Consider the following 108,825-nt stretch of genomic DNA (forward strand, 5'->3'; position numbering starts at 1 on the left):
AGTTCGCGCTCGTCGCGCTGGCGGAGCGTCTCGCGGGCGTTGTTGTCGCGGCCCCGGGCGTCGATACGCTGTGCGCGGTCCGCGAAGGGGGCCTCGATGGCGACGAGTTCGAACTCGTCGCCGAAGGCCGACCGGAAATGCTGGAGTTCGGCGGCCGACCGGAGTCCATCGACCACGACGGTGTCGCTGTGTTCTAAGGCGTCACGGATGATGGGGATGGAGCGTTCGGCGATGGCGAGGGGACCGTCCTCCTCGCGGAGCGTCTGTGCCACCTCGCCGTGGTGGTCTGCGGGGTCGAGACCGCGCCGGCGACACTCCGTCCGAATCACGTCACCCATCGTGACTACCGGGATGTCGAGGTCGTTCGCGACGCTTGCGAACTCACCCTTTCCGCTCCCCGGTAGCCCGACGGTTCCGATGACGGCCATTACCCGTCTTTTTACGGAGCGGCCGATAAGCGCTGTGCTTGGACACGGGGTGAAAGCTGTCGAGGAGCAAAGCGTTAACCACGCGCCGCTCTCCGCTCTCGGTATGAAGGTACTCGTCACGGACCCCATCGCAGACGCCGGTCTCGACCGGCTCCGCGAGGCCGGCCACGAGGTCGAAACGGGCTATGAACTGGAGGGGGAGACGCTCCACGAGGCAGTCGCCGACGCACACGCGCTCGTCGTCCGCTCCGGCACCGAGGTGACCCGCGAACTGCTCGAATCGGCCCCCGACCTGCGTATCGTCGGCCGCGCCGGCATCGGCGTCGACAACATCGACATCGACGCCGCCACCGACCACGGCGTCATCGTGGCGAACGCACCCGAAGGGAACGTCCGCGCCGCCGCAGAACACACCGTCGCGATGGCGTTTGCCAGCGCGCGCTCGATTCCACAGGCACACAGCCGACTCAAGAACGGCGAGTGGGCGAAAAGCGACTACCTCGGCACGGAGGTCAACGCCAAGACGCTCGGCGTCGTCGGGCTGGGCCGTGTCGGCCAGGAGGTCGCCAAGCGACTCGCCGCGCTCGGGATGGACCTCGTCGCGTACGACCCCTACATCTCCGAGGAGCGGGCCGAACAGCTCGGTGCCGAACTCGCGGAGCTCGATACCGTCCTCGACCGCGCCGACTTCCTCACCATCCACACCCCGCTCACGCCGGAGACGGAGAATCTCATCGGCGAGGACGAACTCGCGAAGCTGGAGGGCGGCTACGTCGTCAACTGCGCGCGCGGCGGCATCATCGACGAGCCGGCGCTCGCGGCCGCCGTCGAGGACGGCACGCTCGCGGGCGCGGCACTCGACGTGTTCGGCGAGGAACCGCTCCCGGAGGAGTCGCCGCTGCTCGACGTGGACGACATCATCGTGACGCCGCATCTCGGTGCCTCCACGAGCGCCGCACAGGAGCACGTCGCCACCTCCATCGCCGACCAGGTGCTCGCGGCCTTCGCCGACGAGCCGGTCGTGAACGCCCTGAACGCGCCGTCGATGGACGCCGCCGCCTTCCCGCGCGTCGAGCCGTACATCGGCATCGCGGAGACCGCCGGCGAAATCGCCGTCCAGCTGCTCGACGACCGCATCGAGCGCGTCGAAATCGCCTACGAGGGCGACATCGCGGACGAGGAAATCGACCTCGTCACCGCGAGCGCGCTGAAGGGCGTGTTCAAGCCGTCACAGATGCACGTCAACAGCGTCAACGCGCAGGGCGTCGCCGAGGAGCGCGGCATCGAGGTGACCGAGAGCAAGCGCCGCCAGTCCGACGACTTCCAGAGTCTCGTCACCGTCACCGTCGAGGGTGAGACGGATTCGGTCGCCGTCGAGGGGACGCTGTTCAACGGCGAGGACCCGCGTATCGTCCGCATCGACGGCTACCGCGTCGACGCGATTCCGGGCGGCCAGATGGTCATCGCGCGCAACACCGACGAGCCGGGCGTCATCGGCCTCATCGGCTCGGTGATGGGCGAGTACGACATCAACATCGCCGGCATGTACAACGCCCGCGAGACCATCGGCGGGGAAGCGCTCACCGTCTACAACGTCGACCACGAGATTCCCGAGGGCGCACGCGAGAAGCTGCTCGACGACGACCGCATCATCGACATCACCTACATCGCGCTCGACGGCGTCGAAATCGACCGGTAAGGTAGTTTCTTCACACTCGGCTGTCACGAGTGGCGTATGCGACGGTCCACGCTTGCCCTCCTTGCACTCCTGTTCGGTATCGTACTCGCCGCGAGCGCCGCCAGCGGCGCACCGCCACCCGTCGACGTGTGTGGGGTCTGCGGACTGGCCGACGATGAGGGGTATCCGCCCGACCAGCCCGACGCGACGATAGTGGAGAGTTCACTTACGATTACCATCGCCGAGGACGGCACGACCCGGTGGGTGGAGACGGCGACCGTCGGCGAGGAGACGGCGCGACGACTCCGGACGGACGAGTCGTACCGCGAGCGCGTCGCCGAAAGCGAGCGCATCGTCACGCGGCCACGGAACCTGACGGCGACGCTCGACGGACAGCAGTTCACCGTGCGCTACGGCGGCCAACGGCCGGCAACGCAGCGAGTCGGCGGCGTCGTGGTGTTCGACTTCGACCAGTCGAGCTACCGCCCCTCGATCGGGGAGTACGCGGTGACGGTTCGAGGGCCGGGCGAGACGGTACCGCGGCGCGTTCCGGGCAACGGCGAGCGCGCGAACGGGACCGCACGCTGGCCGGCGGCGGCGACCGACGGCTTCGGACGAACGCGGGTCGTCTTCGGTCCGTCGGGGCCGGTCGGGGCGGTGCTCGGCTACGTCGTCGGGCGACCGCTGCGCGTGGTCGCCGGCGGACTCCTCGTCGCCGCGATACTCGCCGGTGGGCGGCGAGTCAGCAGGTGAAGAGAGAAACAGCCTACAGCAGACGACGGAGCAGGCCGAGCAGGCCGCTCCCGCCGATGGATTTGCCGGCGAGGTGTCGGAGGATGTCGTCGGTGTCGTTCGGGACGCCCTCGGGCGCGTTGCCGGCAGCGGCGGCGGCGTCGGGGTCCTTCAGCAGGTGGCCGGTCGTGAGACAGACCACGTCCTCGCCGGTAGAGACCTCGCCGCTGGCGACGAGTTTGCGGAGCCCGGCGACGCTTGCCGCGCTCGCCGGTTCGACGCCGATACCCTCGCCGGCGAGGTCGCGCTGTGCCTCGGTGATCTCCTCGTCGGAGACGGCGACGGCCGTGCCGCCCGTCTCGCGGATGCCGGGGAGCGCCTTCGGCGCGTTGACGGGGTTGCCGATGCGGATGGCCGTCGCGATGGTCTCGACCTCCTCCCAGCGGCGGGTCTCGTCGTTCCCCTCGCGAATCGCCTCCACCATCGGCGCGGCACCCTCGGCCTGCACGCCCGTCAGCTTCGGCACGTCGCCGGGAGCGAGCGCCCCCGACTGGACGAGTTCGCGGAAACACTTGTACAGCGCAGCGGTGTTGCCCGCGTTGCCGACGGGGAGGACGATGCGGTCCGGAAACCGACCCTCCTCGTTGCGGAACCGTTCGAGGATTTCGAGCCCGATGGTCTTCTGCCCCTCCAGTCGGTACGGGTTCAGGGAGTTCAGGAGATACGCCTCGCCGCGGTTGGCGAGGTCCTGCACGCGGTCGAGACAGTCGTCGAAGTTCCCCTCGACCTCGAGGATGCGCGCGCCGTGGAGACTCGCCTGTGCAATCTTCCCGGCGGCGACCTTCCCCTCGGGGAGGAGGACGAGCGTTTCGAGTCCGGCGCGGGCACCGTAGGCCGCGAGCGCGGCCGAGGTGTTGCCGGTCGAGGCGCAGGCGAGTCGGTCCACGTCGAGTTCCTGTGCGACCCGGACGCCGACGGTCATTCCTCTGTCCTTGAACGAGCCGGTCGGGTTCATCCCCTCGTGTTTGACCCGAAGATTCCGGACGCCGAGGTCCGCTTCCAGTCGCGGCACCTCGTGGAGCTGGGTGCCGCCCTCGGGGAGCGAGACCCCAGCCTCGAACGGGAGCGCGGCGCTGTAGCGCCAAACGCGCTCGTCGCCGGCGAAGTCGTCGAAGGTCGGATACTCGGCGTAGCGAACCTCAAGCAGGCCGTCACACTCCGGACAGGTGAAGACCACATCGTCGAACGGCGGCAGGGTGTGCGAACACTCGATGCAGTGGAGCCACACGTCGTCGGCTCCTTCGGGCGGCGTAGGGTGGTCGGGCAGCGTCAGGTCGGCCATGCTCCATGTGTGCGGTCACGGCACAAATAGCGGGCGGTCGCGACAGTTACTCCTCGGCGGCCAGATGCGTCTCGCCCCACTCGCGCATCGACTCGATGACGGGTTCGAGCGAGGCTCCCCGCTCGGTGACGGAGTACTCGACGCGGAACGGCTTCTCGCTGACGACCTCGCGAGCCACGAGCCCGTGGTCTTCGAGCTGTTCGAGCGAGTCCGACAACACCTTCGAGGAGATGCCGTCGACGGCCCGCTGGAGGTCGTTGAAGCCCCGCTCCTCGGCGATGAGCCGGTGGATGATGACTGGGTGCCACTTCTTGCCGAGGATGGTCGCGGTCGCGGTGATGGGACACCACTCCTCGCCGGCACACCACACTTCGAGTCGGTCGTCGGTGTCGTCGGCAGACATACGTCACCATTCGACCGACCGCAGAAAGGGTTACCGTTAGAAAGTACTCAGCGGCCGAACTCGTCGATGCGGTCGTGGACGTACGCGGTCCACTCGTCGAGCGTCTCGTGCATCAGTTCACGCGCCTCGGAGACGGGGGTTGCGGTGTACTGGTAGACGTGTCCGCCGGAGTCGAGCAGTTCGCGCCGGCGCGTCGCGAGTCCCTTCTCGCGGAGCGTGGACAGCGACCGGTTCACGTTCGAGCGGTCGCGGTTGAGCCGCTCGGCGAGCCCGGCCACGGTGGTGTTCGGCTCGTCTAACAGCGTCAGATACGTTCGTACCTCGATATCTTGCATCCCGAAGACGCACGCGAGGACGTCCTCGAACCCCGGCTCTGAATCGAGCATCAGTTCGCGGAACCGACTCGGGTCCGGATCACTCTGCATGGCGCTGTGTTCGACGGCAATACACATCAAACCCCGACACAGGCGCGCGTGCGGCCGTGTGACCCGGACACACAACCACGCACACGCGCCGGCTCTTTTATGTAACACTCGCAGGTGTCGGTATGGCAACACAGACAGAGTCGACCGGTGTATCGACGGACCACTCGTGGAAAGGCGGTGTCCTCGCGGGCATCGCGGGCGGGGCAGTGATGGCCGTCGTGATGCTCGCGATGGGGGCAAACGGCGTGTTGGGCGGTGCGATTCCGGCGCTGTACGGGCTTGCGCCCCCGCTGAATCCTGCCGCTGGACTCGTCGTACACATCTCTCACGGGGCGGTGTTGGGTGTCGTCTTCGCCGGCATCGTCGGCGCGGCGGGACTCGACGAATCGGCAAAGGTAGTCGGTGCGGGTGTCGTGTACGGCATCGCGACGTGGGTCGTGCTCGCCGCCCTCGTGATGCCGGTGTGGCTCCAGACGGTCGGCTTTCCGAACGCGCCGCCGCTGCCGAACTTCGCGCCCCCGAGTCTGCTGTGGCACGTCGTCTACGGCGTCGTCGCCGCGGGCGTGTTCACGCAGACGCGCGACCTGTAGGCCGGCTCAGACGAGCCCGGCGAGCAGCCCCTTCTGTGCGTGGAGGCGATTTTCGGCCTGCTGCCAGACGACGGCGTTGTCGCTTTCGAGCGCGGCATCGGTCACTTCCTCCCCGCGGTGGGCGGGCAGACAGTGCATCAGCGGCCGGTCGCCCAGTCGCTCGGGCGTGATCTGGAAGCCGTCGAACGCCGCGAGCTTCTGCTCGCGCTCGTCCTCCTGGCCCATCGACACCCACACGTCGGTGTAGACGATGTCGGCGTCGGCGATGGCGGCGTCGGGGTCGTCGGTGAGCGTCGGCGACCCGCCGAGGTCGCCCGCCCGGTCGAGCACGTCGCTCCCGGGACCGTAGCCGTCCGGCGTCGCCACAGTCAGGTCGAGGTCGGTCATCGCGGCCCCCTTGATGAGCGAGCGACAGACGTTGTTGCCGTCGCCGACCCACGCGACGGAGGCGTCGAAGCCGCCGGTTAGCTCACGGATCGTGAGCAGGTCGGCGAGCGTCTGACACGGGTGGGCGTCGTCGGTCAGCCCGTTGACGACCGGAATCGAGGCGTACTCGGCGAGTTCGGTCACGTCCGAGTGGTCGAACATCCGGGCCATCACCACGTCGACGTACCGCGAGAGGACGCGCGCGGTGTCTTTGATGGGTTCGCCGTGGCCCAGTTGGATGTCGTTCGGGCCGAGGAAGAGGGCGTGTCCGCCCAGTTGGGTCATTCCGGTCTCGAAGGAGATGCGGGTACGCGTCGACGGCTTCTCGAAAATCATCGCCATCGAGTCGCCTGCGAGTTCGGGGTGGGCCTTGCCGCGCCGGAGCCGCTCTTTCAGGTCCTCGGCGCGGGTGAGTACGTCGGCCAGTTCATCGCGGGTCAGGTCGTCGATGTCGGTGAAGTGTGTCATAGGCGTGTCGCCACCTCTTCGAGAATCGCGGTCGCGCGGTCGAGTTCCGCAAGCGGGAGCCGTTCGTCGGGTGCGTGGTCGCGGTCGGAGTCGCCGGGACCGTACGTCGCCATCGGCACGTCCCACGGCGCGAACAGATTCATGTCGCTGGTGCCGGTCTTCCGGAGGAGCCGCGGGTCGCCGCCGGCGTTGCGGATGGCCACCCGAAACGCGCGGGCCGCCTCGCTGCGCGGTGAGACCATCACCGGCGGGACGGAGTCGTGCCAGTTCACGTGGCCGGCGTCGAGTTCGGCGTCGGCGCGCTCGCGCACGTCAGCGACCGACAGTCGGGGCGGGACGCGAAGCTGTACGTCGAGGGTCGCCTCGACGCTGAGTCCGTCCTCGCTCGTCCCGCCGTCGACGGCAATCGGCTTGGCCGTCACCTGCTCGAACGTCGGCTCGTAGGGGTCGTGTTCGAACCTGTCCTCGACGCGGTTCCACCATCCCAGCCCGTGCTGGATGGCGTTCGGTTCGGGTCGGGAGGTGTGGCCGGACTCGCTTGTTGCGACGTACGTTCCCGAGAGGATACCGCGGTAGCCGAGGGTGACGCCGTCCCAGCCGGATGGTTCACCGTTGATGACGGCGTCGGGAGCGTCGCGGGTCTCCACGAGGTGGTGGGCACCGCGGGAGTCGACCTCCTCGCCGACGACGCCGGCGAAGGAGACGCCCGTGCGGACGGCGGCGACGGCCATCGCGGCCAGCGGGCCGGTCGCGTCGACGCTGCCGCGGCCCCACAGGACGGGGCCGTCCGCCTCGTACTCTGATACGTCGTCGGTGTCCTCGACGCGCACCGGAATCTCGCCGGGGACGGTGTCGATGTGTGAGGTGAGGAGCAGCGAGTCGTCGGCCGGCGCGCGCACGTTGCCCACGTCGTCAATCCACACCTCGCGGTCGTTGGCCTCGAAGAACGCCGCAAGTCGTTCTGCGGCCTCGCGCTCCTCGCCGGTCGGCGAGGGAATCGACACGAGGTCATACAGCAGTCCACGCGCCTCGGTGTCCGCGCTGTCGTCGGAAGCGAGCGCGGCCCGGGTCACGACACGACCGCCTCGATTGCATCGACGACCGCATCACACTCCTGTTCGTCGACGACGAGCGGGGGGAGCAGTCGGAGCACGGTCCGGCCGGCCGGGAGCGCGAGCACCTGATGGTTGAGCGCTAGCTCGCGCAGCAGGCGGTTCGCCCCGCGTTTCACCTCGATGCCGACCATCAGCCCCTCGCCGCGCACCTCGCGCACGTCGTCGCCGACGCGCTCTGTGAGCTGGTCGCGGAGGTACTGGCCCATCACGGCCGCGTGGTGGGGGAGATTCTCCCGTTCGAGCACGTCGAGCGTCGCGCCGGCGGCCGCACAGACGACCGGCGTCCCGGAGAAGGTGGAGCCGTGGCTGGCTGCGCCGTCGGCGACCCAGTCGCGAACGAGCGTCGCCCCGAGCGGAAGTCCCGAGGCGAGTCCCTTTGCCGAGGTGAGGACATCCGGCACCACGTCGTGCTGTTCACAGGCCCACATCGTCCCCGTGCGCCCGAGCCCGGTCTGAATCTCGTCCATGACGAGCGCAGCGCCGTGTTGTGCGGTGTGGACGCGCACCGCCTGCAGATACTCCGTCGGGACGGGGTTGATACCGCCCTCGCCCTGCAGCGGTTCGAGGATGACGGCCGCGGTCTCGTCGTCGACGGCCTCGGCCATCGCCCCGGCGTCGCCGTAGGGGACGAACTCCACGTCGCCGATGAGCGGCTCGTAGGGTTCCTTGTACTCGTCTTTCCACGTCGTGGCGAGGGCGCCCATCGTGCGCCCGTGGAAGCCGCGGGTCGTCGCGATAATCTTGGTGCGGTCGGTGGCGGAGCGGGCGAACTTCAGCGCCGCCTCGTTCGCCTCCGTGCCGGAGTTACAGAGCCAGACGTTGTCGATGTCGCTCGGCGCAACGTCGGCGAGTTGGTCGTACAACGCGGTGCGGGCCGCCTGCGGGTAGGAAGCCTGCACGTACAGCAGGTCCTTCGCCTGCTCCGTGATGGCGTCGACCACGTCCGGATGGCAGTGGCCGACGGGCGTACAGGCGTAGGAGGCCCCGAAGTCGAGATACTCGGTGCCGTCACGCGCGGTCAGTATCGCGCCCTCGCCCGACTCCATCGGGATGGGCTTCTCGGCGAAGACGAAGGAGCTCATTCGAGCGCCTCCGGGTGAATGTGGGTCCCACCCGCATCGAGCGCGGTCACAATCGGTCGTTCGGCGTTGGCCGACGCGACGACGACCTCGCGGGCACCGGATTCGAGCGCCTCGGTGGCGGCCATCACCTTCCGGGTCATGAACCCTTCTGCGGCGTCGGTGAGCGCGTCGTACTCGTCTGGGGTCGCGACGGATTCGATGCGCGTGCTCGGGTCGTCGGGGTCGGTGTAAACGCCCTCCACATCCGTGAGGACGACGAGGGTCGCGCCGAGTGCACCCGCCACGGCGGCGGCCGCGCGGTCGGCGTCGGTGTTGACGGCAGTTCCCTCGGCGAGCATCGGCGGCGACGCGACGGGCGTGTAGCCGCTCGCGAGCAGGGTGTCGAGCAGGTCGGCGTTCACGTCCTGAATCGTCCCGGAGTGGTCGCCGCGGCGAATTTTCTTCTTGCCGTCCTCGACGACACGGACGGCCGACTTACGTTTCCCCGTGAGCAGGCCGCCGTCAACGCCGGAGAGCCCGACGGCGTCCACGCCGGCGTTCTGGAGGCCGGTGACGAGGTCGGTGTTCACGAGCCCGGGCAGCGCCATCTTGAACACGTCCATCGTCTCCTCGTCGGTGAAGCGGCCGACGACGCCCGACGGCGTCTCGACGTACTCCGGTTCCGTCCCCATCGCGTCGAGGGTGTCGTCGACGGCGGTGGAGCCACCGTGGACGACGACGCAGTCCTCGTCCAACTCGGCGATGTCGGCGAGCGCGCCCTCGGGGTTGACGGCGCGTGCGCCGCCGATTTTGACGACGACGGTCACGCTGTCCACCTCGTGGATACGCCGGCCGAGCTACCGGTCGGGGGCTTCCGAGGAGCTGTGCTCGTACTCGTCTGAAAATCGTCGTTCCTCATGGTACTGAAATCCGACTGCACTGCTGTCTGAAAAATCGCGGCGGCGGACATCACGGCGCTCCCACCGGGTGGAGGCCGGTGTGTTCGAGACCGGCGGTCTCGTCCAAGCCGTAGGCGATGTTGGCGGCGTGGACGGCCTGGCCGGCGGAGCCTTTCATCATGTTGTCGATGGCGGAAAAGACGACGAGCCGCTTGTTCGCGGCGTCGAGTTCGAAGCCGACCTCCGCGAAGTTGGAGCCGGCGACGGCCTTCGGCTCGGGGTAGCGATAGACGCCACCGCCGCCCGAGGCGAGCCGGACGAACGGCTCGTCCTCGTAGCTGCCGCGGTAGGCTCCCCAGAGGTCACCCTTGGAGACGGGCGAGTCGGGAAAGACGTGGCAGGTCGCGCTCGCGCCGCGAATCATGTCGACCGCGTGGACGGTAAACGACACGTCGATGCCGAGATACTCGCTGATTTCGGCCTCGTGGCGGTGGCCCGTCGGCGCGTACGGCCGGACGACGCCCGACCGCTCGGCGTGTGAGGCGGCCTTTCCGCCGCTCGCGCCACCCTCCGAGGAGCCGACCTTCACGTCGATGACGACCCGTTCGTCACCCGAGAGGATGTCGGCCTCGAAGAGCGGGAGCAGCCCGAGGATGGAGGCGGTCGCGTTACAGCCGCCGGCGGCGATGAGAGTCGCGCCGGGGAGGTTGTCGCGGTTCAGCTCCGGGAGCGCGTATTCGGCGTCGGCGAGCAGTTCCGGGCGGTCGTGACCGTCGTAGTACTCGTCGTACGCCGACGCCTCGGGCAGCCGGAAGTCGGCAGAGAGGTCGACGACGGTGTCGGCCGCGTCCTGGAACGCGTCGATGTGTTGCATCGAGACGCCGTGTGGCGTCGCGGCAAACAGCACGTCCACCGATTCGAGGTCCGCGGGGTCCGAAAACCGGAGGTCGAGATGGCGGAGATTCGGGTGGGCGTGGCCGACGGTCTTGTTCTCGTACTCGCGGGAGGTGGCCTGCACCAGCTCGAAGTCGGGGTGGCCGTCGACGAGCCGACACAGCTCGCCGCCGGTGAAGCCGGAGCCGCCGACGACGGCGGCCCTCATACGGTGGCCTCCATCCCGGCCTCGGCGCGGGCTTCGAGCCAGTCCACGACGGTGCCGGGCACGTCGGTCTCGGCGACCTCGTTGAGCGCCTTGAACTCGACCGTGTGGTTCACCTCGTGGACCGTGTAGGAGTCGCCCGTCTCCATCAGGTCGACGCCGAGGAGTCCGCCCCCGACCGACTCGCTGGCGCGGGCGACGAGGTCGCGCATCTCGTCGTCCACCTCGATGTGTTCGGTCTCCGCGCCCTTCGCGGCGTTGGTGAGCCAGTGGTCCGACGAGCGGGCCATCGCGGCGACCGGCTCGCCGTCGGTGGCGAGCACGCGGATGTCGCGGCCCGGCTTCTCGACGAACTCCTGGATGTAGAACACCTTGTGCTCGTAGTGGCCGAGCGTCTCCTTGTGTTCGAGGATGGCCTCGGCCGCCGAGCGGGTGTCGATTTTCGCCATCAGGCGACCCCACGAGCCGACGACCGGCTTGATGACGCAGGGGTAGCCGAACGACTCGATGATCTCCATGGCCGCCTCCTTGGTGAAGGCGACCTCGGTGTTCGGGGTCGGAATTCCGGCGTCCGCGAGGACGAGGCTGTTGCGCGCCTTGTCCGCACAGACGGCAGCGGTCTCTGGGTCGTTGACGACCGGCACGTCGTACTGCTCGACGAAGCGGGTGACGTATCGCGAACGCGAGGTCGCGAGACAGCGGTCGACGACGAGGTCACAGTCCTCGATGTCGGCCGGTGGCTCCGTCAGCCCGAACCGCTGTTTGCGCACGTCAATCTTTACAACGTCGTGGCCGCGATCGCGCAGCTCCGAGAGGAGGAGCTTCTCGTCCCGGCGAATCCGCGAGTACAACATGCCGATTCGCATCGCTTACTCGCCCCAGTCTTCCTCCAGTTCGGGCGCGGTGTCGAGCTCGACGGGGTCGGTCCCCAGCACCTCGAGTTCCGCGCCACACGTCGCACAGTCAACAATCTCGCCGACTTCCAAATCGTCGTGGAGGGTCACGTCCGCTCCACATTCAATGCACTCTGTCATCAGTCACCTATCGACACCACACCCCCTTAAGCCCGTCGAACGTGTCAACGAAAAATAACTGCGTAGTGCCGTTGCTATCGAGGTAGAGCGCGTCGAGAGCCGGTTTCTGATTCGAGTACCAGAATGTTGTTATGTGTCCCCGGAGGGGGACGGCGGCAGTGGCCGCCGCCGCGGGAGCGGCTCACACATAGGAATCGACCTCCGTCTCAAGGAGAGTCGCCCCGTCGGCGAGCGTCTCGCGGCGCGCAGCGAGGGCGGCCTCGGCGTCGGCGATATCGCCCGCGACACGGTCGAGCGCGCCGGCAACGGCCTCCGGTGCCGGTCCACCGTGGGAGTCGCGCGAGGCGACGCTCTCGGTCGGGTCGAGCGCGGCATCGAGTGCGGCGGGCTCGACGTACGCGTCGAGGTCGACGCCCGCCTCGCTCGCGGCCGACTCGACGGCCGCGCGGTCGGCTCCCCGTTCTGCGGCCTCCGCCACGATTTCGTGGGCGGTACGGAACGGGAGTCCACCGGCGGCAAGCAGGTCGGCCACGCCGGTCGCCGTCGAGAAGCCCGCACCCGCCTCCGCGGCGAGCATCTCGTCGTTCCAGTCGGCGGTGGCGACTGCGCCCGCTGCCACCTCCGTCGCCTCGGTCACGGCGTCGATAGCCTCGAACGCGTGGCCGTGAGCGCGCTGGAGGTCGCGGTTGTACGCGCGCGGTAGCCCCTTCAGCGTCGTGAGCAGGCCGGTGAGACCGGCGCTCGCGTCGCCAGCGGCAGCGCGCACCAGCTCCAGCGAGTCGGGGTTCTTCTTCTGTGGCATGATGGAGGAGGTCGACGCGTAGTCGTCGTGGAGGTCGACGTACCCCTTGTTCGCGAAGACGATGATGTCCTCCGCGACCCCCGAGAGCGTCGTCGCGAGCGTCGCGAGCGCCGCGGTGGTCTCGGTGAGGAAGTCGCGCGCCGAGACGGCGTCCGTGCTGTTTTCGACGACTGCATCGAAGCCGAGCAGGTCGGCAGTGCGCTCGCGGTCGATGTCGAACGTCGTGCCGGCGAAGGCCGCCGCGCCGAGCGGCGAGCGGTTGGTCCGGTCGAAGGCCGCGAGCAGGCGCTCGGTGTCGCGGGCGAGCGCCGACTCGTACGACAGCAGGTAGTGGCCGACGGTCGTCGGCTGGGCGAACTGGAGGTGGGTGAAGCCGGGCATCGTCGTCTCGGCCTCCTGTTCGGCCAGCTCACACAGCGACTCGCGGAAGGCGAGCACCGTCTCGACGGTGTCGAGGAGGTCCCCGCGGAGGCGGTAGCGCAGACACGTCGCCACCTCGTCGTTGCGCGAGCGCCCGGTGTGCATCTTCCCGCCGACGGGACCGATACGGTCGATGACGGCCGTCTCGATGGCCGAGTGCACGTCCTCGCCGTCGGGGAGGTCGCCGTGGCCGCTCGCCGCGACGGCGTCGAGCGCAGCGAGAATCTCGCTCGCCTCGTCGCCGGTGATGATGCCCTGTTCGGCGAGCATGACGACGTGGGCGCGGTCCACCTGCAGGTCGGCCTGGAAGATGCGCTCGTCGGCCGCGAGCGACGAGAGGAATCCGCGGGCCGGGCCGCCGCTGAACCGCTCGCGTCGCACCACGTCGCCCGCAGACTCCTCGCTCATCTACTCGTCCTCCTCCTGTTTCTTCGCCGTCTCGTCGATGTCCGTCCCGGAGAGAGGGGACTCCTCGCCGAGCCCGCCGTCGGTGGCGGTGACGCCCTGCTCCTTGTTGGCGGCCGCGATGCGGCGGTTCGCGAGTCGCTCCTGGAAGCCGTGGTACTTCGCGACGCCCGTCGCGTCGGCCTGTTCGATGCTGCCGGTGACGGCCTCCGTGTTGAACGAGGCAGCCTCGGCGGAGTAGACGGCATAGGGAGACTCGCGCCCGACGACGCGCGCCTGTCCACCTTCGAACCGGATGGTGACGGTGCCCGTCACGCGCTCGTTCGTCGTCGCGATGAACGCATCGAGCGCCTTCATCAGCGGGCCGTCGATGAGTCCCTGATACCCCTTCTCCGCCCACTGATTGTCGACCTGCGTTTTGAAAGAGCGTTCCTCCTTCGTTAACACGAGGTCTTCGAGTCCTTGGTGGGCGTTGAGCAGCGTCGTCGCGGCCGGATGCTCGTAGTTCTCGCGCACCTTCAGCCCGAGCATGCGGTCTTCCATCACGTCGGTGCGGCCGACGCCGTAGGAGCCGGCGAGTTCGTTCAGCGTCTCGATGAGTTCCACGTCGTCGTACGCCTCGCCGTTGAGCGCGACCGGATACCCCTTCTGGAAGGTGAGTTCGATTTCCTCGGTCGCGGCAGACGGCGGCTCCGTCCACTCGTAGATGTCCTCGCCGGGGACGAAGCTCGGCTCTTCGAGCTCCTTGCCTTCGACGGAGCGGGACCAGAGGTTCGTGTCGATGGAGTAGTCACCGCCCTTGCCGGCCTCGACCGGAAGGTTGCGTTCTGCGGCGTACTCCTGTTCCCACTCGCGGGTGAGACCGAGTTCGCGCACCGGGGCGATGACCTCGAGGTCGGAGTCGCGCCACACCGCCTCGAAGCGGAGCTGGTCGTTTCCTTTGCCGGTGCAGCCGTGGGCGATACCGGTACAGCCCTCCTCCTCGGCGACGCTGAGGATGGCCTTCGCGATGACCGGGCGGGCGAGGGCGGTGCCGAGCGGGTACCCCTGGTAGGTGGCGTTGGCGCGCACGGCATCGAGCGCGAGCGCGGCGAACTCGTCTTTCGCGTCGATGACGTGGATGTCGAGACCGAGCGCCTCGGCCGTCTCTTCTGCCTCGGCGAACTCGGCGTCGGGCTGGCCGACGTCGACCGTGACCGCGATGACCTCGTCGTAGCCGTACTCTTCTTTCAGTAGCGGGACGCAGACCGTCGTGTCGAGCCCGCCGGAGAAGGCGAGCGCAACTGTATCCGTCATATGTGTGTTGTGTGGTGTGTGGCTACCGCCGACCGGGCGGTAAATCGTTGAGAGCGGGCGGCCGTCGTGGAAAATAGGTATTGTGCGGGCTCAAAGGCCCGGCCGCGGTCGCCGCGAGAGAACGAGCACACCGCTCGCCGTGGAAGCCGCGCCGCCACGAGTGAGGGTGTGGTGCATCGTACCTCTCCGTACCTACCACTCGATATTAAACACTTGTGCAAGCGCAACGTTGTCCGACCGTGGTAACACCCCACGCACCCGACGACTTATCAGGCCGACCGCCGAACGCGGGATTATGGACGAAGATGGCGTGTTGAAACTCGTGCTCGTGCTCGTCGCCCTCTGGGTCGGGTTGGAGATACTGGGCGCGATTCTCGACCTGACGTTCACGCTGTTGGGGGCACTCGACTCCATCATCGGGCTCGTCATCATCGCGCTCATCGTCGCGTTCCTCCTCGATAGGATTTAACGACCGGCGCGCGACCACAGAGCGTGCACAGCGTCAACGTCCCCGTCCCGGGCGACATCGTCCGGCTCGCGCGGGGGCTCGCAAGCGAGTGTCTGACCGCGAGTCCCCGTCGCGGTCACAGTCTCGTCGTGAAACGACTCCCCGACGAGCGACTGCAAGGGATGATACGGGAGGTCCGGTCGGCGCTCGACGGGGTCGACCCCTTCGCGATTCGCATCGAGGAGATCGACCTGTTCCGCCAGCCGCCGACCGGAACGGCCCCGGTCGCGTATCTGGCCGTCGAGTCTGCGGGTCTCGAATCACTCCACCGCGACCTCTGTGAGGTGTTCGACCCCGTGGCGGGGTTCGAGGGCGAGGAGTACGACCCCCACGTCACGATTGCGCGGGGCGGTGACGCCGCAACCCTACTGGGCCGCGACATCGAGCCGCGAGAGTGGACGGTCGACCGGCTGGCGGTGTGGCATCCGGGCCGGGAGATGGAAGTCGAGTCGATTGCGCTCTGATTACGGTTGGGGTGGCGGGCCGTCCCACGCGTCCATGTCGGCGTAGAAGTTCAACATCGCGTACTTCAGCTTCTGAGACGCGATGTCGATGTGTTCGGTTCGCTCCTCCTTGGGGAACGAACCGAACACCGAGTACTGGCCCAACTCGCGCGTCTTCGACTGGGTGTACCGTTCGTCCAGGAGGACGCGGACGCCGAAGTCGTCGGGCGAGCGCACGACGCGGCCGAGCGCCTGTCGCGTCTTCCGAATCGTCGGCACCTCGACGGCGTACTCCCAGCCGGCGTCATCGTCGTCGAAGGCCGTCGCGTACGCCCGTTCGACCGCCGCCATCCGGTCGTCGAGGTGCGGGTACGGAACGCCGACGACGACGACCGACCGGGCCTGGTCGTCGTCGTAGCTCACCCCCTCGGCGAGCGTCCCCCACAGCGACGTAAAGAGGACGCCGTCGTCGTCGCTCGTGAACTCCTGTTTTAGCTCCTGTGCCGAGACGCCCGCGCGGTCGAGATACGGCCGGCCGTCGGTCGCTACCCGGTCGTAGTAGCGCTCGGCCTCGCCGTAGGAGGGGAAGAAGACGAGCGTGTTGCCGGGCGTGAACTGAATCACGTCTTCCAGCGTCTCGGTGATGGTCTCCTGCACCTCGGGGTCGTCGCGCGCGCTGGCGAACAGCGCCGGCGTGTCGACGGCGTAGGTGCGCCGGCGCGACTCCGGAAACTGCTCGCCGTACGCCATCGTCACCGGGCCGTCCTCGTCATCGCTGCTATCTCGCGGGCTTCGCCCGCTCGAACTATCCGTGGCGCGTTGCGCCACTCCGCCGACCCCGAGCACGTCGCCGAGCACGTCGAACGGACGCAAGGTCGCGGACATCAGGACGGCGGCGTGGACGCTCTCGAACAGCGGCTCCGTCACCGACCGGGGGAGACAGGCGAACAGCTCCGCGCGGCCGTAGAGTCCGGCGTCGTCCCGGCGAACCGAGACGACCGGATACGTGGTCTCGTCGGTGCTGTCGACCCACTCGTCGATGAAGCCGGCCGCCTGCAGGACGCGACACTCCTTGCGGGTCGTCGTCTCGCCGTCCTTGTACTGCTCCTGATACCGACGGTCGAGCGTGGAGCCGAGGTTCAACGCGGCTTCGAGGTCCTGCCGGAACCCCGGCCCTTCGTACGCCTCCAGGAATCCGAGCGTCACGTCGTCGCGGCCCGCCTCGTTGTCGATTTCGAGGTCGTGCCACTCGTCGCCGACGGACTGCTTTTCACCGAGCGAGAGGGCGGCGTCGTAGCTCTCGGTCAGTCCGGTCAGGTACGCCGAGATGACGCGTTCGGCGGCGTCGACGCGGTAGTCGTCCACGTCTTCGAGTTCGGTGAGCGCCGAATCGAGCGTCGGCTCCGCGAGCTGGCGGGTGGCGTGGTCGCGGGCCGCCTCCTCGATGTTGTGCGCCTCGTCGAACACCGTGATCACGTCCTCGGGGTCGCGACCGAGCCACCGGAAGAACTGCTCGCGAATCATCGGGTCGAGCAGATGGTGGTAGTTGCAGATGACCAAATCGACCCCTTCCATCCCCTTCTTCAGGAGTTCATAGCCGCAGAAGCCGGCGCGCTCGGCGTAGTCGTACACCTCCTCGGGCGTGCGCACGTCGCCGGTGAGCCACGCGTAGAACTCGTCCGTGTCTTCGGTGAGGTTCGCGTGGTAGCGTTCACAGATGTTCCCTTCGTCGCGGAGGGTTTCGACGCTCTCCTCGACGGTTTCGAGTTCGTCCATCACGGCCGAGCGGGCCTCGCTGGCTTGGTCGTTGCCATCGCGTGCGGCATCGAGGAGCTCCTCTTGGCGAGCCTCCAGTTCCGCGAGGTCCTCCTCCTTGTCGGCGAGCTCGCGGGTCGTGTCGCGGAGCGCCTGACACTCCTCGTACCCCACGTCGATGTGACACATCGACCCCTTCCCCTTGAACACGACCGTGCGAATCTGCTCGTTGCGCGTGATTGCGCGAGCTTCCTCGATGAACTGGCGGGTCTGTTGGTGGACGTTCGTGGAGATGACGACCGTCTTGTTCTCCGTTTCGGCGTACTCCAGTGCGGGAACGAGCGAGGCGAGCGTCTTCCCCGTCCCGCAGGCTCCCTCGAACAGCACGTCGCGTTCGTCGGCGAGCGCGTCGTGAATCCGGCCCATCGCGTCCCGCTGGTGGTCGTACGGCTCCTCGTACGGGAAGTAGCGGAGATACGACGCGGTCTCGCTCACACGAGGCCTCGGTCGTTCTCGGATAAAAAGGGTCGCCCGGCGGGGTGGAAGTGGAGCGAGTCCTTATACCAGAAGCCGGACCCACCGGCCGTGTGCGCTGAGAGTCACCCGGGCCGGCACAGGGGAATGCGTGGACGACCGGTCCGGGGCCGTGTCCACCTGTTCGCTACCGCTCCGGCTCGATGTACACCTTCTTGATGTCGGGGTTGGCGTCGATGAGCGACTGCTCGATGGCGGTGATGCGCTCGTCCATCTCCCCGGTCGGAATCCGCGCCTCGAAGCTGATGTCGGCGGTGACGAGGACGTTCTCCGGTCCGAAGTAGACGGTTCGGAAGTCGACGATGTCGGCGACGCCGTCGGCGTCGAGGACGATGTCGCGGAGCTGCTGTTCTGCGTCTGCCGGAACCGACTCACCGAGCAGGAGTCGCTTGTTCTCCCACGCGAGCGCGACGGCAAAGCCCATCAGCATGACCCCGATGATGGCCGCCGACGTGGCGTCGTAGATCGGATTTCCGGTGGTGCGCGTCAGGAAGACGCCGAGGAGGGCGATGCCCGCCCCACCGAGTGCGATTGCGTCCTCGGTGAGCGCCGTCAACACGGTCACGTCTGCGGTCTTCGTGAACGCCTCGCGGAAGCCGGACCAGCCGTGTTCGTCAATCTGGCTCGACATCGAGGCGTACGCCTCTTTGAACGCGTACGACTCGAAGACGATTGCGCCGATGAGGACGGCGTAGTTCACCCAGACGCTCGGAATCTCTGCGCCGACGAGCGGGATGGCCACCTCCGTCACTTCGACGGGCGTGGGGTGAAACAGCGCCTCGCGCATGGCGTGATAGCCGTGCTTGAGCGACTCCCAGCCGGCGATGCCGAAGAGGAGCACGCTGACGAGAAACGAGTAGAAGAACTGCGCTTTCCCGTAGCCGAACGGGTGGTCGCGGGTGGCCGACTTCCCGCCGTAGCGGATGCCGATGAGCAGGAAGACCTGATTGCCGGTGTCGGAGACCGAGTGGTACGTCTCCGAGAGCATCGCCGGGGACCCGGTGAGGAGATAGCCGACGAACTTCAGAACGGCAATCGCGCCGTTCGCGACGAGCGCCGCGAGAACGACTGATTTGCTACTCGCCATTATCCCGGGGACACGCGGGGACGGCAAAGTCCTTGCCGTCGGGGAACCGAACTCGGATATGATCGTCGTGCTCTCCGACACCCACGGAACCGACGGCCCGCGGCTCGACGGCCGGACCGCGACGGCCGTTCGCGAGGCCGACCTCGTCTGTCACTGTGGCGACTTTATGACGGAGCCGGTGCTCGACAAGTTCGAGTCCGTCGTGGCGTCGGCCGGCGGAGAGTTCGCCGCCGTGGCCGGCAACAACGACCCGCCGTCGGTTCGCGAGCGCGTCGGCGACGAAACCGTCGTCGAACACGAGGGGGTTCGGCTGGCGCTCGTCCACGGCCACCGCCACCACGACACCGCGCTCGCGATGTTCGGCCGGCAGTCGAACGCCGACCTCGTCTGTGTCGGCCACAGCCACAAGCCGGGGGTTCGACGGCTCGGCGAGGTGCCGGTCGTGAACCCGGGGAGCCACGCCGACCCGCGCCGCTACCGCCCGGCACACGCGGAGCTATCGGTCGGTGCGAAGGTCATCGGCGGCTCGCTCGTCTCGCCCGACGGCGAGCGATTCGAGCGGTTCGAGCTGCCGAGATAGGAGAGGGCCGAAGTCAGCACCTGTCGCTACGCGAGGGGTACAAAAAGCCGTGTCCTAAGCTCAAACAGCTCTTTGAGTGTACGACAGGAGGACGACGGTACACAACACGAGCAGGCCACCGAGGAAGAAGACCAGCCCCGGCGGGAGCGAGCCGAACAGCGCGTCGCCGCCGCTCGCGGTCGTCTCCGTCGCCTGCCGGACCGTCTCGGTGGCGGTCTCCTGTGGCGTCTGTGTCGCCTCGGCGATGCTGAAGCCGCCCCCCTCGTCCGTGGGCGTGGCGGTGGGTGCCGTGTCGCCGGCCGCGCCGCCACCGCCATCTGCGCCGCCGCTTGCCGATTCGCGGCCGGGAAACAGTCCGCCGCCGAAGTACTGCTGGACGGCCAGGCTTCCGACGAGCAGGACGCCGACGCTGCCGAGCAGTCGCGACAGCGCGGCCCGCACCCCGGAGGTGCGTTCCTCCTCGGCGGCGACGATGACGAGCGGGCTGTCGGCGGGCGCGTACACGTCCATCTCGCGGCCCTTCTCGGAGTAGGCGGTGCCGGCGACGGTGACGACGCCGGCGTCCTCCAGTCTGCCGAGGTGGTACTGGACGTTCTGGACGGAGGTGTCGACGCGGTCGGCGAGCTTGGCGGGGGAAGCCGGCTCCTCGTGGAGCGTGGCGACGATGTCCCGGGCGGTCTCGGAGCCGAGCGCGGCGAGCAACTCGTCGGCGTCCTCGCTGTCGACGCCGACCACTCTGGGGTCGCCGTCTCGCGAGATATCGGGGGAGGAGGGCAGCAGGCTCACAGGTTTCCGTAGCCTGCCACCAGTATGAGTTTTGTGAGGGGAAACGCCTATTCGCGTGAGCCAAGAGTCACGCGTATGGTCAACGTGGACCCCGTACTCGTGGTCATCATCGCGCTGCTGTTGGGCGTGGTCCTCTTCGTGTATCTGTTCATCCGACGGACGCTGCTGGCCTTCTCGGAAGGAATACGCGACTCCCGACGCGACTAGATGGACTGAGCGGCCGCAACCGCTCGCTCCACGTCCGACTCGTCTACGTCCCAGTGGGTACAGAACCTGACCTGCTCTGGACCGAACCGCGAGGCCTGTACCCCCTCGGCTTCGAGTGCATCGATGAACTGCTCGGCGGGGCCGTCCGTATCGACGAGGACGATATTCGTGTCCGGCTCCGAGACGCCGAGCCCGTCGATATCGCGCAGGCCGTCCGCGAGCAGTCGGGCGTTCGCGTGGTCCTCGTGGAGTCGCGTCCGATTGTCGAGCGCGAGCAGCCCGGGCGCGGCAATCATCCCGGCCTGTCGCATCCCGCCGCCGAACAGTTTGCGCACGCGGTGGGCCTCCTCGATGAACGACTCGGGACCGGCGAGAATCGAGCCGACCGGCGCGCCGAGCCCCTTCGAGAGACAGAACATCACCGTGTCGACGGGCGCGACGATCTCGCTCGCCGGCACGTCGAGGGCGGCCGCGGCGTTGAACAGCCGCGCGCCGTCGAGGTGGACCGAGACGTCGTGGTCGCGGGCGGCCTCGGCGGCAGCGGCGATGTCGTCGACGGGAATCGCGGTCCCGCCCTTGCTGTTGTGGGTGTTCTCCAAGCAGAGCAGACTCGTCCCCGGGCGGTGGCCGTCGCGGGCGACGTAGCCGTCGTGGACCTGCTCTGGCGAGAGCGCGCCGCGGTCGTCACCGTCGATAGTGCGAGCCTGCACGCCCGAGTGTTGGGCGATGCCGCCGAGTTCCCACTTGTAGATGTGGCTGTCCGTCTCACACAGCAGTTCGTCGCCGCGCGCCGTGTGGGTGCGGATGGCGACTTGGTTGCCCATCGTGCCGGAGGGGACGTAGAGTGCGGCCTCGGTGCCGACGACCTCGGCAGCGCGGGCTTCGAGTTCGTTCACCGTCGGGTCACCGCGGTACACGTCGTCGCCAACGTCGGCGTCGCGGGCGGCCTCCCGCATCGCCTCCGAGGGCTTCGTCACGGTGTCGGAGCGGAAATCGGGCATACAGAGGGTTCACGCGGGGAGACAAATACGCGGCGGTCGGGCATCGAAATCCGTTAGACGCGTCCGGCACAACACGGCTGCATGGACCCACGGATTCGCGAACACGCGGACGTCATCGTCGACCACTCCATCGAGGCCGAGGCCGGCGACGATATCGTCATCGACGCCCACCCCGTCGCTGAGGACCTCGTAACTGCGCTCCACGAACGACTCGCCGACGTCGGCGCGAATCCGCTGGCGATTCAGGGGCGTGCCGGCAAGCGGTTCCGCCGCGCGTATCTCCGCAACCACGACGGTGAGTTCGAACTCCCCGACCACGAGATGGCGCTGTTCGAAGCCATGGACGCCTACATCGCCGTCCGCGGGGACGCGAACGTCACCGAGGAGGCCGACATCGACGGCGACGTACAGACCGCCTACGACCAAGCCCGTCAACCCCTGTTAGAGGAGCGACTCGGCAAGACCTGGTGTCTCACGCAGTACCCCGCCCCCGCAAACGCCCAGCTCGCGGAGATGAGCACCGAAGCCTACGAGAACTTCGTCTACGACGCCGTGCTGAAGGACTGGAACGAGGTGCGTGAACACCAGGCGCAGATGACCGATATCATGGACGGTGCGGAGTCGGTGCGTATCGTCTCGGGCGAGACGACGGACCTCACGATGCGCGTCGCCGGCAACGAGACGCTCAACGACGACGGCCACGCGAATCTGCCGGGCGGCGAGGTGTTCACCGCACCCGTGCGCGACAGCGTCGACGGCGAGGTGTACTTCGACAAGCCGGTGTACCAGCGCGGGAAGGAGATCACCGGCGCGCGACTCCGCTTCGAGGACGGAGAGGCCGTCGAGTGGGACGCCGAGAAGAACGCCGACGTGCTGGACGACATCCTCACGACCGATGAGGGGGCGAAGTACATCGGCGAACTCGGTATCGGGATGAACCGCGACATCGACCGGTTCACGTACAATATGCTGTTCGACGAGAAGATGGGGGATACGATTCACCTCGCGGTTGGGCGCGCGTACGACGCCTGCGTCGGCGAGGCGAACGAGCAGAACGATTCCGCCGTCCACGTCGACATGATTGTCGACATGAGCGAAGATTCGTACATCGAGGTGGACGGCGAGCGCGTCCAGGAGGACGGGACGTTCGTGTTTGAGGAGTAGTTCAGCCGAACGAAGTGAGGCTGAATAGCCTCCGAACGGCGAGGTACGAGCCGTGAGGAGAGCGACACCGAGTAACACGAGGCGTCGAAACGGAGCGGGAGGAGTGAACGGAGTGAGCGACGACACCCGTCGCTGTTCGAGCGGTGGTCCAGAAGAACGGCGCAGTCGCTTGCGGTCGTTGAAAAACACCCAGCGAGTGAGCCCTCGCTGGGTCCCAGGCAGATAACCACCGTCACGGGATGGGGACGGTGGACGCGAAGTGACAACGCGTAAGATGGTACGGTGTTGAGCGCACTCGTACCGGATTGCGGCTCTCGCCGCGGTAGCCCATCTGGTCGGTTGCCAGTCCCGATTCTATCTGAACACCTCAGCCGAGTTTTTCTGTCCAAATGTTGTGGTCTCGGCCGACCACTGTATGGTCCAACGCACTCGTTCGCACATTACACTCCATTCGTCCACCTGGGCGTGTATAAGCGTTGTGCTGTATGCAGTTTTGAGTCTAATTACTGTTCATACGACCTTATATACCGCGGAGGAACGACTTGTTCGTAGTATTCTATCTCGAAAGAGGGCAGATTTGCTATATTCTATGCGCGAGAGTGCGGTAGGAGTGAGCAAACGTGAAGCGTTTGCGAGCTACGCAGTGGGAGGAGCGAACCCAGCGACGAGCACGGTGGGATTCGAACCCACGATATTCGGATTAGAAGTCCGACGCTTTGGTCCGAGCTAAGCTACGTGCCCTCACCGCTCGTATCCCCGGCGCGAGCAAAAGGACAACGGCTGGGGACTGCGGGAACCGATGGGTTTGGATACGATGGCGGAGAAGACGGCGTATGCTCATCGCGTTCGACTTCGACGGCACGCTCTCTGACTCCGAGATGACGGTCCTACTTGGCGAGCAGTGTGGCGTCGCCGACGAGATGGAAGCCATCACTGAACGGGCGATGAACGACGAAATCGACTACGCCACCTCGCTGCGCGAGCGGGCCGCACTCTTGGACGGGCTCTCGGAGGATGCAGCCGCTGAGGCGTGGGACCAGGTCGTCTTGCGCGACGGCGCGGCGGCGGTCATCGACGCGCTCCGTGAGGGTGGCCACACGGTCGCCATCCTGACGGGGGGGTTCGAGACGGGCGTCGAGACAGCACTCGACGCAGCAGGGACGAGCGTCGACACCATCGTCGCGAACCGACTCCCCGTAGCGGCGGGTGCACTCACCGGCGAGGTTGAAGGCCCGCTCATCGAGGGGACGAAGGACGACGCGCTCGAATCGCTGGCCGCGGAGTACGGCGTCGAGATGGCGGAGACGGTCGCGGTCGGCGACGGAGCAAACGACCTGCCGATGTTGGAGGTCGCGGGACTGGCAATCGGGTTCGAGCCGAAGCCGGCGGTCGAGCCGTCGTGTGACACGGTCGTCGCGTCGATGCAGGAGCTGTTGGCGACGCTCGAATCGCGAAACGTCGTCTGAAACGGCAGGAGGCTCTCGGGGGAGAAACGGCGCGGCAGTAGTTTCTCGCGGACGGCGTCAGACGCACGTCAGCCGTTGCGTACTGCGGTTTTTTGCTGTGAGCCGGCGTAGCCGAGGTCAATGGTTCGGCTGAATCCGCTGTCGTGGCTCGGGGAACAGATAGGGAACTATCCGCTGCGGCTCTCGGGCGGGTTTGCCGTGCTTGGCGGTGCGGTCGCGACGGCGCTGTCAGTCGGGCCGAACGCCGGCGTGAACGAGCTCGTCTCCTTCGCGAGCACGCAGCCGGCGTACGCCGCCGCCGTCGTCTGTGGGCTCGCCGTCATGCTGTTCGTCGACGGCTGACCGTCGGGCTTCTTGTGTTCGCCGGTCGTCGGTTCTCGTATGGCTTCGCCACGCGCCGTCAGCGAACTGCTGAGCAGCGACGTGGAGACGGTCGGGCCGGCGGCGTTTCTGCGCGCCGTCACCGAGTATCTCTACGGAACCGGCGTCGGCTCCGTCGTCGTCACCGACGAGCACGACGTGCCCGTCGGTATCATCACGGGCAGGGACATCGGCCGCGCCGCCGCCGAGGGACTCGGCTTCGACACCACGCGCGTCCGTGAGGTGATGACCGATTCGCCGGTCACCGTCGCTCCGGAGACGACCGGCCAGCAGGCCGCCGAGACGATGCGCGAACACGGGATTCGCCATCTGCTCGTCGTCGACGACGACGGACTCGTCGGCGTGGTCACGGCCACGGACCTCGCGTACGCGACTCCGGACGCGCCCGCGGCGGAGAGCGTCGAGGTCGACGTGGACGCCCGCGACCGCTACGACGAGCGCGACTGGGCCTTCGACGGGCCGGCGGGGTCGGCGCTGTCGGTCGGCGACGAGTTCACGTTCGCGAAGACGCTCACCGAGACGGATATCGAGCAGTTCGCCGAGGCGACCGGCGACACGAACCCGCTCCATCTCGACGCCGAGTACGCCGGCGCGACCAGATTCGGCGGACGCATCGCACACGGCGTGCTCACGACGGGCGTCGTCTCGGCCGCGGTCGCACGGCTCCCGGGGATGCCGATTTATCTCGAACAGAACGCCCGCTTCACCGCCCCGGTCCACGGCGGCGAGCGCGTCACGGCGACCATCGAGGTCATCGAGGAGGAGACGACAGACCAGTTCCGGCTCTCGACGGTCGTGACGGACGAGGACGGAGAAATCGTGTTGGACGGCGACGCGCTCGTGTTGGTCGAAGCGGAGCCCTAACGCGGGACGGATTCGTTCGTCTCGTCGGTTCGGTTCGGGAGTCGGTTCTGGTTCCGGTAACCGAAGGTCCGGGGTGCGGCCGCCGTCGTGACACGGCGCTCGTCGGTCCAGCGGTCGCGTGTGGTGGTGGTCGTCGGCTGTCCGGGTCGGGTCGTGGATTCTGTGGTGCTCATTTGGGTCGGGGAAGGATGGTCGGCGTGCTGTACGCGCAGTATGGGAGAGTTATCGGTGGCGTACAGCGAGCATATCAACTGCGAGGAGCCAGACTATAATGAATGTTTGTGTTCGTGCACGATTGTACACGAACGATACCCGGATTCGGGGACAGCTCAGTCGTCTTCGGTCGTGATGTCCGCCGAGAGTCCCTGTGCCATCTCGATATCCTTCGAGTTGTTGAGCGTCCACGCGGTGCGTTCGGTGACGGCCTCGATGACCTCACGCGCCGACGGGTAGCCGTTGCCGGACTTCTTCACGCCGCCGAAGGGGAGCTGGACCTCCGCGCCGATACACGGGAGATTACCGTAGGCGAGTCCGACCTCGGCGTGGTCGCGGTAGTAGTTTATCTGCCGGTAATCCTCGGAGATGACCGCGCCGGCGAGTCCGTACTCGGTGTCGTTGTGGACCTCGACGGCACGCTCGATGTCGCCGTCGTACTCCAGCAGGGCGACGTGGGGGCCGAAGACCTCCTCGTGGGTACACCGGAGGTCGGCGTCGGGGTCGGCCTCGTAGACGAACGGCCCGATCCAGTTGCCCGCCTCGTGGCCGTCGGGAATCTCCTCGGCGTCGAGTTCCTCGCGGTCGACGAGCACGTTCACGCCCTCGTCGCGGGCGAGTTGGTTGTACTCGCGCACCTTCTCGCGGTGTTCCGGCTCGATGAGCGGGCCCATGAACGTCGACTCGTCGAGCGGGTCGCCGACGGCGACCTTCTGTGCGAGCTCGACGAACCGCTCTTTGAACTCGTCGTACACGTCGGTGTGGACGACGAGCCGCTCGCTCGACACGCAGCGCTGGCCCGTCGTCTTGAAGCTCGACATGACCGCCGAGTGGACGGCGGTGTCGAGGTCCGCCTTCTCCGTGATGACGATGTTGTTCTTGCCGCCCATCTCGCAGGCGGCGAGCTTGCCGGGCTGTTGGGCGACCTTCGATGCGACCTCGTGGCCGACCTCCGCGCTGCCGGTGAAGAGCACGGTGTCGACGCGCTCGTCGTCGACGATAGCCTCGCCGGCGTCACCGAAGCCCTGCACCATGTTGAACACGCCGTCCGGGATGCCCGCGTCGATGAACATCTCGGCGAGAATCTGCCCACACCACGGCGTCTGCTCGGCGGGCTTGAACACGACGGTGTTCCCCTCGACCAGCGCGACGGCCATGTGCCAGAACGGGATGGCGACCGGGAAGTTCCACGGCGTGATGCAGCCGACGACGCCGCGCGGCTTCCGGCGCATGTAGGCGTCCTTCGACGGAATCTCGGAGGGCACCACGTCCCCCTTCGGGTGGCGGGCGTCGCCGGCGGCCCACTCCACCATGTGCCACGCCTCGGTCACGTCCGCCTTTCCTTCGGAGATTTCCTTGCCACACTCCTTGGTGACGATTTCGCCGAGTTCCTCGTGGCGGTCTTTCAGCTCCTGGTAGATGTCCCAGAGATACTCCGCGCGCTGCGGGTGGCTGAGCGCCTGCCACTCCTCCTCTGCGGCGTCGGCGGCCGCGACCGCGCGGTCGATATCGCTCTGCGTGCCCCGCTCGAAGCTGGCGAGCGTCTCGCCCGTCGCCGGGTTCCGCGACTCGAACGTCTCCGTTCCGTCGCCGTCGTCCCACTCGCCGCCGATGTAGTGTCGATAGGTGTCCGACATACCCGGGCTTCGGTACCCCGACACGAAACCGTACACCCGACCATGGGCGGAAGCTACAAGCCGGTGTGTGCAAACGAGGGGGTATGAGCCAGACGAAACCGACCGGGACGCGGCTAACCTTGGACCTGTGGCACCCCGACTGCTGGGCTATCGAGGCGACGAGCAAGACGGCGGGGGGTGTACTCGCGCACGCCGTCTACAGCTCCCCGGAGGCCGACAGCCCGGAGTCGGTCAACGGGCTGTTCACGGCGTTCGGCGAGAGCGAATCCGAGGTCGACGCGCTGCTCGACGAGATACGCGACGTGCCCCACGGGGGGAACGTCCACGAGCTACAGGAGCGATTCGGGCGCGAGCGCGACGCCCCCGGGCGCGTCGTCACGGAGTTCTTCCTCGAGTACGACCCCGACGACATGGTGTGTCCGACCCTGCTCGAACACGGCTTCGTCCACAGCGCGCCCGTCCGCATTGAGGACGGACGCGAGGAGTGGCAGGTGGTGTTCGCGGGCGACCGCAGCGGCATCGAGCCGGCGCTCGACGGCGTGCGCGAGCAGGCCGACGCCACCGTCGAGGTGGAGTCTATCACCAGCGGTGACCCCCGGAAGTCACCCCGCGAGCAGCGGCTCGACTCGCTGACGCCGACCCAGCGGGAGGCGTTCGAGACCGCGCGCGCGGAGGGGTACTACGAGTGGCCCCGCGAGGCGACGACCCGCGAACTCGCCGCCGAACTCGACGTGTCGAAGACGACGTATCTGGAACACCTCCGGAAGGCCGAGGCGAAGCTGCTGAATCCGTCGTCGTAGCCGGACGCGAGCGCGGCAATAATTGCCGTTCACGGCCGAATCGACCATGGTCGGGAACAGCTATACCCTTGTAGTTCTTCAAACAACGGTGTATGACAGAGAGACCCATTGACAGACGGACAGTACTCGGCATCACGGGCGCGGGAGCGATTACCCTCGCCGCCGGCTGTGTGAGCACGACCGACGACGACGAGGAGACGGCGACCGACTCGGGGGGCGACGGCGGTGACGGCGGAGCTACCGCCACGGACACCGACACCGGCGGGTCGGGGGACCCGTACACCATCGGCGTGGTGAACTCACAGACCGGCTCGCTGTCGGCGTTCGGCGAGCGCAACGCCCGCGGGCTGGAACTCGCGTTGCGTGACGTGAACGAGACGACCATCGGCGGCCGCGAGCTCGACGTCATCGTCGAGGACTCCGAGAGCACGTCGAGTTCGGGCGTCTCCGCGGCACAGAAGCTCGTGAACCAGGACGGCGTCCCGTTCCTCATCGGCGCGGTCGGGTCGGGGGTTTCGCTCGCAATCTACGAATCCGTCATCGACGGCACCGACGTGGTACAGCTGAGTCAAAACTCCACGGGAACGGACCTGAGCAACTACCCCGGCCTGCTCCGGATGTCGCCGCCCGGCGGCGTCCAGTCGTCCGCGCTGGCTTCGCTGGTCGACGCCGACGGCCACGACTCCGTCGCGCTGGCGTGGGTGAACAACGACTACGGACAGGGGCTCGCGGAGACGTTCCGCAACGAGTGGGACGGCGACATCGTCTACGACGAACCCCACGACCAGGGGGCGTCGTCGTACTCCAGTGTCGTCTCCTCGATGGCAAACTCCGGGGCCGACGCGTGGGTGTTCATCACCTACCAGCCGGAGTTCACGACGATGGCACAGGAGGCTTACTCCAACGGCTACGAGGCACCCTACTACGGGGCCGACTCCGTGCAGGGGTCGGACGTGCTGGACGGCACCCCCGAGGGGAGTCTCGAAGGGATGCAGGTCGTCGTCCCCTCCGCGGCGGTCGACCAGGAGAACTACCAGCAGTTCGCGTCCGACTTCGAGTCGGAGTACGACCAACAGCCCACCTCGTGGGCCGCCTTCATGTACGACTGCGTCATCACGGCCGCACTCTCCATCGCGACCGCAGACGAGTTCACCGGGAGCGCCCTGCAGGGAACGGTCCGCGACGTGACCCGTCCCGAGGGCGAGGAGGTGTTCACCTTCGCCGAGGCGATGGACGTGCTCGGCGACGACGGCACCGCCGACGACATCGACTACCAGGGCGTCTCCGGTCCCATCGACTTCGACGAGAACGGTGACCCGGTCGGCTTCCTGCAGGTGCTCACCGTCCAGGACCACGAGTACGTCCAGACCGACACCGTCCAAGGGTAGCCGTGGCGATTTTGGAACTGCTGGCGAACGGACTGGTGTTTTCGAGCATCATCGTGCTTGCGAGCATCGGCCTGTCGCTGGTGTACTCGATTGCGGATTTCGCCAACTTCGCACACGGGGACACGATGGCCGTCGGCGCGTACGCCGCCCTGCTCACCTTCGGTGTTCTCGGCGGCGTCGGCCCGACGGTGCTCGCGCTCCCGGTCGGCTTCTTCATCGCCCTGGCCGTCGGGGCGGCCGTCGCCGCGCTCGTCGCCGTCGTCACCCACGTCGTCGTCTACGAGCCGCTGGAGGTGGACTCCATCGGCCTGCTCATCACCTCCATCGGCGTCGCGTTCGTGTATCGCGCGATTATCCAGCTGCGATTCGGGTCGAACCCAATCGAGTTCGACATCCCGCTGCAGCGACCCATCGAGGCGCTCGTTCCCCTGGGAGTTCGCGTCACCGTCCACGACGTGGCTATCGTCGCGACCGCGGCGCTGCTCGTCGTCGGACTCCACGTCCTGTTGCAGTACACTGACCTCGGCCGGAAGATGCGCGCGACCGCAGACAACCCCGACCTCGCGCGCGTCTCCGGGATTCGCACCCGCCGCGTGGAGTGGTGGACCTGGATTATCGGGGCCGGCCTCGCCGGCGTCGGCGGCGGCTTCCTCGGACTGTACAATCAGCTCTCGCCGCGGATGGGCTTCGACATCCTGCTGGTCGTCTTCGCGGCCGTCATCCTCGGAGGGATCGGCTCCGTCTACGGCGCGATGGCCGGCGGCCTGCTCATCGGCGTCATCAATCAGCTGATGCCCGCCATCTCCGACCTCGCCGTCGCGCTGCCGCTGGTCCCGAACGTCGGGCCGGCGTACGCCGACTCCGTCGCCTTCCTCATCATGGTGGCCGTCCTCCTCGTTCGGCCGTCGGGGATTGCCGGAGGTGAGACGACGTGACGCTGCGCGAGCGCTACGACGCGATGACGCGGGCCGAACAGGGCGTGACCCTGTTCGTCGGCGGCTTCGGCTTCCTGCTCGTGCTCGCACTGTTGACCGGCACGCTGACGCCGTCGTACACGCTGTATCTCGCCGGGCTGACGGGGATGTACGTCCTCCTCTCCTTCGGGCTGAACGCCCAGTGGGGGTACACCGGACTCATCAACTTCTCCGTCGCGGCCTTCTTCGGCATCGGCGCGTACGCGACGGCGCTCGTCACGGCGACCAACTCCCCGCTTTCGATTCCGGGCGGCGTCCTCGTCGGCCTGGTGCTCGCGATACTCGCGTCGGCGGTCGTCGCCGTCGCCATCGCGATTCCGACGCTGCGGCTCCGGTCTGATTACCTCGCCATCGCCTCGCTCGGGCTGGCGGAGGTCGTCCGGCAAATCGTCCTGAACCAGCGCGACTGGACGAACGGCTCGGGCGGCCTGCGGGGAATTCCGGACGTGTTCGCCGGCTGGCCCGTGCTCGGCGAACTTCCGGAACAGCTCCCGGGGTTGCAGTTCACGGAGTACGCGGTCGGCATTCCGGGACTGTTCCGGGTGCGCGTGCTCGGGTTCACGCTCGACACCCCGTTCTGGACGGACCTGCTGAACTTCGTCGTCGTCGTGGTGTTCGTCGTGGCCGTGTATCTCCTGCTCCGGCGGGTCCACCGGTCGCCGTGGGGGCGCGTCCTCCGGACGATTCGCTCCGACGAGGACCTCGCCTCGGCGCTGGGGAAAGACACCTACGGGTTCAAGCTCCAGTCGTTCGTGCTCGGCTCCATCATCATGGCGCTCGGGGGCATCTTCTACGCCTTCCTCGCAGCGTACGTCAGCCCCGGCGACCTCGAACCCATCAACACGTTCTACGTCTGGATTGCGGTCATCCTGGGCGGGAGCGGGTCGAATCGCGGGGCGATGTTCGGCGGCTTCGTCGTCGTCGCCATCCGCGAGGGAACGCGGTTCGCGAGCGATATTCTCCCCAGTCAGCTTCCCGTGAACATCCCGGTGCTCGTGGATGTGTACGGCGCAATCGTGAGCGACTTCGGCTCGACGCGACTGCTCATCGTCGGTCTGCTCATCGTGTTGGTGATGCGGCTCAGACCGGAGGGCGTGTTGCCGCCACAGCGCGAACTCGTCTGGCCGAGCGCACTGGAGGAGAAGGATGAGTGAAAGCGAGACCCTAACGACCGGCGCGAACCGAGAGAAGGACGACACCGTGCTCGAAGTCGAGGGGCTGCGCAAGGCCTTCGGCGGGCTGGTGGCGACCGACGACGCCAGCTTCGCCGTCGAGCGCGGGACGATTACCGCGCTCATCGGCCCCAACGGCGCGGGGAAATCGACCATCTTCAACCTCGTCTCCGGCTTCTACGAGCCGGACGCGGGGACGGTTCGGGTCAACGGGACCGACGTGACCGGGATGGAGCCACACGAGGTGGCCGACGAGGGGCTCATCCGGACGTTCCAGACCCCCCGGAAGCTGGAGGGGATGACCGTCCGCGAGGCGATGTTGGTCGGCGCGAGCGACCAGCCCGGCGAGTCGTTCCTGAAGCTGTTCACCGACCCGTCGGGGGTCGAGGCCGCGGAGCGAGCGAACGTCGAGGACGCCCACGAGATGCTCGAACAGTTCGAAATCGGGCATCTCGCGACCCAGCCGGCGACGGACCTCTCTGGCGGGCAGATGAAGCTCGTGGAGCTGGCGCGTGCGATGCTCGCCGAGCCGGAGATTCTCCTGCTCGACGAGCCGGTCGCGGGCGTGAATCCGACGCTCGCCAACAAGCTGTCCGACCACATCGCCCGGCTCAACGACGAGGGCGTCACCCTGTGTCTCATCGAACACGACATGGAGTTCGTGATGAACCTCGCGGACCCGGTCATCGTGCTCGACCGCGGAAGCGTGCTCGTGGAGGGGTCACCCGAAGCGGTGCGCAGCGACCAGCGCGTCATCGACGCGTATCTCGGGGGTGACTCGGCGTGAGCATCCTCGAACTGGAGGGGATCGACACCGGCTACGGCGACGTGCAGGTGCTCGATGACCTCTCGATGTCCTTGGAATCGGACGAAATCGTCTGTCTCATCGGGCCGAACGGCGCGGGCAAGTCGACGGTCCTGAAGACGGTGTTCGGGCTGTTGGAGCCGTGGACCGGGTCGGTCCGGTTCCGCGGCGACGATATCGGCGGGCTCGCGCCCGAGGACATCGTCCGCGAGGGCGTCGGCTACGTTCCACAGACCGAGAACGTCTTCGGCTCGCTCACCATCGAGGAGAATCTCCGGATGGGCGGGGTCGCGCGCGACGACGACCTCGACCCGGTCATCGAGGGGCTGTACGACCGGTTCCCGGTGCTGGAGGAGAAACGGCGGGCGAAGGCGTCGACCCTCTCGGGGGGACAGCGCCAACTGCTCGCGTTCGCTCGCGCGCTGATGATGGAGCCGGAGGTGTTGCTCATCGACGAGCCGTCTGCCGGGCTCGCGCCCAACACGGCAGACGAGGTGTTCGCCGACGTGCAGACGGTCAACGACGGCGGCACGGCCATCCTCATGGTCGAGCAGAACGCCCACAAGGGGCTGGGTATCTCCGACCGCGGCTACGTCCTCGACCAGGGGACGGTCGCGTACGAGAACGAGGCCGACTCGCTGCTGGACGACCCAGAGGTGTCGCGGCTGTATCTGGGCGGCTAGCCCACGCTTTCTTTGCCTGCCACCACCTACCACGGGGCATGGACCTGCTGTTCATCGTTGGCGGGCTGACACTGTTCGCGCTCGTGTTCGGCGGGCTGGAGTTTCTCGACGACATTCTCGACCGCTACTACCCGATGGACGAGGAGGTCGACCCTTAGATCAAGAGCCTGACGACGGCGAACAGGACGAGCACGCCCAGCACGTCGCAGGTGTTCGTGACGACGGGCAACACCACGTCGTCGGGGTCGGCACCGACCCGGAAGGCGGCGTAGGTCGCCGTGACGCTCACCGCGACCGACAGCACGGCGAGTATCCCGCCACACAGCGTCGCGACGACCACCACCGTCGCGACCGGGAGCGCGGTCTGGCCGACGAGCGACTGGACGGCCCACGCGCTCGCCCCGACGACCGGAAAGAGGGTCGCGGCCAACCCGACCGTCGCGACGGCGTTGCCGGCCAGCGTCTCGTCGGTCGGTTCGAACGACAGCAAGCCGAGATGCGTCGCCGTCGAGAGCCGCGAGGCCATGATCGAGCCGAGATTCCCCGCCATCCCGATGGTGACCGGGACGAGCACGAGCAGGGAGGGGTACTGCAGCAGCGTCTCCTGTAGCGTGTCGAGGACGAGCCCCGACGCCAGTTCGACGAGCGTCAACACGACGAGCACGGGGAGCATGTCGGCGAGAATCTCCCGGACGGTCCAGCGCGCCATCTACCCACCCCCGAGCGCGAGGACGATTCTGGCGGCCGCGAGCATCGTCGCGACGCCGACCACGTCGCCCGTCGTCGTGACGACCGGCCCGGCCAGCGTGTCGGGGTTCAACCCTCGACGGTAGCCGAGGAAGACGACGCCGACGACGGCAATCGTGAGCAGGAGTCCCGAGACCGTCCCGGCGATGAGCGCGATACCGAGAAGCGTCGCCAGCGTGGCGTGGTCGCGCCCGAGTACCGACAACAGTGCGAAGCCGGCGGTCGCGGCGAAACAGCTCATCAGGACGCCGTTTGCCATCGCGGCGGCGACGGCCGCCCGGGTCCGCCGGTCCGCGAAGTCGAACCGCGGCTCGATGAGCCCCTGGTGGAGCGCGCTCGCGAGCCGTGCACCCAGCGAGCCGTAGACGTTACCGCGGGTCGCGAGGAGGGCGGGAACGAGCAGCAAAAGCCCGGGAACGGCCGCGAGTTCGGCCTCCATCCCCCCGAGGACGACCCCGGCGAACAGACCGCCGACCGCGCTGAGTGCCACCACCGGAAGCGCCTCCCGGTAGGCCTCGACCGCGGTCTGGCGGATACTCATACTCGGAGGTCACCCGGCGCGTGCAAAAACGCGGTGGGTGTCGGGGCGTGGGAGCGAGACGCCCAGAGCCGAGGCCCGGGGTGTTTCTTCCGGCTGGCCTGCGATGACCGGGTATGAGTGGGGACCCCGAGAACGTACCGACCGTTTCCTGTGCGCGCTGTGGCGACGAGTGGACGCTGGCGTACGAACTCGACGAACTCGGTCTCGGTAACGGCGCGCTCGAAGCGTTCGCCATCGACCACCGGGAACACACCGGCCACTACCCGGACGGCGTGACGCCGTGGGTCGCCGACTGCCGGCACTGTCCCGACGGCGTCGAGCGCATCGACGAGAGCGCAGTCCGCCGGTGGGCGCGGACTCACACGCGACACGCTGGCCACGAAGTCGACCTCAGCTACGACGGTGAGACGGAGCGCGTGAGGCGAGAGTAGCGTTCGCCGGCGTCAGGCCATCCGTGGCACACACTGTGGCTACTCCAGCGTCGACAAGACGAGCGTCGAGAAGTCGGTCTCGGAGATGTGGCCGGCTTCCAGCGCGTGGAACCACCCTTCGTGGACCTCGAAGTGGCCTTTCGTCTCGCGGTCGTCCTCGCTGTCGACGTTGTCGAAGGCCCACACCTCGACGGCCTCGGGGTCCCACGCGCCGGCGTCGGGAATCGAGCGGCCATCGCCGCTTTCCGTCTCGATGCCGGCGAGCGCGAGGAACGCGCGGAGGATGGTGCCGACCTGCGACTGCGGAATCTGTCGGTTCACGCCCGGCGACTCGTAGCCGACGTGGAGCGCGCCGTCGTGGTGTTCACAGTGCGTGACGTGGAGTCCGTCGGCCGCGAGTTCCGATTCCAGTATCGCGCCGACGTCGTCTTCTGTGAGGGTCATATCGGGGGTTCGTGGCTGTCGCCTTAGCCCCACCGGAGCCTACACCGGCGACGGCGGTGTCTCCTGGTATGCGACGGCCGCCTCGCGCAGCTCGTCGGGGAAGCGCGTCGGCTCGCCGTCGCGGACACAGACGTGCGTGACGGTCCCGTCTGCACACACCGCGTCGTCGGCTTTGCGTCGACACTCCCACTCGAAGGTGAGCGAGGCGTCGCCGATCTGCTCGATGCGGGCCGCACAGACGAGTTCGTCGCCGAAGGTGGCCGACTTCCGGTAGTTCACGTCGACGTTGACGACGTGGATGTCGAACGTCGACTGCTGGCCCCAGCCGTAGTCGATGTCGCGGAGGTACTGACTGACCGTCTCGTCCTGGTAGGTGACGTAGTTGCCGTAGAAGACGACGGCCTGTGCGTCCGTCTCCTCGAACCGCACGCGCGTCTCCCAGATGTCCTGCATACAGAGACGGCGCGCCCGGCCGCGAAGAATCCCACGACACGGCGAAAGCTACTCCCCGCCCTCGCTCTAACGAGTGACGATGACAGCCTACGACGTTGTGGTGGCGGGCGGGGGACCTGCCGGCCTGCAGTTCGCGCGCGAACTCGGCGCGCGCACCGACTACCGGGTGTGTCTGTTGGAGGCGAATCCGTCGCTCGCGGACAACGACAAGTCCACTGGTGGCACCTTCGAGCAGGTCATCGACGGCTTCGACGTGGACGAGTCGGTGGTGATGGGGTCGAGCCCGAGCGTCGTCTTCGAGGGGCCGACCGCGCGCGAGCGGCTCGCCATTCCGAACTACGTGCTCGACTTTCCGGCCTTCTTGGAGTGGCTCGGCGAGGAAGCAGCGAGCGACGGCGTCGACGTGCGGACCGGCGCTCGCGTCACCGGTCCCGTCGTTGAGGACGGACGGGTCGTCGGCGTCGAGACGCGCGAGGAGACGGTTCGGGCGACTCTGGTCGTGGACGCGACCGGCGAGACCGGCGCGTTGACGACCGAACTCGGCATGTGGAATCGAAACGCGGGCCAGCGCGGCATCGGCAAGGAGTTCGAGGTGTCGGGCACCTTCGACTCGGACGCGATGGTGTTCCGGTTCGACCACGAGGTCGCGCCCGGCGGCTACGCGTGGGTGTTCCCCGGCGACGACCGGTTCAAAGTCGGCGTCTGCTGGGTGAACGACTTCTACGAGCGCCACGCGCCGGACGACCGCTCCATCGACGACTACCTCCGGTCGTGGCTCGACCGCGACGACCGGTGGCGGGCCGACGAGATTCACGCCACCCACGCGGGCGCGGTGGTCTCTGACAACTCCATCAATCAGCGCGCGACGGACGGCCTCGTCGCCGTCGGCGATGCGGTGTCGAGTATCAACCCCCTGTTCGGCGAGGGGATTCGGCCGGGAATGGAGTCGGCGCGGATGGCTGCCGACGTTGCTATCGACGCGCTCGACGCCGGCGACGTGTCGCGCGAGCGGTTGGCCGGCTACGAGCAGCGGTGGAACGGCGAGAAGGGAGGAGACTGGCGGCTCCAGCGCGTCGTCGGCGAACTGCTGTACGATTTCGACGCCGGCCAACAGGACGAGTTCGTCCGAGCGTCGGGGGAGTTCTCACGGGCCGGACTCGACCGGCTCCAGCAGTACGAGCTCACGCTCCGTGACCTCCTGCGGCTGTATCCCGCGCGGGCGAGTGACGTGCTGAAGCTGCCACGCGTGGCGCGACACCTGGCCTAGAGCCGGTCGGAGAGCGACCCCGTCGCGAAGTAAGTGTCGAGGACGGTCTCGGCCAGGAAGCCGTCGGGGTCGAGCACGATGTAGACGACGACGAACGGCTCGTCCGGGTCGATGACGAACACCTCGAAGGGGGGAGTCGCGCCCTGGCTCTCCTCGTGGTAGCTCCCGCGCCCGCCGGCCGCGCGCACGAGCAGCGGTTCGAGTGGTTTCACGCCGTCGCGGAACTCGGCGAACACGTCCTGTTGACCGGGCTGGTCAGCGAAGGTGTAGACGATGCCGTTGGCGTCGCCGTCGGTGCCGTGGGTGACGCGGGCGTTCATCCCGCTGTTCTCGCTGACGGCGTCGTCCCAACACCGGGTGGCGGCCTCGAAAATCGCCTCCTCGGTGCGCGTAAACCGGATGCGCGTCTCGTCGGTCACCGCGTAGTCGGACAACGTCGGGTCGCCGTCGGTCCACGCGAGGGTGGCGTCGATGCGGTAGCCCGGCTCGAGGTCGGGGGCGTCACCCCGGGGGACGTAGGTGGGGTCGCCGCTCTCGGTGTCGAGCAGGAGCCACTCGTCGCCGTCGCGGCCGGCGAGCACGCGGAACTGCCCGGTCGTCGTCTGCTCCATATCGGAAGGATGGTGCGGGCGTGGAAAACGCCGACGGTGTGACCGACACGGCTTTGCGAGTCGCTCCGCGAGCCGAGGTATGTACGAGAGCGGACGCTACGTCGCCCGGCAGCTCGAACCCGTCGCCGACGAGCAGATACAGCCCAACGGCGTCGACCTGACGCTCGCGGCCGTGGAACGCCAGCGAGAGCCGGGACGCATCGGCACGGACGGGAAGACGGTCGGCGAGCGCGAAACCATGGAACCTGCAGACGGCGTCTACCGGCTGGAGCCGGGGGCGTACATCGCCCGCTACGGCGAGACCATCGCCGTGCCCGACGACCACGTCGGCTTCGTCTACCCGCGCTCGTCGCTGATGCGCAACTCCTGTATGCTGAACACGGCAGTGTGGGACGCCGGCTACGAGGGGAGAGGCGAGGGACTCCTTCGGGTTGGCCACACCATCGAACTGGAGGCCGGCGCGCGCATCGCACAGTTCGTCCTCGCGGAGGCGGACCACGAGGGGCGGTACGACGGGACGTATCAGGGCGAGCGCATCGAGTAGCGGCGAGCGTGCGAATTCAGTCACTGAGACGCCCGACAGTCTTTATGAGTGTCGCTCCCGAACTAGCAGTCAGTAACTATGGCTGCAGGTGCTCAGCCGAACTCGTTCACAGACCGTGCCTTCTTCGAGGCGTTGGTCCAGAACGGCTCGGACGCGATCATCACAATCGACACGGACGACCGGATTCGGTTCGCCAACGACGCCACGAAGAGGGTGTTCGGCTACGACCCCGAGGAGCTCATCGGGGAGTCGCTGACCACCATCATGCCGGAGCGTTTCCAGGACGCCCACCGGGCGGCCATCGAGCGGTATCTCGAAACCGGCGAGCGGACCCTCGACTGGAGCGGTATCGAACTCCCGGCGGAACACCGCGACGGTCACGAGGTCCAGGTGTCGATTACCTTCGAGGAGTACGAGTACGGGGGCCAGAAGGTCTTCTCCGGAATCATGCGGGACGTGACCGAGCGCAAGGAGCGTGAACGCAAGCTCGAACAGCAAAACGAGCAGCTGGAGCGGTTCGCGTCGGTCGTGAGTCACGACCTCCGCAGCCCGCTCCAGACGGCGAAGGCGACCCTCGCGGTCGCGAAGGCGACCGACGACGACGAGGCGCTCGAGGAGCTAGACGAGCTACTCGACCGGATGGACGAACTCGTCGACGACGTGCTCGAGCTCGCGACCCAGGGCCAGACGGTCGACGAGACCGAGCGGGTGTCGCTGGAGGCCGTCGCGTCGGACGCGTGGAGCGTCGCCGGCCACGAGGACATCACGTTTGAGAGCGAGGACGTGACGCTGGACGCCGACCCCGAGCGGCTCCAGACGCTGCTGGAGAATCTCTTCCGCAACGCCCGCGAACACGGCGGCGCGGAGTCCATCTGGGTGGAGACCACCCACGACGGCTTCGCCGTCAACGACGACGGGAGCGGGCTGGGTCACGTCGACGAGGAGAAGCTGTTCGACCACGGCTACACGGAAAGCGAGTCCGGAACGGGAATCGGGCTGAACATCGTCAAGACCGTCGCACAGGCCCACGGCTGGCGGGTCGAGGCCGGCGAGAGTGACGAGGGGGGTGCCCGGTTCGCGTTCCACGAGGTGACGACCAGATGACGGCCACCTCGGACCGTGTCGAGGCCGACGACGCGGACGAGGAGCACCAGGCCGAGCCGGTGGTGTTGGCCGTCGACGACGAGCCGCGAGTCACACAGGCGTTCGCGCTGTGGCTCGACGGCTACGACGTCCGGACGGCACAGTCGGGCGAGGAGGCCTTGGAGATGCTCGACGGCGTCGACGTGGTCTTGCTCGACAGACAGATGCCGGGGATGGACGGCGGCGAGGTGTTAGAGGCGATTCGCGAGCGGGGCTACGACTGCCGGGTCGCGATGGTCACCGGCGTCTCGCCGGAGCTCGACGTGGCCGACATGGCCTTCGACGATTATCTGGAGAAGCCGGTCGACCCCGAGGAGCTGGCCGAGACGGTCGAGAAGCTGCTCGCGCGGGCGGATTACGACGAGCGCATCACGGAGCTGTTGTCGGTGACGCGCAAGATAGAGCTGCTGCGCTCGGAGTATTCGGAGGCGGAGCTGAACGACGAGGAGTTCGAGTCGCTGCTCGCGGAGCGCGAGCGGCTCAAGGAAGAAACCGACGAGATGCTGTCGAATCTGGGACCGGAGGAGTTCGCCCAGATTATGAGCGATCTCTAATCGAGCAGCGTCGAGAGCGCGTGTCGCTCCACCCGTCGGAGCGTTTTCGCGACGGACATCGGGTCACTGTCGAGCGCCGCGGCCACCTCGGTGTGTGTCGTCTCACGCGGCTGCTCGTAGTAGCCCGAATCGAGAGCGTGCGCGACCGTGCGGCGCTCCTCGTCCGTCAGTTCGATGCGTCGGACCGCCGTTTCGAGTCCCCCAGTGCTCACAGCCGTGGGTTACGGTCGCCGAATGTGAATCTTCGTATCTGGCTCACACGCCCGTCCCCGAGGCCGCCTCCGGCAGGTCGTACTCGTGGACCTCCATGCCGAGTTCCTCGATGGCGCGGCGCATGTGTTCGCGTTCGGCGAAGTCGGCACCGTCCTCCTCGCGGAGTCGCTGTGCGGTGGCGAACACCTCGCCCTTCCGGTCGTCCGGGATGTCGAACACGTCGGTCGAAATCTCGATGACGAGCCCGTTGTTGTCCTGCGTGTACAGCGAGTAGAAGATACCGCGGTCGAAGATGTTGTAGCCGCGGCCGTCGTCTTTGATGGCCTGTTCCATCTCCTCGAACCGCTCGGGGTCGACGCTGAAACAGAGGTGGTGGACCGCGCCGGTCTGTGGTCGCTGGCCCGCTGCCGACGGGCGGTCGTCGCTCACGAAGAAGGTGAGCATCCGGCCGTCACCCGTGTCGAAGAACAGGTGCGTCTGTGAGGGGTCGTCTAGGTTCGGCTGGCGGAGGACGAGGGGCATTCCCAGCAGGTCGCGGTAGAAGGCGAGGGTGTCCTCCTCGTTGGACCCCCAGACCGTGATGTGGTCGGTGCCGGTGGTGTTGAACGGTGCGTCTGGCTGCTCGGCGGTGATCTCCGGGCTGTCGTCTGCCATACACGTTATTGGTGGTCGCCCTACATAAGCAGTCGCGGGCGTCTACGTCGCCGGGTGACGCCGATGTCAGTGGCACGCGCGTCGGTGGCGTCGTTATACCGCTGGAACGTGAACGTCGTGTATGCATCCGACGGGTATCCACCACGTCACGGGTATCGTCCGTGACGCACGGGCGAACGTCGACTTCTACACCGACACGCTCGGTCTGCGGTTTCTCAAGCGGACGGTCAACATGGAAGACCGCTTCGAGTACCATTTCCACTACGGCGACGCGACCGGCAGCGCCGGGAGCGCCGTCACCTTCCTCCCGTTCCGCGACGAGGCGGACGGCCGGGTGGGCCGACCACAGATTTCCGAGGCCGCTCTCGCCGTACCGGACGGCTCGCTCGACGCGTGGGACGCTCGTGTCGCCGAGAGCGCGGGAACGGTCGGCGAGCGAACCGAGCGGTTCGGCGAGCCGACGCTCACCCTCGAAGACCCCGACGGGACGCACCTCGCGCTCGTGGAGACCGAGGGCCACGGTGAGCCGTGGACCGAGACGGTTGCGGAGTCGGCGGCGACGCGCGGGATTGCTGGCGTTTCGCTGCTCTCGGCGAGCCCGTTCGTGACGGCGAGCGTGCTGGAGACGTTCGGCTTCGAGCGCGGCGGCCAGGAGGGCGACCGGGTCCGGTACGAGACCGGCCGCGGCGTCGTCGATATCCTCGACCGCGAGGCCGAGTTCGGCCGCGAAGGGGCCGGCACCATCCACCACGTCGCCTTCGGGGTCGACAGCGAGGAGCGGCTCCACGAGTGGCGCGACCAGTTGGCCGGCCGCGACGACGTGCGGGTCTCGTACGTGAAGAATCGCCACTTCTACCACTCGCTGTACGTGCGCGACGCCGGCGGCATCCTGTTCGAGCTCGCGACCGAGCCGATGGAGATGCTCGCCGGCGACCCCGCGCCCGGCGACCACCTGTATCTGCCCGAGTGGTTCGAGGAGGACCGCGCGCTCATCGAGTCACAGCTTCCGCTCGAACCGTGAGCGACATCGACCCGCACGCGGGCGAGGGCATCGAGAGCGCGGGCGCACCGGCGATGGCGACCGACCGCGTCCTCGTACTGCTCCACCGGCGATGGCGACCGACCGCGTCCTCGTACTGCTCCACGGGCGGGGCGACTCGCCGGCGGGCATCCTCCGGCTCGTGGACGACATCTACGTGCGGGGCGTCCGGTATCTCGCCCCGGCGGCGGCCGGGCGCGTCTGGTATCCGGGCGAACTGACGGAGCCGGTGACACAGCGCCGACGGGCGTATCTCGACTCCGCGTTCGGACAGGTGGAGCGCGCACTCGCCGAGGCGAGGTCGCTCGGTGTCGACCCCGAGGACGTGGTGCTTGCGGGCTTCTCACAGGGTGCGAGCGTGGCGACGGAGTTCGCGACGCGGCGGCCCCGCCGCTACGGCGGGCTGGTCGCACTCGCCGGGGGGCTGCTCGGCCCGACGGACGAGCTTGGCCCGCGAGCGGGGAGTCTGGACGGGACGCCGGCGGTCTGTGGCGTCGGCGGCGATGACCCGCACGTCTCCGTCGAACACGCCGAGGCGACGGCCGCGGCGCTTTCACAGATGGATGCGGACGCGAGCGCCGAGACGTATCAGGGCGTGGGACACGCAATCGGCGACGGGGGAGTCGAGACGCTCCGGCGGCTCACTCGTCGGGACTGAGACGGGCGAGCCGCATCGCGTTGCCGGTGACGCCGACGGTCATGCCGGCGTCGCCAGCGAGGACAGCCGCCCAAATCGGGACGAGGGAGAGCGGCACCCCGACCGCGAGCAGCGCCTTCACGCCGAGACTCGTCCAGATGTTCTGGCGGATGATGCCGTTGGCGGTCCGGGAGAGCCGGTGGAGGTACGGGAGCCGCGAGAGGTCGTCGGCCATCAGCGCGATGTCGGCGGTTTCGAGGGCGGTGTCCGTGCCGGCGGCACCCATCGCGACGGCCACGTCGGCGGTCGCCAGCGCGGGCGCGTCGTTGACACCGTCACCGACCATCGCGACCGTGCCGTGGGTGTCGCGCAGCCGCTCGACGGCGGTCACCTTCTCGTCGGGCATGAGACTCGCGTGTACGTCGTCGATGCCGACCTCGTCGGCGACGGCGCGGGCGGTCCGGTCGTTGTCGCCGGTGAGCATGGCGACGTGGACGCCCGCCTCACGGAGCGTCGAGACGACGCGCGCGGCGTCGGGGCGCACCTCGTCGGCGACGGCGACGACGCCCTCGACTTCCGCCTCGGTACCGACGAGGACGACGGTCTTCCCGTCCGCTTGGAGGCGTGGAATCACGTCATCCAGCAGGTCGAGACAGCCCGTCTGAGCGCAGATGTTCCGGGTCGTGCGGGTGATTTGGCCGCCGTCGGTCGCGGCGTGGACGTGCGAGAGGTCGAAACCGAGGTCGGAAAACAGGTCGGGCGTGCCGGCGTAGTGGGTCGTCCCGTCGAGGTCGGCGGTGACCCCCTGTCCGGTGAGCGCTTCGAACCCCTCGATGTCGCGTTCGGTGACGCCGGCGGCGTCGGCCCGCGCGACGATGGCCTCGCCGATCGGGTGTTCAGACCGGCGTTCGAGTCCGCGCGCACACCGGAGCACGTCCTGTTCGTCGTTGTCGCCAAGCGGGACGATGTCGGTGACGGTGAGTTCTCCCTTCGTGAGCGTGCCGGTCTTGTCGAAGGCGACGGCGTCCACGTCACCCATCGCTTCGAGGTGGCGGCCACCCTTCACGAGGACGCCGTTTCTGGCCGCGCTCGTGATGCCGGAGACGACGGTGACGGGCGTCGAGATGACGAACGCGCAGGGACACGCCAACACGAGCAGCGTCAGCCCGTAGACGATGTACGTCTCCCACGCACCCGAGACGAAAAGCGGCGGCACGAGCGCCAACAGGACGGCGACCCCGACCACGAGCGGGGTGTAGTAGCCGGCGAACCGCTCGACGAACTGCTCGCGGTCGGTCGTGTCGCGCTGGGCCTGCTCGACGAGGTCGAGGACGGTCGCGATGGTGTCCTCGCCGGCGTCGCTGGTCACCTCGATTTCGAGGTAGCCACCCTCGTTGATGGTGCCAGCGTACACCTCGTCGCCGCTGGTCTTGTCGACGGGGACCGACTCGCCGGTGACGGGGGCCTGATTGACGGCGCTGGTCCCGTCGCGCACGACCCCGTCGCGGGGTATCTTCTCCCCGGGGCGGACGGCGACGCGCTCGCCGCGTGCGACCGCGTCGGCCGCGACCGTCACCTCCCCGCCGTCACGAATGACCGTCGCCTCGTCGGGGGCGAGCTTCATCAGCTCCGCGAGCGAGCCGCGGGCGCGGTCCATCGCGTACCGCTCCAGCAGCTCCGAAATCGAAAACAGCGTCGCGAGCATCGCCGCCTCGAAGTAGAGGCGCTCGCCGAAGCCGACGCTCACGGCCAGCGCGCCGAGGATAGCGACGGACATCAGCAGGTCGATGTCGAGGCTCCGCTGGCGCAGCGAGTAGTAGCCGTTGCGGAACACGGCGGCCCCGCCGACGGCGACCGCAGCGAGGTAGGCGATATCGCCGACCGGAAACCCCTCGATTGTCGGCCCGGTCGCCTGCGTGAGCGGGTTCGCGAGCAGCAGCCCGACGAGGGTCGCGACGCCGGCGACGTAGGTGGCGAGCGCGCGGGTGCTGGTCCACGTCCCCGACCGCTCGTCGTCGCCGTCGTCCGCGTCGGTGACCTCATACCCCGCCCCCTCGACGGCGCGTTCGAGGTCGGCGAGCGTCGTCCCCTCCTCGTGGTCGACCTCGACGGTCCCGGTCGTCGGGTTCGCGTCGATGCGGGTGACGCCCGGCACCGACTCCAACCCCTTCGTCACCTTGTCCGCACAGGAGGCGCAGTCCATCGACGGCACAGAGAGCGTCGCCGTCTCGCTGCCGGATTCGACGGCGTAACCGGCCCGTTCGACGCGGTCGGTGATATCGGCCTCCGAGACGCCGGGGTCGTGGGCGACCGTGAGGGTGCCCGTCGTCGGCTGCGGGTCGATGGCCGAGACGCCATCGAGGGCCGCGACGCTCCCTTCCACCTTCTGGGCACAGGAGGCACAGTCCATCGTCGGCACCGAGAGCGTGGTCTGTTCGGCAGGCGTCTCGTGGGGGCGGTCCGTCTCGTCGCCGTGGTCGTCACCTCCGTGCGCGTGGCTCATTGTCGGAGGGACGAGACAGATACCTATTAATATCGCTGTTAGAATCGGCCCGAAAAGACGCAATTTCTATTATTTGAATCGTACTGAATTAACAACTCGGAGCCGGTGGAGCGAAGGCCACCACCTCGATACGGCGATTTAGATAGCTGGCACCCCTCGTTCGGGTATGGAGGAAACGTGGGACGAGACGCGTGTCCGCGAGCTACACGACGACCTCGTGGACCTGTACGGCCCGGCAGAGCGCGACGGTGAACACGGCAGCGACGCCGAGCCGGGCGAGGGGGTCCGTCAGCTGGTGACGACGATTCTCTCACAGAACGTCGCCGACGAGAACACCCGCCGCGCCGCGGAGAGCCTCTTTTCCACCTACGAGGGGTACGACGCCATCGAGGCCGCGCCCCCCGAGGAGCTGGCGGAGGTGATTCGCGTCGCCGGGCTGCCGGAGACGAAGGCCGACCGCATCCAGCGGGCGCTGTCGGCGGTTCGAGCCGAAACCGGGGGCGCGTACTCGCTCGCCTTCCTCGACGCGATGGAGACCGACGACGCGAAGACGTGGCTCACCGACATCAAGGGAATCGGCCCGAAGACGGCGAGCGTCGTCCTGAACTTCCACTTCGGGAAGCCGACGATGGCCGTCGACACCCACGTCGAGCGCGTCTCCAAGCGGTTCGGGCTGGTCCCGGACTCGGCATCGAACGCGAGAGTCCACGACCTGCTGGACGAGTTAGTGCCGGACGAACTGAAGTATCCGCTTCACGTGTTGCTCATCACCCACGGACGCGAACACTGTACGGCGCGTTCCCCCGACTGTGAGAATCCGGTGTGTACACGCTACTGCACCTGTGCTGGCTGTTGACGACACAACGCCTTTCACTTTCCACGCGAAGAGAAGAGTATGACATTCGACCCGAGCGCGCAGGGACTCGACGCCGACGCCGTCCGACAGCGCGTCGACGACGCCATCGCCGACAACGAAGTCGTCCTGTTCATGAAAGGCTCCGCGATGATGCCACAGTGTGGCTACTCGAAGCGGGCAATCGGCATCCTCCAGCAGTACCGCGACGACGTGGAGACGGTCGATGCGCTCCAGAACCTCGACGCCTTCCGTGCCGCGCTGGACGACCACTCCGGCTGGGAGACCATCCCGCAGGCGTTCGTCGACGGTGAGTTCATCGGCGGCAGCGACATCCTCGCCGAACTCGACGAGCGGGGCGAGCTGGCCGAAAAGCTCGGCGTTGACCCCGACGAGGTCGAAAACGACGCCGCGACAGACGCGCCGTTCTAGAGCGGGCTGTCGAGCCGCGCCGCGACCGCATCGAGCCGTTCTTTCAGGAACGTCGCCACGCCCAGCCCCGCGACCACGTCGAGCGCGACGAGTTCACGCCCGACCGCGGTACACTGGTGGGCGGTGTCGAGCGGGCCGACCACCACCGACAGCGGGCCGACGCCACAGCCGACGGCGCGTGCACCGAACAACAGCGCCGTCACCGTCACGTACGGCACCAACACGCCCGCTTCGAGCCACCGCTCGGTCGGCAGCGAGTCCGAGACGGCGACGTGGAGCGCGAACTCCGCGGCCAGAAACGCCAGCACGGCGTGTTCGAGCATGTGGATACTGCCGTGGATGCTCGACGTGTCGGCGGTCAGGTTCAGCGCAACGAGCATCCCCAGCCCACCCACGACCAGCGGGCGTGCTGCGTCCAGTCGCTCGTGAAGCCGAGCCGCGACGCCGGGAGCGGTACTCGTTGCTGCCATCGATAGAGTAATACCGGCCATTACGGGTAGGTTCCGTCCCGAACGTGTTCGTCACATCCGGTCGCTGAAGTCCCAGGTGTACAGCTTCGACGGCTCGATGCGGATGTGGATTTCCTCGCGGTCCTCCGAGAGCAGCCGGGTCGCCAACCCGGAGTCCGTCCCGCCCAGATACCGGTCCAGCAGCGACCGCAACAACCGTTTCTCCTCGTCCGCCTGGAGCGTCGTGTGCCCGCTCCCGCGGACCCCGAAGTACGGCGGCTCGTTCACCGACACCTCGAAGCTCACGTCGTCGTCGTGGCGGAGATACTCGACCACGTCGGCGCTCGCGCTCGTCGCACAGTCGAACCCGCCGTCGCGCCATCGGTACCACAGCGACAGCATCCACAACCCGCCCGCGGGCGTCCGACAGGCGAGTCGCAACGGGACGGTCCCGGCCTCGCTCGTCAGAAACGCGTCGAGTTCCTCGCGACTCCACGCACCAGATAGCTGCATACGCGTTGTAGGCGCGGACGACAAATAAACACAGGCCGGAGCGGCAGCTCAGAGTTGAAAAACATGGACGAGCGGGGATTTGAACCGGAACCAGACGTGCTCGCTCACTCCGTTCGCTGCGCGCGACTGGTAGGGTTCAAATCCACTCGTGGCTCGTGTGTGCGCTCGAGGCGGCTTGCTCGCTCGCGTCGCTCGTCGCGTGGTGCTGTGAAAAGCTTCGATGGACGAGCGGGGATTTGAACCCCGGGCCTCTTCCTTGCGAAGGAAGCGATCTGCCGCTGATCTACTCGCCCGCAGTGTCCGTGTATCCGCGTGCGTCGCTTATCTGTTTCGTTCCGAAAACGCGCGTGAGTGGAGACACACGCCCGCCGGAACGCCGGCCGCCGCGACCGCGTTCAGTCCTCGAGGACGATCTCGATCGAGACGTCGTTCGGGACCTGAATCCGCATCAGCTGGCGGAGCGCGCGTTCGTCGGCGTCGATGTCGATGAGCCGCTTGTGGACGCGCATCTCCCAGTGTTCCCACGTCGCCGTCCCCTCACCGTCGGGGGACTTGCGCGACGGGATTTCCAGCGTCTTCGTCGGGAGCGGGACCGGACCGGACAGCTGCACACCGGTCGAGTCCGCGATTTCCCGCACGTCGTCGCAGATGTTGTCGAGGTCCCCGGGGGCGGTGCCCGCGAGGCGGACGCGTGCTTGCTGCATTTATCGCTCGTGGACTTCCAGGACCTGACCGGCTGCGACGGTCTGACCCATGTCACGGATTGCGAAGCTACCGAGCTCCGGAATCTCGTTTGCCGACTCGATGCTGAGCGGCTTCTGCGGTCGGACCGTCACGACGGCTGCGTCGCCGGACTGGATGAAGTCGGGGTTCTCCTCTTCCTTCTCGCCGCTGGCGGGGTCGATGGTGTAGTCGATGGACTCGATGGTACACGCGACCTGTGCCGTGTGGGCGTGGAAGACCGGCGTGTAGCCGGCGGTGATGACCGAGGGGTGCTGCATGACGACGATTCGCGCCTGGAACGTCTCGGCGACGCTCGGCGGGTCGTCGGCCGGACCACAGACGTCACCGCGACGGATGTCGTCCTTGCCGATGCCGCGGACGTTGAAGCCGACGTTGTCACCCGGGCCCGCGGACGGGACCTCCTCGTGGTGCATCTCGACGGTCTTCACTTCCCCGCCGACGTCGGACGGCTGGAAGGAGACGTCGTCGCCGGTCTCCATCGTCCCGGTCTCGATTCGGCCGACCGGGACCGTCCCGATACCCGAAATCGTGTACACGTCCTGAATCGGCAGACGCAGCGGCGCGTCCGTCGGCGGCTGCGGCTCCGGCAGGTTGTTGAGCGCCTCGAGGAGAGTCTCGCCGTCGTACCACGGCGTGTTCTCCGAGGCCGTGGAGACGTTGTCGCCCTCGAAGGCCGACGTCGGGATGAAGCTCGCGTCGTCCGTGTTGAACTGGACCTGCTTCAGGAGCTGGGTCACTTCCTCGACGGTCTCCTTGTAACGGGACTCCTGGTAGTCGACGAGGTCCATCTTGTTGACCGCGACGATGAGCTCGTTGATACCGAGGGTTCGCGAGAGGAAGACGTGCTCCTGTGTCTGGGGCTGGACACCGTCGTCTGCGGCGACGACGAGCACGGCGTTGTCTGCCTGGCTCGCGCCAGTGATCATGTTCTTGACGAAGTCGCGGTGGCCCGGACAGTCGACGATAGTGAAGTAGTACTCGTCGGTGTCGAACTCCTGGTGGGCGATGTCGATGGTGACACCTCGCTCTCGCTCCTCTGCGAGGTTGTCCATCACGTAGGCGAACTCGAAGCCGCCCTTGCCCTTCTCTTCTGCTTCTTCGCGGTGCTGCTCGATGACGTGCTCCGGTACGCTCCCCGTTTCGAAGAGGAGTCGCCCGACCATCGTACTCTTTCCGTGGTCAACGTGGCCAATGACGGCCAAGTTCTGGTGTGGTTTGTCGCTCATGAGTGTAACTCACGCGCTGATGCGCTGTGGAAGTGCTTCGATGCTCGCCCGTAAAACGATTTCGAAAGAAACCCCCGCAGACGGCGGCCTCAGCCCCTATGCCAGCCGTTCACACGCCTACCGTTTCGCCAGCCGACCAACGTCCGCTAACACGGCACTCGCCGTCTCCGGCCCGCCTGCGCCCCGTCCGGAGATGTTGAGCCGCCCGGCAAACGCCGTATCCAGCTGGACGATGTTGCGCGTCCCGGTCACCGCGAGCGTCCCGTTCTCGGGGACGAGTCGCGGTCCCACCTGTATCTCGCCGTCTTGCACCTCGCCGATGAGCCGAACCGTCCGGCCGTCCTCGGCGGCGAGTTCGAGCACGCTCCCCGGGAGGTCCGCGATGCCCTCCACGGACGCGTCCGCGAGCGTGTACTCGCGGTCGTACAGCACGTTCGCGAGGATGACGCATTTCAGGGCGGCGTCGGTCCCCTCCACGTCGAAGCTGGGGTCGGCTTCTGCGACGCCCAGGTCCTGTGCCTCCGCGAGCACGTGTTCGTAGTCGAGTCCCTCGGCGGCCATCCGCGAGAGGACGAAGTTCGCCGTCCCGTTCAACACACCGCGGACGGCGGTGACGTGTGTCGGTCCGAGGTCCGCGACCGTCGAGAGCGCCGGAATCGCGCCCGCGACCGTCGCCTCGAACAGGAGGTCGCCGTCGCTTTCCGCCTCGGCGGCGCGCACGTCGGCGTACCGCTCGGCCACCGGTCCCTTGTTCGCGAGCACGACGTGGCGGTCCCGCTCGAACGCCTCGACGACGTGGGAGTAGCCCGGCTCCGCGTCGCCCAGCGTCGTCGGCGTCGCCTCCACCAACACGTCGTAGTCGGCCGCGAGCGCGTCCGCGGGGTCGTGGTCGCCGACGGTTCCGGTCTCTGCCTTCCGGTCGGTCACGGTCTCGGGGTCTAGCCCGTCGCCGTCGAGGGCCGCAGACGAGGAGTCGGCGATGGCGACGACCTCGTGGTCGTATTCGCTGGCGAGGTCCAGCACGCTCGCGCCGACGGCACCGGCGCCCATCACGGCCAGTTTCATGCCTCTGCCTCCGTGAGCGGCGTGATGACGCGCAAGTCCTTCTCCTCCGCGAGGTCGTCGATGGCGTCGAGCACGCCGTCGATACCGCCGGATTCGGTTGCGAGCCGGAGCCGGGCCGACGACACGTCGCCGGTCCCGCCGGGAGCCGACAGCGACACGTCGGTCACGGAGACCTCACCCGACCCCTGAATCCGGGTCAGCGTCTCGGAGAGGTCGGTCTCCACGAGGTGGCCAGAGAGAATGACGACCAGTTCCTCGCTGTACCGCTCCGCGCCGGCCTGGACGACGTTGACGCCGGCATCGCGGAGCGACTCGACGATTGCGTCGAACCGCTCGGGGGTCGCTTCGAGGTCGACCTCGATGGGGATGCGTCCCCGCGGCGTGAGGTTCCCCCGCTCGTGGAGCACGGAGAGGAGATTGCCGCCGTTTTCAGAAATCGGCTCCAGCGCGCGCAGCAGTTCGCCCGGTTCGTCCACGAGTTCGAGTCTGACGGTGTAGGCCTGAACAGCCTCGCTCACGGTGAACCCTCGGTCATACGGGACACAGCGCGGGCGCGAGTATAAACACGCCGGCACTCACAAACCCCGCCGTCGAATCCTTTTGCTCGCGGGGCGTAACGCGGGTATGGGAGTTCTGTTTCAGGCGCTCGATATCGTTATCGCGGGCATCCTCGCTGGCGTGACGACGTTCGTCCTCGCGACGGTCGCCCCGAACGTCGCCGTCAGCGTCGGCGTGCTCGCCGCTGGATTGTACTACTTCTCCCGGAACCCGTGGGGCGGCAACGGCGAGGAAGTGAACGACGCAATCGACGACGTGTACGCGCGGCTGCTCCGGCGGTAAGAACGAAGAAGGGCCGACTGTCGGGTTACAGGTAGTCGATCTGCTGTGGCAGCTCCGTCTTCATGCCCTTGCGCTCGCGGATGCGCGTGATGGTCTCCGGCTGGAGGTTGTCGGCCATGACGCGGAAGCCGGCGTTCTCGGTGTTCCACGACGCGCGACCTTCCGTCGCCGAGCGGATGTCCGAGGAGAAGCCGATCATCTCGTCGACGGGTGCGATACCCTCGACGACCATGAGGTCACCCTCCTGGTACATGTCGTCGACGCGGCCGCGGCGACCCTGAATCTCGCCGGAGGCCGCGCCCATGTGTTCGTTCGGCACGTCGATGCGGACGTTCTGAATCGGCTCCAGCAGTCGAATCTCGGCGTCCATCAGCGCGGTGTGGACCGCGTCGCGGGTCGCCGGGATGACCTGTGCCGGACCGCGGTGGATTGCGTCCTCGTGGAGCCGGGCGTCGTGGAGCTTCAGCAGTGCGCCACGCACCGGCTCGGCGGCCAGCGGCCCGTCGTCGAGCGACTCCTCGATACCTTCGAGGACGAGTTCCATCGTCTCGTTGAGATGCTGGATACCCTTCGTGTCGTCGATGATGATGTTGGTCCCGTGGATGTGCTCGACGTCCTGTGCGAGGTCCTTGTCGAGTCCGGCGTCCATCAGCGCCTCGCGGCGCTCCATCTCCGGCATGTCCATCGTGGCCTCACCGAGCTGGAGGATTTCGACGATGTCCTCCGAGAGCGGCTCGACGGTCATGTAGAAGCGGTTGTGGCGGTTCGGGGAGATGCCCTCGACCTCGCGGGAGTTCGTCGTCGGTGCCTCGCGGTAGACGACGATTGGTTCGCCGGTGATGACCGGAATGCCCTGATTGCGCTCGATGCGCTGGGTGATGACTTCGAGGTGAAGCTCACCCTGTCCGGAGATGAGGTGTTCGCCGGTGTCCTCGTTAATCTCGATGCGGATGGTCGGGTCCTCCTTCGAGACCTGTCGCAGCGTCTCGATGAGCTTCGGGAGGTCGTCCATGTTCTTCGCCTCGACGGACTTCGTGATGACGGGCTCGGAGATGTGCTCGATGGACTCGAACGGCGTCATCTCGACGCTCGACACCGTGGAGCCGGCGATGGCGTCCTTCAGCCCGGTGACGGCGGCGATGTTGCCCGCGGGGACGCGTTCCACTTCCTCGCGTTCGCCGCCCATGTAGATGCCGACCGACTGGACGCGGTTCGTGCCGACGGTTCCGGAGACGTGGAGATTCTGGCCCTTCTCCAGCGTGCCAGAGAAGACACGCCCGGCGGCGATTTCGCCGGCGTGCGGGTCGATACCGATGTCGGTGACCATGAGGACGACCTCGCCGTCCGGGGCGACGTCGCGCATGTCCTGTGCGAGCTGGGACTCGGCGTCGCCACGCCAGACGCGCGGAATACGTCGCGGCTGTGCGTCGAGCGGGTCCGGGAAGTGCTCACACACCATGTCGAGCACGACGTCCGAGAGCGGCGTGCGCTCGTGGAGTTCGAGCCGCTCGTCGTTCTGTTCGAGCTCGATAATCTCGCCGAAGTCCATGCCGGTGCGCTGCATCGACGGGAAGGAGATGCCCCACTTGTAGAGGGCCGACCCCATTCCGACGGTGCCGTCCTGGATGGAGACGGTCCAGTCGTCCACGTCGTCCATCTCTTCGGTCATCCCCTCGATGAGGTCGTTGACGTTGGCGATGACGTCCTGGAGGCGGCGCTGCATCTCCTCGGGACCCTCCTGCAGCTCGGAGATGAGTCGGTCGACCTTGTTGATGAACAGCGCCGGCTTCACGCCCTCGCGGAGCGCCTGTCGCAGGACGGTCTCGGTCTGGGGCATCGCGCCCTCGACCGCGTCCACGACGACCAGCGCGCCGTCGACCGCACGCATCGCACGCGTCACGTCGCCGCCGAAGTCGACGTGGCCCGGCGTGTCGATGAGGTTGATGAGGTGGTTGGTGTCCTCGTACTCGTGGGTCATCGAAACGTTCGCCGCGTCGATGGTAATTCCGCGTTCCTGTTCGTCCTCTTCGGTGTCCATCATCAGCTGGTCGGCCTGCTCGCCGCCGCCGATCATGCCTGCACCTTCGAGGAGATTGTCTGTGAGCGTCGTCTTCCCGTGGTCGACGTGAGCAGCGATGGCGATGTTGCGGATTTGGTCCCGCTCGTCCATCAGCGCCTCACACTCGTCTACGATCTTTTTCCGTCGGCCCATTATGCAGGCGAGTAACGACACCAGCGACAAAAGGGTAGTGTTTCGCCGCCACCGAAACGGCCCCGAAACCGTGGTAACGCGCCGCAGGCCGGCGAACTCGCTCAGTCGTCCCGGTGTTCGTGGAGATACTCGTAGGCCCACCGGACGCGCTTGAACTCGGCTTCGTCCCCGTCGCGGTCGGGGTGGGTCTCTTTCACCCGGTCGCGGTAAGCGCTCGTGATGGTCTCTTCATCGGCGTCGATATCGATACCGAGCACCTCACACGCCTCGCGCTCGCGGGGCGCGACCGTCTCGGGCTGGCGCGGTTCGCTGTTGACGCGCTCGTCCCACCAGTCGCTCGGCCCCTCGTCGGGACCCGGCGGGTCGTGGTCGGTCGGCTCGCGCCAGAACGGCTCCTCGAACCACGCGGGGTCGTCCCAGTCGGGGGGCTCGTAGTCGATGTCCGCAGACCGGGACCGTTCCGTCTCCGCGCCGGCCTCGCCGACCGTCCCGTCGGGGTTGCGCTCGACGCCGACCCGCTGGTAGGCGGTCGCAGTGATGGTCTCGCGGCTCCGCGTGAGACAGCGGTAGCCGCCGGCGAACGTGAGACCCGCACCGGCGAACAACAGCAGCGAGCGCCCACCGGGCGTGACGAACGCGGCAAACAGCGTGAGCACCGTCCCCGCGACGGCGAGCACCACGCCGGCCCCGAACAGCAGCCACCCACGGTACACACCGCTTGTAGTGGACGAGGCGTGTAAATCTCTCCGGTGGATTCGCCGCAAGGCTCAAACGCGCGCGAACCGTGCTACTAGTACACATGGAACTGCGCGTAACGGGCGACGGGCCGGCCGCACCGTTCCTCTCGGCCCGCGACCGCTTCGAGACGGAACACGAGGTAGACCTCCCCGTGACGGTCGAGATTCGTGAAGACCCCGACGAGCGGACCCTCGTCGGCCACTACGACGACCACCACCGACTCGTGATGAGCCAGCAGGCCGCCACGAGCGTGATGGCTCCCGAACTCGCCATCCACGAGTTCGCCCACATGGCACGGTACGAGGAGGAACACCCCTCCCACACGATGGAGACGAAGGAGGCGCTGTTTCTCGCGCTCGCCGGGCGGTCGGTCGAACAGCGCAAGCTCGCGCACTGTTATCAGATCGCGAACCACATGAAGGACATCTACGCCGACGACCTGACGCTCGCCGTCTCGCCGGCCGACAAGCTGGTCTCGTTCATGGAGTCGTCGCTGGCGACGGCGGTCGCGGACCGACCGGTCGAGCGGCCGGGCGACTGGACGCGGCTGACCAGCGCGGCCGACCCCGAGATTACGGTCGTCAACGCGGCGTTCGCGCTCGCGCTGTTAGAGCGACACGACGCCATCGCCGACGACCACCGACTGTACGACCTCGCGCGTGCGGCCGCGAGCGACGCGCCCGGCGTCTCGCTGTCGGCGTTCAAGGGGGCGTTCCGGTCGCTCGACGCCGACCCCGACGAGTCGGAGTACCGGAAGGCGCTCGTGGACGTGACCCGCGAGTACGTGTTGGAGTCGGGAGGGCCGGCGGCCGCAGACTGACGTACCCGTCGCTGAGACGCGATTCAATACCCTTTTCATCGCCCGAAGATACATTTCCCGTATGGCAGACTTTCAGATCGTCGTCGGTGACCCGAGCGACGGGATGACGTACCAACTGGAGATCGACGGACAGGACGCAGACCGGTTCATCGGCAAGTCCCTCGGCGACGAGGTCGACGGCGGGGCGATCGGCCTCTCGGGCGCGACGCTCGAACTCACGGGCGGGTCGGACACCGCCGGGCGACCGATGCGCTCTGACGTGCGCGGTCCGAACACGGAGTCGATTCTCGTCACCGGCGGCACGGGGTACAACCCGGAGCGCGACGGCGAGCGCCGCCGCGTCACCGTCCGCGGCGCGGAAGTGAGCGACGAGACGCGACAGATCAACGTGAAGGTCACGAGCGACGACGCGGACGTCGCGGCGGTCCTCGGCGATGACGCCGAGGAGAGCGACGACGAGTAACACGTTCTTATGGCTGATTCAGTCCCGAGCGACGCCGTGAACAGCGTGCGTGCAACGCTCGCCCGCGCTGGTCGCACCGACCGGCCGAAGGTGACGGTCCCCGACGAGGAGACCGACCGGTTCCCCGAGTTCGAGGTCGTCCGCATCGGCACCGGCGACAGCACCTACTTCGCCCGCGTCGAGCTCGCCATCGACGACACGATGGAGCTTCGCGGGCTCTACGACAACGCCCGCCTCGCGAAGGAGGGCGACGGCGAGAACCACCTCCCCGCGTGGGCCGACGACAACAACCTCGATTTCGGCCGCACCGTCCACCTCGACATCGTCGACGAGGGGTTCTTCTACGGGCTTCGCGCCCCGGGTGAACGCGTCGTCTACCGCGTCCCCGACCGCCCGGACGACGGGCTGGCCGATATCGCCGAGGGCATCGAAGAGGGGTCACAGTGAGCGACACCCCCTACGAGCAGTTCCTCGCCGGCCAGCGCCACGACGACATCCTCGTGTTCCTCCACGAGCAGTCCGTCGGCGAGCCGGAGGCGCTCGCCGGCGTCGCCGAGGACGTCGGCCCGGGCGTCGCGCTCGTCCTCCCCGGCGACCGTGGCAGCGATGTGCTCGGCGAGGTCGTCGGTATCGACCCGATGGACTTCGCCGGCGTCGCGATGGACACCGACGGCGACATCCGCCGCGACTGCACCGGCGGCACCTGCCCCGAGGGAACGGGTGACGCCCACCGCGTCAAGTTCGTCTTCGCGTTCACCGAGGCCCAAAACGAGGAGGTCGGCGGCATCTACGCGGAAGGCGACGTGCTCCACGCCTACGCCGCCTGCGAGTGCGGCCAGACCTACTCCGACAAGTGGGTCATCGGCGAGGAGTAACACACCGACACAAGAGCCTTACCGGATTCGCGACTCGATTGACTCGTGAGTGACGACGCCATCGGCTTCGCCGCCGTCGCCGGGATGGTCGCCGCCTGTCGTGACGACTGGACGCTCGACTCCTTCGACCGCGTCGAGCAGGGGACGGATTTCGTCGCCCGAGTCGCCTGTTCGACCCCGAACGGTGAGCAGCGAGCCGTCCTGAAGGCCACCATCGCGGAGTGGATGACCCCCGAGATTGCGCGCGCCGAACCGCGACTGTTCGAACGTATCGGGCGCGAGACGGCGATTCCGGTTCCGGAGGTGTACGGGTTCGTCGACCGCCACGCCGAGTATCCGACCCCCTTTTATCTCGTCGAAGAATGCCCGGGCGAGAATCTCGAAGGGCGACCGGAGACGCTCGCGCCCGCGGCCCGCGAGCGCGTCCTGCGGGAGGCCGGCGAGCATCTGGCCGCGCTACACGAACTCGGCGAACAGCCGCGATTCGGCCAGGTCGGCGTCAGCGACGGCGAACTGGCGATACTGCCGACCGACCACGACGCCGACTCCGAGCGTGAGCTGTTCCGCGCCGGCGTCGACGAGACCTGTGACGCGCTCGCCGACGGGACCGCGTTCCCCGACTACGCCGACGAGCCACAGCGATTTGCCGACCTCGCCGAACCGCTCCGCGAGGCCCTCCACGCCCGGGCCGATGCCCTGACCGAACCGGAGCCGCCCCGCTACTGCCACTGGGATTACCGCTACGGGAATCTACTCCTTGACCCCGCGACGGGGGAGACGACCGCCGTCCTCGACTGGGCGAACCTCTCCGTGCGCGAACCGGCCCACAACCTCGCGAAGGTGGAGGCGCATCTGCTCGACCCCGGCGGGAACGACAGCGAGGCCCGGGCGCGCGAGCTCCGGGCGCTGTTTCGCGACAGCTACGAGTCGGCCCGCGACGGCTGGGCGTTCACCCCGGCGAAGCGCGACCGGATGGAGACGTATCTGCTGAAGTGTCGGACGGAGGCGATGGCGTGTCTCCCCCTGTGGTTGGAGGACGCGACGCCACGCGAGAAAGCGAAGCGGGAGCGCGAACACCGCGAGTACGTGCGGGAGTATCTCTAGCGTTCGGTGTCGACGCCTTCCTCGTCTTCGTCGGGGAGATTCCGGAAGGCGTCGAGGATGACCTGTTTCGCCACCGCGCCGCGGGTCGTCCAGTGGTGGGCGTAATCGAGCATGTCGTCGTAGATGTCCGGCTTGCAGCCGGCCGCCTTCGGGTGGCCGCCGCCGTTCACCTGCTCTGCGACCTCGTGACACCGCTCGAAGCCGTCGGTGCCGCGAATCGAGGCGGAGCCGGCGGGCTTGACGACGACCGCCGCGTCCGCACCCTGCTCGCGGAGGGCTTCCGCGACCTCGTTCTGTGAACACCGGCCGTAGGTGACACCGACCGTCGTGCCGTCGATATCGCGGAGTTCCGCGCGCTCGACGGCCTTGTCGATGAGCCGCTGTTTCTCCACGCGCTCGGCTTCGAGGAACGCCTCCACCTCGGTGGGGAGGTCAGCGCCGTGTTCGCGGACGGCGGCGACGTACTCCTCTGGCTCCTCCCAGTGGGCGTAGTCGGCGAGGTCATCGGAGCGCGGGTCGTCGCGAATCCACAGGTCGTGGTCGCGGGTGACGGCCGCGAGTTCGGCAAACCGTCGAGGAAGTTCGCCCAGCGACCGGAGGGTCACGTCGGCGGAACACTCCTCGTCGGAGTCGCCGACGACGAGTTCGACGCCGGCGGCCTCGACGCGGTCGGTCGCCCCGCTGCTCCACTGGTGGTGGTCGTACCACGAGACGGATTCGGCCCGCTCGACGAGCTCCGCGAGCCCGGTCAGGTCGTCCCGCTCGTCGGGACACAGGTCACAGATGTAAACGCGGACGCCGTCGGGGGCGAACTCCGCGAGGTCGGCGATGGCGTCATCGAGTTCATGTGGGCTTGCAGGAAGGAGGGTCGCGCCCTCGTGGAACTCACGGATGAAGGCGACACAGGCGAGTCCGTCGGCGTCGGGGTCGGCGACGACGACCGTCTCGGCGTCGCCGAGCGTGGCTTCGAGTTCGGCCTCGTCGCGCTCCTCCTCGTCGGGGGCGAAGAATCCGGCCCCCGGCAGCAGCGATGTTCGCTCCAGCGGGAGCGTCTCCGGGTCGATAAGCGAGTCGTCCATGCGCTGGCTGTGACGGCTGTGGGCAAGAAGCCCCCGATACGCCGGTCAGGCCTCTAACTGCCGGACGGTGAGGACGGGCACGGGACAGTCGCGCACGACCGCCTCCGCGACCGACCCGATGATGAAGGAGTGTTCGCCGTGCCGGCCACGGGTTCCCGTCGCGACCACGTCGGCGCCACTCTCCTCGGCGTACTCGATGATTTCCGTCGCCGGGTCGCCCTCTCGAACGGCGACGGTGACCGGCTGGTCGGCAGCCCTCTCGACGGCGTCGAGCGACTCGTCCGCCTGTGTCTCCAGTGCCGCGCGCACGTCGTCGTGGACGTCCTCGGGGAGTCCGTCCACCTGCGTCTCGTCGACGACGTACAGCGCGTGGACCGAGGCCTCGAACCGGCGGGCCACGTCGAGCGCGACGGTCGCCGCACGCCGGCCGCTGGTGGAGCCGTCCGTCGCTATCACGACCGTATCGAACATACTGTCGACTCCTCGCGGGCGTGGCTTAAACCTCGGCGAAACGCGAAAACAGTCGGCGAACTCGTCAGGGCGACTCGCGCATCTCGATGGAGAAGTCGGAGACGGGGTAGGCGACGCAGGTGAGCGTGTAGCCGTCGTCGAGTTCCGGTTCGCCGAGCATCTCGTTGGTGTGGTGTTTGACGTACTGCTCGGAGTTGCCGCCGTCGGTGATGTGGCCGGCACAGGAGATACACTGACCCTGCCGACAGGCGTACGGCAGGTCCCAATCCTGCGCTTCGCCGGCTTCCAGCAGCGTGGTGTTCTCCTTGACGTCGATTGTCGTCCCCTCCTTGACGTACTCGACCTCGTAGGTCTCGGCCTCGTCGTCCGGAATCGCGGCGGGGTCGTCGTCGACCTCGGCCCCACCCTCCGCAAGTTCGCCCTCGGCACCGCCCTCGCCGACGGCAGCGGCAGCGCCGCCACCGCCGCCGATGGACCGGTTCATCGGCTCGGGGAAGTCGGTCTCGTGGACGCTCTCGGCGCGGCGTTCGAGCACCTTCTGAGAGATGTCGTCCGGAGTCGCGTGCTCGGTGCCGCGTGCGAAGTGCAGGGCAACCATCGTGAGCGTGAGCGACGCCCCGAGTACGATGCCCAGCGTAGTGACCATACGTCGTCTTTGTGTACGTGCTTCAATAGCGTTGCGATTAGCGCGCAAACGACCGCGCTACAGCGAGAGGTTGATGGTCTTCGTCTGCTGGTAGTGGTCCAGCGTCTCCTCGCTCAGTTCGCGGCCGATGCCCGACTGCTTGTAGCCGCCGAACGGCAGTCCGGCGACGAGGTCGTGGTAGGTGTTGACCCAGATGTACCCCGCTTCGATGTCGCGGGCCGTCTCGTTCGCCTGCGAGATGTCGTCGGTGATGACGCCGCCGGCGAGCCCGTAGTCCACGTCGTTGGCGAGTTCCATCATCTCGTCGTAGTCGTTCCAGCGGAACACGTCGAGCACCGGCCCGAAGATCTCCTCCTGGACGGCCTCGTGGTCGTGGTCCAGCCCGTCGATGAGCGTCGGCTCGACGAAACAGCCGTCCGACAGCGACTCGTCGTCCGGGATGCCGCCGCCGGCGAGGAACTTCGCGCCGCCGGATTCGGCCTTCTCGAGATACTCCATCGTGCGGTCGACCTGCTCGCGGGAGACCTTCGGCCCGAGGTCCGTCTCGCGCAGGAGCGGGTCGCCGATGGTCATGTCGTCGACGGCCTGTGCCAGTCCGCCGAGCACCTCGTCGGCGATGTCGTCATGGACGAACAGCCGGGAGCCGGCCTCACAACACTCACCGGTGTTGTAGAAGATGGCCTGTGCGACGAGCTTGACCGCCTTCTCGGGGGCCACGTCCGGGTGGACGACGACCGGACTCTTCCCGCCGAGCTCGAGCGTCACGTCGGTGACGTTGTCGGCGGCCGACTTCATCACCTGCTTGCCGACGGCCGTCGAGCCGGTGAACGCGACCTTGCGCACGTCCTCGTGGCCCGTCAGCGGCGGACCGGCCTCCTCGCCGTAGCCGGGGACGATGTTGACGACGCCGTCCGGGACGATGTCGTCGATGAGTTCCGCGAGCCGCAGCGCCGACAGCGGGGTCTGTTCGGCCGGCTTCAACACCGAACAGTTGCCCGCCGCGAGCGCCGGCGCGAGCTTCCACGACGCCATGAGCAGCGGGAAGTTCCACGGGATGATCTGACCGACGACGCCGTACGGCTCCTTGACGACCTGTCCGAGCCGCGACCCCTCCGGCATCGTGCTCCCGCCGTTCTTGCGGACGATGCCCGCGAAGTAGCGGAAGTGGTCTGCGGCCAGATACACGTCGGCGCTCGACTCGGAGACCGGCTTCCCGTTGTCGAGCGACTCCAGCTTCGCAAGCTCCTCGGAGTGTTCGTCGATGGCGTCGGCGATGTCGATGAGGATCTGCTGGCGCTTGCCGGCTCCGTAGCCCGACCACGTCGAGTCGAAGGCGTCCCACGCGGCGTCGACGGCCCGCTCGATGTCGGCCTCCGTGGCTGCGCCGACGGACGCGAGTACCTCACCCGTCGTCGGGTCGAGGGTATCGATGGTGCCACCCTCCGCCGGCTCGACGAACTCGCCGCCGATGTAGAGACCCGTCTGCTCGGGGACGACCTCCGCGGCGACGGATTTGTGCCGCTCTCGAATCTCACTTCGCGCTGCTTCGCCTGCTTGGGATTCGCTAGACATATCGAGTGGTACTGCGGGAGACAGCCGCAAAGTGTTTTCGGGCGCTTCACCTGTCCGAGCGACCCGCCGGCAGGGGTTGCCGGAACGACACCCCGCGGGGAGTGTCTGTTTGTTGATACGTGTGCAGGGATGTACACCGTGGCAGGCCGTTCGTACTATTAGCTACGTTACTGTACAAAATTTTTATGTGAAGACTCCACCCAGTACGAGGCATGGTAACGCAGTCTAGTGTCGAATCGGTTCCAGAGAGATCTATTTCTACGGCGGACGCGCCCCGGGAGATGGCCCGACAGATGTGTAAGGGGTTCGTCCACCACGACCGCAGAAACTACGATGCGGCCGTCGAGGCGTTCGAGTTCGTCGACCGACTTCAGTTTCCCCACGTCGAATCGGAGGACATCCACCTGGCCGCCACCGCGTTCGTCGACGCGCTCTGGGCGAAAGACGACGTGGAAATCGACCACCTGCGGGCCGGCAGACTCGACCGCGAGTCGCTCCGAGGGGCGGACTGGAGTCCCGTGCGAAAGGAGTTCAGAAAGCGGGCCGCGCTCTTGGGTATCGAACCGGAGTACGCGACGCTCAAGACCGATGGCTGGCGACAACACAAGCTGGGCGGCGACTACTGGACCCCGTTCCAGGAGGCCCAGATACTCGAACTCCGCGCCGCGCTGCCGGAAGCGGAGTATCCGCGGAAGCCGAAGGAGGGGCAGTCGGGACCGGGCCCGGAAGCGCTCCGCTACGTGCTCGGCGTCGAGTTGCACGATATGCACACCCCCCACCACTGGAAGCAAGCCGAAGAGGCGATGACGCCGTACTTCGAGTACGTCGTCTCCCACCACGAGAATGTCTGAAGAAATCGAAACCGAAACCGGCGATCGAGGGGGGTACAGATTCACCGACGAGCCGACGGCCACGTCTGCAACCGTCCTCGTCGTCGACGACGACGCGGCGCTGCTCGATCTGACGAAGACGTATCTAGAGCGCGAGCGGGAAGGGTTCGAGGTCGTGACGGAGGTGCGCACCGACGACGCCTTACAGCGGCTCTCGGGTTCCGCGACCAGCGTCGACGCCATCGTCAGCGATTACAACATGCCGGGGATGAACGGGTTGGAACTGCTCACGGAGGTCCGGGAGGACCACCCCGACCTCCCCTTCATCCTGTTTACCGGGAAGGGGAGCGAGACGATTGCGAGCGACGCGATCTCCGCGGGCGTGACCGACTACCTCCAGAAGGGGACCGGGTCGAGCCAGTACTCGGTGCTCGCGAACCGGCTCGGCAACGCCATCGAGACCTACCGGGTGCAAAAACAGCTGGAGCGGTCTGAAGAGAAGTTCACCAAGCTGGTCGAAAACTCCACCGACCTCATCTCCATCGTGTCCGAGGACGGCCGGTTCGAGTACGTCTCGCCGTCGTGTGAGCAGATAATCGGCTACACGCAGGAGGAGCTCATCGGCGATTCGATATTCAACTACGTGCATCCGGACGACAGACAGTACGTGATGGAGGAGTTCTTCGAAGGGGTGGAGCATCCGGAGATCACGCCGGTCATCGAGTTCCGGCTCGACCACGCCGAACGGGAGGATATCATCCTCGAGTCGCGAGGGACGAATCTGTTGGACGACGACGTCGTGGACGGGTTCGTGGTGAACACCCGCGACATCACGGAGCTGAAGCGCCGAGAGCAGGACCTCGAACAGCGCAACACACAGTTGGAGAATATCAAGGACCTCATCTCACACGACATCCGGAATCCGCTGAACGTCGCGCAAGGCTCGCTCGACCTCTACCAGGAGGAGCCTGACCAGTCTCACATCGACAACATCGACCAGGCGCTCGACCGGATGGACACGCTCATCGACCAGACGAACGTCTTGGCGGACCAGCCGCTGCGAATCGACGACACCACGACGGTCTCGTTCAAGAACGTCGTCCAGTCGTCCTGGAACATGGTTGATACGAAGGAGGCGACGCTCCGGATCGACGGGTCGAAACAGATCGACGGGGATCCGGACCGGCTCCAGCAGCTGTTCGAGAACCTGATTTCCAACGCCATCACCCACGGCGGGCCGGAGGTCACCTGTTCGGTGGGGACCGCCGAGGGGAGCCTCTACTTCGAGGACGACGGCGCGGGCATCCCCGAGACGGACCGCGAGCTGGTGTTCGAGTCCGGCTTCACGACCGAGGCGGGGAACATGGGACTCGGACTCACAATCGTCCAGCGAATCGCCTCGGCTCACGGCTGGGAGCTAGAGATTACCGACGGGGCAGACGGTGGCGCGCGCGTCCTGTTGCGCGGCGTCTCGTTCCGGCCGACGGTCGTCAGCTGAGCGGCGTTACTCGCGGGCGACCTCGTGGCGGCCGAAGCCGTAGCGGAGTCGGTTGGCCAGCCGACGGGAGAACTTCGCTCGCGTGCGCGAATCGAACCGCTCCCCGAGCGCGTCGTAGATGAGCGGGACCGCCACCTCCTGTTCGAGCGCCTCCTGGACGGTCCAGGTGCCGGTCGAGCCGCCGGCGACGTGGTCGGCCACGTCGCCGAGGTCGGTCCCCTCCTCGCGGAACGCCTCCTCGCAGAGTTCGAGCAGCCACGACCGGATGACAGCGCCGTTGTTCCAGGTTCGCGCGACGGCCTCTAGATCGAGGTCGTATCGGCCCTCGTGGAGCAGTTCGAACCCCTCGCCGTACGCCTGCATCAGCGCGTACTCGACGCCGTTGTGGACCATCTTCACGTAGTGGCCGCTGCCGGCCGGCCCCATCCGGTCGTGCCCCTCGGGACCGGTGGCGACGGCATCGAAGACGGGCGTCATCGTCTCGTAGGCCCCCTCTGGACCGCCGACCATGAGCGAGAAGCCCAGTTCCGCGCCCGCCGGGCCGCCGGAGGTGCCGCAGTCGAGATAGCGGGCGGGCGTCGACTCGGCGCGCCGCGTCGAGTCCTCGAAGTGGCTGTTGCCGCCGTCCACGACGATGTCCTGCTCGGAGAGTGACGGTTCCAGTTCGTCGAGCGCGGCGTCGACCGGGTCGCCGGCGGGGACCATCAGCCAAATGCGTTTCTCCGCGCCGAGCGCGTCCGCGAGGGCGGGAATCGAGTCGGCGGTGCCGATGCCGGCGTCGCGCGCGTCCGCGAGCGCGTCCTCGCTCACGTCGAAGGCGGTCACGTCGTGGCCGGCATCGACGACGCGGTCGGCGACGATGCGTCCCATCCGTCCGAGTCCGATAACGCCGAGGTGCATACGCGTCGGTTCGAGGGCCGGCAGGTAAGGCTCCCGGTCGCCGTGTGACACGCGATGACGTGACACTCGGCCGAAACGAAGGTGTCATCCCGACCGGTAGCCGACGGTAGGTATGAGCACCGACTCCACCGATTCGAGCATCACGGAGGGGAGTCTGGTGCGCCCGCTGTTCACGCTCGCGTGGCCCATCGTCGTCACGCAGCTGCTACAGGTCGCGTACAACATCGCCGACACCATCTGGCTGGGTCGGACGGCCTACCCGTCGGCGGCGGTCGGTGCGCTCTCGCTCGCGTTTCCGCTCATCTTCCTGTTCCTGTCGGTCGGCGGTGGACTCACCGTCGCCGGGAGCACGCTCGTCGCCCAGTACACCGGCGCGGGTGGCGATGAAGACGCCAGTAAGGCCGCCAGCCAGACGCTCGCGTTCGTCACCGTCATCGCCGTCGTCGTCGGCGCGATCGGGTATCTCTCGACCGACCTCCTGTTGGGACTGCTCCCCGCGGACCCCGAGACCGCGCGGTCGGTCATCCCGCTGGCGAGCGACTACATGCGGGTGTTCTTCCTCGGCACGCCGTTCCTGTTCGGCTTCTTCGTCTTCTCAGCGCTGATGCGCGGCTACGGCAACACCCGGATTCCGATGGCCGTCATGTTCGTGACGGTCGTGCTCAACGTCGTGCTCGACCCGCTGTTCATCTTCGGGTGGGACGTCGGTCCCCTCGACTTCCCGGCGATGGGCGTCGAGGGCGCGGCGGTCGCGACCCTGCTCTCGCGGGTCGTCGCCACCGCCATCGGGCTGGTCATCCTCTTCCGGCTCGCCGTCGGTCCACAGCTCAAGGTGGCGTATCTCAAGCTCGAACGCGAGTGGGTGAAACGCATCGTCAACATCGGCGCTCCCTCCGCGCTCGAACAGTCGACGAGCGCGCTGGCGATGATTACCCTGACCGCGATGGTCGCCTCCTTCGCCCCGCCGGTCGTGGCGGCCTACGGGCTGGGTAACCGGCTCATCTCGCTGGTCTTCCTCCCCGCGATGGGGTTGGGTCGGGCGACGAACACGATGGTCGGCCAGAATCTCGGCGCGGGCCGGGCGGACCGGGCAGAGCGCGCGGTGAAGCTCGCAGCCACGACGGGGGCGGTCGTGATGGCCGGCGTCGCCGTCGTCGCGCTCGTCTTCGCCGAGCCAATCGTCTCGGTGTTCATCAGCGCGACGACCGCGGACGCGGCCGCGACCATCGAGAACGGGGTGCAGTATCTCCGCATCCGGACCGTCGAGTTCGCGTTCATCGGCGTGTTCCAGGTCGTGCTCGGGGCGTATCGCGGGGCCGGCAACACCCGGACGGCGCTGGCCTTCTCGTTGACCGCGCTGTGGCTCGGCCGCGTCCCGACGGTGTATCTGCTCACCTTCACCCTCGGGATGGGCGCGACCGGTATCTGGATCGGGATGGCGCTCGGCAACATCGTCGGCGCAATCGCCGCGGTGGCGTGGTTCACCCGCGGGACGTGGAAGGAGACGGTCGTCGACACCGACGACGGCGGCCGGGCCGAGACGGCGTAGCTACTCGGCGTCGGCCGCGCCGACGGAGAGATACTCGTCGAGGAGGTCCTGTCGCTGTTCGAGTTCGTCGACGGTTCCCTCCCAGGCGTTTGCCCCCTTGTCGATGATGTAGGCGCGTTCCGCCAAGTCGAGGGCGAAGTCGACGTTCTGCTCGGTGATGAGCACGGTCACGTCCTGTTCGACGACCTCCGAGAGCACGTCGTAGAGGTCATCGACGATGACCGGCGCGAGCCCCTCGGTCGGCTCGTCCAGCAGGAGCAGGTCGGGACTCTGGATGAGCGCACGCGCGACCGAGAGCATCTGCTGTTCACCGCCAGAGAGGTTGCGCCCGCGATTCTCCCGGAGTTCATCGAGGATGGGGAACACCTCGTACATCTCCTCGACGGGCCGCGGCTCGCGGCCCTTGCACATGTCGCGGGCCACCTGCATGTTCTCGTGGACGGTGAGCGTCGGGAAGATGCGCCGGGCCTCGGGGACGAGCTTGACACCCCGATTCGAAATCTCGTCGACGGACTCCCCGGAGATGTCGTCTCCGTCGAAGGTGATACCGCCCTCGCGGCGGGGAATCGTGCCGGTAATCGTGCGGAGCGTGGTGGTTTTGCCGGCCCCGTTGCGCCCGAGCAGCGCGACCACCTCGTTGTGTTCGATGTCGAGGTTCAGATCGAACAGGACGTGGCTGTTGCCGTAGAAGCCGTTCACGTCGGAGAGTTCGAGCAGGCTCACGCCGACTCACCTCCGGTCTCCTCGACCTCGCCACGCTCGGACGAGGCGTCAAGCTCCTCGTCCTCGTCCAGTCCGAGATACGCCTCGCGGACGCGGGAGTCGGACAACACCTCGTCGGGTGCGCCGTCGGCGATGAGTTCCCCGTTGTCGAGCACGAGAATCCGGTCGGAGATACCCAGCACGACCTCCATGTCGTGTTCGGTGATGACGAAGGTGGTGTCGGTCTCGGCGTCGAGTCGCTCGACCAGCTCCACCATCCGGGTCGTCTCGGTGGCGTTCATCCCCGCGGTCGGCTCGTCCAGCAGGACGATGGAGGGGTCCGTCGCCAGCGCGAGCGCAATCTCCACCTTCCGCTTGTCGCCGTGCGAAAGGTTCGCACACTCGGTGTCGAGGAGGTCGGTGACGCCGACCAACTCGGCGATATCGCGGACACCCTCGGCGAGGTCGTCGTCGGTGTCGGCAATCGCCCGGAAGTCGAGGGTGCGACCGTCCCGACTGATGCGGGCGATGCGAAGGTTCTCGGCCACGGTCAGCCCGTCGAAGACGTTGTTAATCTGGAAGCCACGCGAGAGGCCGAGCGAGGCGATCTCGTGGGGCGGCTTGTCGGTCACGTCGATGAGGTCGGCCTCGCTGTCGCGGGGGCGAAGCCGGACCGCCCCGCTCGTCGGCTCCAGCCGACCCGTGAGCAGATTGTAGAAGGTGGTCTTGCCCGCGCCGTTCGGCCCGATGATGCTCGTAATCTCGTCGGCCTCGATGGAGACGTTCACGTCGTCGACGGCGACGAGGCGACCGAACTGCCGGCGGAGTTCTTCGGTTTCGAGCACCGAACTCATGCTTCAGCACCTCCGAACAGCCCCTCCGGCTTGACGAGGAGGACGGCAATCATTGCAATGAACGGGAGGAGTTCACCCGCGCCGGGGACGACGATACTCCCCACGGCGATAGTAATCCCGACGAGATACGCGCCCACGAACGCGCCGCCGAAGGAGCCGAGCCCGCCGATGACCGCGATGACGAACGCCCGGATGATGACCTGGTCGCCGAGACTGGAGGTAATCGAGAGCGTCGGTGCCGCGAGTGCACCGCCGAGTCCGGCGAGTGCCGCGCCGACGAAGAAGACGAGCGTGTAGAGCCGCGGGACGTTCACCCCCATGAGCGCGGCCATATCGCGGTCCGAGGAAGTGGCCCGCACCAGCCGGCCGATGTTGGTCGTCCGGAGCACGAGGAAGATGGCACCGAGGGTGAGCACGGACACGAGGATGACGAAGCCGCGGTAGGCCGGCAGGGCGAGACTCTCCGTGAGTCGGATACTTCCGGCCAGCAGCGCCGGCGGGTCGACGACTTTCTGCCCGGTCCCGAAGACGAACCGGACCACGTCTGTGAGTATCAACACGAACGCGAAGGTGACGAGCAGTTGATCGAGCTCCTCGCGGTGGTAGACGCGCCGAATCGCGCCGACCTCGATGAGCACGCCGACGAGTCCGGCACCGAGTGCGGCGGCCACCAGCCCGAGCCAGAAGCCGCCGGCGACCGACTGGATAGCGACGACGCCGATGTACGCGCCGATCATGAACAGCGCCCCGTGTGCGAAGTTCAACACGTCAAGGACGCCGAAGATGAGACTCAACCCTACAGCGATGAGAAAGAGCCGCCCACCGATGGACAGCCCCGTGATTATCTGGTCGAAAACCAACCCTTGGGATACCATACCGTACCACTCCAACACAATATGATTAAACCTTACGTCCGGGCAGGATTTGGAGATGACACTGATTCTCCATAGAATATAAATACCATTCATCCATATCGGGTCGTAGCATGGGAAGTGACCACACGAAACATGGTGAACGCGTTGGCGAGACGAATGGTGGACGAACGAACAGTAGTGGGACGAGTGGGGGGCGAGTGAACAGGCGGAGCTTCCTCGCGGCCGCGGGGACGGGAACCGCGGTCGCGTTGGCCGGCTGTAGCGGCGGCGGCGGTGACACCGTCAGAATCGGCGGGATGTATCTCCTGTCGGGGCTGGCACAGGCGCTGGGGACCTCCTCGGAGAACGCGGCGCGGGCCGCGGTCGACGACATCAACGAGAACGGCGGCATCAACGGTCAAGACGTAGAAATCACGATTCGCGACCACGGCAGCCAACCGGCACAGACCATCCGGAGTCTGGTGCAGGAGGACAACTCCGACGTGCTCATCGGTATCACCTCCTCGGGTGTCGGACTGGCGACGGCCCCGACCATCGAGTCGCTGGGCGTACCGTTCATCGCCACTGACATCGGGACGCCGTATCTCACGGAGTTCGACACGGAGGCGTACGGCAACTACTACGAGAGCGACGACGGAAAGGCCGCGCTCAAGCCCAACATCTTCCGGTCGACCGCGAACACCTCACACATGACCTACGGCATCGCGAAGTTCATCGCGGACAACTACGGCGCGATGCGGGTCGCGAACATGGGTCCGGACTACGCCTACGGTGAGCAGTGTTGGGAGTACTTCAAGGCCTACTCCGAGGGGCTGGGCGTCGACCACGAGTACGTCGCCAGCGAGTTCCCGTCGCTGGGTGCAAGCGACATGACGCCACAGATCAACTCCGTGTTGAGCAACGACCCGGACCTCGTGTTCACGAGCTTCTGGGCCGGCGACGCGACGACGTTCATCTCACAGGCCGCAGAGCAGGGGCTGTTCGACGAGGTGGAAGACGTGTTCGACACCATCGGCGCGGACCCGACGGTGTTCAGCGCGCTCGGCGACACCACGCCCGAAGGCATCCACATGTCGGGGTGGTACTGGCCGACCGCCTACGACAACGAGTACAACCAGGCGTTCCTCGACAAGTACGAGTCGATGTACTCCGACGAGCCGGTGCCGTCGATTCCGGGCTTCACCGGCGGCCAGACGTGGGGCGCAGTCCAGACGTACAAACAGGTCATCGAGTCGGTCGGCTCGCTCAACTCCGACGACATCGTCTCCGAGCTGGAAGGGTTCACCTTCGAGGAGGACCCGCGCGGTCCCGTCACCTACGACGCCGACAGCCACCAGGCGCAGGCGCCGGTGACGCTCGGCACGACGAGCTTCGACGTGGATGTCCCGTACGACGGTGCCGGACTCGCCGACATCCAGAAGTACACCATCACCCGCGACGAATCGCTGGAACTGCTCGACGGGAGCGGTCTCGGCCCCGGAATGTAGATGAGCGGAGCACTCGATTCAGCGCCGGACGTCGAGGGCAACGAGCGACTGCTCGCGGGAGCCGGCCTGCTCGCGCTCGTCATCGCTCCGTTCATCCTCGGGCCGTTCCAGATGGGGCTGCTCGCGGAGGTGCTCATCTTCGGCATCTTCGCGACGGCGTTCAACCTGTTGTACGGCTACACCGGCCTGCTCTCGTTCGGTCACGGGATGTTCTTTGCCGTCGCCGGCTACACGATGGCGAAGACCGTCCAGGTCGTCGGACCGATGCTCAGCTTCGGCGAACTGTTCGGCGGCGCGAGCGTGCTCGCGACGTGGCTCTTCGGGCTCGTCTTAGCGATACTAGTCACCGTGCTCGTGGCGATGGCCATCGGCTATCTGGCCGTCCAACTCGAAGAGATCTACTTCGCGATGATTACCCTCTCGTTTACGATGGCGATTTACGCCATTGCGAACCAGGATATCATCGGAACGTTGCTCGAGTTCTTGGGAATTGGCAACGGCACCTTCACCAACGGGTCGGACGGGCTGACATTCACCCTCGGAGAGGTGGACCTCTTCGGCTTCACGTTCACGCTGGTGGACATCGCCGACCCGTTCGCCTACTACTTCTTCACCATCGCCATCTTCTCGGTGACGATGTATCTGCTGTACCGCATCGTCAAGTCACCGTTCGGAACGGTGTGTAAGGCGATTCGTGAGAATCCGGAGCGGGCGAGCGCGCTCGGTATCGACATCACGCGCCACTCGTGGGTGACGTTCGTCATCTCGGGCGGCTTCTCCGGGCTGGCGGGGGGACTGCTCATCCCGCTGTTCACGAACGTCACGCCCCGGTACGCCTACTGGTCGTTCTCGGCAGAGCCGGTGTTGATGACCGTCATCGGCGGCCCGTACTCCTTCTTCGGGCCGCTGGTCGGCGCGTTCAGCTACCGCTACCTCCGATGGTTCATCAGCCGCTTCGAGATGCTGGAGGCGTACTGGCAGTTCAGCTTCGGCCTCCTCCTGCTGTTGGTCGTGCTGTTCGTCGCCAACGGCATCATCGGTGCGCCGAAACAGATTCGCTCGTGGCTCGACTCCCGCGGCGAGTAACGGCTCGCCCGGCTTTTCTATTCGACGCCGGTGGGTAGTGAGCCGACCGCTCAGTTGAACGCCTCGGGACTGACCTCGCCGGCCGACCGGTCGAGGTCCTCGGGGTCGGCGTCCTCCACGACCTCGATGCCGCGGTTGTTGACCGCGTCGGGGTCGAGACCGACCTCCTGGAGGAAGTCCTTGTAGATGCGCTCGCAGGTCTCTGCGGCCTTCTGGCGCTTGCTCGCGTGGTCACACAGGTCGGCGAGCACGACGCCCTCGGGCGTCTCGTTCTGGTAGATAATCCAGTGGTTCACGAGGTCCGACAGCCGGCGAATCGGCGAGGTGAAGTGGCCGTACACCTCGAAGTTGAGGGCGTGGTGGCCGCCGAAGGGGTCGGACATGTACTTCGCGCGGGGCATCACCTTCATCACGGCCCACTGAATCTGGTCGAGTTGGCGGCCGGGAGCCTGTTCGAGCGTCGCGTTCACGGCCTTCCGGGGGTCCTCCCACGAGCTGCCGGGAATCGAGACCCCATCGAGGTCCTGAATCTCGCGCAGCGCCTCGTCCCACTCGTCGGGCGTGGGCTGGGGGTGGACCCGGAACATCGCCTCCAGGCTGCGAACCCACTGGAGTTCGTGGGTGACGGCCTTGTTCGCCTTCAGCATACACTCCTCGATGATGGTGTGGGCGCGGTCGCGGCGGGGGTTCAACACGAGCGAGCCGTCCTCCTTCCGGCGCTCGTGGAGCTGGTCGGCGAGCTCGTGGACGAGCGAGAGCTCCTCGTGGAGGTCGGCGTCGGGGTCGTCGAGTCGGTCCTCGGCCTGCGCGTAGGTGAGTCGCTCGTCGGAGTGGATGACGGATTTGTAGATGTCGATTGACTCGTTGGCGAACGTCTCGCCGTCGATGGTCATCTCGACGGTGTGAGCGAGCCGGTCCTCGTTCGGGACGAGCGAGCAGACCGTCTCCGCGAGAATCGGCGGGAGCATGTGCATCGTGTACCCCGGCAGGTAGACGGTGTTGCCCCGTTCGAGCGCTTCCTCCCACATCGCCGTCCCCGGCTGGACGTAGTGGGTCACGTCGGCGATGTGGACCCACAGCTTGTAGTCGCCGTCGTCGGTCTTCGCGATGGAGACGGCGTCGTCGAAGTCCTGCGCGTCGGCGGGGTCGATGGTGCAGGTCGTCAGGTCACGACAGTCGGTGCGATACTCCTCGTCGATTTCCGACTGAATCTCCGCTTTGATGTCGGTCGTGCGCTCGTCGGCCTCGCGAATCACCTCACTCGGGAAGGTGTCGCGGAGTTCGAACTCCTCGAACAGCTCCTCGCGTTTGTTCTGGAGGTGACGATCTAGCTCCTCGTCGATTTGCACGGGACCCTGAGCCTCGGCGCTGCCGGGCTTGGGCGAATCGTCGGTCATGAACGAAGTTGGACGGGCCGTCAGTTAGGCGTTCCGTCGCGGCTGGGCCGCGGGGAGAGCGCGCAGTCCGTGGGTAGTGAGCCGATACTCGCAAGCGGGTCTCTCTGCGGTCGTACTGAGCATCGGGTTGGTGGACACTCGCGGCGTCCGGTCACCGCTCGCTTTCCTGTCTGGATTCGGTCGCCAGGTCGGTGTAGCGGGCGAGAAACTCAGCGCGGTCACACTCGCCGGCACCGCTTTCTTCCAACATCGCTTCGAGGTCGCCCCGCGGCTGGTGGTCGGTGTCGCGGTAACAGGACTTGCACAGAAACTCGAACTCCTTCTCTCGGCGGTCGTACCGGTCGCCGTGTTTGTCGTACTCGCGGGCGTCAGAGCGGGCGACCGTCTCGCCACAGGCGATACAGGTCACCTGTGTCGAGCGGTCGCGGCGTCCCCACATGAGACCCTGTAACGCGGGGGGTCACTTATTCTCACCGGAGACCGCGTTCGGTCTCCCACGCCCGGAGCAAGCCGGCCAGCGTGGACGCGACCGGCGTCGGCTCCGCGTGGTCTGCGACCGGGCCGACGATGGCGTCGACCTCGGTCCGGCGCTGTGCGTCGATGTCCTGCAGCATCGACGACCGGTTCGCTCGCGTGTTCCGGGCGACCCGGTCGACCGCGTCGGTCGCCGTCTCGTCGGCGAGGTCGATTCCCTCGCTCCGGGCGACGGTCGCCGTCTCGCGGGCCGCGGCCGCGGCGACCGGCCCCGCGGGCCCGTCGACCAGCGCGCCGTTCTCGGTGCGGGCGAGTGCCGTCGTCGCGTTGATGCCGACGTTGACCGCGAGTTTCCGCCACAAGAGCCGAGGCATCTCGTCGCTGGCCGTCGCGTCGAGCCCGGCCGCGTCGAACGCGTCGGCGACGCGGTCTGCCCACGCGCTCGGCCCGCCGTCCGGGTCGCCGACGGTGATGGTCCCCTCACCGGTGTAGGCGACGACGCCGGGGTCACTGCGCCGTGCCCCGTAGGTGCAGGTGCCGGCGAGCACCGGACAGTCGAGTCGGTCACGGAGGAGCGACTCGTTCCCGAGCCCGTTCTGGAGTGAGAGCACACAGCCGGTGTCGGTGTCGGCGAGGGTGGCGGCCGCGCTCGCCGTGTCGAACGCCTTCGTCGTCACGAGCGCGAGGTCACACCTCGCCGGTGCGGTCGTTTCGGCGTCGGGATGGACCGTCGTGTCGACGACGCCGGTCACGCGAAGCCCGTGGTCGTGAATCGCGCTGACGTGCGGGTCGCGCCCGACGAGCGTGACCCGGTGCTCGCGTGCGAGCAACCCTCCGAGCAGCGAGCCGAGACTGCCGGCTCCGACGACGACGACGTGCATACCGCAGCGAACACCGGTGTGAGCAAAAAGCCCCGGACGGCCGACGGCTACGTTTCGGTGGTCGTCTCGTCGAGTTCCTTGTCGCCGACGTAGATGGCCGCGCCGTCCTGGACGACCTTCTCGGCGAGCACGGCACACTTGATGCGCATCGGCGAGATCTCGACGCCGAGCATCTCGACGATGTCGTCGCGGTCCATCTCCCGGACGGCGTCGAGGGTCATCCCCTGTAGCTCCGTCGAGAGGAGACTCGCGGACGCCTGTGAGATGGCACAGCCGTCGCCGATGAAGGAGACGCCGGCGATGGTCTCGTCGTCGTCTTCGAGGTTCACGAACAGCTTGATGGTGTCGCCACACATCGGATTCTCGCCGACGTGTTCGAACGTCGCGTCGTCTACCTCGCCGTAGTTGCGTGGATTCTTGTAGTGGTCAAGAATCTGCTGGCGATACATATCGGAGCCAGTTCCCATGATACCATTTATTCGGGAATCACGGCCAAAAGGGTTGTCCTGCGCCAGAACTGTCAGAAAGATACAAATACCGCGAGAGACAGTGACGGGTGTATGACACGCCCTTCCATGACGCGCCGGACGGTGCTGTCGGCGCTCGGCGTCGCAGCGGCGGCCGGTGTCACCGGCGTCGGTGCCGCGACGGCGACACGACAGCAGGCGCTCGAACCGACACACACCGTCGAGGTGCCGGGAACACAGGAAGTCACCGTCGCCGACGACGAGGTCCACGCGTTCGTCGCCGCCGGTGACGGGCTCGTCGTCGTCGACACCGACGCCGGCGAGGTGGTCGCCCGCCGGCGCGAACTGCTCGCCGACCGCGAGAACGGTCCCGTCTCCAGTTACGCCGACTGCGTGTACGACGACGGAATGCTCGCGCTCGTCGGTCGCATCAACGGGCCGGCCGACGCGCTCAACGGGATCGTCGTCTTCGACGTGAGCGACCCGACGAATCCGACCCAACAGCGGTTCATCGCGACGAACCACGGCATCCACAACGCCGCGATGTCGGGGACGACGGTGTACGCGACGGCCGCCGGCATCGCGCCCGACTCGCCGATTATCGCCTACGACGCCACCAACGGCGACGAGCTCGGCCGGTGGTCGGTGCTCGATGCCGGCGACGGCTGGAGCGACGTGTGGCAGTATTACCGAATCAGCCACGACATCTACGCCGACGGCGACACCCTGTACACCTCACAGTGGGACGCCGGGACGTGGCGTATCGACGCCAGCGACCCCGCGTCGATGACGGCCGAGGCGAAGATCGGCGGGCTCTCCCAGTCGGAGTTGGCCGAACGCGAGACGGGCAACACGACCCAGTACATCGAGATGCCGGCGAACCACCACGTCGCCGCCCCGCATCCCGAGCGCCCGCTCGTGGCCGTCGGACACGAGGCGTTCGACTCCCCGGAGACCGAGACCAGCGGTGCTCCGGCCGGTATCACCGTCTGGGACATCTCCGACATGGAGAATCCACGCCAGGTGCAGTCGCTCGCGCCGCCGGTGCTCGAGGACAACCGACGCTCCACCGCCCACAACATCCGCTGGCGGGGCGACCGGCTCTACACCTCGTTCTACTACGGGGGCGCGAAGGTGTACGACCTCTCGGACGTGACCGACCCGCAGGTCGTCGGCGAGTACCAGCAGCCGAACGAGGCGCAGTTCTGGGCGGCCGTCCCGAACGAGGGGGGCTTCGTCGCCTCCTCGATGGGTGGCCAGACCAGCGACGGGGAGTCGTTCCCGGCACAGCTGTACGTGTTCCCGGAGCCGTCGGGCGAGGAGACCGCGCCCGCCGAGATCGGTGCCTGGCCCGGCCAGTCGAACGCGACGGTGAATCAGGTGTCGACGCCGACGCCGACACCCACCCCGACACCGACGCCGACGCCGGAGCCGACGGCCACTCCGACGGCGACGGAGACCGCGACAGCGACCGAGTCGGCGACGGAGACGAGCGGGAGCCAGCCCGGCTTCGGCGTGCTCGCGGCGCTGGCCGGCGGTGTCGTCGGAGCCTCGCGGCTCCTGCGCGGTGAGGAAAGCGAGTAAGGAAAACACCGCGGCGCTACGCAGACGCCACACCTCAACGACGGCTGTTCAGTCACCGGCGCGAACGAAGTGAGCGCCGGCTGCGTTTTTCATGAACGTTTTGCAGCCGAGTGGATTGCCGGCTACGCCGGCAATCTATTCCGTGGCGGCGGAGCCGCCACGCGGTGCGCTTCGCGCACCCGAGGCTGGAAAAGGTTCTCAGGCGAAGATCTGGCGCGCCTCGTCGACGGCCTCGACGAGCGCGTCGACCTCCTCGCGGGTGTTGTACAGATAGAAGGACGCGCGAGCGGAGGCGCTGGCTCCGAGCACGTCGTGGAGCGGCTGGGTGCAGTGGTCGCCGGCGCGAATCGCGACGCCGTAGTCGTTGACGATGGACGCGAGGTCGTGGGCGTGGACGCCGTCGATGTTGAACGCGACGAGCGGACTGCGCTCGTCGGGACCGGGCCCGTAGATTTCCACGTCGTCGTACTCGGAGAGCTGCTCGTAGGCGTACGCCGCCAGGTCGGTCGAGTGGTCGTGGATGCGGTCGATACCCACGTCCTGAACGTACTCGACGGCCTCGGCGAACGCAATCCCCTCCGAGATGGACGGGGTGCCGGCCTCGAACTTCCACGGCAGCTCGTTGAAGTCGGTGTCCTCGAACGTCACTTTGAGAATCATGTCGCCGCCGTAGAGATACGGCTCCATGGCGTCGAGAATCTCCTCTTTCCCGTAGAGTGCGCCGATACCGGTCGGACCGCACATCTTGTGAGCGGAGAAGGCGAAGAAGTCACAGTCGAGTTCCTGCACGTCGACGGCCATGTGCGGGGCCGACTGCGCGCCGTCGACGAAGATGTAGGAATCGTGGTCGTGGGCGATGTCGGCGAGCGTCGAGACGGGGTTGACGGTGCCGAGCGTGTTGGAGGCGTGGACGACACTCACCATCTTGGTGTCGTCGGTGATGAGCTCGCGGGCGGCGTCCATATCCAGGTTGCCGTCGTCGGTGATGGGGATGTAGCGACACTCGGCACCGGTCTTCTTCGCGATCTGTTGCCAGGTGACGAGCGAGGCGTGGTGTTCCATCTCCGTAAGAACGACCTCGTCGCCGGGACCGAGTTCGTTGAGTCCCCACGCGTAGGCGACGAGGTTCATCGCTTCCGTCGTGTTCTTCGTGAAGACGATCTCCTCGCGGCCGGCCGCGCCGATGAAGTCGGCGACGGTGTCGTGGGCCTCCTCGTAGGCGATGGAGGCCTCCTGACTCAGGTTGTGGATGCCGCGGTGGACGTTGGCGTTGTACTCGTAGTAGTAGTCGGTGATGGACTCGACGACGCGTTCGGGCGTCTGTGAGGTGGCGGCGTTGTCGAGATACACGAGCGGCGTGCCGTCGAACTCGCGGTCCAAGATTGGAAACTCCTCGCGGCGGGCGCTCACGTCGAGTGGCGCGGAGTGGACTCCCATTACTACATGAAGGGTACGAGACCGTAACACTCCTTCGGTCGCGGGGGTCTCAGGCGTCCGTCGCGGCCCGTATCGCCTTCACCAGCCCGTCGCGTTCGATCCCGACGAACAGCGCGTCCTCCCCGTCGAGGACGGCGACGACCGGGCGGTCGAAGTCCCCCTGTTCGGGGTGGTCGGTCGTCGGGACGGCAGCGTCACCGAGGTTCGTCGCGGTCGCTGTCGGGACGCGCACGGCGAACCGCGCGGCCGGCAGCGGCTCTCTGACGGCGAGTAAGGTGGCCGCCACGTCGCTCGTGCCGAACGACTCCCCGCCCGCCTCCACGATGTCGCGGCTGTTCTCGGCGTACGGCGTCGCGGCGGCGATACCCGTCGTCTCCACGTCCTCCAGTCGGTGTTCGAGGTCGGCGACGTGTTCGCGGGTCGGCTCGCGGGCCGCCTCGTTGTCGAGGGCGACGAGGTGGTTCACCGTTCCCGGGCCGTGGCCGACGTCGTGGTGGTAGCGAATCGCCCGCTCCATGAACGTGACCGAGGCCTCGACCGCCGAGACGAGTCCCTCACCCTGCGCGAGGCGGGCGGCGATGGCAGCCGAGAGGGTGCACCCGGAGCCGTGGGTGGCGTCGGTGTCGACGCGGGGGTGCGAGAAGATTTCGGAGCCGTCGGGCGTGACGAGCACGTCGTGGACGGTCTCGTCGGTGCCGTGGCCCCCCTTCACCAGGGCCGCGCCAGCGCCCATGTTGAGCAGGCGTTCGCCAACCTCGACTTGTTCGTCGGGACCGTCGGGGTCGAGTCCGGTGAGGACGGCCGCCTCGTCGGTGTTCGGCGTGACGAGCGTGGCGGCGGCGACGAGCGACTCGTAGGACTCCTCGGCGTCCGCCGAGAGCAGCCGGTCGCCGGAGGTGGCGACCATGACGGGGTCGACGACGACCGGGAAGGGCGCCTCGCGGACGAACCGGGCCACCTGCTCGACGGTTTCGGCGGTCGCGAGCATCCCTGTCTTGGCGGCGCGCACGTCGAAATCCTCGGTGACGGCGTCGTACTGGGCGGCGATGTCGTCGTTCGGAACGAGGTGTGACCCCTCGACGCCCTGCGTGTTCTGTGCGGTGACGGCGGTGAGGACGCTGGTGGCGAACGCGCCGGTCGCCTCGATGGTTTTCGTGTCGGCCTGAATCCCCGCGCCGCCGCCCGAATCGCTGCCGGCAATCGTGAGCGCGACGGGCGTCTCCGAGGGTGCCGTCGCGCGCGGCTCGTCGCTCATACGTACTCTATCACGCACCGCGGTGTTAGTGGTATCGGCCACCCTCACAGGTCGCCGGCACGCGCACGCCGGGTCCACTTCGGCCCGGCCCGCCGGTAGCCGACGACCCCGAGCAGCCCGGCGACGAGCGAGAGGGCGACCGCGGCGAGCGAGATGCGCGTCGGCGCGAGCGGATACGCGATGGCGAGCACGACCAGCGGGAGCAGAACGGCCATGATGGCCCCGGAGAAGGCCATGAACACGGGCGTGTCGAACAGCAGTTCCGTGGGTCGAAGCCCGGCGACGTAGGCCGTCACGCCGAAGACGTAGATCGCGACGGGGACGTACACCGCCGCGCCGACGAGCAGTGAGGTCGGCCCGAAGACGACCGAGCCGAGCGCGAGATAGAAGCCGCCCGCCGGTATCGCGAGCAGGAGGAACGCCCACAGTTTCGCCTCGAACACCGCCGCGAGGTCGATTGGGTAGGTCCCGAAGAAGGCCGCGTCGTCGTACTGACACAGCCAGTTGTAGGTGGTGAAGGCTCCAAGCGCGAGCACGGCCCCGAGGGTGAGCCCCGGCGAGGGTCGGACCCCGACGAGGATGTCGGGGATGTACCCGAGTAAGATTGCGACGACCCCGAAGATGAGCCCCTGTGAGAGCAACACCTTCCAGAGACTCCCCGACGAGCGGGCCACGTCGAGCAGCGACTTCGCGAGCAACCCCTGCTCGTCGCGCTCCCCAAACAGGTCGGTGAGCCGGCGGAACTGATTGCCCGCCGTCCGCGTGGTGCCGGTTCGGTCGAACTCGAACAGCGAGAAGCCGACGACCGCCGCGAGAAGCGGGACGGCGACCGAGACGGCGAGCCGGGTAAGTGACGGGTCGGCGTAGAGTCCGAAGGGTGTGAACGCGACGACGAGGTCCGGGCGGAACAGGCCGCCGGCGAGCGCGCCCGCGCCGACGAGTGCGGCGAGCAGCCGGCTCCGGGTCGCGAGGCCGACGAGCAGCAGCGAGGTACCGACGCCGAAGGCGAAGGCGAGCCACGCGCTCGCGAGCAGCCGCGGGAGCGCCGTGACAGAGAGGTCGGCGAGGACGACCAGCGGCGCGACACCGACGACCAGCGGCGCGATGAACAGGACGGCGTAGTAGAGTACGTCCTTGCCGACGAAGACGGCGAGCAGGCGACGCTCGCTCACCGGGAGCGTCCGGGCCGAGAAGACGAGCAGGGTCACGTCGCCGAGCAGGTCACCGAGCGCGTCGCGTCCGACGAGTCCGATGGAGCCGACCTGGAGCCCGACGAGCGCGACGACGACATGGAGGCCGGCGAGCAGGGTCTCGGTCTCGGAGCCGGCGAGCGCGAAGAAGGCGGCCGTTCCGGCGGCGAGCGCGGCGAGGAAGACGGGGAAGGCGGCAAAGCGCCAGCCTCCGAACAGCCGAGCGTGCATCCGCCACTCCTCGCGCAGCAGTTGGTCGAACAGATACCGGACCGAGACCATCTACTCCTCCCCCGCGGGCGCGGCCGGGTCGGCGGGGTCGACGGCCGCGGCGTCGGTATCGACCGTCGCGAAGAATCGGTCGAGCAGCGTCTCCTCGCCGAGTTCGCGCGGGTCGAGTTCCTCCAGCAGCTTCCCGCGGTTGACGATGCCGACTCTCGTGCACATCTCCTGGGCGGTGGCGATGAAATGCGTCGAGAGGAAGACGGTGTTGCCCGCCTCGGCGTACGTCGTGAAGAACTGCTTTGCGCGCTCCTGGATGATGGGGTCGAGGTTCGTCAGCGGCTCGTCGATGAAGACGACCTCGGGTTCGTGGAGAAACGCCTGCGTGATGAGCGTCTTCTGGCGTTCCCCCTGTGAGAGGTCCGTACACAGCGTGTCGAGCTTCGACTCGAAGGCGAGGCGGTCGGCCCACCGGTCGACGCGGTCGTCGATGGAATCGAGCCCGCGGGCCTCGGCGACGAAGTCGAAGTACTCCCGCACGGTGAGAAAGGAGGGCGGTTTCCCGTTCTCGGGGAGGATGCCGACGCGCTCGCGGGCGCGCACCGGCTCGGCGACGGGGTCGACCCCGGCGACCTCGGCCGTCCCCGAGTCGGGCGTGAGCTGGCCCGTCAGGATGTTGATCGTCGTGGATTTGCCCGCGCCGTTGGGGCCGAGAAAGCCGTACAGCTCGCCCGCCGGCACGTCGAGGTCGAGCGAATCGAGCGCCGTCACCTCGCCGTACTGTTTCGTCAGTCCCGCAGTCCCGATTGCCCGGTCAGCCATTGCCGAAGGTACGGGCCGAACGCATCTAAAACCGGTCGGGCGCTCTCACCCGGAGAGACGACCGGCGCGAGACGCGACTACCGGCTCGCCTCGACGAACTGCGAGAGAACGGTGTCCTCGGCGTTGCGGAGCCGATACTGGAGGGTGGAGCGTGGCACGTCGAGTTCGTCGCTGAGTTCGCCGACGGTCGTCTCGCGGGGCCGCTCGTAGTAGCCGGCGTCGGCCGCGGCCTCGAGCACGCCGCGCGCATCGGGCGAGAGGTCGGCTTCGGCCCGCGAAATCGGGTCCCAGCGGCCGGCCTCGGTGAGGTGTGAGACTTCGAGCGAGAGCCCGTCGCGGAGTTCGGCCTCGATGGCGTCGTACAGTTCGCCGACGGGCTGGTCCTCGGGGTAGAGCACCTTCCAGCGGTACTCTCCCCCGGAGCGGCTGGCCTCGAAGATGGCTCCCTCGCCGACGTGGTCGGTGACGATGTACGGGACGGAGTGACAGTCCTGAATCTCGCGGCGGTAGGTGTAGACGGTCAGACTCGTCGCCTCGCGGTCGAGGACGTGGTACTCCCGATACGTGTCACAGGCGTGGTCGTCGAGACACTCGTTACAGCGGTCGTGGTCGATGAAGATTTCCTCGGCCGCGCTGATGGCCGTCGCCGGTCCTCTGAGGTGGTCGACCCGCCACATCGCGTCGGTGGTCGTCGTACACTCTGAGGTGCGGGCGGTCAGTCCCGGATGGTCGTGGAACACGTCCATCAGCGAATCGGCTCCCGGCTCGTAGTGGACGACGAACTCGAACTCGCGCATACGCGAGGGGACGGGTTCGACTGATAAGACCGTTGGCATCTGCCAACTTTCGCTCAGGTACCTTCGACGAGTCGCTCCAACTGCTCGGGAGGCACGGCACCGCGTGCGCCGTAGCCGTCGTACGCGAACGTCGGGACGCCGGTGACGCCCTGCTGGCTGGCTTCCTCGAACATCCCGCGAACGCGCTCGCGGAGGTCGTCGTCGTCGACGGCCTCGCGCACGAGGTCGGGGTCGACGCCCGCTTCCTCGGCAACGTCGACGAGCACGTCCGCGTCGCCGATGTCGCGGCCCTCGGTCCACAGCGCCTCGAAGATACCCCAGTCGAAGGTGAGCCACGTCTCGTAGTCGTACTCGTCGTGGACGCGGACGGCGGCCATCTGTGCGGGCAGCGAGTCCACGTCACGCGACAGTTCGAGGTCCATCTCCACGTCGTACTCCTCCTGCAGGCGGCGGACGTTCTCTTTCGCCTGCTCGAAGTACTCCTCGTCTTTGCCGTCGTCGACGGAGTGGTCGATGCTCCCGTCGGGGTTGCGCTTCTGTGAGCGCAAGTCGAACGGGTGCCAGTCGATTTCCAGCGGCTCCTCGCGCGTCTCCTGATACTGGTCGAGCGAGTGGCGACCCAGATAACAGAAGGGACAGACGTAATCGGAGAAGACGGTAATCTGCTCGCGGCTTGCTGTGTCGCTCATACGCGAGGGAGGGTGTCAAGCGGGAAAATCACGTCGCCATCGGAAGTCGACTGGGCTGTCGCTGAAACCCAGTTACTGTGTCGCGGTCGCTGACTCGAAGAAGTCGTCTGGGACCTCCTCGTACCCTCTGCCAGCGATGGAAATTCGTGATTCTTCAATCGTGACGACTGCGACTGCAACGTCGTCGTCAGTGGAAACAAAATCTCGTGTACTCGTCGTAGCACTGTTTTCACCCACCTTTGCACCGAGGTGGTAATCGTTGGGAGTTTCTGCCGCTGCTCCTTCAACTGATTTACGTGACTGAGAGGGCACGTCAACACTCATTGAGTATGGTATCGGTGTTCCAGTGTCAGTGACACCAAGCTGACAACGATGGGAAGACTTGGTGTTATTGACAATGGAAAAACCAGCGAATACGACCCAATATTCACGTCGTTGAGACGAGAGACAGCCAGCGAGCGAACCAGCAGCAGCCGCACACGCACCTGTGAGTACGGTTCGCCTATTTTTCACATTCTTATAAGTGAGTCTAACCCACATACAGCTTTCGCCTGTCGTGTTCGCGAGACAGCGTAACAGTGTAGTTACGAACGGTTCTCGTGTCTGGAAGGCGGCAGGGCTATCTCAGGCCTCGATACCGATGTCGGTCTCGGTGTGTTCGGCCAGAAAGTCGAGCACGTCACTCGCGCCTTGGAACCCCTCAGCCTCGCGCGCCACGAGTTCGCCGTCACGGAACAGGAGGAGGGTCGGCACCGACCGGATATCGAAGCGGTCGACCAGCCCGATATCGTCGCCCGGATTCACCATGCCAACGGCGATATCGCTGGCGCGGGCGACGTTACCGAGGACAGGCTCCATCGCCTGACACAGCGCACACCCCTTGGTGTAGGCTTCGACGAGCGCGAGGTCGTGGGATGCGAGGAAGGCGTCAAGCGCCTGCTCGTCGGCGAGTCGTTCCGGCTTGGCGGCGTCGTTCATACGCTTCGTAGGCCGCGGCGGCTCAAGTATCGCTCGCCGGGAGCCGAACGGCATTTGCCCGCCGACGCGCTTGCGGGGGTATGGAGACGGACGCGCTCGGCGCGCCGGCGAAGATGGCCGACCGGCGCGAGGAGCTAACGCCGATGTTGTCGCAGTATCTGGACCTGTGCGAGCAGTACCCCGACTCGCTCGTCTTATTTCAGGTGGGCGATTTCTACGAGACGTTCTGTGAGGCCGCCGAGTTGACGGCGCGCCTGCTGGAGATTACGCTGACGAAGCGCGAGGACTCGACCGGCCGGTATCCGATGGCCGGCATCCCCATCGACAACGCCGAAAGCTACATCGAGACCTTGCTCGATGCGGGCTACCGGGTCGCGGTCGCCGACCAGGTGCAGGAGCCGTCGGAGACGACCGGCATCGTCGACCGGGCCGTGACGCGCATCGTCACGCCGGGGACGCTCACGGAGGACGCCTTCCTCGACGAGTCGAACACCTTCGTCGCCGGGCTCGCCGACGGAACGGGCGAGACGACCACGGACGAGCGCGGGCTGGCCGTGCTCGACGTGTCGACGGGAGATTTCTACGCGACCGGCGGCGACGCGCGGTCGGTGCGTGACGAAATCGACCGCTTTGCCCCGGAGGAGGCGGTCATCGCGCCGGGGCTCGACGCCGACGCCTTCGACGGGGAGACGATGGTGTCGCCGTTCCGGCCCGACGCCTTCGACCTTGACGGGGCGCGCGACCGGGTGGCCGCCTACTTCGGTGACCCCGACACCGTGCTCGCGACCGACGCCGAGATTCGGGCCTGTGGCGCGCTGCTCGCGTACGCGGAACACACCCGCGCGGGCGAGGCCGACCGGCTGGGGTATCTGAACCGGCTGACCCGGTACGACCCGCGTGAACACCTGCTGCTCGATGCGGTCGCGCTCCGGTCGCTCGAACTGTTCGAGCGCCGCGGCGTCGGCGGCCAGACAGACGCGACGCTGTTCGATACCGTCGACGAGACGGCGAGCGCGCTGGGGGCGCGTGAACTCACCGACCGGCTCCGGCGACCGCTGCTCGACACCGACGAGATTGCCGCCCGCCACGACGCCGTGGGGGAACTCCGAGGTGACGTGCGCACCCGCGAGCGACTCCACGACGAACTCCGGGACGTGTACGACATCGAGCGGCTGGTCTCGCGCGTCTCGCGCGGGCGGGCGAACGCCCGCGACCTCCGGTCGCTCAAGTCGACGCTCGACGTGGTGCCGGCGATTCGCGAGGCGCTGGCCGAAAGCGAGAGTGCCAGACTAACCGCCCTGCGCGACCGGCTCGACCCCTGTGGCGACGTGCGCGAGGAGATCGACGCCGCGCTCGTGGACGAGCCGCCAATCGAACTCACCGAAGGCGGGCTCATCGCCGAGGGGTACGACTCCGACCTCGATTCGCTGCGCGCGACCGAACGCGAGGGGAAGGCGTGGATCGACGAACTGGAGGCCGACGAGCGCGAACGCACGGGTATCGACTCGCTGAAGGTCGGCTACAATCAGGTCCACGGCTACTACATCGAGGTGACGAATCCGAACCTGGACGCGGTGCCCGACGACTACCAGCGCCGTCAGACGCTGAAGAACGCAGAGCGGTTCGTCACGCCGGAACTGAAAGAACGGGAGTCGGAAATCGTCACCGCAGAACAGCGGGCGGACGAACTGGAGTACGACCTCTTTACCGACCTGCGAGACTCGATTGCGGCCGAAACCGAGCGCATCCAGTCGGTCGCCGATGCACTCGCCGCCGTTGATGCGCTCCAGTCGTTCGCGACGGTCGCCGCAGAGCGCGACTACTGCCGGCCGGAGTTGGGCGGTGACGAGCTGGAAATCGGGGCGGGCCGCCACCCGGTCGTGGAGCGAACCCAGCAGTCGTTCGTCCCGAATCCGACGAGCCTCTCGCGGGGCGACATCGTCGTCATCACCGGGCCGAACATGGCCGGCAAGTCGACGTACATGCGACAGGTGGCGCTCGCGGTCGTGTTGGCGCAGGCGGGCGGATTCGTGCCGGCGGCGTCGGCCCAGCTTCCGGTCGTGGACCGGCTGTTCACCCGGGTCGGCGCGAGCGACGACATCGCCGGCGGCCGCTCCACGTTCATGGTCGAGATGACCGAACTCGCGACGATTCTCGACGCCGCGACCGAGCAGTCGCTCGTCCTCCTCGACGAGGTGGGTCGTGGGACCTCGACGGCCGACGGGCTGGCGCTCGCACAGGCCGTGGTCGAGCAGCTCCACGACGTGGTCGGGGCCACCACGCTGTTCGCGACCCACCACCACGCCCTGACGGAGACGGCCGAGCGACTCCCCCAGGCGAAGAACTACCACTTCGCCGCCGACGGGAGCGGCGGCGAGGTCTCCTTCTCCCACGAGCTGAAGCCGGGGGCGGCGAGCGGCTCGTACGGTATCGAAGTGGCACGCAGCGCCGGCGTGCCCGACCCCGTCGTCTCGCGGGCACACGAGCTACTCGAACGGGAGGCCCGCGAGGGACAGGAGACCGGCGAAGAGACGGCGCTTCCGGCGGATGCTGTCGGTCGGCTCCACGCGGTCGACCTCGCACAGACGACGCCGCTGGAGGCGCTCGAACTCCTCTCGGAACTCAAATCGCACCTAGAGTAGCGCGTCCACCAGCAGGAAGCCGCCGAAGCTGACGCCGAGCGCGAGCGCGAGCGAGCCGAGCCACGCGAGCACCGTGTACAGCATCTTCTGTCGGGAGACGCCGGCCCCGCCGGCGGCGTAGCCGGAGCCGATAATCGCCGAGACGATAATCTCGTTGAACGAGACGGGGACGCCGAAGAAGACGGCCGACTGCGCGATGGCGAAGGAGGGGATGAGCGCGGCAATCGAGCGGCGCGGTCCGAGACTGGAGTAGTCCTGTGAGAGCGCCTTGATCATGCGTGGCGCGCCGGTCCACGAGCCGGCGAGCAGCCCGATGCCACCCGCGAACAGTAACACGGGCAGCGCGATGTCGACGTTCCCCTGTTCGAGCAGCGGGATGAGCGGCCCGAGCGCGAGTCCGACCTGCGAGCCGCCGGCGGAGAAGGCGACCAGCCCGCCGAGCGCGAGCAGGAAGTGCCGCTGGCCGGCCGCCTCATCCCGGTTCAAATCGAGGCGGAGCAGGCCGGCGAAGAAGCCGGCGAACGCGAGCGTCGCGACGGCGGTTCCGGCGAGGACGGGCGTGCCGGTCGCGGCCTCACCGACGACCGCGCGGGTGACGGCACTCGCGATACTGCGCCCGGTGCTTCCGGGCCCGAGGATGACGAACTCGATGTTGGCGAGCAGGATGCCGACGAGGAAGGCGAGTGCGGGGACGGCGACCGACTCGGGGACGCGCTCGTTCCGGAGGAGCTTGGCCGTCGCGAAGGCGATACCGCCGCCGATGAACGGCGTGAGCAGCCACAGCGACGCGATCTCGACGTACTTCGGCCACGCGGGGCCGAGTCCGAGCGCGAGCCCGGAGCCGACGACGGCACCGGTGACGGTGAAGGCCGTCGCAATCGGGTAGCCGGCGAAGACGCCGACGGCGACCAGCGCGGCGGCCGTCGCGAGCGCGACGATTGCGGCCGTCGGAGAGAGGCTCCCGCCGACGACGAGTTCGGAGCCGACGGCTTCAGTGACGTTTGCCCCCTGGAGGAATGCGCCCGCCAGCCCGAGAAGCCCGACGACGAAGCCGGCGCGCATCACGCTGATGGCGTTTGCGCCGACGGCTGGAGCAAACGGCGTCGAACCGGACGAGCCGGCCCCGATAGCCCACGCCATGAACAGTGAGGCGAGCGCGGCGACGGCCAGCGTGACGATAGCGACCATTATAGGGGAGAGTGGCGCATGCGGTTTATACTCCTGTCAGACGGACCGCTGACGGAAAACGGGTGCAGAATCAGCCGCGGACCGGCATGTACGCCAGTCCGACGATGAGCAGCGACGCGATGGCCGTGATGTAGATGACGCCCCACAGCCCGTTTTGTCGCTCGTGGTAGTAGTCCTGCCGGCCGAGACCGGTCTGGTACGCGCTCCAGTCGGAGTCGGACGGTGCCAAAATTACCCGCAGGTCCTCCTCGCTGTGGCCCTTGAAGTGGGCGAAGTAGCGGGTGTCGTCGGCGAGCGTGACGTTGCCACCTTCGGCGAGTTCGCGCTCGGTCGATTCGGAGATGGTCCACGAGAGGGTGGCCACGTCGCTCGTGACCTCACTCATCGTGGTGGTGGTGTTCTCGTACTCGACGGTGTCGCCCTGCTCGAACGTCTCCGTGGCCGGCTCGGGGAGATACTCCGAGAGCGGGACGTTGGTGTTGTTCGAGCGGTAGGTGACGTACTCGACGCCGTCCTGCGTGACGGTCTGGTTGTAGACGGCGTCGTCACCCTCCAGCAGTGCGGGCACGTCGAACGACTGGGTCAGGGTCGCGGTCGGCGGGCTGGCGTCGGCGTCCAGCGTGACGGTGTAGTCGGTCCCGTCGTAGGTGACGGTGGAGCCGTTCTCCCACTCGGCGGTCTGTTCGACGCCGGTCGCGGTGTAGCTCAGACTCCCCACCGGAGCCATCCCCCCACCGCCTCCGTGACCGCCGCCGCTGGCTTCCTCCATCGACAGCAGGACGGTGTACTCGGTGCCGCCGCGGGTGAAGGTCGAGCCGTTCTCGTACAGTTCGCCGTTCGGAAGGGTCGTGTCAATCTCGGCCTGTTCCTGACCGGGTGCCGTAATCTTCGGCTGGTCGGCCAGCGTGTGCACCGAGAACGCACTCGCTCCCAGCAGCACGAAGAAGACGAGATATATCGCCGCGACTCGCCGTTGCATAGGTGTGCTACTGAACGGTCGCGTATAGGCGTTACTTTTCACACGTGGACGGATGGCACAACACTCACCCTCCGTCCCCGCGTGCGCCCGGTATGGACCCACGAGTTCACGACCACGCCGAGACGCTGGTCGACTGGAGTGCACGCATCGAGTCGGGCGACAACGTCGTCCTCAGCGTCGCGGCTGGTGCCCACGACCTCGGCGTCGCCGTCGCCGAGGCGCTCGGCGAGCGGGGCGCGAACGTCCACACGACCTACGGCTCCAGCGAGCTGTCGCGGGCGTATCTCGACGCCCACGACGGCGAGTTCGACGCCGACCCCGCCCACGAGCTGGCGCTGTATGCGAACGCCGACACCGTGCTCAGACTCGGCGGCGACACCAACACGGCGGAGATGGCCGACGTGAACCCGGAGACGCAACGCGCCTACGCCGAGGCCCGCGAGGGGATTCGGGAGGCGCGCTCCGACATCGACTGGGTGTCGACCGTCCACCCGACGCGGTCGCTCGCCCAGCAGGCGGGGATGTCCATCGCCGACTACCGGGAGTTCGTCTACGACGCCGTGCTCCGCGACTGGCAGTCGCTCGCCGACGAGATGGCACGGATGAAGGACGTACTCGACGCCGGCACGGAGGTCCACATCGAGAACGAGGGGACCGACCTCACCATGCGAATCGACGGGCGCACGGCCGTCAACTCCTGTGCCAGCGTCGCGTACGACTCCCACAATCTCCCCTCCGGCGAGGTGTTCACGGCCCCGTACGCGACCGAGGGCCACGTCACGTTCGACATCCCGATGACCGTGCGCGGCAAGCCGATTCGCGACGCCCGGTTCGAGTTCGCCGACGGCGAGGTGACCGACATCGAGGCCGCACAGGGTGAGGACGTGCTCTGGGACATCGTCGAGACCGACGAGGGGTCGCGGCGGCTCGGCGAGCTGGGCATCGGGATGAACCGCGGCATCGACCGCATCACCGACAACATCCTCTTCGACGAGAAGATGGGCGGCACCGTCCACCTCGCGCTCGGGCGCGCGTACGACTCGAACCACCCCGACGGCGAGTCCGGCAACGACTCCGCAGTCCACGTCGACCTCATCACCGACATGCGCGGCGAGTCGCGGCTCTCGGTCGACGGCGAGACCGTCCAGGAGGACGGTCGGTTCCGGTGGGAGTGACGCTGAATTAGTATTCAGTATTATAAGCTCAACGCTCATAGCGACTCGTATGAGCGTGAAACTGACCGCCGCACGCGCCGCCCTCCACGAGGCGCTGAACGCCGACGACGGCCGCGAGACGCGCCGCTACGTCGAGGAGAGTATCGAACATCTCGACGCGCTCGAGAAGGAACTCGCGCGCGAGGAGACGCGTCGACGGCGCGAGGAACGCGCCTAGCGCCACCACTCGCTGCGGCGAACGTCCGGGTCTGACGACCGCAGCGGGGCGGGGAGTTCCTCGCCGCGTAGCCCGAAGCCGCGGGCCGTCCAGTAGCCGACGTGCCAGCCGCGCGCCTCGGTGTCGAGCCCGACGACGGTAATCGATAGCTGCGAGTACGTCTCCAAGGCGTCGTCGCCGTCGGGGTCAAGTCCGCGCAGCGAGCCACAGGAGCCGCCGCCCTCGCTACAGGGGTCGCTGTCGGCGAAGCGAACCGTGACGTTCGCCCGTTCGGGGTCGGCGACGCGCGTGAAGGTGACGTTCTCCGGGACGGTGCCGTCCGCGCCGGCGGCGATGTAGCCGAGCGCGGCCTCCACCTGTCTGCGGGTGGCGTCGCGCTCGCTCGGGGCGACCCCGTCGTAGTCGACGGCGTAGGTGAGGTCCGGCGAGGCCCACGGGAGCGCGCGCTCGGTCGCGTCGGGCTGCGGGAGCGTGTACAGCTTCGCCTGTGCGCTCATCACGTCACGCGGCTCGTCGTCGTGGCTCAAGCCGAGGGTGTGGCCGAGTTCGTGCTGGAGCAGGAGTACGGTCGAGGCGTTGTCGTAGCCCGTCTCGATGCGGACGTTCGCCGGGCGGTCCACCGGGCCGTCGGTGACGTACGGCGCACAGCCGGCAGTGAGTTGGGTGCCGTCGTGGCCACAGCTGTCGATGGTCTCAACGAAGCGCACGCGCACGTCGGGGTCGGTCGCGTTCGTCCGGAGTTCGTACTCGATCGGGTAGCCGGCGTACTCCGCGCTGCGCTGTTCCCAGTAGTCGAGCGCCTCCTGCACGAGCGGGGCGTAGTCGCGGTCGGTGCCGACCTCGTCGGCGAGCGCGACGGTCAGCGTCTGCTCGCGGTAGGGGTTGTCCGGGTCGCCGGTCCAGGCCGGAGTCGCCGTGCCGCCGTCGACCGGCTCGGGGAGTGAGCCGCCACAGCCGGCCAGCAGGACGACGAGCGCGAGCGAGGCGAGCGCGAGACCACGTCGCATACAGTTCGTTCGTAGGCTCGGGCCATACCGCTTGTGGCTACGGTTTCGACGCCCTTTTGCCCGCGAGCGGAGAAGGCGAGACAAGCACATCGGTTCGGCGGGCTTCCGATGGGCACCTGCTACGGCAGGCCGGAATGTGACACGACGGACGTGTTGAACCACGAACGCCCGCGGAAAACTATGGCACGAAGCTTCTACTCACACATCGCGGAGGCATGGCAGACCCCGAAGGAGGGGAAACTCGCAGAGCTGCAGTGGCAGCGCCAGCAGGAGTGGCGCAAGCAGGGCGCAATCGAGCGCGTCGAGCGCCCCACCCGACTCGACCGCGCACGCTCGCTCGGCTACAAGGCCAAGCAGGGCGTCGTCGTCGCCCGCGTCGCCGTCCGGAAGGGCAGCGCGCGCAAACAGCGCTTCAAGGCCGGTCGCCGGTCGAAGCGACAGGGTGTCAACAAGATTACGCGCCGCAAGTCCATCCAGCGCATCGGCGAGGAGCGCGTCTCGCGGAAGTTCCGCAATCTGCGCGTCCTCAACAGCTACTGGGTCGGCGAGGACGGCTCGCGCAAGTGGTTCGAAGTCATCCTGCTCGACCCCGAGCACGGCGCCATCCAGAACGACGACGACCTGAACTGGATCTGTGACGACAGCCAGCAGGGTCGCGTCTTCCGTGGCAAGACCAGCGCCGGTTCGCAGGGACGCGGGCTCCGCACGCGCGGGAAGGGGACCGAGCAGACCCGCCCGTCCGTCTCCTCGAACCAGCGACAGGGCAAGTAGACCGACGTTCTCTCGTTTTTTCCGCGCCGTGAGCGACAGCGCCGGACGGATGGAGGAGAAATCGCGGATACACTTTTCCGCCAGCCACGCCCACACACTCGCATGAGCGACGATTCGACAATCGACCGCATCGACACGGGGAAGAAACGACAGACGGTGTCGCGACTCGGGCGCATCCTGTTCGGCTTGGGTATCGCGTTGCAGGCGTCGGAGGACTTCCGCGACATGGAGGACAACGTCGAGTACGCCGACTCCGCGGACGTGCCGTTTCCCGAACTCGCCGCGCCGCTCGGCTCGGGGACCGCCCTCCTCGGCGGGCTTGGAATCGCGGCGTGGAAGCTGCCGAAGGTGGCGACGGGGGCGGTCGTGACGTTCCTCGCCGTCGTGACCCCGACGATGCACGACTTCTGGAACAAGGAGGACGCGAGCGGCGACCGACTGGCCTTCTTCGGAAATCTGGCGATGTTGGGCGCGGCAATCGCGTTCCTGCGTGAGGCCTACCGGTAGAGTTCGGCGTCGAGATACGCGTCGAGGACGGCGCGGGTGCGGGTGGCGACCGACGGGTCGGTCGTCACGCCCCACAGCATCCCGCCGGAGGCGAGCGCGACGAGCGCCGTCGCGGTGTCGTCGGGGTCGACGGCGTGGAACGCGCCCGACTCGACGCCGGCGTCGATGACCGCGGCGATGCGGTCGTGGATGGCGGCGTGGAGGTCAGACAGCGAGTCGGCGTAGGCGTCATCGTGGGCGGCGCGCGCGAGGAGTTCGAGCAAGGCGACGCGGAAGGCCCGCCGGTCCGGGTCGATGTCGCGCGGGAGGATCCCGTCGAGCAGGCTGTCGAGCGTCTCGCGGGGGTCGTCGCCATCCTCGATATCGAAGTCGGCGCGGAACTCCTCGACCAGATACGAGAGGAACTCTCGGAGGATGGCGTCTTTGTCGTCGTAGTGGTAGTAGAGCAGCGACTTGCTCTTCGGGAACTCGTCGGCGATGGTCTGGATGGTGAGGCCAGCGTAGCCGTGGTCGACGAGCGCGGCGTACGTGGCGGCCATCGCCTCCTGTTCGGTCTCGCTGCGCTCGCTCATACACAGGAGCGAACGACCGGAGCCAAAGCCGCTTCGGTCCACCCTCAAGTAGGAAGCCGCGGCCACCGACCGTATGGCCGACCGAACGCTCGTCGCGTACGAACGCGCCGACGGCTACGACGTCCACTACGCCCACGACCGCCCCGACCCCGACCGGCTCACCCCGTCGACGCCGTTCGGTGGACCGGCCGACCGCGACCTCGACCGCCTGCAGGCGCGGCTCGACCCGCTCGACGTTGACCTCACCGACGGCGGCGACCGGACTGCCGTCTCTCCGCTCCCGGAGGCGACCGGCCTGACGTGGTCCGAGGTCGTCGCGACGCTCGACTACCAGACGTACACCTACTGTTATCGCATCGACCGCGCGTGGAGCGTCGAGCGGCTTCTCGTCTGCCATCTCGGACTCGGCGCGCGCGGCGGAGAGGAGCGCGACCCCGTCGGCGACGGGATTCTCCTGCCGGTCGCGGCCCACGAGCGCGAGTACGCCCACGGCTGGTTCGAGGGGACGAAGGCCGCGACGGCCGACATGGTCGGGTGTGGCGTGTTCGGGGAGGAGCGCGCCCGCGAGTATATGCTCGGTCGGGTGCGCTCCTTCGCCGGGGAGCGGGACTGTTATCCCCGAGTCGGAGCGGTTTAGCGAGCGCCGACCCAGCCGTCGGTATGGACGACGCGAGCGCGGCGCGCGAGGCGGTGGAGGCCGGCCTCGACGCCGGCGAGCTGGTGACGGTGTTCGGGCGGTGTCGCGTCGACTACGACGGCAGAGCGAGTTCGGAGCTCGGGCCGGGCGACCGGCTGCTCGTGTTGAAACCCGACGGCACCGCGCTCGTCCACACAGACGAGGGGCACCAGCCGGTGAACTGGCAGCCGCCGGGCTGTGACCACGAGGCCCGACTCACGGACGGGGAACTGCACGTCCACAGCGTGCGCACCACCCCCGAGGAGACGCTGGACGTGTACTTCGCGTCGGTCGCCGCGGTGAACCGATACGCCGTCACCGACGACTCCGAGCTGTCGGTGTCGGGGACGGAGGCGGACCTGCGCGAGCACGTGCTGGAGTCGCCGTCCCTCGTGGAGGCTGGCTTCGAGCCCCGCGCGACGGAACGGGAGACCGCCGCCGGCGCGGTCGACATCTACGGCGTCGACGCGGACGGAAACGCGGTCGTCGTGGAGCTGAAGCGGCGGCGGGTCGGTCCCGACGCCGTCGGGCAGTTAGACCGGTACGTGACGGCACTCAGACGGGAGAGTCACGACGGGACGACGGTGCGGGGAATCCTGGTCGCGCCGTCGGTGACAGAGCGGGCGAGTGAACTGCTCGCAGAACAGGGATTAGAGTTCGTCGCGCTGGAGCCGCCCGAGTAGGCTACTCGTTTTCGGGGTCGGCCGCCAGTTCGTCCGCCTCGGCGTCGGCGAGGCGGGTGACACGGGCCTTCATGATGCGGGTGTTCTCGACGGACTCGACGCGGATCTCGACGTTGTCGAACTCGATGGTCTCCCCCTCCTCGACGAGTCGACCCGCGCGGTTGAAGATGAAGCCGGCGATGGTCTCGAACTCCTGTCCCTCGGGGAGTTCGATTTCGAGGCGGTCGTTCACGTCCTCGATGTTCACCTCGCCGCGCACGATGGCGGTGTCGTCGTCGACGAACTCGATGGGTTCGTCCTCCTCGCCTTCCAGAATCTCGCCGACGATTTCCTCGGTCAGGTCCTCCATCGTGAGCAGCCCCTCGGTCGTGCCGAACTCGTCGATGACGACGACGAGCGGCATCCGGTTTTGCCGCATCTCCTTCAGCAGCTCGTCGACGTTCTTCGACTCGGGCACGTGGAGCGTCGGCTCGATGACCTGCTCCAAGTCGAGGTCCTCGTTCTCGCCGTAGTCGAGGTCGCGAACGAGGTCGCGGATGTGGACGACGCCGACGACGTTGTCGAGACTGCCCTCGTAGACGGGGAGCCGAGCGTGGCCCGACTGGATACACGTCTCGATGGCCTCCTCGGCGGCGGCGTCGACGGGGACGGCCGTCATGTCGAGTCGCGGCGTCATCACCTCCTTGGCGATGGTGTTGTTGAACCGGAAGACCCGCTGGAACATCTCGCGTTCGTCCTCCTCGATGACGCCCTCGCGTTCGCCCGTCTCGATGATGTCGCGAATCTCCTCGCGGGTGACGTAGGAGGTTTCGATGGCCGACCGCCCGCCGGTGACCTTGTTGACGAGTCGGGTCAAGTGGTCGAAGATGATGATGAGCGGGTAGAGGACGTACTCGGCGACTTTGAGCGGGCGGGCGACCCGCAGCGACCACGACTCCGTGTTCTCGACGGCGTAGCTCTTGGGTGCCGACTCACCGAACAGCAGGACGACCGCCGTGATACCGAAGGTGGCGACGGCGACCGCCTGCCCCTGTGAGAGATACAGCGCGAACACACCGGTCGCGATAGAGGACATCGCGATGTTGACGATGTTGTTGCCGACGAGAATCGTAATCAGGAGCCGGTGGGGGTCGTCGCGGAGCTCCTTGAGCGTGTCAGCGCCGGGCGTCCCCTCCTCGGCCAGCGTTTCGATGCGGTGGCTCGCGAGGGAAAACAGCGCAATCTCCGAGGAGGAGAAGAACGCCGAGAAGACGATGAGTACACAGATGACGGCGATGCCGAACGCGAAGAACGCCTCTTTCGAGACCGTCGTGACGTACAGGTCGATTTGGCCCGACTGCAGGAGAACGCCGAGTTCCGGTGGTATGCCCATTTGAGACGACACGAAGTTACCCGGGGAGGGGATTAAGCCTTGTCTCCCGTTTCCCCGGGCGGTATGCTTACAGAGCCGTCAGTCGTACCCTCGGGTATGTCAGCACCGATAACACTGTACCGGCTGCAGGGCTGCCCGTTCTGCGAGCGGGTCGTCCGCGCGCTACAGGACCACGGCGTCGAGTACGACTCCCGGTTCGTCGAGGCGCGCCACTCCCGGCGCAACGTCGTCCAGCGGGTTTCGGGGTCGCGAACCGTCCCGGCCATCGTGGACGAGAACACCGGCGTCACGATGTCCGAGTCGGCCAACATCGTCGAGTACGTCGAGCAGACGTACGGCCACACCGAGAGCGAACAGGTACGCGCCGACGGGGGGGACGCGTAGATGGAGTTGGAGTTCGACGTTATCGAGCTCGAGGAGACGGACCACGTCGCCGCGGGCGACACCGCCCCCGACTTCACCCGCCCGCTCGTCAACCACGAGTACTGGGAGGACGCCGCGCTGTCTGACCTCGCCGAGGACGACCCCGTCCTGCTCGTCTTTCACCCGATGGACGGCGACTTCCCGGCGACGTACATCTGGCAGGAGATTCGCGACCGCGAGTGGAGCGACTACGACGCCGAACTCGTCGGGCTCTCCATCTCGACGCCGTACGAGCACAAGACGTTCATGCGCGACTGGAAGGAGTTCGAGCAGTTCCAGTTCTTCTCGGACCCGGCAAACGGCGTGGCGGAAGAGTACAACATCGTGAACGACCTCGACGGCATGGCGGGCATCGAGGAGCCGCGGCCGGCGGTGTATCTGCTCGATTCCGACCTGACGGTCGAGTGGGCGTGGGTCGCCGAGGAGTGGCCCGACTTCCCGCCGTACGACGCCATCGAGGCCGAACTCGACGACCTGTAGGTGAGCGACATCGACCGCGCGGCCGACGCCGTCCGTGCCGGCGATCTCGTCGTCTACCCCACCGAGACCGTGTACGGACTCGCGGCCGACGCCACCGACGCCGCGGCCGTCGAGCGCGTGTTCGCGGCGAAGCAACGTGCCCCCGACAAACCCGTCTCCGTCGCCGTCCCGTCGGTAGCGGCGCTCGCCGACCTGCTCCCGTTGACCGACCACGAACGACGGTTCGCAGACGAGTTCCTCCCCGGTCCCGTGACGCTCGTCGTGGACAGGGGCGACCTGCCGGCCACGCTCACCGGTGGAGGCGACCGCGTCGGCGTTCGCGTCCCCGAACACCCGCTCGCGCGCGACCTGCTCGGCCGCGTCGCACCCGTCACGGCCACGAGCGCGAACGTCTCCGGCCGCGAGAGCGCCCGCACCGTCGCCGACCTCGATGCCGAGATTCGCGAGGCGGCGGCAGTCGTCCTCGACGGCGGCGAGACCTCCGGCGGGGAGCCGTCGACCGTCGTCGACGTGGGCCGCGAAACGGTCCACCGGGCCGGGCCGCTCGTGGACGACATCGAGGCGTGGCTCGCCTCACAGTAGCGACCGGAGCGACCGCGTCTTCGTCCCGCACCGCGACCGGTACTCGCAGGCGTCGCACTTCGCGTCGTTCTCGATGCGCGATGGCGGCCCGTCGATGCTTCTCGCCCGCGCCAGCGCCTCCCGGTAGCGCGCCTTCTTCCGCGTCGTGAGTTCGACCGTTCGAACGCGCCCGTATGTCGGATACTCGACGTAGGCGCGCTCGACCGACTCGCCCAACTCCCACGCGAGCGCCTTCGCCGCCGCGACCGCGCGCACGCTCTGTGGTGCCCAGACACCCTCCTCGGGGGGTTCGCCGGCCGAGACGAGCGAAACCGTCGGCGTCTCGTCGTCGACCTTGTGGGCGATGCCGCGGGCGTCTTTTCCCTCCAGCAGGACCTCCGTCCGGTCCGGTTGGGCGAGTAGCTCCCACGCGTCGTGTTCGCGCAGACAGCCGAGATTCGCCCGGTACTGGGTCGGCGTGACGGCAATCGGCTCGCTCGCGAGGTCGCTGTCCGGGGCCGCGAGGTCGGGGTACCGGAAGGCGAGTCGGCGCTTCGCCCGCACGGTCTCGGGAATCTCGAACTCGTCGTCGCGGCGGCGGTAGTAGAGCTTGCGCGGGCAGTACGCGGCGGCGGCGAGGTCGGCGAACGTGGACACGGAGTCGGTGTGGCGGCTTCCATCATAATCTGTGAGTCTTTTTGGAGTCGGGGAGTGGAGTCGCCGTATGGACGAAATCGCGTTCGGAACCGACGGCTGGCGCGCCACGCTCGACGTGTTCACCGACGAGCGGGTGCGCATCGTCGGACAGGCGGTCGCCGACACCATCGACGGCGGCCCGCTCGTCGTCGGCTACGACGCCCGCCCCACCTCGCGGGGCTTCGCCGAGTCGCTCGCCGACGTGTTGACGGCGAACGGTATCGACTGCGTGCTCCCCGAGCGCGACACCCCGACGCCGGTCGTGGCGTGGACCGCGCGCGAGGGAGAGTTCGCCGGCGCGCTGATGGTGACGGCCAGCCACAACCCGCCCGAGTACAACGGCGTGAAGCTCATCGGCGAGACCGGCCCACCGGCGTTACCGGAACAGACCGAGACCGTCGCCGCGAACCTGCGTGAACCAGTCGCGGGCGACGGGACGGACGGCGACTCCGGCGCGGTGACGGAACGCGACCTGCTGGAGCCGTATCTCGACCACGCGCTCGAACTCGTCGACGCCGACCTCTCGGGGCTGACGGTGGCGTACGACGCGATGTACGGCTCCGGGCGCGGCGTCACCGACCGGCTGCTGGAGGCGGCCGGCGCGGACGTGGTTCGACTCCACTGCGAGCGCGACGAGGAGTTCGGCGGCACGCCGCCCGAACCGACCGGCCCACGGCTGGGAGAGCTGATACGCGCGGTCGAGACGGGCGAGGCCGACATCGGGGTGGCGAACGACGGGGACGCCGACCGGCTCGGCGTCGTCACGCCCGAGCGGGGCTATCTCGACCCGAACCGCTACTTCGCGGCGATCGCCGACGACCTCCTCGACTCGGAGTCGGGCGACGTGGTCCGGACCGTGAGCACGACCTTCTTGCTGGACCGCGTAGCGCAGGCCCACGGCCGCTCCGCCCACGAGACGGCGGTCGGATTCAAGTGGGTCGCACAGGCGATGACGGAGCACGACGCCCGCGTCGGCGGCGAGGAGTCGGGCGGGTTCGGACTCCGGGGCCACCTCCCCAACAAGGACGGCGTGCTGTTCGCACTCTTGACGGCGGCCGCCGAGCGCGAGGAAGGCTTCGACGACCGGGTCGACCGGCTGCTCGCGACCCACGGCGAGGTGGTGCAGGACCGCGTGAGCGTGGACTGCCCCGACGACCGGAAAGACGCCGTGCTCGCGGCGTTAGAAGACGAGATTCCCGACGAAGTCGTCGGCGCGGCGGTCGAGCGCGTCGTCACCGTCGACGGGTTCAAGCTCCTGTTGTCGGACGGCTCGTGGCTGCTCGTCCGGCCGAGCGGGACGGAACCGAAGCTACGCGTCTACGCGGAGTCGTCGTCGTCGCGCCGTGTGAAGGCGATTCTCGCGGCCGGCGAATCACTCGTGGAGCCGCTCGTCTGAGCGGACGCCACGGAGCCGGCCGTCGCCGGCGGGGGAGATGTCGAACTCCAGGGTCTCGTAGAAGGGGCGGACGCGCTCGTCGAAGCTGGCGACGACGGGGTCCCACCGCTCGGTCGCTTCCTCGACGATGGCGGTGCCGATGCCCTGCCCCCGGCGACGGGGCCGGACGGCAATCGCGTGGAGTTCGCCCCGGTCGCCCCGGCCGCCGTCGACCTCGACTGCCGCACCGCCGAGAATGCGGTCTGACTCCGCCGCGACGAGCACCTCCATCGTCGGGAGGTCGGGTACCCGCAACATCGCCACGTCGAAGATGGAGCGGACGGTCTGGTACTCCTCGCTCGTCGCTCCACGGACTTCCATACACAAAGAAAGGACGCGAGCAGTGTTAATCCCAGCGACCGCCCTTGATGAGCCGAAGCACCCGGACGCGGTCGGTCTCGACGGGCGCGTCCTCGGGGACGGGAGTCCCGTCCACGAGCACCGTCGCCTCGTGCAGCGAGTAGTCCAGCGCCTCGATGAGGTCGCCGTAGGTCGCGTCGCTCTCGACGGCGACGGTTTCGCTCCCCTCGCCGACCACCTCACAGGTCACCTCCATCTCACTCACCCGCCCGGAGTTGGTGTTCGTAGTAGGCCAGCGGGTGCGAGAAGTCACCGCAGGCATCCGGCCCGCAGTCGCCGTTCGCCGCCATCGTTACACACGACGGCGGGGCGAACTGCGAGCCGTTCGGCCCGGCGAGCCGCTCGTACTGGTAGCGGTAGCGGTCGTCGTCGTCGCCGACGACGGCGGCGATTTCGGCGTAGCTCGCACCCGTCGCGGCGAGGAACGTCAACAGCGCGTACCGGCCCGTCGTGCTGATGTCTCCCTCGCGGCTCTCCTCGACCAAGCCGTCGATACACGGCGGGAACGCCGCCGGCTCGAACTCGTCCACGTCGCTCGTGGATTCGACGGGCGCGAGCGCGTCTCGGAGCGTCGCCACCTCCGGGGCGAGCGCGTCGGCGATGGAGTCGGGCACGGAGAGTGGAAGCCCGTCGGCCACGCGTTCACGCACCGCCTCCCGCAGGAGTTCGTACAGCTCGCGCCGGGAGACGATGACCGTCCCGTCGGCGAGCGCGCGGGTCGCCAGCCGCCACCGCCGGCCGTCGAGCGGTGCGGCCAGTTCGAGATACGTCGTCACGCCGACCTCGAATCGGCCGTCGCCGACGGCGGTCACGTCGCTGCTCACGTCGAAGTCGGCGAGCAAGGAGGGGAGGGTGAGGGCGTCGTCGCTCGTGGATTTGAGCTTCGTGTCGGCGTCGAAGTCGTCGGTGAATCGTTCGTACGCGAGCGTCGCCTCGGCGGTGGCGTACTTCTCGACGGCACCGCGCACGTCGAGTAAGGAGACGAGCACGCGCGCGACCGGGTACGAGAGCAGTTCCGCGCGCACGCTCCAGCGGCTCTCGGGGGCGACAGTGCCCTCGACGAGGGCGCGCTCGACACGGTCGACGCCGCGCTCGACGGCGGGACCACCCTCCTGCACGACGGTCGCTAAGTCCACGTCTGCGGTCTCCACGGCCTCGCGGGAGGCATCGAGGAACGGGTAGCGGGCGTGGAGTCGTTGCACAGGCCGGTTTGTCGGGGGCTGTGGATAAGTACGACGGTCGATTCCACGGCGAGGTGACGCCCCGCGAGCGGCCGTGTGAGCCACCCACAGCGGATGGAAAGCTTAAGGCCCGAACGCCGCCCACTTCGGCCAACGAGGATTCTATGAGCGACGCCGAACACGGCTACGACCACACGACGGTCGAACGACGCTGGCAGGACCGCTGGGACGACGAGAACGTCTACCGGACGCCCGACGACGCCGAGGACCCGACGTACGTGCTCGGGATGTACCCGTACCCGTCGGGAAAGCTCCACATGGGCCACGTCCGCAACTACACGATTACGGACGCGTACGCCCGCTACCGCCGGATGCGCGGCGACGACGTGCTCCACCCGATGGGGTGGGACTCGTTCGGGCTGCCGGCCGAAAACGCGGCCAAGGAGCGCGACACGAACCCCCACGACTGGACGATGGACTGCATCGACACGATGCGCGACCAGATGCGCTCGATGGGCTTCGGCTACGACTGGGAGCGCGAAATCACGACCTGTACCCCCGACTACTACCAGTGGAACCAGTGGCTGTTCACCCGCTTCCACGAGGAGGGGCTGGTCGACCGCCGCGAGTCCGAGGTGAACTGGTGTCCCTCCTGTGAGACGGTGCTCGCCGACGAGCAGGTGGAGGGGGACGCCGAGCTCTGCTGGCGGTGTGACACCCCCGTCGAGCAGCGCGAGCTCGACCAGTGGTTCCTCGCCATCACCGAGTACGCCGACGAACTGCTCGACTCCATCGACGACTTGGAGGGGTGGCCGGACTCGGTTCGCCAGATGCAGCGCAACTGGATTGGCCGACAGGAAGGAACGCGGCTCCCGTTCGATGTGGAAGGCCACGGCGAAGTCGAGGCGTTCACGACCCGCGCGGACACCGCCTACGGGGCGACGTTCTTCGCGCTCGCGCCCGGCCACGAGATTGCACAGGCCGTCGCCGAGCGCGACGCGGACGTGGCCCAGTTCATCGAAGAGGAGGCCGACCCGGACGGCGAGGAGCCGAACGGCGTCGCCACCGACCTGACGGCGACGAACCCGGTGACGGGCGAGGAGCTGCCCGTCTACGTCGCCGACTTCGTGCTCTCTGACGTTGGGACGGGTGCCCTGATGGGCGTCCCCGGCCACGACGAGCGCGACCACGCCTTCGCGACGAAGCTCGGCATCGACATCCTCCCGGTCATCGCCCCGAGCGAGGACGAGATTCCGGACGTGTCAGAGTCGGCCTACACCGAGGACGGCGTCGTCGTCAACAGCGGCGACTACTCCGGGCTGGACTCCGACGCCGCGCGCGAGCAGATTACCGCAGACACCGCGGGCGCGGCGGCGACGACCCAGTACCGGCTGCGCGACTGGGGAATCTCCCGCCAGCGCTACTGGGGGACGCCGATTCCGGTCGTCCACTGTGACGACTGCGGTCCGGTGATGGTGCCCGACGACGAACTGCCGGTCGAGCTGCCGGAGTTCATCAACACGACCGGCAATCCGCTGGACGCCGCCGAGGAGTGGAAGCAGACGACCTGTCCCGACTGCGGCGGCGACGCCACCCGCGAGACGGACACGATGGACACCTTCGTCGACTCCTCGTGGTACTTCCTGCGGTACGTCTCGCCCGACCTCGACGACGCGCCCTTCGACCGCGAGCGAGCAAACGAGTGGATGCCCGTCGACCAGTACGTCGGCGGCGACGAACACGCCGTGATGCATCTGCTCTACTCCCGCTTCTTCACGAAGGTGTTGGCCGACGCCGAGGGGTTAGAGCACCGCGAGCCGTTCGAGAACCTGCTCGCGCAGGGGATGGTCCAGCTGGACGGCTCGAAGATGTCGAAGTCGAAGGGGAACACTGTCTCCCCCCAGCGCATCGTCGACGAGTACGGGGCCGACACCGCCCGGCTGTTCATCATGGAGGCGGCCCAGCCGGCCCGCGACTTCGACTGGAGCGAGCAGGGCGTCAGGTCGACCCGGGCGTTCCTCGACCGCCTCCACGAGCAGGTCACCGACCTGACGGCGGGGGACTACGACGGCGAGAAGGACACGACCGCCGAGTACGTCGCGAGCGAAATCGACGCCGCGGTCGCCATCGCGGCCGACGAGTACGACGACCTCAGGTTCAACGTCGCGGTCCGGGAGGCACAGGACCTCTCGCGCACCCTGCGCGGCTACGTCGAGTACGTCGAGAACCCGCACGCCGAGACCGTCGAGCGCGGGCTTCACGCCGTCGTCTCCCTGCTCGCGCCCGTCGCACCCCACCTCGCGGAGGAGCTGTGGGAGACGCTCGGCCACGACGAGTTCCTCGTCGACGCCGCGTGGCCGGAAGGCGGCGACGCAGAAGACGCGGCCGCCCGCCGCACCCTCGTGGAGAACACCCGCGAGGACGTGCGCGACATCATCGACGTTGCGGGCATCGAGGAGCCACAGCGCATCGACGTGATTGTCACGCCCGAGTGGAAGTACGACGCGCTCGGAATCGCCATCGAGTCGGACGCGCCCAACGTCATCTCGGAGCTCATGTCCGAGCCGTCCATCCGCGAGCAGGGCGATGCCGCCGCCAGCTACGGACAGGACCTCCAGGAGAACCGCGAGGCGCTGACCCGGCCGCTCACCCCGGAGACGGAGTACGAGACGCTCCAGCGGGCCGCGTGGCTCATCGAGCGCGAGTTCGACGCCGAGGTGCGCGTGCTCACCGCCGAGGAGGCCGACGACGACAGCCACGCCGAACCCGGTCGGCCGGCCATCGACATCGAGGAGTAACGTTTTGCTCGCGGGGCGAGCTCGCCCACCGTGGGCAGCTTCGCCACCGACGTACAGGAACGGCTCCGCGACGCGCTCGTCGCCCGTCTCGGCGGCGAGTGGGAGACGGAAGCGTCCATCGCCGGCACGCCCGTCGACGTGCTCGGTCGCGAGCCGACGGTCGCCGTCGAAGTGGAGTGGCGACGCGCCGACCCCGTCAACAACACCGCGAAGCTGTTTCGCCACCTCGCGGAAGACACCCTCGACGGTGAGGTGGTCGTCGTCCAACTGTTCAGCCGCTACTACGATCTCCAGTCGGGCGGCGTGAGTTCGAAACGAGAGAACGCCGAGTTCGTCGGCGAGGTCGCGACGGATGCCCTCGCCGGGTTCGAGTACCACCCGCTGACGCTCGACATCGACCCGCCAAAGCGCGGCGGCGACCGTCCCGACGGGTGGCGCGAGGCGGTCGACACCGTCGCGGACGCGATACCCGAACGCTGAGTTCGGGTCGACGGGGACGCCCGAACGCGACAGCCACGACCACCGGGTCGACACGGAACCCCTTTGTCTGACGCCTCCTGTCTCCCGGTAGTGGCACCGACACAGGCCGTCGCCGACGCCGTTCCCGACTTTGCCGACGCCTTCGGCTTCGAGACGTTCAATCGGATGCAGTCGGAGACCCTTCCCGCCATCTTGGAGCGCGACGACAACGTCGTCGTCTCCGCCCCGACCGCGAGCGGGAAGACCGCCCTCGCCGAACTCGCCATCTGCAAGACGCTCGCCGCCGGCGGGACCGCCCTCTTCTTGGCCCCGTTGCGCGCGCTCACCAACGAGAAGGAAAGCGAGTGGGAGCGGTTCGAGGAGATGGGCTACTCCGTCTACGTCGTCACGGGCGAGCGCGACCTGAACACGCGCCGCGCCGAGCGCGCCGACATCCTCGTGATGACGCCCGAGAAGACCGACTCCGCGACCAGAAAACACGACTCGGCGCGCTACTCGTTCATCACGGACGTGGACTGCTGTGTCATCGACGAGGTGCATCTGCTCGACTCCGACAAGCGCGGGGCCGTCCTCGAGGTGACGATTTCGCGGCTCCGCCGGCTCTGTGCGCCGCGTATCGTCGCACTGTCCGCGACGATGCCGAACGTCGAGGACATCGCCGACTGGCTCGACGCGCCCGACGCCTGCACGTTCCAGTTCGGCGACGACTACCGGCCCGTTCCGCTGCACGCGAGCGTCGAGACGTACGCGACGGGCGAGAACGCCTTCCAGAACAAGTATCGCCGGCTGTATCGCGCGCTCGACTTGGCACAGCCCCACATCGAAGACGGCGGCCAGTCGCTCGTCTTCGTCGCCTCCAGACAGGATACGGTGCGGGCGGCGAAGAAGGCCCGCGACGTGCTCGCGGAGCGCGATATCGACATCGGAGCGCGGGGCGACTACGACCTCCACACCGACGCACAGGACCTCCGCAACGACACCCTCCGGCAGTCCGTGGTCGACGGCGTGGCCTTCCACCACGCCGGGCTCTCCCGCGAGGACAAAAACGCCGTCGAGGCGTGGTTCAAGCAAGGGAAGATTCAGCTGCTCTTCTCGACCTCGACGCTCGCGTGGGGGGTGAATCTCCCCGCGCGGTGTGTCGTCATCCGGGACACGAAGCTCCACGACCCGCTCGAAGGCGAGGTGGACATGAGCCCACTCGACGTGCTCCAGATGCTGGGCCGCGCCGGGCGACCCGGCTACGACGACAAGGGGTACGCCCACGTCGTCTGTGAGGGCCAAGACGCCGAGAAGTACCGCCGCCTGCTCCGCGAGGGGAAGGAAATCGAGTCGCGACTCGCCGCCGAACTCGACTCGCATCTCAACGCCGAAATCGCGCTGGGGACGATTCGCGACCTCGACGACGTGATGGAGTGGCTCCAGACGACGTTCTACTACGTGCGCGCCCAGTCAGCGCCCGACCAGTACCGCTTCGGCGGCAAGCTCCGCGAGCGCGTCCGCGAGACGCTACAGGACCTCGTCGCCGCCGGCTTCGTGGAGACGGACGACGAACTCCGGGTGCAGGGGACCCCGCTGGGGCGGCTCGCCTCGAAGTTCTATCTCCGGCTCGACACCGCAGAGCGGTTCAAGTCGCTCGCCGACCGCGCGAGCGAAGAGACCCTCTCCGACGCTGACGTGCTCGAAGCCGTCGCGACGGCCGACGAGTTCGATAGCGTGAGCGCGCGCCGCGACGAGCGCGACGCCGTGCAAGCCGTCCTCGGGCCGGAGGGCGACGACCTCGACCCAGGAAACAGAAAGGTGCTCGCCATCCTGCGCGCCTCGATGGACGGCAACACGCCCTCGGAGCTGCGCTCTGACGCGTGGGTCATCCGGCAGAACGCGCTCCGGATGGTGGCCGCCCTCCGAGAATTCCTGGACCGATTCGCCGGTCCCTACGCCGCGAACGTGGCCTGCCGGGTCGAGGCGCGCGTCGAGAACGGGATTTCGGCCGATGCGGTCGGGCTGACGGCCATCGACGGCATCGGAAAGGGGAGAGGTGTCAAGCTCGCGAAAGAGGGCCTCCAGACGCCGGCCGACGTGCTCGCTGCCGGCGTCTCGGGGCTCGTCGAGGCCGGCCTCTCGGAGGGTCTCGCCGAGCGCGTCGTCGAGCAGGCGCGCGACCTCCCGGTCGTCGAAGTCGAGTGGGGCGAGTTTCCCGACAGCATCGCGCACGGGACGAGCGAGATGCACGACGTGACGGTCGAGAACACGGGCGGCGGCGCGCGCGGCGAGGTGCGGGTCACCGTCAACGGCGTCGAGATGTCCAGCGAGTCGCGGTATCTCGGCGAGGCGACGGTCCCGGTCGGCGTGTTCGGGGCCGACGCCGACGAGCTTACCTTCCGGGTGGAGGTGGCGTTCGCGGACCTGCCGCTGTTGCCGGTGAGCGAGACGCGGACGGTCGCCGTCGAGTAATCAGCCGAAGGAGTGGACGGCCATCTCCAGCGTGTCTAAATCGAGGATGGGCGCGAAGCCGGCGTCGGGGTCGATGTTGACGGATTTCTGGAAGTCGGTCTGCGCCTGCCAACAGCCGGAGTTGACGGCGATGACGCGGCGATACTTCCCCCACCCGAGCTTGTGGACGTGGCCGGTGTGGAACACGTCGGGCACCTCCTCCATGACGAGGTAATCCTCCTCTTCGGGGGCGACGCGGGTCTTCCCGCCGAACTGCGGGGCGACGTGGCGCTTCTTCAGGAGTTGGTACATCGCCTTGTGGGGCTCGTCGTAGCTGGCCTTCTCCTCGGGGAGTTCCGCGATGACCTCGTCGAGCGAGACGCCGTGGTACATCAGAATCTTCACGCCCTCCACGTCGACGAGCGCGGGGTTGCCGTGGATGCGGGCGTCGTGGACCGACATGATGTCGCGCAGCTCCTCGTCGAAGCCGGGTTGTGGCTCGGCGAGTCGGACGGCGTCGTGGTTGCCCGGAATCATCAGGATCTCCATGTCGCCGGGCACCTCCTTCAGGTGCTCCGAGAACTGCTCGTACTGGTCGTAGATGTCGACGATCGACAGCTCCTCGTCCTGGTTCGGGTAGACGCCGACCCCTTCGACCATGTCGCCGGCGATGAGGAGATACTCGACGTGTTCGGCCTCCTCGGTGTGGAGCCATCGTGCGAATCGGTGCCACGCGTCCGCCAGAAACTCGTCGGAGCCGACGTGGATATCGGAGACGAGCGCGGCCTGGACGTGGCGGTCTGCGGTGTTCGGGTTGTAGGTTCGGGGCACCTCGGGGAAGTGGATGGCGTCGACGAACATGATGGAGCCGTCGTCGCTGAGTCCCCCTTCGACGGCGATGACCTCGTCTAACAGGAGTTCGTCGACGAGGTCCGCAATCGGGCGGTCCTTCATCACGAGACACGGGAAGACGCCGTTGGTGTCCTCTAGCTCGATGAGCCAGTGGCCGCTCGCGGTCGAGCGGATGTCGTTGACCATCCCGACGAGACCGGCCTCGCCGCCGCCCTGTGAACTCTGGAGCGACGTAGTGGGCCGGTGTTGGACCCGACCGCGGAGCTGGCCGGCGAGCTTCTCGTAGCGGTCGCGAAACACCGTGACGAAGTCGTCGTACTCGCCGGTGCCCGTAGATTGGCCCGTGATGTCCTGTGCGACCGAAATCGACTGTTTCGACTGGTCGCGTGAGACGTTCTCAGACCCCTTCGTTTCGACTGGAACACCCCCACCGTCGGCGTTCGATTCCAGGTCGGCGGTTCCAGTGGAAACGGAGGGGTCGTGTGAGGTGGTGTCGTGGGTCGCGTTCTCGGTGCCGCTCGGGCCGGCCGGGCGTTCCGTGGCGCGTCGGTCGGCGAGGGCGGCGTTCACGTGGTCGGCGGTGAGGACGAGTTCGTCGTCGGGCGTCGCTTCGACTGCGAGCACGAGCGCCTGCTCGGGGTCGTCAGTGCCGGCGAGCAGGGTGACAGCCTCGCGTGAGGCGTTGTAGCCGTGACTCGCGAGGAGGCTGGCGATGCGGGCGGGCGACGCCATCGGCATGGCCCGAGGGAGGCGACTGAGCGAGAAAAGCGTGCCGAAACCCAGAACGTTGAAGCGACTCGCGTCGCCACTGTAGACAATGAGCGACGAGTCGGAACCGGAGGGGCTACGCGAGTGGTTCCACTGGTTCCGGACGACGGACCACGGAGCCGTCGTCTACGTGCGGGAGGTGGGGATGAGCATCGCCGCGGTGTTGCTCGTGGGACTGCTGTTGTTCGCCGTCAGCGGCGTCTGGCCCCCGATGGTCGCCGTCGAGTCCGGCAGCATGGAGCCGAACATGAACGTCGGCGACCTGGTGTTCGTGATGGACGAACAGCGACTCGCGGCCGACGCCGCCCACGCCGGCACGGGCGTCGTCACCTACAAGGACGGCCGCGAGGTCGGCTACAAGAAGTTCTCAGACTACGGTGATGTCATCATCTTCAGGGCCGACAACGAGTCCGGGACCCCAATCATCCACCGGGCTCGCTTCTGGGTCGAGGAGGGGGAAAACTGGTACGACCGAACGAACCCCGACCACATCGGCGGGGCCGACAACTGCAGGGAACTCCGGAACTGCCCGGCCCCCCACGCCGGCTTCATCACGAAGGGCGACAACAATCCGCAGTACGACCAACTCGGCCCGCTGACGGAGCCGGTGAAGCCGGCGTGGATCGTCGGCAGCGCCGAGTTCGGCATCCCGAAGCTCGGCTACGTGAAGCTGTGTGCCATCGAACTCCAGACGCCCGGCAGACAGCCGAAGTGTCCGGTCGGCTAACAGACCGGCTTCGGGTTGACGCCCATCGACTCTAGCTGTTCGGTGTAGGTCTCGTAGGCCGTCTGAATCGTCTCGCTTGCGGCCGTCAGTGCGCGCTCCCAGTCGTCGTCGGAGGCACACAGCGCGGCCAGGTGGTCCGTCGCGCCGGCCAACTGCTCGTCGAGGTCGCCAGCGAGCGTGCGGAACGTGCTCGCCGTCTGCGGGTCGGCCTGCCCGACGAAGAAGCCCGTCACCTGCTCTTTGGACTTCTCGGCGACGAGCGCCCTGCCGACGAACGCGCCGAGCCGCTCGATGGAGTCGGTGCGGGCGCGCAGCCCCTCGTGCATCGCGGTCACGTCGGGCTCGACCGATTCGGCACCGAGTTCGGACAACACCTGTTCGTAGTGGTCCCGTTCCTCGTTGGCGACTGCCGCGAAGAACTCGCCCGCGGCGTCGTCGTCGGTCCACGCCCCGAACGTCTCGCTGGCGGTGCGTTCGGCGGCGGCGGCGGCTTCGAGCACGGTGTCCGGGTCCATCTCGCCGGCGGTGTCGGCGTACAGCGACTTCGACGAGCCGAGCCGCGAGAGGGCGGTGTCGTTGTTCGCTCGGACGGTCTCGGTGAACTCCTCGGCGTTCATACTCGCTCGTCGGGAGCGGGCGGCTTGTAGTTGGCGTCCCGGCGAACTTTTCTCGCTCGCCCACCGAGCGGGCGTATGACACTCGCCGACGCCACCGCCGCGAAGCTCGATGCGGCGAGCGCCGACCTCGCGACCCGTGACAGCGTGCTCGTCGCCTTCTCCGGCGGCGTCGACTCCGCCGTCGTCGCCGCCATCGCCCACGACGCGCTGGGGCGCGACGCCGTCGCCTGCACCGCGAAATCCGAGACGCTTCCCGACGCGGAACTCGAAGACGCGTTCGCCGTCGCCGAGGAAATCGGT

Annotated in this window: 120 protein-coding genes and 2 tRNA genes (2 of these 122 cut by a window edge); 54 read left to right on the plus strand and 68 right to left on the minus strand. The window is 67.4% G+C overall.

The genetic code is table 11. From position 1 onward, the window contains the following. Positions 1 to 428 carry the 5' portion of an AAA family ATPase gene (locus DM818_RS05155; RefSeq protein ID WP_075937786.1) on the minus strand. The gene continues 103 nt to the left of window position 1, outside the view, so 428 of the gene's 531 nt are visible here — the first part of the coding sequence; the start codon lies at positions 426 to 428; its stop codon lies beyond the left edge, outside the window. Positions 429 to 531: 103 nt separating this feature from the next. On the opposite strand from DM818_RS05155, the gene serA reads away from it, so the two are divergent. Together serA and DM818_RS05165 are read left to right on the plus strand one after the other, a co-directional pair. Further along, on the plus strand, positions 532 to 2,127 hold the full coding sequence (gene serA, locus DM818_RS05160; RefSeq protein ID WP_153952397.1) for a phosphoglycerate dehydrogenase: 1,596 nt from the start codon (positions 532 to 534) through the stop codon (positions 2,125 to 2,127). Positions 2,128 to 2,163: 36 nt separating this feature from the next. After that, complete coding sequence (locus DM818_RS05165; RefSeq protein ID WP_153952398.1) at positions 2,164 to 2,859, plus strand: hypothetical protein; 696 nt, start codon at positions 2,164 to 2,166, stop codon at positions 2,857 to 2,859. Between the two features lie 13 nt (positions 2,860 to 2,872). Here DM818_RS05165 and thrC read toward each other — a convergent pair whose 3' ends face one another. From thrC to DM818_RS05180, 3 genes are read right to left on the minus strand one after another with little or no spacing between them, the layout of a single operon-like run. Then, positions 2,873 to 4,180 (minus strand): threonine synthase, encoded by a 1,308-nt coding sequence (gene thrC, locus DM818_RS05170; protein WP_153952399.1) that lies wholly within the window; start codon positions 4,178 to 4,180, stop codon positions 2,873 to 2,875. Positions 4,181 to 4,226: 46 nt separating this feature from the next. Beyond that, a complete protein-coding gene (locus DM818_RS05175; protein WP_075937782.1) occupies positions 4,227 to 4,583 on the minus strand; it encodes a winged helix-turn-helix transcriptional regulator in 357 nt (118 codons plus the stop codon). A gap of 47 nt (positions 4,584 to 4,630) precedes the next feature. Continuing rightward, on the minus strand, positions 4,631 to 5,008 hold the full coding sequence (locus DM818_RS05180; protein ID WP_075938449.1) for a helix-turn-helix domain-containing protein: 378 nt from the start codon (positions 5,006 to 5,008) through the stop codon (positions 4,631 to 4,633). Positions 5,009 to 5,130: 122 nt separating this feature from the next. Between DM818_RS05180 and DM818_RS05185 the strand changes: the two genes are divergently transcribed. Continuing rightward, positions 5,131 to 5,598, plus strand: coding sequence for a histidine kinase (locus tag DM818_RS05185; RefSeq protein WP_123123690.1), 468 nt, complete (start codon positions 5,131 to 5,133; stop codon positions 5,596 to 5,598). A 6-nt stretch (positions 5,599 to 5,604) separates the two neighbouring features. Here the strand turns inward: DM818_RS05185 and argF are convergent, their stop codons facing one another. The 9 genes from argF to DM818_RS05230 form a co-directional block, all read right to left on the minus strand. Further along, complete coding sequence (gene argF, locus DM818_RS05190) at positions 5,605 to 6,492, minus strand: ornithine carbamoyltransferase (protein ID WP_075937780.1); 888 nt, start codon at positions 6,490 to 6,492, stop codon at positions 5,605 to 5,607. Continuing rightward, entirely contained in the window at positions 6,489 to 7,565 is a 1,077-nt protein-coding gene (locus DM818_RS05195) for a [LysW]-lysine hydrolase (protein WP_075937779.1), read from the minus strand. The genes argF and DM818_RS05195 overlap by 4 nt, the downstream gene beginning before the upstream one ends. After that, entirely contained in the window at positions 7,562 to 8,689 is a 1,128-nt protein-coding gene (locus DM818_RS05200; protein WP_075937778.1) for an aspartate aminotransferase family protein, read from the minus strand. The genes DM818_RS05195 and DM818_RS05200 overlap by 4 nt, the downstream gene beginning before the upstream one ends. Next, positions 8,686 to 9,495 (minus strand): acetylglutamate/acetylaminoadipate kinase, encoded by an 810-nt coding sequence (locus DM818_RS05205; protein ID WP_153952691.1) that lies wholly within the window; start codon positions 9,493 to 9,495, stop codon positions 8,686 to 8,688. Before DM818_RS05205 ends, DM818_RS05200 begins: the two co-directional genes overlap by 4 nt. A 142-nt stretch (positions 9,496 to 9,637) precedes the next feature. Further along, positions 9,638 to 10,669, minus strand: coding sequence for an N-acetyl-gamma-glutamyl-phosphate reductase (gene argC, locus DM818_RS05210; RefSeq protein ID WP_075937777.1), 1,032 nt, complete (start codon positions 10,667 to 10,669; stop codon positions 9,638 to 9,640). Then, complete coding sequence (lysX, locus tag DM818_RS05215) at positions 10,666 to 11,532, minus strand: lysine biosynthesis protein LysX (RefSeq protein ID WP_153952400.1); 867 nt, start codon at positions 11,530 to 11,532, stop codon at positions 10,666 to 10,668. Before lysX ends, argC begins: the two co-directional genes overlap by 4 nt. 3 nt (positions 11,533 to 11,535) lie before the next feature. After that, positions 11,536 to 11,700 (minus strand): lysine biosynthesis protein LysW, encoded by a 165-nt coding sequence (gene lysW / locus DM818_RS05220; protein WP_075937775.1) that lies wholly within the window; start codon positions 11,698 to 11,700, stop codon positions 11,536 to 11,538. Positions 11,701 to 11,881: 181 nt separating this feature from the next. Then, positions 11,882 to 13,330, minus strand: a complete 1,449-nt coding sequence (gene argH, locus DM818_RS05225; protein WP_153952401.1) for an argininosuccinate lyase — start codon at positions 13,328 to 13,330, stop codon at positions 11,882 to 11,884. After that, on the minus strand, positions 13,331 to 14,623 hold the full coding sequence (locus DM818_RS05230; protein ID WP_075937773.1) for an argininosuccinate synthase: 1,293 nt from the start codon (positions 14,621 to 14,623) through the stop codon (positions 13,331 to 13,333). 295 nt (positions 14,624 to 14,918) lie between these two features. Here DM818_RS05230 and DM818_RS05235 point away from each other — a divergent pair, with 295 nt between their 5' ends. Together DM818_RS05235 and DM818_RS05240 are read left to right on the plus strand one after the other, a co-directional pair. Next, the gene (locus DM818_RS05235; RefSeq protein ID WP_197738607.1) at positions 14,919 to 15,092 is read left to right on the plus strand and encodes a DUF7554 family protein; all 174 of its coding nucleotides are present in this window, start codon (positions 14,919 to 14,921) and stop codon (positions 15,090 to 15,092) included. Positions 15,093 to 15,115: 23 nt separating this feature from the next. After that, positions 15,116 to 15,595, plus strand: coding sequence for a 2'-5' RNA ligase family protein (locus tag DM818_RS05240; RefSeq protein WP_075937772.1), 480 nt, complete (start codon positions 15,116 to 15,118; stop codon positions 15,593 to 15,595). On the opposite strand, the gene DM818_RS05245 is transcribed toward DM818_RS05240, so the two are convergent. After that, entirely contained in the window at positions 15,596 to 17,755 is a 2,160-nt protein-coding gene (locus tag DM818_RS05245) for an ATP-dependent DNA helicase (RefSeq protein ID WP_079988967.1), read from the minus strand. A gap of 235 nt (positions 17,756 to 17,990) precedes the next feature. After that, on the minus strand, positions 17,991 to 18,950 hold the full coding sequence (locus tag DM818_RS05250) for a cation diffusion facilitator family transporter (RefSeq protein WP_075937770.1): 960 nt from the start codon (positions 18,948 to 18,950) through the stop codon (positions 17,991 to 17,993). Between the two features lie 58 nt (positions 18,951 to 19,008). On the opposite strand from DM818_RS05250, the gene DM818_RS05255 reads away from it, so the two are divergent. After that, positions 19,009 to 19,530, plus strand: coding sequence for a metallophosphoesterase (locus tag DM818_RS05255; protein WP_075937769.1), 522 nt, complete (start codon positions 19,009 to 19,011; stop codon positions 19,528 to 19,530). 60 nt (positions 19,531 to 19,590) lie between these two features. On the opposite strand, the gene DM818_RS05260 is transcribed toward DM818_RS05255, so the two are convergent. Further along, a complete protein-coding gene (locus tag DM818_RS05260) occupies positions 19,591 to 20,316 on the minus strand; it encodes an ArsR/SmtB family transcription factor (RefSeq protein WP_075937768.1) in 726 nt (241 codons plus the stop codon). A 75-nt stretch (positions 20,317 to 20,391) separates the two neighbouring features. Between DM818_RS05260 and DM818_RS15285 the strand changes: the two genes are divergently transcribed. Further along, positions 20,392 to 20,523 (plus strand): DUF7859 family protein, encoded by a 132-nt coding sequence (locus DM818_RS15285; RefSeq protein ID WP_268891808.1) that lies wholly within the window; start codon positions 20,392 to 20,394, stop codon positions 20,521 to 20,523. Here the strand turns inward: DM818_RS15285 and DM818_RS05265 are convergent. Further along, positions 20,520 to 21,524, minus strand: coding sequence for a threonine aldolase family protein (locus DM818_RS05265; RefSeq protein ID WP_123123688.1), 1,005 nt, complete (start codon positions 21,522 to 21,524; stop codon positions 20,520 to 20,522). The two genes, DM818_RS15285 and DM818_RS05265, sit on opposite strands and share 4 nt — an antisense overlap. Before the next feature lie 81 nt (positions 21,525 to 21,605). Here DM818_RS05265 and DM818_RS05270 point away from each other — a divergent pair, with 81 nt between their 5' ends. Continuing rightward, entirely contained in the window at positions 21,606 to 22,688 is a 1,083-nt protein-coding gene (locus DM818_RS05270; RefSeq protein ID WP_075937766.1) for an aminopeptidase, read from the plus strand. Between the two features lie 665 nt (positions 22,689 to 23,353). On the opposite strand, the gene DM818_RS05275 is transcribed toward DM818_RS05270, so the two are convergent. Then, positions 23,354 to 23,429, minus strand: a tRNA-Arg gene (locus tag DM818_RS05275). Between the two features lie 92 nt (positions 23,430 to 23,521). Here DM818_RS05275 and serB point away from each other — a divergent pair. The 3 genes from serB (at position 23,522) to DM818_RS05290 (ending at position 25,399) form a co-directional block, all read left to right on the plus strand. Beyond that, positions 23,522 to 24,154: a phosphoserine phosphatase SerB gene (gene serB / locus DM818_RS05280; RefSeq protein ID WP_153952402.1), complete on the plus strand. Its 633-nt coding sequence runs from the start codon at positions 23,522 to 23,524 to the stop codon at positions 24,152 to 24,154. Positions 24,155 to 24,274: 120 nt separating this feature from the next. Then, complete coding sequence (locus tag DM818_RS05285; protein ID WP_153952403.1) at positions 24,275 to 24,496, plus strand: hypothetical protein; 222 nt, start codon at positions 24,275 to 24,277, stop codon at positions 24,494 to 24,496. 39 nt (positions 24,497 to 24,535) lie between these two features. Continuing rightward, the gene (locus DM818_RS05290; RefSeq protein ID WP_153952404.1) at positions 24,536 to 25,399 is read left to right on the plus strand and encodes a CBS domain-containing protein; all 864 of its coding nucleotides are present in this window, start codon (positions 24,536 to 24,538) and stop codon (positions 25,397 to 25,399) included. Here the strand turns inward: DM818_RS05290 and DM818_RS05295 are convergent. Continuing rightward, positions 25,396 to 25,572, minus strand: coding sequence for a hypothetical protein (locus tag DM818_RS05295; protein WP_153952405.1), 177 nt, complete (start codon positions 25,570 to 25,572; stop codon positions 25,396 to 25,398). The genes DM818_RS05290 and DM818_RS05295 overlap by 4 nt on opposite strands. A gap of 156 nt (positions 25,573 to 25,728) precedes the next feature. Continuing rightward, positions 25,729 to 27,249 carry an aldehyde dehydrogenase family protein gene (locus tag DM818_RS05300; RefSeq protein ID WP_075937762.1) on the minus strand — a complete coding sequence of 507 codons (1,521 nt, stop codon included), beginning with the start codon at positions 27,247 to 27,249 and terminating at the stop codon, positions 25,729 to 25,731. Between the two features lie 83 nt (positions 27,250 to 27,332). On the opposite strand from DM818_RS05300, the gene DM818_RS05305 reads away from it, so the two are divergent. The 6 genes from DM818_RS05305 to DM818_RS05330 all read left to right on the plus strand — a co-directional run bounded on the left by DM818_RS05305 (position 27,333) and on the right by DM818_RS05330 (position 33,071). After that, positions 27,333 to 28,049 carry a helix-turn-helix domain-containing protein gene (locus DM818_RS05305; RefSeq protein ID WP_075937761.1) on the plus strand — a complete coding sequence of 239 codons (717 nt, stop codon included), beginning with the start codon at positions 27,333 to 27,335 and terminating at the stop codon, positions 28,047 to 28,049. Positions 28,050 to 28,141: 92 nt separating this feature from the next. Next, a complete protein-coding gene (locus tag DM818_RS05310; RefSeq protein WP_153952406.1) occupies positions 28,142 to 29,437 on the plus strand; it encodes an ABC transporter substrate-binding protein in 1,296 nt (431 codons plus the stop codon). Positions 29,438 to 29,439: 2 nt separating this feature from the next. Continuing rightward, a complete protein-coding gene (locus DM818_RS05315; protein ID WP_075937759.1) occupies positions 29,440 to 30,372 on the plus strand; it encodes a branched-chain amino acid ABC transporter permease in 933 nt (310 codons plus the stop codon). Positions 30,373 to 30,395: 23 nt separating this feature from the next. Then, on the plus strand, positions 30,396 to 31,565 hold the full coding sequence (locus DM818_RS05320) for a branched-chain amino acid ABC transporter permease (protein ID WP_075938447.1): 1,170 nt from the start codon (positions 30,396 to 30,398) through the stop codon (positions 31,563 to 31,565). Then, entirely contained in the window at positions 31,558 to 32,370 is an 813-nt protein-coding gene (locus DM818_RS05325; protein ID WP_075937758.1) for an ABC transporter ATP-binding protein, read from the plus strand. The genes DM818_RS05320 and DM818_RS05325 overlap by 8 nt, the downstream gene beginning before the upstream one ends. After that, positions 32,367 to 33,071, plus strand: coding sequence for an ABC transporter ATP-binding protein (locus DM818_RS05330; protein WP_075937757.1), 705 nt, complete (start codon positions 32,367 to 32,369; stop codon positions 33,069 to 33,071). Before DM818_RS05325 ends, DM818_RS05330 begins: the two co-directional genes overlap by 4 nt. Before the next feature lie 154 nt (positions 33,072 to 33,225). Here the strand turns inward: DM818_RS05330 and DM818_RS05335 are convergent, their stop codons facing one another. After that, entirely contained in the window at positions 33,226 to 33,780 is a 555-nt protein-coding gene (locus DM818_RS05335; RefSeq protein ID WP_075937756.1) for a magnesium transporter, read from the minus strand. Further along, complete coding sequence (locus tag DM818_RS05340) at positions 33,781 to 34,359, minus strand: magnesium transporter (RefSeq protein ID WP_075937755.1); 579 nt, start codon at positions 34,357 to 34,359, stop codon at positions 33,781 to 33,783. A 113-nt stretch (positions 34,360 to 34,472) separates the two neighbouring features. Between DM818_RS05340 and DM818_RS05345 the strand changes: the two genes are divergently transcribed. Beyond that, positions 34,473 to 34,790, plus strand: a complete 318-nt coding sequence (locus DM818_RS05345) for a hypothetical protein (RefSeq protein ID WP_075937754.1) — start codon at positions 34,473 to 34,475, stop codon at positions 34,788 to 34,790. Between the two features lie 39 nt (positions 34,791 to 34,829). Here DM818_RS05345 and DM818_RS05350 read toward each other — a convergent pair whose 3' ends face one another. Both DM818_RS05350 and DM818_RS05355 read right to left on the minus strand, forming a co-directional pair. Beyond that, the gene (locus DM818_RS05350) at positions 34,830 to 35,234 is read right to left on the minus strand and encodes a hypothetical protein (RefSeq protein WP_075937753.1); all 405 of its coding nucleotides are present in this window, start codon (positions 35,232 to 35,234) and stop codon (positions 34,830 to 34,832) included. Positions 35,235 to 35,273: 39 nt separating this feature from the next. Next, entirely contained in the window at positions 35,274 to 35,687 is a 414-nt protein-coding gene (locus tag DM818_RS05355) for an acyl-CoA thioesterase (protein WP_075937752.1), read from the minus strand. 79 nt (positions 35,688 to 35,766) lie between these two features. On the opposite strand from DM818_RS05355, the gene DM818_RS05360 reads away from it, so the two are divergent. After that, a complete protein-coding gene (locus tag DM818_RS05360) occupies positions 35,767 to 36,954 on the plus strand; it encodes an NAD(P)/FAD-dependent oxidoreductase (protein ID WP_075937751.1) in 1,188 nt (395 codons plus the stop codon). On the opposite strand, the gene DM818_RS05365 is transcribed toward DM818_RS05360, so the two are convergent. Continuing rightward, positions 36,951 to 37,565: a DUF6663 family protein gene (locus tag DM818_RS05365; protein WP_075937750.1), complete on the minus strand. Its 615-nt coding sequence runs from the start codon at positions 37,563 to 37,565 to the stop codon at positions 36,951 to 36,953. The two genes, DM818_RS05360 and DM818_RS05365, sit on opposite strands and share 4 nt — an antisense overlap. Here DM818_RS05365 and DM818_RS05370 point away from each other — a divergent pair. The 3 genes from DM818_RS05370 (at position 37,492) to DM818_RS05380 (ending at position 39,806) form a co-directional block, all read left to right on the plus strand. Further along, positions 37,492 to 38,109 carry a deoxyuridine 5'-triphosphate nucleotidohydrolase gene (locus tag DM818_RS05370; protein WP_268891809.1) on the plus strand — a complete coding sequence of 206 codons (618 nt, stop codon included), beginning with the start codon at positions 37,492 to 37,494 and terminating at the stop codon, positions 38,107 to 38,109. The genes DM818_RS05365 and DM818_RS05370 overlap by 74 nt on opposite strands. A gap of 78 nt (positions 38,110 to 38,187) precedes the next feature. Next, positions 38,188 to 39,213: a PAS domain S-box protein gene (locus DM818_RS05375; protein WP_153952407.1), complete on the plus strand. Its 1,026-nt coding sequence runs from the start codon at positions 38,188 to 38,190 to the stop codon at positions 39,211 to 39,213. Beyond that, on the plus strand, positions 39,210 to 39,806 hold the full coding sequence (locus tag DM818_RS05380) for a response regulator transcription factor (RefSeq protein WP_075937747.1): 597 nt from the start codon (positions 39,210 to 39,212) through the stop codon (positions 39,804 to 39,806). The genes DM818_RS05375 and DM818_RS05380 overlap by 4 nt, the downstream gene beginning before the upstream one ends. Here the strand turns inward: DM818_RS05380 and DM818_RS05385 are convergent. Further along, positions 39,803 to 40,018 carry a helix-turn-helix domain-containing protein gene (locus DM818_RS05385; protein ID WP_075937746.1) on the minus strand — a complete coding sequence of 72 codons (216 nt, stop codon included), beginning with the start codon at positions 40,016 to 40,018 and terminating at the stop codon, positions 39,803 to 39,805. The genes DM818_RS05380 and DM818_RS05385 overlap by 4 nt on opposite strands. A gap of 43 nt (positions 40,019 to 40,061) precedes the next feature. Then, positions 40,062 to 40,673: a VOC family protein gene (locus DM818_RS05390; RefSeq protein WP_153952408.1), complete on the minus strand. Its 612-nt coding sequence runs from the start codon at positions 40,671 to 40,673 to the stop codon at positions 40,062 to 40,064. 121 nt (positions 40,674 to 40,794) lie between these two features. Between DM818_RS05390 and DM818_RS05395 the strand changes: the two genes are divergently transcribed. Both DM818_RS05395 and DM818_RS05400 read left to right on the plus strand, forming a co-directional pair. Further along, a complete protein-coding gene (locus tag DM818_RS05395) occupies positions 40,795 to 41,694 on the plus strand; it encodes a VOC family protein (RefSeq protein ID WP_075937744.1) in 900 nt (299 codons plus the stop codon). Then, positions 41,630 to 42,370 carry an alpha/beta hydrolase gene (locus tag DM818_RS05400; RefSeq protein ID WP_328597410.1) on the plus strand — a complete coding sequence of 247 codons (741 nt, stop codon included), beginning with the start codon at positions 41,630 to 41,632 and terminating at the stop codon, positions 42,368 to 42,370. The genes DM818_RS05395 and DM818_RS05400 overlap by 65 nt, the downstream gene beginning before the upstream one ends. Here DM818_RS05400 and DM818_RS05405 read toward each other — a convergent pair. Further along, the gene (locus DM818_RS05405; RefSeq protein WP_123123680.1) at positions 42,354 to 44,852 is read right to left on the minus strand and encodes a heavy metal translocating P-type ATPase; all 2,499 of its coding nucleotides are present in this window, start codon (positions 44,850 to 44,852) and stop codon (positions 42,354 to 42,356) included. The two genes, DM818_RS05400 and DM818_RS05405, sit on opposite strands and share 17 nt — an antisense overlap. Positions 44,853 to 45,018: 166 nt before the next feature. Here DM818_RS05405 and DM818_RS05410 point away from each other — a divergent pair, with 166 nt between their 5' ends. After that, a complete protein-coding gene (locus DM818_RS05410) occupies positions 45,019 to 45,708 on the plus strand; it encodes an endonuclease III domain-containing protein (protein WP_075937741.1) in 690 nt (229 codons plus the stop codon). Between the two features lie 39 nt (positions 45,709 to 45,747). Then, on the plus strand, positions 45,748 to 46,137 hold the full coding sequence (locus DM818_RS05415) for a glutaredoxin family protein (protein ID WP_075937740.1): 390 nt from the start codon (positions 45,748 to 45,750) through the stop codon (positions 46,135 to 46,137). Here DM818_RS05415 and DM818_RS05420 read toward each other — a convergent pair. The 7 genes from DM818_RS05420 to DM818_RS05450 all read right to left on the minus strand — a co-directional run bounded on the left by DM818_RS05420 (position 46,134) and on the right by DM818_RS05450 (position 50,652). Then, positions 46,134 to 46,607 carry a hypothetical protein gene (locus tag DM818_RS05420; RefSeq protein ID WP_075937739.1) on the minus strand — a complete coding sequence of 158 codons (474 nt, stop codon included), beginning with the start codon at positions 46,605 to 46,607 and terminating at the stop codon, positions 46,134 to 46,136. The genes DM818_RS05415 and DM818_RS05420 overlap by 4 nt on opposite strands. A gap of 51 nt (positions 46,608 to 46,658) precedes the next feature. Further along, positions 46,659 to 47,099, minus strand: coding sequence for a pyridoxamine 5'-phosphate oxidase (locus tag DM818_RS05425; RefSeq protein WP_075937738.1), 441 nt, complete (start codon positions 47,097 to 47,099; stop codon positions 46,659 to 46,661). A 221-nt stretch (positions 47,100 to 47,320) separates the two neighbouring features. Continuing rightward, positions 47,321 to 47,392: transfer RNA gene (locus tag DM818_RS05430), tRNA-Ala, on the minus strand. 102 nt (positions 47,393 to 47,494) lie between these two features. After that, on the minus strand, positions 47,495 to 47,803 hold the full coding sequence (rpsJ, locus tag DM818_RS05435; protein WP_075937737.1) for a 30S ribosomal protein S10: 309 nt from the start codon (positions 47,801 to 47,803) through the stop codon (positions 47,495 to 47,497). Then, entirely contained in the window at positions 47,804 to 49,069 is a 1,266-nt protein-coding gene (tuf, locus tag DM818_RS05440) for a translation elongation factor EF-1 subunit alpha (protein ID WP_075937736.1), read from the minus strand. Positions 49,070 to 49,186: 117 nt separating this feature from the next. Beyond that, the gene (locus tag DM818_RS05445; protein ID WP_075937735.1) at positions 49,187 to 50,134 is read right to left on the minus strand and encodes a homoserine dehydrogenase; all 948 of its coding nucleotides are present in this window, start codon (positions 50,132 to 50,134) and stop codon (positions 49,187 to 49,189) included. Then, positions 50,131 to 50,652 carry an amino acid-binding protein gene (locus DM818_RS05450; protein ID WP_075937734.1) on the minus strand — a complete coding sequence of 174 codons (522 nt, stop codon included), beginning with the start codon at positions 50,650 to 50,652 and terminating at the stop codon, positions 50,131 to 50,133. Before DM818_RS05450 ends, DM818_RS05445 begins: the two co-directional genes overlap by 4 nt. Positions 50,653 to 50,758: 106 nt before the next feature. On the opposite strand from DM818_RS05450, the gene DM818_RS05455 reads away from it, so the two are divergent. Continuing rightward, positions 50,759 to 50,974 carry a hypothetical protein gene (locus DM818_RS05455; protein ID WP_075937733.1) on the plus strand — a complete coding sequence of 72 codons (216 nt, stop codon included), beginning with the start codon at positions 50,759 to 50,761 and terminating at the stop codon, positions 50,972 to 50,974. Between the two features lie 25 nt (positions 50,975 to 50,999). Here the strand turns inward: DM818_RS05455 and DM818_RS05460 are convergent, their stop codons facing one another. Then, positions 51,000 to 53,186, minus strand: a complete 2,187-nt coding sequence (locus tag DM818_RS05460; RefSeq protein WP_075937732.1) for an elongation factor EF-2 — start codon at positions 53,184 to 53,186, stop codon at positions 51,000 to 51,002. A gap of 101 nt (positions 53,187 to 53,287) precedes the next feature. Next, the gene (locus DM818_RS05465; protein WP_075937731.1) at positions 53,288 to 53,899 is read right to left on the minus strand and encodes a DnaJ domain-containing protein; all 612 of its coding nucleotides are present in this window, start codon (positions 53,897 to 53,899) and stop codon (positions 53,288 to 53,290) included. Positions 53,900 to 53,985: 86 nt separating this feature from the next. Here DM818_RS05465 and DM818_RS05470 point away from each other — a divergent pair, with 86 nt between their 5' ends. The 5 genes from DM818_RS05470 (at position 53,986) to DM818_RS05490 (ending at position 57,186) form a co-directional block, all read left to right on the plus strand. After that, positions 53,986 to 54,744 (plus strand): DUF5781 family protein, encoded by a 759-nt coding sequence (locus DM818_RS05470; protein ID WP_153952409.1) that lies wholly within the window; start codon positions 53,986 to 53,988, stop codon positions 54,742 to 54,744. A gap of 61 nt (positions 54,745 to 54,805) precedes the next feature. Further along, positions 54,806 to 55,207, plus strand: coding sequence for a 30S ribosomal protein S6e (locus DM818_RS05475; RefSeq protein ID WP_123123654.1), 402 nt, complete (start codon positions 54,806 to 54,808; stop codon positions 55,205 to 55,207). A gap of 9 nt (positions 55,208 to 55,216) precedes the next feature. Beyond that, complete coding sequence (locus DM818_RS05480) at positions 55,217 to 55,654, plus strand: DUF7112 family protein (RefSeq protein WP_075937728.1); 438 nt, start codon at positions 55,217 to 55,219, stop codon at positions 55,652 to 55,654. Beyond that, positions 55,651 to 56,082, plus strand: coding sequence for a DUF5807 family protein (locus tag DM818_RS05485; protein ID WP_075937727.1), 432 nt, complete (start codon positions 55,651 to 55,653; stop codon positions 56,080 to 56,082). The genes DM818_RS05480 and DM818_RS05485 overlap by 4 nt, the downstream gene beginning before the upstream one ends. 45 nt (positions 56,083 to 56,127) lie before the next feature. Beyond that, the gene (locus tag DM818_RS05490) at positions 56,128 to 57,186 is read left to right on the plus strand and encodes a phosphotransferase family protein (RefSeq protein WP_123123653.1); all 1,059 of its coding nucleotides are present in this window, start codon (positions 56,128 to 56,130) and stop codon (positions 57,184 to 57,186) included. Here the strand turns inward: DM818_RS05490 and DM818_RS05495 are convergent. From DM818_RS05495 to DM818_RS05510, 4 genes are all read right to left on the minus strand, one after another. Continuing rightward, positions 57,183 to 58,265, minus strand: coding sequence for a DHH family phosphoesterase (locus tag DM818_RS05495; RefSeq protein WP_153952410.1), 1,083 nt, complete (start codon positions 58,263 to 58,265; stop codon positions 57,183 to 57,185). The two genes, DM818_RS05490 and DM818_RS05495, sit on opposite strands and share 4 nt — an antisense overlap. 45 nt (positions 58,266 to 58,310) lie before the next feature. Next, on the minus strand, positions 58,311 to 58,736 hold the full coding sequence (locus tag DM818_RS05500; protein ID WP_123123651.1) for a universal stress protein: 426 nt from the start codon (positions 58,734 to 58,736) through the stop codon (positions 58,311 to 58,313). Positions 58,737 to 58,800: 64 nt separating this feature from the next. Continuing rightward, positions 58,801 to 59,382, minus strand: a complete 582-nt coding sequence (locus tag DM818_RS05505) for a 2Fe-2S iron-sulfur cluster-binding protein (protein ID WP_075937724.1) — start codon at positions 59,380 to 59,382, stop codon at positions 58,801 to 58,803. Between the two features lie 57 nt (positions 59,383 to 59,439). Beyond that, a complete protein-coding gene (locus DM818_RS05510) occupies positions 59,440 to 60,954 on the minus strand; it encodes an aldehyde dehydrogenase family protein (protein ID WP_153952411.1) in 1,515 nt (504 codons plus the stop codon). Positions 60,955 to 61,235: 281 nt separating this feature from the next. Between DM818_RS05510 and DM818_RS05515 the strand changes: the two genes are divergently transcribed. Both DM818_RS05515 and DM818_RS05520 read left to right on the plus strand, forming a co-directional pair. After that, the gene (locus tag DM818_RS05515) at positions 61,236 to 61,805 is read left to right on the plus strand and encodes a hypothetical protein (RefSeq protein ID WP_235907917.1); all 570 of its coding nucleotides are present in this window, start codon (positions 61,236 to 61,238) and stop codon (positions 61,803 to 61,805) included. Continuing rightward, on the plus strand, positions 61,798 to 63,282 hold the full coding sequence (locus DM818_RS05520) for a PAS domain S-box protein (RefSeq protein ID WP_075937722.1): 1,485 nt from the start codon (positions 61,798 to 61,800) through the stop codon (positions 63,280 to 63,282). The genes DM818_RS05515 and DM818_RS05520 overlap by 8 nt, the downstream gene beginning before the upstream one ends. Positions 63,283 to 63,288: 6 nt before the next feature. Here the strand turns inward: DM818_RS05520 and gnd are convergent, their stop codons facing one another. Beyond that, positions 63,289 to 64,182: a phosphogluconate dehydrogenase (NAD(+)-dependent, decarboxylating) gene (gene gnd, locus DM818_RS05525; protein WP_075937721.1), complete on the minus strand. Its 894-nt coding sequence runs from the start codon at positions 64,180 to 64,182 to the stop codon at positions 63,289 to 63,291. A 112-nt stretch (positions 64,183 to 64,294) separates the two neighbouring features. Here gnd and DM818_RS05530 point away from each other — a divergent pair, with 112 nt between their 5' ends. Further along, positions 64,295 to 65,731, plus strand: coding sequence for an MATE family efflux transporter (locus DM818_RS05530; RefSeq protein WP_197738609.1), 1,437 nt, complete (start codon positions 64,295 to 64,297; stop codon positions 65,729 to 65,731). Here DM818_RS05530 and DM818_RS05535 read toward each other — a convergent pair whose 3' ends face one another. The 3 genes from DM818_RS05535 to DM818_RS05545 are packed head-to-tail and all read right to left on the minus strand — an operon-like array spanning position 65,732 to position 68,162. Beyond that, positions 65,732 to 66,454 carry an ABC transporter ATP-binding protein gene (locus tag DM818_RS05535; protein ID WP_123123649.1) on the minus strand — a complete coding sequence of 241 codons (723 nt, stop codon included), beginning with the start codon at positions 66,452 to 66,454 and terminating at the stop codon, positions 65,732 to 65,734. Beyond that, on the minus strand, positions 66,451 to 67,287 hold the full coding sequence (locus tag DM818_RS05540) for an ABC transporter ATP-binding protein (protein WP_075937719.1): 837 nt from the start codon (positions 67,285 to 67,287) through the stop codon (positions 66,451 to 66,453). Before DM818_RS05540 ends, DM818_RS05535 begins: the two co-directional genes overlap by 4 nt. Then, the gene (locus DM818_RS05545; RefSeq protein WP_075937718.1) at positions 67,284 to 68,162 is read right to left on the minus strand and encodes a branched-chain amino acid ABC transporter permease; all 879 of its coding nucleotides are present in this window, start codon (positions 68,160 to 68,162) and stop codon (positions 67,284 to 67,286) included. Before DM818_RS05545 ends, DM818_RS05540 begins: the two co-directional genes overlap by 4 nt. A 197-nt stretch (positions 68,163 to 68,359) precedes the next feature. On the opposite strand from DM818_RS05545, the gene DM818_RS05550 reads away from it, so the two are divergent. Together DM818_RS05550 and DM818_RS05555 are read left to right on the plus strand one after the other, a co-directional pair. Continuing rightward, positions 68,360 to 69,649 (plus strand): ABC transporter substrate-binding protein, encoded by a 1,290-nt coding sequence (locus DM818_RS05550; RefSeq protein ID WP_075937717.1) that lies wholly within the window; start codon positions 68,360 to 68,362, stop codon positions 69,647 to 69,649. Further along, positions 69,650 to 70,735 carry a branched-chain amino acid ABC transporter permease gene (locus tag DM818_RS05555; protein WP_075937716.1) on the plus strand — a complete coding sequence of 362 codons (1,086 nt, stop codon included), beginning with the start codon at positions 69,650 to 69,652 and terminating at the stop codon, positions 70,733 to 70,735. Between the two features lie 50 nt (positions 70,736 to 70,785). Here DM818_RS05555 and DM818_RS05560 read toward each other — a convergent pair whose 3' ends face one another. The 4 genes from DM818_RS05560 to DM818_RS05575 all read right to left on the minus strand — a co-directional run bounded on the left by DM818_RS05560 (position 70,786) and on the right by DM818_RS05575 (position 73,954). Then, the gene (locus DM818_RS05560; RefSeq protein ID WP_153952412.1) at positions 70,786 to 72,132 is read right to left on the minus strand and encodes an RNB domain-containing ribonuclease; all 1,347 of its coding nucleotides are present in this window, start codon (positions 72,130 to 72,132) and stop codon (positions 70,786 to 70,788) included. Positions 72,133 to 72,283: 151 nt separating this feature from the next. Then, positions 72,284 to 72,571 (minus strand): DUF7562 family protein, encoded by a 288-nt coding sequence (locus DM818_RS05565; protein ID WP_075937714.1) that lies wholly within the window; start codon positions 72,569 to 72,571, stop codon positions 72,284 to 72,286. Positions 72,572 to 72,602: 31 nt separating this feature from the next. Beyond that, positions 72,603 to 73,487: a ketopantoate reductase family protein gene (locus DM818_RS05570; protein ID WP_153952413.1), complete on the minus strand. Its 885-nt coding sequence runs from the start codon at positions 73,485 to 73,487 to the stop codon at positions 72,603 to 72,605. Between the two features lie 47 nt (positions 73,488 to 73,534). After that, positions 73,535 to 73,954 carry an iron-sulfur cluster assembly scaffold protein gene (locus DM818_RS05575; protein ID WP_075937712.1) on the minus strand — a complete coding sequence of 140 codons (420 nt, stop codon included), beginning with the start codon at positions 73,952 to 73,954 and terminating at the stop codon, positions 73,535 to 73,537. A gap of 93 nt (positions 73,955 to 74,047) precedes the next feature. Here DM818_RS05575 and DM818_RS05580 point away from each other — a divergent pair, with 93 nt between their 5' ends. Continuing rightward, positions 74,048 to 75,538 (plus strand): LVIVD repeat-containing protein, encoded by a 1,491-nt coding sequence (locus DM818_RS05580; RefSeq protein ID WP_143823810.1) that lies wholly within the window; start codon positions 74,048 to 74,050, stop codon positions 75,536 to 75,538. 198 nt (positions 75,539 to 75,736) lie between these two features. Here DM818_RS05580 and DM818_RS05585 read toward each other — a convergent pair whose 3' ends face one another. The 8 genes from DM818_RS05585 to DM818_RS05620 all read right to left on the minus strand — a co-directional run bounded on the left by DM818_RS05585 (position 75,737) and on the right by DM818_RS05620 (position 82,928). Continuing rightward, positions 75,737 to 76,975 (minus strand): aminotransferase class V-fold PLP-dependent enzyme, encoded by a 1,239-nt coding sequence (locus DM818_RS05585; RefSeq protein ID WP_075937710.1) that lies wholly within the window; start codon positions 76,973 to 76,975, stop codon positions 75,737 to 75,739. Between the two features lie 49 nt (positions 76,976 to 77,024). Next, on the minus strand, positions 77,025 to 78,230 hold the full coding sequence (gene thiD, locus DM818_RS05590; protein ID WP_153952414.1) for a bifunctional hydroxymethylpyrimidine kinase/phosphomethylpyrimidine kinase: 1,206 nt from the start codon (positions 78,228 to 78,230) through the stop codon (positions 77,025 to 77,027). Between the two features lie 44 nt (positions 78,231 to 78,274). Next, complete coding sequence (locus DM818_RS05595) at positions 78,275 to 79,702, minus strand: hypothetical protein (protein ID WP_075937708.1); 1,428 nt, start codon at positions 79,700 to 79,702, stop codon at positions 78,275 to 78,277. Further along, a complete protein-coding gene (locus DM818_RS05600) occupies positions 79,703 to 80,464 on the minus strand; it encodes an ABC transporter ATP-binding protein (protein WP_075937707.1) in 762 nt (253 codons plus the stop codon). Between the two features lie 77 nt (positions 80,465 to 80,541). Beyond that, entirely contained in the window at positions 80,542 to 81,261 is a 720-nt protein-coding gene (locus tag DM818_RS05605) for a helix-turn-helix domain-containing protein (RefSeq protein ID WP_075937706.1), read from the minus strand. A gap of 53 nt (positions 81,262 to 81,314) precedes the next feature. Beyond that, positions 81,315 to 81,950 carry a DsbA family oxidoreductase gene (locus tag DM818_RS05610; protein WP_075937705.1) on the minus strand — a complete coding sequence of 212 codons (636 nt, stop codon included), beginning with the start codon at positions 81,948 to 81,950 and terminating at the stop codon, positions 81,315 to 81,317. A gap of 72 nt (positions 81,951 to 82,022) precedes the next feature. After that, positions 82,023 to 82,274 (minus strand): hypothetical protein, encoded by a 252-nt coding sequence (locus tag DM818_RS05615; RefSeq protein WP_153952415.1) that lies wholly within the window; start codon positions 82,272 to 82,274, stop codon positions 82,023 to 82,025. A 300-nt stretch (positions 82,275 to 82,574) separates the two neighbouring features. Then, positions 82,575 to 82,928, minus strand: coding sequence for a thioredoxin family protein (locus tag DM818_RS05620; protein ID WP_075937704.1), 354 nt, complete (start codon positions 82,926 to 82,928; stop codon positions 82,575 to 82,577). Positions 82,929 to 83,008: 80 nt separating this feature from the next. Between DM818_RS05620 and mutS the strand changes: the two genes are divergently transcribed. Continuing rightward, the gene (mutS, locus tag DM818_RS05625; RefSeq protein WP_172977290.1) at positions 83,009 to 85,570 is read left to right on the plus strand and encodes a DNA mismatch repair protein MutS; all 2,562 of its coding nucleotides are present in this window, start codon (positions 83,009 to 83,011) and stop codon (positions 85,568 to 85,570) included. Here mutS and DM818_RS05630 read toward each other — a convergent pair. Together DM818_RS05630 and DM818_RS05635 are read right to left on the minus strand one after the other, a co-directional pair. Next, on the minus strand, positions 85,562 to 86,758 hold the full coding sequence (locus tag DM818_RS05630) for an inorganic phosphate transporter (protein ID WP_123123637.1): 1,197 nt from the start codon (positions 86,756 to 86,758) through the stop codon (positions 85,562 to 85,564). The two genes, mutS and DM818_RS05630, sit on opposite strands and share 9 nt — an antisense overlap. A 70-nt stretch (positions 86,759 to 86,828) precedes the next feature. Next, positions 86,829 to 87,737: a hypothetical protein gene (locus DM818_RS05635; protein WP_075937701.1), complete on the minus strand. Its 909-nt coding sequence runs from the start codon at positions 87,735 to 87,737 to the stop codon at positions 86,829 to 86,831. 92 nt (positions 87,738 to 87,829) lie between these two features. Between DM818_RS05635 and DM818_RS05640 the strand changes: the two genes are divergently transcribed. Next, positions 87,830 to 88,912, plus strand: a complete 1,083-nt coding sequence (locus DM818_RS05640; RefSeq protein WP_075937700.1) for an aminopeptidase — start codon at positions 87,830 to 87,832, stop codon at positions 88,910 to 88,912. A 49-nt stretch (positions 88,913 to 88,961) separates the two neighbouring features. Continuing rightward, the gene (locus tag DM818_RS05645; RefSeq protein WP_153952416.1) at positions 88,962 to 89,129 is read left to right on the plus strand and encodes a hypothetical protein; all 168 of its coding nucleotides are present in this window, start codon (positions 88,962 to 88,964) and stop codon (positions 89,127 to 89,129) included. On the opposite strand, the gene DM818_RS05650 is transcribed toward DM818_RS05645, so the two are convergent. After that, positions 89,126 to 90,136 carry a matrixin family metalloprotease gene (locus DM818_RS05650; protein WP_172977291.1) on the minus strand — a complete coding sequence of 337 codons (1,011 nt, stop codon included), beginning with the start codon at positions 90,134 to 90,136 and terminating at the stop codon, positions 89,126 to 89,128. The two genes, DM818_RS05645 and DM818_RS05650, sit on opposite strands and share 4 nt — an antisense overlap. Positions 90,137 to 90,316: 180 nt before the next feature. Between DM818_RS05650 and DM818_RS05655 the strand changes: the two genes are divergently transcribed. Together DM818_RS05655 and DM818_RS05660 are read left to right on the plus strand one after the other, a co-directional pair. Continuing rightward, the gene (locus DM818_RS05655; protein ID WP_075937698.1) at positions 90,317 to 90,907 is read left to right on the plus strand and encodes a 50S ribosomal protein L15e; all 591 of its coding nucleotides are present in this window, start codon (positions 90,317 to 90,319) and stop codon (positions 90,905 to 90,907) included. A gap of 102 nt (positions 90,908 to 91,009) precedes the next feature. Continuing rightward, entirely contained in the window at positions 91,010 to 91,414 is a 405-nt protein-coding gene (locus DM818_RS05660; protein ID WP_075937697.1) for a DoxX family protein, read from the plus strand. Here the strand turns inward: DM818_RS05660 and DM818_RS05665 are convergent. Beyond that, positions 91,405 to 91,986, minus strand: coding sequence for a TetR/AcrR family transcriptional regulator (locus DM818_RS05665; protein WP_075937696.1), 582 nt, complete (start codon positions 91,984 to 91,986; stop codon positions 91,405 to 91,407). The two genes, DM818_RS05660 and DM818_RS05665, sit on opposite strands and share 10 nt — an antisense overlap. A 73-nt stretch (positions 91,987 to 92,059) precedes the next feature. On the opposite strand from DM818_RS05665, the gene DM818_RS05670 reads away from it, so the two are divergent. Together DM818_RS05670 and nucS are read left to right on the plus strand one after the other, a co-directional pair. Next, positions 92,060 to 92,623, plus strand: a complete 564-nt coding sequence (locus DM818_RS05670; protein WP_153952418.1) for a DUF6735 family protein — start codon at positions 92,060 to 92,062, stop codon at positions 92,621 to 92,623. 23 nt (positions 92,624 to 92,646) lie between these two features. Then, the gene (gene nucS, locus DM818_RS05675) at positions 92,647 to 93,345 is read left to right on the plus strand and encodes an endonuclease NucS (RefSeq protein WP_123123633.1); all 699 of its coding nucleotides are present in this window, start codon (positions 92,647 to 92,649) and stop codon (positions 93,343 to 93,345) included. Position 93,346: 1 nt separating this feature from the next. Here nucS and DM818_RS05680 read toward each other — a convergent pair whose 3' ends face one another. Then, positions 93,347 to 94,717 carry a hemolysin family protein gene (locus DM818_RS05680; protein ID WP_153952419.1) on the minus strand — a complete coding sequence of 457 codons (1,371 nt, stop codon included), beginning with the start codon at positions 94,715 to 94,717 and terminating at the stop codon, positions 93,347 to 93,349. Positions 94,718 to 94,813: 96 nt separating this feature from the next. On the opposite strand from DM818_RS05680, the gene DM818_RS05685 reads away from it, so the two are divergent. The 3 genes from DM818_RS05685 to DM818_RS05695 are packed head-to-tail and all read left to right on the plus strand — an operon-like array spanning position 94,814 to position 96,202. Continuing rightward, the gene (locus DM818_RS05685; protein ID WP_075937692.1) at positions 94,814 to 95,101 is read left to right on the plus strand and encodes a glutaredoxin family protein; all 288 of its coding nucleotides are present in this window, start codon (positions 94,814 to 94,816) and stop codon (positions 95,099 to 95,101) included. Then, positions 95,102 to 95,620, plus strand: coding sequence for a redoxin domain-containing protein (locus DM818_RS05690; RefSeq protein ID WP_153952420.1), 519 nt, complete (start codon positions 95,102 to 95,104; stop codon positions 95,618 to 95,620). It abuts the gene before it with no gap. Beyond that, a complete protein-coding gene (locus DM818_RS05695; RefSeq protein WP_153952421.1) occupies positions 95,621 to 96,202 on the plus strand; it encodes an L-threonylcarbamoyladenylate synthase in 582 nt (193 codons plus the stop codon). Here the strand turns inward: DM818_RS05695 and DM818_RS05700 are convergent. Further along, positions 96,194 to 96,838, minus strand: a complete 645-nt coding sequence (locus DM818_RS05700; protein WP_153952422.1) for a CRISPR-associated protein Cas4 — start codon at positions 96,836 to 96,838, stop codon at positions 96,194 to 96,196. The two genes, DM818_RS05695 and DM818_RS05700, sit on opposite strands and share 9 nt — an antisense overlap. Positions 96,839 to 96,905: 67 nt before the next feature. On the opposite strand from DM818_RS05700, the gene DM818_RS05705 reads away from it, so the two are divergent. Then, positions 96,906 to 98,273 (plus strand): phosphoglucomutase/phosphomannomutase family protein, encoded by a 1,368-nt coding sequence (locus DM818_RS05705; RefSeq protein WP_153952423.1) that lies wholly within the window; start codon positions 96,906 to 96,908, stop codon positions 98,271 to 98,273. Here the strand turns inward: DM818_RS05705 and DM818_RS05710 are convergent. From DM818_RS05710 to DM818_RS05720, 3 genes are read right to left on the minus strand one after another with little or no spacing between them, the layout of a single operon-like run. Continuing rightward, entirely contained in the window at positions 98,250 to 98,633 is a 384-nt protein-coding gene (locus DM818_RS05710) for a GNAT family N-acetyltransferase (protein ID WP_075937687.1), read from the minus strand. The two genes, DM818_RS05705 and DM818_RS05710, sit on opposite strands and share 24 nt — an antisense overlap. A gap of 25 nt (positions 98,634 to 98,658) precedes the next feature. Further along, positions 98,659 to 98,868, minus strand: coding sequence for a ubiquitin-like small modifier protein SAMP2 (gene samp2 / locus DM818_RS05715; protein WP_123123628.1), 210 nt, complete (start codon positions 98,866 to 98,868; stop codon positions 98,659 to 98,661). 1 nt (position 98,869) lies between these two features. After that, on the minus strand, positions 98,870 to 99,874 hold the full coding sequence (locus DM818_RS05720; RefSeq protein ID WP_153952424.1) for a DNA primase large subunit PriL: 1,005 nt from the start codon (positions 99,872 to 99,874) through the stop codon (positions 98,870 to 98,872). A gap of 143 nt (positions 99,875 to 100,017) precedes the next feature. Here DM818_RS05720 and leuS point away from each other — a divergent pair, with 143 nt between their 5' ends. The 3 genes from leuS to DM818_RS05735 all read left to right on the plus strand — a co-directional run bounded on the left by leuS (position 100,018) and on the right by DM818_RS05735 (position 105,582). Next, positions 100,018 to 102,651, plus strand: a complete 2,634-nt coding sequence (gene leuS, locus DM818_RS05725) for a leucine--tRNA ligase (RefSeq protein ID WP_075937684.1) — start codon at positions 100,018 to 100,020, stop codon at positions 102,649 to 102,651. A 30-nt stretch (positions 102,652 to 102,681) separates the two neighbouring features. Further along, positions 102,682 to 103,131: a hypothetical protein gene (locus DM818_RS05730; protein ID WP_075937683.1), complete on the plus strand. Its 450-nt coding sequence runs from the start codon at positions 102,682 to 102,684 to the stop codon at positions 103,129 to 103,131. Between the two features lie 90 nt (positions 103,132 to 103,221). Further along, the gene (locus DM818_RS05735) at positions 103,222 to 105,582 is read left to right on the plus strand and encodes a DEAD/DEAH box helicase (protein ID WP_075937682.1); all 2,361 of its coding nucleotides are present in this window, start codon (positions 103,222 to 103,224) and stop codon (positions 105,580 to 105,582) included. On the opposite strand, the gene DM818_RS05740 is transcribed toward DM818_RS05735, so the two are convergent. Continuing rightward, positions 105,583 to 107,151 carry a DNA-directed DNA polymerase II small subunit gene (locus tag DM818_RS05740; protein WP_075937681.1) on the minus strand — a complete coding sequence of 523 codons (1,569 nt, stop codon included), beginning with the start codon at positions 107,149 to 107,151 and terminating at the stop codon, positions 105,583 to 105,585. It abuts the gene before it with no gap. Positions 107,152 to 107,230: 79 nt separating this feature from the next. On the opposite strand from DM818_RS05740, the gene DM818_RS05745 reads away from it, so the two are divergent. Continuing rightward, complete coding sequence (locus DM818_RS05745; RefSeq protein ID WP_075937680.1) at positions 107,231 to 107,908, plus strand: S26 family signal peptidase; 678 nt, start codon at positions 107,231 to 107,233, stop codon at positions 107,906 to 107,908. Here the strand turns inward: DM818_RS05745 and DM818_RS05750 are convergent. After that, positions 107,905 to 108,525, minus strand: a complete 621-nt coding sequence (locus DM818_RS05750) for a rubrerythrin family protein (RefSeq protein WP_075937679.1) — start codon at positions 108,523 to 108,525, stop codon at positions 107,905 to 107,907. The two genes, DM818_RS05745 and DM818_RS05750, sit on opposite strands and share 4 nt — an antisense overlap. 75 nt (positions 108,526 to 108,600) lie before the next feature. Between DM818_RS05750 and larE the strand changes: the two genes are divergently transcribed. Next, on the plus strand, positions 108,601 to 108,825 hold the 5' portion of the coding sequence (gene larE / locus DM818_RS05755; protein ID WP_075937678.1) for an ATP-dependent sacrificial sulfur transferase LarE. The gene runs 654 nt beyond the window's last position; 225 of the gene's 879 nt are visible here — the first part of the coding sequence; the start codon lies at positions 108,601 to 108,603; its stop codon lies off the right edge, out of view.

Origin of the sequence: Halosegnis longus, assembly GCF_009663395.1 — an archaeon.
In the GTDB taxonomy this organism is placed as follows: Archaea; Halobacteriota; Halobacteria; order Halobacteriales; family Haloarculaceae; genus Halosegnis; species Halosegnis longus.

Coding starts and splice junctions, on each gene's coding strand:
- serA (WP_153952397.1), top strand. CDS start 532: ATGAAGGTACTCGTCACGGACCCCATCGCAGACGCCGGTCTCGACCGG.
- DM818_RS05165 (WP_153952398.1), top strand. CDS start 2,164: ATGCGACGGTCCACGCTTGCCCTCCTTGCACTCCTGTTCGGTATCGTA.
- thrC (WP_153952399.1), bottom strand. CDS start 4,180: ATGGCCGACCTGACGCTGCCCGACCACCCTACGCCGCCCGAAGGAGCC.
- DM818_RS05175 (WP_075937782.1), bottom strand. CDS start 4,583: ATGTCTGCCGACGACACCGACGACCGACTCGAAGTGTGGTGTGCCGGC.
- DM818_RS05180 (WP_075938449.1), bottom strand. CDS start 5,008: ATGCAGAGTGATCCGGACCCGAGTCGGTTCCGCGAACTGATGCTCGAT.
- DM818_RS05185 (WP_123123690.1), top strand. CDS start 5,131: ATGGCAACACAGACAGAGTCGACCGGTGTATCGACGGACCACTCGTGG.
- argF (WP_075937780.1), bottom strand. CDS start 6,492: ATGACACACTTCACCGACATCGACGACCTGACCCGCGATGAACTGGCC.
- DM818_RS05200 (WP_075937778.1), bottom strand. CDS start 8,689: ATGAGCTCCTTCGTCTTCGCCGAGAAGCCCATCCCGATGGAGTCGGGC.
- argC (WP_075937777.1), bottom strand. CDS start 10,669: ATGAGGGCCGCCGTCGTCGGCGGCTCCGGCTTCACCGGCGGCGAGCTG.
- lysX (WP_153952400.1), bottom strand. CDS start 11,532: ATGCGAATCGGCATGTTGTACTCGCGGATTCGCCGGGACGAGAAGCTC.
- lysW (WP_075937775.1), bottom strand. CDS start 11,700: ATGACAGAGTGCATTGAATGTGGAGCGGACGTGACCCTCCACGACGAT.
- argH (WP_153952401.1), bottom strand. CDS start 13,330: ATGAGCGAGGAGTCTGCGGGCGACGTGGTGCGACGCGAGCGGTTCAGC.
- DM818_RS05230 (WP_075937773.1), bottom strand. CDS start 14,623: ATGACGGATACAGTTGCGCTCGCCTTCTCCGGCGGGCTCGACACGACG.
- DM818_RS05235 (WP_197738607.1), top strand. CDS start 14,919: ATGGACGAAGATGGCGTGTTGAAACTCGTGCTCGTGCTCGTCGCCCTC.
- DM818_RS05245 (WP_079988967.1), bottom strand. CDS start 17,755: ATGGGCCGGATTCACGACGCGCTCGCCGACGAACGCGACGTGCTGTTC.
- DM818_RS05250 (WP_075937770.1), bottom strand. CDS start 18,950: ATGGCGAGTAGCAAATCAGTCGTTCTCGCGGCGCTCGTCGCGAACGGC.
- DM818_RS05255 (WP_075937769.1), top strand. CDS start 19,009: ATGATCGTCGTGCTCTCCGACACCCACGGAACCGACGGCCCGCGGCTC.
- DM818_RS15285 (WP_268891808.1), top strand. CDS start 20,392: ATGGTCAACGTGGACCCCGTACTCGTGGTCATCATCGCGCTGCTGTTG.
- DM818_RS05265 (WP_123123688.1), bottom strand. CDS start 21,524: ATGCCCGATTTCCGCTCCGACACCGTGACGAAGCCCTCGGAGGCGATG.
- DM818_RS05270 (WP_075937766.1), top strand. CDS start 21,606: ATGGACCCACGGATTCGCGAACACGCGGACGTCATCGTCGACCACTCC.
- serB (WP_153952402.1), top strand. CDS start 23,522: ATGCTCATCGCGTTCGACTTCGACGGCACGCTCTCTGACTCCGAGATG.
- DM818_RS05285 (WP_153952403.1), top strand. CDS start 24,275: ATGGTTCGGCTGAATCCGCTGTCGTGGCTCGGGGAACAGATAGGGAAC.
- DM818_RS05290 (WP_153952404.1), top strand. CDS start 24,536: ATGGCTTCGCCACGCGCCGTCAGCGAACTGCTGAGCAGCGACGTGGAG.
- DM818_RS05295 (WP_153952405.1), bottom strand. CDS start 25,572: ATGAGCACCACAGAATCCACGACCCGACCCGGACAGCCGACGACCACC.
- DM818_RS05300 (WP_075937762.1), bottom strand. CDS start 27,249: ATGTCGGACACCTATCGACACTACATCGGCGGCGAGTGGGACGACGGC.
- DM818_RS05305 (WP_075937761.1), top strand. CDS start 27,333: ATGAGCCAGACGAAACCGACCGGGACGCGGCTAACCTTGGACCTGTGG.
- DM818_RS05310 (WP_153952406.1), top strand. CDS start 28,142: ATGACAGAGAGACCCATTGACAGACGGACAGTACTCGGCATCACGGGC.
- DM818_RS05320 (WP_075938447.1), top strand. CDS start 30,396: ATGACGCGGGCCGAACAGGGCGTGACCCTGTTCGTCGGCGGCTTCGGC.
- DM818_RS05325 (WP_075937758.1), top strand. CDS start 31,558: ATGAGTGAAAGCGAGACCCTAACGACCGGCGCGAACCGAGAGAAGGAC.
- DM818_RS05335 (WP_075937756.1), bottom strand. CDS start 33,780: ATGGCGCGCTGGACCGTCCGGGAGATTCTCGCCGACATGCTCCCCGTG.
- DM818_RS05340 (WP_075937755.1), bottom strand. CDS start 34,359: ATGAGTATCCGCCAGACCGCGGTCGAGGCCTACCGGGAGGCGCTTCCG.
- DM818_RS05345 (WP_075937754.1), top strand. CDS start 34,473: ATGAGTGGGGACCCCGAGAACGTACCGACCGTTTCCTGTGCGCGCTGT.
- DM818_RS05350 (WP_075937753.1), bottom strand. CDS start 35,234: ATGACCCTCACAGAAGACGACGTCGGCGCGATACTGGAATCGGAACTC.
- DM818_RS05355 (WP_075937752.1), bottom strand. CDS start 35,687: ATGCAGGACATCTGGGAGACGCGCGTGCGGTTCGAGGAGACGGACGCA.
- DM818_RS05360 (WP_075937751.1), top strand. CDS start 35,767: ATGACAGCCTACGACGTTGTGGTGGCGGGCGGGGGACCTGCCGGCCTG.
- DM818_RS05365 (WP_075937750.1), bottom strand. CDS start 37,565: ATGGAGCAGACGACGACCGGGCAGTTCCGCGTGCTCGCCGGCCGCGAC.
- DM818_RS05375 (WP_153952407.1), top strand. CDS start 38,188: ATGGCTGCAGGTGCTCAGCCGAACTCGTTCACAGACCGTGCCTTCTTC.
- DM818_RS05380 (WP_075937747.1), top strand. CDS start 39,210: ATGACGGCCACCTCGGACCGTGTCGAGGCCGACGACGCGGACGAGGAG.
- DM818_RS05390 (WP_153952408.1), bottom strand. CDS start 40,673: ATGGCAGACGACAGCCCGGAGATCACCGCCGAGCAGCCAGACGCACCG.
- DM818_RS05395 (WP_075937744.1), top strand. CDS start 40,795: ATGCATCCGACGGGTATCCACCACGTCACGGGTATCGTCCGTGACGCA.
- DM818_RS05405 (WP_123123680.1), bottom strand. CDS start 44,852: ATGAGCCACGCGCACGGAGGTGACGACCACGGCGACGAGACGGACCGC.
- DM818_RS05410 (WP_075937741.1), top strand. CDS start 45,019: ATGGAGGAAACGTGGGACGAGACGCGTGTCCGCGAGCTACACGACGAC.
- DM818_RS05415 (WP_075937740.1), top strand. CDS start 45,748: ATGACATTCGACCCGAGCGCGCAGGGACTCGACGCCGACGCCGTCCGA.
- DM818_RS05420 (WP_075937739.1), bottom strand. CDS start 46,607: ATGGCAGCAACGAGTACCGCTCCCGGCGTCGCGGCTCGGCTTCACGAG.
- DM818_RS05425 (WP_075937738.1), bottom strand. CDS start 47,099: ATGCAGCTATCTGGTGCGTGGAGTCGCGAGGAACTCGACGCGTTTCTG.
- rpsJ (WP_075937737.1), bottom strand. CDS start 47,803: ATGCAGCAAGCACGCGTCCGCCTCGCGGGCACCGCCCCCGGGGACCTC.
- tuf (WP_075937736.1), bottom strand. CDS start 49,069: ATGAGCGACAAACCACACCAGAACTTGGCCGTCATTGGCCACGTTGAC.
- DM818_RS05445 (WP_075937735.1), bottom strand. CDS start 50,134: ATGAAACTGGCCGTGATGGGCGCCGGTGCCGTCGGCGCGAGCGTGCTG.
- DM818_RS05455 (WP_075937733.1), top strand. CDS start 50,759: ATGGGAGTTCTGTTTCAGGCGCTCGATATCGTTATCGCGGGCATCCTC.
- DM818_RS05460 (WP_075937732.1), bottom strand. CDS start 53,186: ATGGGCCGACGGAAAAAGATCGTAGACGAGTGTGAGGCGCTGATGGAC.
- DM818_RS05470 (WP_153952409.1), top strand. CDS start 53,986: ATGGAACTGCGCGTAACGGGCGACGGGCCGGCCGCACCGTTCCTCTCG.
- DM818_RS05475 (WP_123123654.1), top strand. CDS start 54,806: ATGGCAGACTTTCAGATCGTCGTCGGTGACCCGAGCGACGGGATGACG.
- DM818_RS05480 (WP_075937728.1), top strand. CDS start 55,217: ATGGCTGATTCAGTCCCGAGCGACGCCGTGAACAGCGTGCGTGCAACG.
- DM818_RS05495 (WP_153952410.1), bottom strand. CDS start 58,265: ATGGACGACTCGCTTATCGACCCGGAGACGCTCCCGCTGGAGCGAACA.
- DM818_RS05500 (WP_123123651.1), bottom strand. CDS start 58,736: ATGTTCGATACGGTCGTGATAGCGACGGACGGCTCCACCAGCGGCCGG.
- DM818_RS05505 (WP_075937724.1), bottom strand. CDS start 59,382: ATGGTCACTACGCTGGGCATCGTACTCGGGGCGTCGCTCACGCTCACG.
- DM818_RS05510 (WP_153952411.1), bottom strand. CDS start 60,954: ATGTCTAGCGAATCCCAAGCAGGCGAAGCAGCGCGAAGTGAGATTCGA.
- DM818_RS05515 (WP_235907917.1), top strand. CDS start 61,236: ATGGCCCGACAGATGTGTAAGGGGTTCGTCCACCACGACCGCAGAAAC.
- DM818_RS05520 (WP_075937722.1), top strand. CDS start 61,798: ATGTCTGAAGAAATCGAAACCGAAACCGGCGATCGAGGGGGGTACAGA.
- gnd (WP_075937721.1), bottom strand. CDS start 64,182: ATGCACCTCGGCGTTATCGGACTCGGACGGATGGGACGCATCGTCGCC.
- DM818_RS05530 (WP_197738609.1), top strand. CDS start 64,295: ATGAGCACCGACTCCACCGATTCGAGCATCACGGAGGGGAGTCTGGTG.
- DM818_RS05540 (WP_075937719.1), bottom strand. CDS start 67,287: ATGAGTTCGGTGCTCGAAACCGAAGAACTCCGCCGGCAGTTCGGTCGC.
- DM818_RS05545 (WP_075937718.1), bottom strand. CDS start 68,162: ATGGTATCCCAAGGGTTGGTTTTCGACCAGATAATCACGGGGCTGTCC.
- DM818_RS05555 (WP_075937716.1), top strand. CDS start 69,650: ATGAGCGGAGCACTCGATTCAGCGCCGGACGTCGAGGGCAACGAGCGA.
- DM818_RS05560 (WP_153952412.1), bottom strand. CDS start 72,132: ATGACCGACGATTCGCCCAAGCCCGGCAGCGCCGAGGCTCAGGGTCCC.
- DM818_RS05565 (WP_075937714.1), bottom strand. CDS start 72,571: ATGTGGGGACGCCGCGACCGCTCGACACAGGTGACCTGTATCGCCTGT.
- DM818_RS05570 (WP_153952413.1), bottom strand. CDS start 73,487: ATGCACGTCGTCGTCGTCGGAGCCGGCAGTCTCGGCTCGCTGCTCGGA.
- DM818_RS05575 (WP_075937712.1), bottom strand. CDS start 73,954: ATGGGAACTGGCTCCGATATGTATCGCCAGCAGATTCTTGACCACTAC.
- DM818_RS05580 (WP_143823810.1), top strand. CDS start 74,048: ATGACACGCCCTTCCATGACGCGCCGGACGGTGCTGTCGGCGCTCGGC.
- DM818_RS05585 (WP_075937710.1), bottom strand. CDS start 76,975: ATGGGAGTCCACTCCGCGCCACTCGACGTGAGCGCCCGCCGCGAGGAG.
- thiD (WP_153952414.1), bottom strand. CDS start 78,230: ATGAGCGACGAGCCGCGCGCGACGGCACCCTCGGAGACGCCCGTCGCG.
- DM818_RS05595 (WP_075937708.1), bottom strand. CDS start 79,702: ATGGTCTCGGTCCGGTATCTGTTCGACCAACTGCTGCGCGAGGAGTGG.
- DM818_RS05600 (WP_075937707.1), bottom strand. CDS start 80,464: ATGGCTGACCGGGCAATCGGGACTGCGGGACTGACGAAACAGTACGGC.
- DM818_RS05605 (WP_075937706.1), bottom strand. CDS start 81,261: ATGCGCGAGTTCGAGTTCGTCGTCCACTACGAGCCGGGAGCCGATTCG.
- DM818_RS05610 (WP_075937705.1), bottom strand. CDS start 81,950: ATGAGCGACACAGCAAGCCGCGAGCAGATTACCGTCTTCTCCGATTAC.
- DM818_RS05615 (WP_153952415.1), bottom strand. CDS start 82,274: ATGAGTGTTGACGTGCCCTCTCAGTCACGTAAATCAGTTGAAGGAGCA.
- DM818_RS05620 (WP_075937704.1), bottom strand. CDS start 82,928: ATGAACGACGCCGCCAAGCCGGAACGACTCGCCGACGAGCAGGCGCTT.
- mutS (WP_172977290.1), top strand. CDS start 83,009: ATGGAGACGGACGCGCTCGGCGCGCCGGCGAAGATGGCCGACCGGCGC.
- DM818_RS05630 (WP_123123637.1), bottom strand. CDS start 86,758: ATGGTCGCTATCGTCACGCTGGCCGTCGCCGCGCTCGCCTCACTGTTC.
- DM818_RS05635 (WP_075937701.1), bottom strand. CDS start 87,737: ATGCAACGGCGAGTCGCGGCGATATATCTCGTCTTCTTCGTGCTGCTG.
- DM818_RS05640 (WP_075937700.1), top strand. CDS start 87,830: ATGGACCCACGAGTTCACGACCACGCCGAGACGCTGGTCGACTGGAGT.
- DM818_RS05645 (WP_153952416.1), top strand. CDS start 88,962: ATGAGCGTGAAACTGACCGCCGCACGCGCCGCCCTCCACGAGGCGCTG.
- DM818_RS05650 (WP_172977291.1), bottom strand. CDS start 90,136: ATGCGACGTGGTCTCGCGCTCGCCTCGCTCGCGCTCGTCGTCCTGCTG.
- DM818_RS05655 (WP_075937698.1), top strand. CDS start 90,317: ATGGCACGAAGCTTCTACTCACACATCGCGGAGGCATGGCAGACCCCG.
- DM818_RS05660 (WP_075937697.1), top strand. CDS start 91,010: ATGAGCGACGATTCGACAATCGACCGCATCGACACGGGGAAGAAACGA.
- DM818_RS05665 (WP_075937696.1), bottom strand. CDS start 91,986: ATGAGCGAGCGCAGCGAGACCGAACAGGAGGCGATGGCCGCCACGTAC.
- DM818_RS05670 (WP_153952418.1), top strand. CDS start 92,060: ATGGCCGACCGAACGCTCGTCGCGTACGAACGCGCCGACGGCTACGAC.
- nucS (WP_123123633.1), top strand. CDS start 92,647: ATGGACGACGCGAGCGCGGCGCGCGAGGCGGTGGAGGCCGGCCTCGAC.
- DM818_RS05680 (WP_153952419.1), bottom strand. CDS start 94,717: ATGGGCATACCACCGGAACTCGGCGTTCTCCTGCAGTCGGGCCAAATC.
- DM818_RS05685 (WP_075937692.1), top strand. CDS start 94,814: ATGTCAGCACCGATAACACTGTACCGGCTGCAGGGCTGCCCGTTCTGC.
- DM818_RS05690 (WP_153952420.1), top strand. CDS start 95,102: ATGGAGTTGGAGTTCGACGTTATCGAGCTCGAGGAGACGGACCACGTC.
- DM818_RS05705 (WP_153952423.1), top strand. CDS start 96,906: ATGGACGAAATCGCGTTCGGAACCGACGGCTGGCGCGCCACGCTCGAC.
- DM818_RS05710 (WP_075937687.1), bottom strand. CDS start 98,633: ATGGAAGTCCGTGGAGCGACGAGCGAGGAGTACCAGACCGTCCGCTCC.
- samp2 (WP_123123628.1), bottom strand. CDS start 98,868: ATGGAGGTGACCTGTGAGGTGGTCGGCGAGGGGAGCGAAACCGTCGCC.
- leuS (WP_075937684.1), top strand. CDS start 100,018: ATGAGCGACGCCGAACACGGCTACGACCACACGACGGTCGAACGACGC.
- DM818_RS05740 (WP_075937681.1), bottom strand. CDS start 107,151: ATGCCGATGGCGTCGCCCGCCCGCATCGCCAGCCTCCTCGCGAGTCAC.
- DM818_RS05745 (WP_075937680.1), top strand. CDS start 107,231: ATGAGCGACGAGTCGGAACCGGAGGGGCTACGCGAGTGGTTCCACTGG.
- DM818_RS05750 (WP_075937679.1), bottom strand. CDS start 108,525: ATGAACGCCGAGGAGTTCACCGAGACCGTCCGAGCGAACAACGACACC.